The 109,686-nt window shown below is 59.8% G+C and carries 111 protein-coding genes, 5 tRNA genes and 4 pseudogenes; 50 read left to right on the top strand and 70 right to left on the bottom strand.

The annotated features are described in order from the left end of the window. Window positions 1–488 (top strand): annotated as a pseudogene (locus tag P3C18_RS20115) (alpha/beta hydrolase); the annotation flags it as partial. A gap of 14 nt (window positions 489–502) precedes the next feature. Further along, on the top strand, window positions 503–1,393 hold the full coding sequence (locus tag P3C18_RS20110; protein ID WP_275963563.1) for a metal-dependent hydrolase: 891 nt from the start codon (window positions 503–505) through the stop codon (window positions 1,391–1,393). Between the two features lie 98 nt (window positions 1,394–1,491). Here the strand turns inward: P3C18_RS20110 and rmuC are convergent, their stop codons facing one another. The 4 genes from rmuC to P3C18_RS20090 form a co-directional block, all read right to left on the bottom strand. Beyond that, complete coding sequence (gene rmuC, locus P3C18_RS20105; protein WP_275963568.1) at window positions 1,492–2,856, bottom strand: DNA recombination protein RmuC; 1,365 nt, start codon at window positions 2,854–2,856, stop codon at window positions 1,492–1,494. Window positions 2,857–3,134: 278 nt separating this feature from the next. After that, a complete protein-coding gene (locus tag P3C18_RS20100; protein WP_275963562.1) occupies window positions 3,135–3,539 on the bottom strand; it encodes a sel1 repeat family protein in 405 nt (134 codons plus the stop codon). Window positions 3,540–4,134: 595 nt separating this feature from the next. Beyond that, window positions 4,135–4,887 carry an RES family NAD+ phosphorylase gene (locus tag P3C18_RS20095; protein ID WP_275963561.1) on the bottom strand — a complete coding sequence of 251 codons (753 nt, stop codon included), beginning with the start codon at window positions 4,885–4,887 and terminating at the stop codon, window positions 4,135–4,137. A 45-nt stretch (window positions 4,888–4,932) separates the two neighbouring features. Next, a complete protein-coding gene (locus P3C18_RS20090) occupies window positions 4,933–5,301 on the bottom strand; it encodes an antitoxin Xre/MbcA/ParS toxin-binding domain-containing protein (protein WP_275963560.1) in 369 nt (122 codons plus the stop codon). Between the two features lie 147 nt (window positions 5,302–5,448). Here P3C18_RS20090 and P3C18_RS20085 point away from each other — a divergent pair, with 147 nt between their 5' ends. From P3C18_RS20085 to P3C18_RS20075, 3 genes are read left to right on the top strand one after another with little or no spacing between them, the layout of a single operon-like run. Further along, entirely contained in the window at window positions 5,449–8,037 is a 2,589-nt protein-coding gene (locus P3C18_RS20085; RefSeq protein ID WP_275963559.1) for a YdbH domain-containing protein, read from the top strand. A 15-nt stretch (window positions 8,038–8,052) separates the two neighbouring features. Continuing rightward, the gene (locus tag P3C18_RS20080) at window positions 8,053–8,244 is read left to right on the top strand and encodes a YnbE family lipoprotein (protein WP_090252927.1); all 192 of its coding nucleotides are present in this window, start codon (window positions 8,053–8,055) and stop codon (window positions 8,242–8,244) included. 11 nt (window positions 8,245–8,255) lie between these two features. After that, window positions 8,256–8,600, top strand: a complete 345-nt coding sequence (locus tag P3C18_RS20075) for a YdbL family protein (RefSeq protein ID WP_275963558.1) — start codon at window positions 8,256–8,258, stop codon at window positions 8,598–8,600. Window positions 8,601–8,895: 295 nt separating this feature from the next. Here P3C18_RS20075 and P3C18_RS20070 read toward each other — a convergent pair whose 3' ends face one another. From P3C18_RS20070 to oscA, 5 genes are all read right to left on the bottom strand, one after another. Beyond that, window positions 8,896–9,867, bottom strand: coding sequence for a sulfate ABC transporter ATP-binding protein (locus tag P3C18_RS20070; protein WP_275963557.1), 972 nt, complete (start codon window positions 9,865–9,867; stop codon window positions 8,896–8,898). A gap of 3 nt (window positions 9,868–9,870) precedes the next feature. Then, entirely contained in the window at window positions 9,871–10,743 is an 873-nt protein-coding gene (gene cysW / locus P3C18_RS20065; protein ID WP_275963556.1) for a sulfate ABC transporter permease subunit CysW, read from the bottom strand. A 10-nt stretch (window positions 10,744–10,753) separates the two neighbouring features. Beyond that, window positions 10,754–11,572: a sulfate ABC transporter permease subunit CysT gene (cysT, locus tag P3C18_RS20060; RefSeq protein ID WP_275963555.1), complete on the bottom strand. Its 819-nt coding sequence runs from the start codon at window positions 11,570–11,572 to the stop codon at window positions 10,754–10,756. A 148-nt stretch (window positions 11,573–11,720) separates the two neighbouring features. Then, complete coding sequence (locus tag P3C18_RS20055) at window positions 11,721–12,719, bottom strand: sulfate ABC transporter substrate-binding protein (RefSeq protein ID WP_275963554.1); 999 nt, start codon at window positions 12,717–12,719, stop codon at window positions 11,721–11,723. Between the two features lie 165 nt (window positions 12,720–12,884). Continuing rightward, window positions 12,885–13,067: a sulfur starvation response protein OscA gene (gene oscA, locus P3C18_RS20050; RefSeq protein WP_275963553.1), complete on the bottom strand. Its 183-nt coding sequence runs from the start codon at window positions 13,065–13,067 to the stop codon at window positions 12,885–12,887. A gap of 260 nt (window positions 13,068–13,327) precedes the next feature. Between oscA and P3C18_RS20045 the strand changes: the two genes are divergently transcribed. Next, on the top strand, window positions 13,328–13,909 hold the full coding sequence (locus P3C18_RS20045) for an alpha/beta hydrolase (protein ID WP_275963552.1): 582 nt from the start codon (window positions 13,328–13,330) through the stop codon (window positions 13,907–13,909). 13 nt (window positions 13,910–13,922) lie between these two features. Here the strand turns inward: P3C18_RS20045 and P3C18_RS20040 are convergent, their stop codons facing one another. After that, on the bottom strand, window positions 13,923–14,840 hold the full coding sequence (locus P3C18_RS20040; RefSeq protein ID WP_275963551.1) for a LysR family transcriptional regulator: 918 nt from the start codon (window positions 14,838–14,840) through the stop codon (window positions 13,923–13,925). 112 nt (window positions 14,841–14,952) lie between these two features. On the opposite strand from P3C18_RS20040, the gene betC reads away from it, so the two are divergent. The 3 genes from betC (at window position 14,953) to P3C18_RS20025 (ending at window position 19,230) form a co-directional block, all read left to right on the top strand. Beyond that, window positions 14,953–16,461, top strand: a complete 1,509-nt coding sequence (betC, locus tag P3C18_RS20035) for a choline-sulfatase (RefSeq protein ID WP_275963550.1) — start codon at window positions 14,953–14,955, stop codon at window positions 16,459–16,461. Between the two features lie 198 nt (window positions 16,462–16,659). Next, window positions 16,660–17,583 carry a choline ABC transporter substrate-binding protein gene (gene choX / locus P3C18_RS20030; protein WP_275963549.1) on the top strand — a complete coding sequence of 308 codons (924 nt, stop codon included), beginning with the start codon at window positions 16,660–16,662 and terminating at the stop codon, window positions 17,581–17,583. Window positions 17,584–17,664: 81 nt separating this feature from the next. After that, window positions 17,665–19,230, top strand: coding sequence for a SulP family inorganic anion transporter (locus tag P3C18_RS20025; RefSeq protein WP_275963548.1), 1,566 nt, complete (start codon window positions 17,665–17,667; stop codon window positions 19,228–19,230). Between the two features lie 101 nt (window positions 19,231–19,331). Here P3C18_RS20025 and P3C18_RS20020 read toward each other — a convergent pair whose 3' ends face one another. Both P3C18_RS20020 and P3C18_RS20015 read right to left on the bottom strand, forming a co-directional pair. Next, window positions 19,332–20,144, bottom strand: coding sequence for an OmpA family protein (locus P3C18_RS20020; protein ID WP_275963547.1), 813 nt, complete (start codon window positions 20,142–20,144; stop codon window positions 19,332–19,334). Next, window positions 20,141–20,545 carry a DUF4398 domain-containing protein gene (locus tag P3C18_RS20015; protein ID WP_275963546.1) on the bottom strand — a complete coding sequence of 135 codons (405 nt, stop codon included), beginning with the start codon at window positions 20,543–20,545 and terminating at the stop codon, window positions 20,141–20,143. The genes P3C18_RS20020 and P3C18_RS20015 overlap by 4 nt, the downstream gene beginning before the upstream one ends. A 551-nt stretch (window positions 20,546–21,096) precedes the next feature. Between P3C18_RS20015 and P3C18_RS20010 the strand changes: the two genes are divergently transcribed. Further along, window positions 21,097–21,651, top strand: coding sequence for a hypothetical protein (locus tag P3C18_RS20010; RefSeq protein ID WP_275963545.1), 555 nt, complete (start codon window positions 21,097–21,099; stop codon window positions 21,649–21,651). Between the two features lie 10 nt (window positions 21,652–21,661). On the opposite strand, the gene P3C18_RS20005 is transcribed toward P3C18_RS20010, so the two are convergent. Continuing rightward, entirely contained in the window at window positions 21,662–22,390 is a 729-nt protein-coding gene (locus tag P3C18_RS20005) for a serine protease (protein ID WP_275963544.1), read from the bottom strand. Window positions 22,391–22,642: 252 nt separating this feature from the next. Between P3C18_RS20005 and P3C18_RS20000 the strand changes: the two genes are divergently transcribed. After that, window positions 22,643–22,858 (top strand): general stress protein CsbD, encoded by a 216-nt coding sequence (locus P3C18_RS20000; protein ID WP_275963543.1) that lies wholly within the window; start codon window positions 22,643–22,645, stop codon window positions 22,856–22,858. A gap of 12 nt (window positions 22,859–22,870) precedes the next feature. Here P3C18_RS20000 and P3C18_RS19995 read toward each other — a convergent pair whose 3' ends face one another. Further along, window positions 22,871–23,443 carry a hypothetical protein gene (locus P3C18_RS19995; protein ID WP_275963542.1) on the bottom strand — a complete coding sequence of 191 codons (573 nt, stop codon included), beginning with the start codon at window positions 23,441–23,443 and terminating at the stop codon, window positions 22,871–22,873. 164 nt (window positions 23,444–23,607) lie between these two features. Here P3C18_RS19995 and P3C18_RS19990 point away from each other — a divergent pair, with 164 nt between their 5' ends. After that, window positions 23,608–24,144, top strand: coding sequence for a DUF3087 domain-containing protein (locus P3C18_RS19990; RefSeq protein ID WP_275963567.1), 537 nt, complete (start codon window positions 23,608–23,610; stop codon window positions 24,142–24,144). A gap of 54 nt (window positions 24,145–24,198) precedes the next feature. Then, complete coding sequence (locus tag P3C18_RS19985) at window positions 24,199–24,831, top strand: N-methyl-D-aspartate receptor NMDAR2C subunit (protein WP_275963541.1); 633 nt, start codon at window positions 24,199–24,201, stop codon at window positions 24,829–24,831. A 471-nt stretch (window positions 24,832–25,302) separates the two neighbouring features. Here the strand turns inward: P3C18_RS19985 and P3C18_RS19980 are convergent, their stop codons facing one another. Then, a complete protein-coding gene (locus P3C18_RS19980; RefSeq protein ID WP_275963540.1) occupies window positions 25,303–25,653 on the bottom strand; it encodes a hypothetical protein in 351 nt (116 codons plus the stop codon). A gap of 8 nt (window positions 25,654–25,661) precedes the next feature. After that, window positions 25,662–26,165, bottom strand: coding sequence for a hypothetical protein (locus P3C18_RS19975; RefSeq protein WP_275963539.1), 504 nt, complete (start codon window positions 26,163–26,165; stop codon window positions 25,662–25,664). Window positions 26,166–26,682: 517 nt separating this feature from the next. Here P3C18_RS19975 and P3C18_RS19970 point away from each other — a divergent pair. Beyond that, window positions 26,683–27,003 (top strand): annotated as a pseudogene (locus P3C18_RS19970) (tyrosine-type recombinase/integrase); the annotation flags it as partial. Between the two features lie 3 nt (window positions 27,004–27,006). Here P3C18_RS19970 and P3C18_RS19965 read toward each other — a convergent pair. From P3C18_RS19965 to dapA, 5 genes are all read right to left on the bottom strand, one after another. Further along, on the bottom strand, window positions 27,007–28,149 hold the full coding sequence (locus P3C18_RS19965; RefSeq protein WP_275963538.1) for an alpha/beta hydrolase: 1,143 nt from the start codon (window positions 28,147–28,149) through the stop codon (window positions 27,007–27,009). A gap of 251 nt (window positions 28,150–28,400) precedes the next feature. Then, window positions 28,401–28,490 (bottom strand) — tRNA-Ser (locus P3C18_RS19960). 197 nt (window positions 28,491–28,687) lie between these two features. After that, window positions 28,688–29,557 (bottom strand): phosphoribosylaminoimidazolesuccinocarboxamide synthase, encoded by an 870-nt coding sequence (locus P3C18_RS19955; protein ID WP_275963537.1) that lies wholly within the window; start codon window positions 29,555–29,557, stop codon window positions 28,688–28,690. Window positions 29,558–29,644: 87 nt separating this feature from the next. Beyond that, window positions 29,645–30,763: an outer membrane protein assembly factor BamC gene (gene bamC / locus P3C18_RS19950; RefSeq protein ID WP_275963536.1), complete on the bottom strand. Its 1,119-nt coding sequence runs from the start codon at window positions 30,761–30,763 to the stop codon at window positions 29,645–29,647. A 17-nt stretch (window positions 30,764–30,780) separates the two neighbouring features. Continuing rightward, on the bottom strand, window positions 30,781–31,659 hold the full coding sequence (gene dapA, locus P3C18_RS19945; RefSeq protein ID WP_275963535.1) for a 4-hydroxy-tetrahydrodipicolinate synthase: 879 nt from the start codon (window positions 31,657–31,659) through the stop codon (window positions 30,781–30,783). Between the two features lie 234 nt (window positions 31,660–31,893). Between dapA and P3C18_RS19940 the strand changes: the two genes are divergently transcribed. After that, window positions 31,894–32,451, top strand: coding sequence for a glycine cleavage system protein R (locus P3C18_RS19940; RefSeq protein WP_275963534.1), 558 nt, complete (start codon window positions 31,894–31,896; stop codon window positions 32,449–32,451). A 10-nt stretch (window positions 32,452–32,461) separates the two neighbouring features. Beyond that, on the top strand, window positions 32,462–32,935 hold the full coding sequence (locus tag P3C18_RS19935) for a peroxiredoxin (RefSeq protein ID WP_275963533.1): 474 nt from the start codon (window positions 32,462–32,464) through the stop codon (window positions 32,933–32,935). 51 nt (window positions 32,936–32,986) lie between these two features. Here P3C18_RS19935 and P3C18_RS19930 read toward each other — a convergent pair whose 3' ends face one another. After that, a complete protein-coding gene (locus tag P3C18_RS19930) occupies window positions 32,987–34,051 on the bottom strand; it encodes an AI-2E family transporter (RefSeq protein WP_275963532.1) in 1,065 nt (354 codons plus the stop codon). A gap of 67 nt (window positions 34,052–34,118) precedes the next feature. Further along, window positions 34,119–34,370 (bottom strand): sulfurtransferase TusA family protein, encoded by a 252-nt coding sequence (locus tag P3C18_RS19925; RefSeq protein ID WP_275963531.1) that lies wholly within the window; start codon window positions 34,368–34,370, stop codon window positions 34,119–34,121. Window positions 34,371–34,476: 106 nt separating this feature from the next. Here P3C18_RS19925 and P3C18_RS19920 point away from each other — a divergent pair, with 106 nt between their 5' ends. Beyond that, window positions 34,477–35,910 (top strand): M48 family metalloprotease, encoded by a 1,434-nt coding sequence (locus P3C18_RS19920; protein WP_275963530.1) that lies wholly within the window; start codon window positions 34,477–34,479, stop codon window positions 35,908–35,910. Between the two features lie 60 nt (window positions 35,911–35,970). Here P3C18_RS19920 and nadA read toward each other — a convergent pair whose 3' ends face one another. From nadA to aspS, 16 genes and pseudogenes are all read right to left on the bottom strand, one after another. After that, window positions 35,971–37,029, bottom strand: coding sequence for a quinolinate synthase NadA (nadA, locus tag P3C18_RS19915; protein WP_275963529.1), 1,059 nt, complete (start codon window positions 37,027–37,029; stop codon window positions 35,971–35,973). A 170-nt stretch (window positions 37,030–37,199) separates the two neighbouring features. Beyond that, a tRNA-Lys gene (locus tag P3C18_RS19910) sits at window positions 37,200–37,275 on the bottom strand. Window positions 37,276–37,332: 57 nt separating this feature from the next. Next, window positions 37,333–38,007, bottom strand: a complete 675-nt coding sequence (queC, locus tag P3C18_RS19905; RefSeq protein ID WP_275963528.1) for a 7-cyano-7-deazaguanine synthase QueC — start codon at window positions 38,005–38,007, stop codon at window positions 37,333–37,335. Window position 38,008: 1 nt separating this feature from the next. Then, window positions 38,009–38,656 (bottom strand): 7-carboxy-7-deazaguanine synthase QueE, encoded by a 648-nt coding sequence (queE, locus tag P3C18_RS19900; protein WP_275963527.1) that lies wholly within the window; start codon window positions 38,654–38,656, stop codon window positions 38,009–38,011. A 338-nt stretch (window positions 38,657–38,994) separates the two neighbouring features. Further along, entirely contained in the window at window positions 38,995–39,816 is an 822-nt protein-coding gene (gene ybgF / locus P3C18_RS19895) for a tol-pal system protein YbgF (RefSeq protein ID WP_275963526.1), read from the bottom strand. A gap of 6 nt (window positions 39,817–39,822) precedes the next feature. Further along, on the bottom strand, window positions 39,823–40,317 hold the full coding sequence (gene pal / locus P3C18_RS19890; RefSeq protein ID WP_275963525.1) for a peptidoglycan-associated lipoprotein Pal: 495 nt from the start codon (window positions 40,315–40,317) through the stop codon (window positions 39,823–39,825). A 68-nt stretch (window positions 40,318–40,385) separates the two neighbouring features. Then, the gene (gene tolB / locus P3C18_RS19885; protein ID WP_275963524.1) at window positions 40,386–41,684 is read right to left on the bottom strand and encodes a Tol-Pal system beta propeller repeat protein TolB; all 1,299 of its coding nucleotides are present in this window, start codon (window positions 41,682–41,684) and stop codon (window positions 40,386–40,388) included. Beyond that, entirely contained in the window at window positions 41,681–42,631 is a 951-nt protein-coding gene (gene tolA / locus P3C18_RS19880) for a cell envelope integrity protein TolA (protein WP_275963523.1), read from the bottom strand. Before tolA ends, tolB begins: the two co-directional genes overlap by 4 nt. Beyond that, window positions 42,631–43,083 (bottom strand): protein TolR, encoded by a 453-nt coding sequence (tolR, locus tag P3C18_RS19875; protein ID WP_275963522.1) that lies wholly within the window; start codon window positions 43,081–43,083, stop codon window positions 42,631–42,633. The genes tolA and tolR overlap by 1 nt, the downstream gene beginning before the upstream one ends. Before the next feature lie 33 nt (window positions 43,084–43,116). Further along, the gene (gene tolQ / locus P3C18_RS19870) at window positions 43,117–43,788 is read right to left on the bottom strand and encodes a protein TolQ (RefSeq protein WP_275963566.1); all 672 of its coding nucleotides are present in this window, start codon (window positions 43,786–43,788) and stop codon (window positions 43,117–43,119) included. A 4-nt stretch (window positions 43,789–43,792) separates the two neighbouring features. Further along, a pseudogene (ybgC, locus tag P3C18_RS19865) lies at window positions 43,793–44,273 on the bottom strand (tol-pal system-associated acyl-CoA thioesterase). Between the two features lie 52 nt (window positions 44,274–44,325). After that, window positions 44,326–45,378 carry a Holliday junction branch migration DNA helicase RuvB gene (gene ruvB / locus P3C18_RS19860; RefSeq protein WP_275963521.1) on the bottom strand — a complete coding sequence of 351 codons (1,053 nt, stop codon included), beginning with the start codon at window positions 45,376–45,378 and terminating at the stop codon, window positions 44,326–44,328. Beyond that, window positions 45,378–45,983 carry a Holliday junction branch migration protein RuvA gene (ruvA, locus tag P3C18_RS19855; RefSeq protein ID WP_275963520.1) on the bottom strand — a complete coding sequence of 202 codons (606 nt, stop codon included), beginning with the start codon at window positions 45,981–45,983 and terminating at the stop codon, window positions 45,378–45,380. The genes ruvB and ruvA overlap by 1 nt, the downstream gene beginning before the upstream one ends. Window positions 45,984–46,006: 23 nt before the next feature. Further along, window positions 46,007–46,531: a crossover junction endodeoxyribonuclease RuvC gene (gene ruvC / locus P3C18_RS19850; protein WP_275963519.1), complete on the bottom strand. Its 525-nt coding sequence runs from the start codon at window positions 46,529–46,531 to the stop codon at window positions 46,007–46,009. Between the two features lie 235 nt (window positions 46,532–46,766). After that, window positions 46,767–47,516 (bottom strand): YebC/PmpR family DNA-binding transcriptional regulator, encoded by a 750-nt coding sequence (locus tag P3C18_RS19845; protein WP_275963518.1) that lies wholly within the window; start codon window positions 47,514–47,516, stop codon window positions 46,767–46,769. A gap of 90 nt (window positions 47,517–47,606) precedes the next feature. After that, on the bottom strand, window positions 47,607–49,382 hold the full coding sequence (aspS, locus tag P3C18_RS19840; RefSeq protein WP_275963517.1) for an aspartate--tRNA ligase: 1,776 nt from the start codon (window positions 49,380–49,382) through the stop codon (window positions 47,607–47,609). A gap of 292 nt (window positions 49,383–49,674) precedes the next feature. On the opposite strand from aspS, the gene P3C18_RS19835 reads away from it, so the two are divergent. From P3C18_RS19835 to P3C18_RS19820, 5 genes and pseudogenes are all read left to right on the top strand, one after another. After that, window positions 49,675–50,793 (top strand): HD domain-containing phosphohydrolase, encoded by a 1,119-nt coding sequence (locus P3C18_RS19835; RefSeq protein WP_275963516.1) that lies wholly within the window; start codon window positions 49,675–49,677, stop codon window positions 50,791–50,793. 149 nt (window positions 50,794–50,942) lie between these two features. Next, on the top strand, window positions 50,943–51,413 hold the full coding sequence (locus tag P3C18_RS19830) for a Dps family protein (protein ID WP_160087544.1): 471 nt from the start codon (window positions 50,943–50,945) through the stop codon (window positions 51,411–51,413). Window positions 51,414–51,531: 118 nt separating this feature from the next. Beyond that, the gene (locus tag P3C18_RS19825; protein WP_275963515.1) at window positions 51,532–52,599 is read left to right on the top strand and encodes a GGDEF domain-containing protein; all 1,068 of its coding nucleotides are present in this window, start codon (window positions 51,532–51,534) and stop codon (window positions 52,597–52,599) included. Window positions 52,600–52,765: 166 nt separating this feature from the next. Beyond that, window positions 52,766–53,086: pseudogene (locus P3C18_RS20660) on the top strand (cold shock domain-containing protein membrane protein); the annotation flags it as partial. 57 nt (window positions 53,087–53,143) lie between these two features. After that, entirely contained in the window at window positions 53,144–53,368 is a 225-nt protein-coding gene (locus tag P3C18_RS19820) for a cold-shock protein (protein ID WP_169852850.1), read from the top strand. Between the two features lie 54 nt (window positions 53,369–53,422). Here the strand turns inward: P3C18_RS19820 and P3C18_RS19815 are convergent, their stop codons facing one another. The 3 genes from P3C18_RS19815 to P3C18_RS19805 are packed head-to-tail and all read right to left on the bottom strand — an operon-like array spanning window position 53,423 to window position 54,280. Next, on the bottom strand, window positions 53,423–53,629 hold the full coding sequence (locus tag P3C18_RS19815; protein WP_275963514.1) for a SlyX family protein: 207 nt from the start codon (window positions 53,627–53,629) through the stop codon (window positions 53,423–53,425). A gap of 3 nt (window positions 53,630–53,632) precedes the next feature. After that, window positions 53,633–54,058, bottom strand: a complete 426-nt coding sequence (locus tag P3C18_RS19810) for an HIT domain-containing protein (protein ID WP_275963513.1) — start codon at window positions 54,056–54,058, stop codon at window positions 53,633–53,635. A 12-nt stretch (window positions 54,059–54,070) separates the two neighbouring features. Beyond that, a complete protein-coding gene (locus tag P3C18_RS19805) occupies window positions 54,071–54,280 on the bottom strand; it encodes a hypothetical protein (protein WP_275963512.1) in 210 nt (69 codons plus the stop codon). 530 nt (window positions 54,281–54,810) lie between these two features. Between P3C18_RS19805 and P3C18_RS19800 the strand changes: the two genes are divergently transcribed. After that, the gene (locus P3C18_RS19800; RefSeq protein WP_275963511.1) at window positions 54,811–56,082 is read left to right on the top strand and encodes an OprD family porin; all 1,272 of its coding nucleotides are present in this window, start codon (window positions 54,811–54,813) and stop codon (window positions 56,080–56,082) included. A gap of 65 nt (window positions 56,083–56,147) precedes the next feature. On the opposite strand, the gene P3C18_RS19795 is transcribed toward P3C18_RS19800, so the two are convergent. Beyond that, window positions 56,148–56,555 carry a PaaI family thioesterase gene (locus P3C18_RS19795; protein WP_275963564.1) on the bottom strand — a complete coding sequence of 136 codons (408 nt, stop codon included), beginning with the start codon at window positions 56,553–56,555 and terminating at the stop codon, window positions 56,148–56,150. A gap of 115 nt (window positions 56,556–56,670) precedes the next feature. Here P3C18_RS19795 and P3C18_RS19790 point away from each other — a divergent pair, with 115 nt between their 5' ends. Genes P3C18_RS19790 through P3C18_RS19780 form a run of 3 tightly spaced genes read left to right on the top strand, consistent with a single transcriptional unit; the run spans window position 56,671 to window position 59,946 of the window. Further along, the gene (locus P3C18_RS19790; RefSeq protein WP_275963510.1) at window positions 56,671–58,386 is read left to right on the top strand and encodes a proline--tRNA ligase; all 1,716 of its coding nucleotides are present in this window, start codon (window positions 56,671–56,673) and stop codon (window positions 58,384–58,386) included. A 26-nt stretch (window positions 58,387–58,412) separates the two neighbouring features. Beyond that, window positions 58,413–59,366, top strand: coding sequence for a hypothetical protein (locus tag P3C18_RS19785; protein WP_275963509.1), 954 nt, complete (start codon window positions 58,413–58,415; stop codon window positions 59,364–59,366). Window positions 59,367–59,373: 7 nt separating this feature from the next. Continuing rightward, the gene (locus tag P3C18_RS19780; protein WP_275963508.1) at window positions 59,374–59,946 is read left to right on the top strand and encodes a transglycosylase SLT domain-containing protein; all 573 of its coding nucleotides are present in this window, start codon (window positions 59,374–59,376) and stop codon (window positions 59,944–59,946) included. 74 nt (window positions 59,947–60,020) lie between these two features. On the opposite strand, the gene P3C18_RS19775 is transcribed toward P3C18_RS19780, so the two are convergent. Further along, the gene (locus P3C18_RS19775; RefSeq protein ID WP_275963507.1) at window positions 60,021–60,296 is read right to left on the bottom strand and encodes an acylphosphatase; all 276 of its coding nucleotides are present in this window, start codon (window positions 60,294–60,296) and stop codon (window positions 60,021–60,023) included. Window positions 60,297–60,300: 4 nt separating this feature from the next. Further along, on the bottom strand, window positions 60,301–60,780 hold the full coding sequence (locus P3C18_RS19770; protein WP_275963506.1) for a TlpA disulfide reductase family protein: 480 nt from the start codon (window positions 60,778–60,780) through the stop codon (window positions 60,301–60,303). Window positions 60,781–60,810: 30 nt separating this feature from the next. Here P3C18_RS19770 and P3C18_RS19765 point away from each other — a divergent pair, with 30 nt between their 5' ends. Both P3C18_RS19765 and P3C18_RS19760 read left to right on the top strand, forming a co-directional pair. Continuing rightward, window positions 60,811–62,220 carry a PilZ domain-containing protein gene (locus tag P3C18_RS19765; protein ID WP_275963505.1) on the top strand — a complete coding sequence of 470 codons (1,410 nt, stop codon included), beginning with the start codon at window positions 60,811–60,813 and terminating at the stop codon, window positions 62,218–62,220. Between the two features lie 139 nt (window positions 62,221–62,359). Further along, window positions 62,360–62,752 carry a hypothetical protein gene (locus P3C18_RS19760; protein WP_275963504.1) on the top strand — a complete coding sequence of 131 codons (393 nt, stop codon included), beginning with the start codon at window positions 62,360–62,362 and terminating at the stop codon, window positions 62,750–62,752. Between the two features lie 49 nt (window positions 62,753–62,801). Here P3C18_RS19760 and P3C18_RS20655 read toward each other — a convergent pair whose 3' ends face one another. Both P3C18_RS20655 and P3C18_RS19750 read right to left on the bottom strand, forming a co-directional pair. Next, window positions 62,802–63,023: a hypothetical protein gene (locus tag P3C18_RS20655; protein WP_346015642.1), complete on the bottom strand. Its 222-nt coding sequence runs from the start codon at window positions 63,021–63,023 to the stop codon at window positions 62,802–62,804. 167 nt (window positions 63,024–63,190) lie between these two features. After that, window positions 63,191–64,420: a virulence factor BrkB family protein gene (locus P3C18_RS19750; protein WP_275963503.1), complete on the bottom strand. Its 1,230-nt coding sequence runs from the start codon at window positions 64,418–64,420 to the stop codon at window positions 63,191–63,193. 106 nt (window positions 64,421–64,526) lie between these two features. Between P3C18_RS19750 and arsC the strand changes: the two genes are divergently transcribed. The 4 genes from arsC to P3C18_RS19730 are packed head-to-tail and all read left to right on the top strand — an operon-like array spanning window position 64,527 to window position 66,565. Then, complete coding sequence (gene arsC, locus P3C18_RS19745; RefSeq protein WP_275963502.1) at window positions 64,527–64,880, top strand: arsenate reductase (glutaredoxin); 354 nt, start codon at window positions 64,527–64,529, stop codon at window positions 64,878–64,880. After that, the gene (gene wrbA / locus P3C18_RS19740; protein WP_275963501.1) at window positions 64,877–65,482 is read left to right on the top strand and encodes an NAD(P)H:quinone oxidoreductase; all 606 of its coding nucleotides are present in this window, start codon (window positions 64,877–64,879) and stop codon (window positions 65,480–65,482) included. The genes arsC and wrbA overlap by 4 nt, the downstream gene beginning before the upstream one ends. Continuing rightward, complete coding sequence (locus P3C18_RS19735) at window positions 65,475–65,885, top strand: DUF2069 domain-containing protein (protein ID WP_275963500.1); 411 nt, start codon at window positions 65,475–65,477, stop codon at window positions 65,883–65,885. The genes wrbA and P3C18_RS19735 overlap by 8 nt, the downstream gene beginning before the upstream one ends. Beyond that, window positions 65,885–66,565 (top strand): alpha/beta hydrolase, encoded by a 681-nt coding sequence (locus tag P3C18_RS19730; protein ID WP_275963499.1) that lies wholly within the window; start codon window positions 65,885–65,887, stop codon window positions 66,563–66,565. The genes P3C18_RS19735 and P3C18_RS19730 overlap by 1 nt, the downstream gene beginning before the upstream one ends. Before the next feature lie 8 nt (window positions 66,566–66,573). Here the strand turns inward: P3C18_RS19730 and hda are convergent, their stop codons facing one another. The 3 genes from hda to P3C18_RS19715 form a co-directional block, all read right to left on the bottom strand. Next, entirely contained in the window at window positions 66,574–67,278 is a 705-nt protein-coding gene (gene hda, locus P3C18_RS19725; protein ID WP_275963498.1) for a DnaA regulatory inactivator Hda, read from the bottom strand. After that, complete coding sequence (locus P3C18_RS19720) at window positions 67,275–68,363, bottom strand: AI-2E family transporter (RefSeq protein WP_275963497.1); 1,089 nt, start codon at window positions 68,361–68,363, stop codon at window positions 67,275–67,277. The genes hda and P3C18_RS19720 overlap by 4 nt, the downstream gene beginning before the upstream one ends. Before the next feature lie 125 nt (window positions 68,364–68,488). After that, entirely contained in the window at window positions 68,489–69,529 is a 1,041-nt protein-coding gene (locus P3C18_RS19715) for a DUF2066 domain-containing protein (RefSeq protein ID WP_275963496.1), read from the bottom strand. Between the two features lie 317 nt (window positions 69,530–69,846). Here P3C18_RS19715 and purM point away from each other — a divergent pair, with 317 nt between their 5' ends. The 3 genes from purM to P3C18_RS19700 are packed head-to-tail and all read left to right on the top strand — an operon-like array spanning window position 69,847 to window position 72,292. Further along, window positions 69,847–70,905 (top strand): phosphoribosylformylglycinamidine cyclo-ligase, encoded by a 1,059-nt coding sequence (gene purM / locus P3C18_RS19710; RefSeq protein WP_275963495.1) that lies wholly within the window; start codon window positions 69,847–69,849, stop codon window positions 70,903–70,905. Between the two features lie 11 nt (window positions 70,906–70,916). Further along, window positions 70,917–71,567: a phosphoribosylglycinamide formyltransferase gene (purN, locus tag P3C18_RS19705; protein ID WP_275963494.1), complete on the top strand. Its 651-nt coding sequence runs from the start codon at window positions 70,917–70,919 to the stop codon at window positions 71,565–71,567. A gap of 8 nt (window positions 71,568–71,575) precedes the next feature. Next, the gene (locus tag P3C18_RS19700; protein ID WP_275963493.1) at window positions 71,576–72,292 is read left to right on the top strand and encodes a DUF3108 domain-containing protein; all 717 of its coding nucleotides are present in this window, start codon (window positions 71,576–71,578) and stop codon (window positions 72,290–72,292) included. A gap of 76 nt (window positions 72,293–72,368) precedes the next feature. Here the strand turns inward: P3C18_RS19700 and P3C18_RS19695 are convergent, their stop codons facing one another. The 13 genes from P3C18_RS19695 to P3C18_RS19635 all read right to left on the bottom strand — a co-directional run bounded on the left by P3C18_RS19695 (window position 72,369) and on the right by P3C18_RS19635 (window position 87,835). Beyond that, the gene (locus P3C18_RS19695; protein ID WP_275963492.1) at window positions 72,369–72,908 is read right to left on the bottom strand and encodes a DUF2058 domain-containing protein; all 540 of its coding nucleotides are present in this window, start codon (window positions 72,906–72,908) and stop codon (window positions 72,369–72,371) included. A gap of 141 nt (window positions 72,909–73,049) precedes the next feature. Next, window positions 73,050–73,880 (bottom strand): nucleoside triphosphate pyrophosphohydrolase, encoded by an 831-nt coding sequence (gene mazG / locus P3C18_RS19690; RefSeq protein WP_275963491.1) that lies wholly within the window; start codon window positions 73,878–73,880, stop codon window positions 73,050–73,052. A 164-nt stretch (window positions 73,881–74,044) separates the two neighbouring features. Further along, the gene (gene relA / locus P3C18_RS19685) at window positions 74,045–76,288 is read right to left on the bottom strand and encodes a GTP diphosphokinase (protein ID WP_275963490.1); all 2,244 of its coding nucleotides are present in this window, start codon (window positions 76,286–76,288) and stop codon (window positions 74,045–74,047) included. Between the two features lie 129 nt (window positions 76,289–76,417). Then, window positions 76,418–77,770, bottom strand: coding sequence for a 23S rRNA (uracil(1939)-C(5))-methyltransferase RlmD (rlmD, locus tag P3C18_RS19680; protein ID WP_275963489.1), 1,353 nt, complete (start codon window positions 77,768–77,770; stop codon window positions 76,418–76,420). After that, entirely contained in the window at window positions 77,770–78,681 is a 912-nt protein-coding gene (cysM, locus tag P3C18_RS19675; RefSeq protein ID WP_275963488.1) for a cysteine synthase CysM, read from the bottom strand. Before cysM ends, rlmD begins: the two co-directional genes overlap by 1 nt. Before the next feature lie 94 nt (window positions 78,682–78,775). Further along, entirely contained in the window at window positions 78,776–79,114 is a 339-nt protein-coding gene (locus P3C18_RS19670; RefSeq protein ID WP_275963487.1) for a DUF3325 domain-containing protein, read from the bottom strand. A gap of 1 nt (window position 79,115) precedes the next feature. Continuing rightward, entirely contained in the window at window positions 79,116–80,645 is a 1,530-nt protein-coding gene (locus tag P3C18_RS19665) for a PepSY-associated TM helix domain-containing protein (protein ID WP_275963486.1), read from the bottom strand. Further along, window positions 80,642–80,938, bottom strand: a complete 297-nt coding sequence (locus tag P3C18_RS19660; RefSeq protein WP_275963485.1) for an iron transporter — start codon at window positions 80,936–80,938, stop codon at window positions 80,642–80,644. The genes P3C18_RS19665 and P3C18_RS19660 overlap by 4 nt, the downstream gene beginning before the upstream one ends. Next, the gene (locus P3C18_RS19655; protein ID WP_275963484.1) at window positions 80,931–81,827 is read right to left on the bottom strand and encodes an alpha/beta hydrolase-fold protein; all 897 of its coding nucleotides are present in this window, start codon (window positions 81,825–81,827) and stop codon (window positions 80,931–80,933) included. The genes P3C18_RS19660 and P3C18_RS19655 overlap by 8 nt, the downstream gene beginning before the upstream one ends. Further along, the gene (locus P3C18_RS19650; RefSeq protein ID WP_275963483.1) at window positions 81,824–83,314 is read right to left on the bottom strand and encodes a class I SAM-dependent methyltransferase; all 1,491 of its coding nucleotides are present in this window, start codon (window positions 83,312–83,314) and stop codon (window positions 81,824–81,826) included. The genes P3C18_RS19655 and P3C18_RS19650 overlap by 4 nt, the downstream gene beginning before the upstream one ends. A gap of 89 nt (window positions 83,315–83,403) precedes the next feature. Next, a complete protein-coding gene (locus tag P3C18_RS19645) occupies window positions 83,404–85,644 on the bottom strand; it encodes a TonB-dependent siderophore receptor (RefSeq protein ID WP_275963482.1) in 2,241 nt (746 codons plus the stop codon). A 136-nt stretch (window positions 85,645–85,780) separates the two neighbouring features. Further along, window positions 85,781–87,121, bottom strand: coding sequence for a sensor histidine kinase (locus P3C18_RS19640; RefSeq protein ID WP_275963481.1), 1,341 nt, complete (start codon window positions 87,119–87,121; stop codon window positions 85,781–85,783). Window positions 87,122–87,124: 3 nt separating this feature from the next. Continuing rightward, the gene (locus P3C18_RS19635) at window positions 87,125–87,835 is read right to left on the bottom strand and encodes a response regulator transcription factor (RefSeq protein WP_275963480.1); all 711 of its coding nucleotides are present in this window, start codon (window positions 87,833–87,835) and stop codon (window positions 87,125–87,127) included. Between the two features lie 117 nt (window positions 87,836–87,952). On the opposite strand from P3C18_RS19635, the gene P3C18_RS19630 reads away from it, so the two are divergent. From P3C18_RS19630 to P3C18_RS19615, 4 genes are all read left to right on the top strand, one after another. Then, entirely contained in the window at window positions 87,953–90,703 is a 2,751-nt protein-coding gene (locus P3C18_RS19630; RefSeq protein ID WP_275963479.1) for an ATP-binding protein, read from the top strand. Between the two features lie 35 nt (window positions 90,704–90,738). Then, window positions 90,739–91,731 (top strand): 2-hydroxyacid dehydrogenase, encoded by a 993-nt coding sequence (locus P3C18_RS19625; protein WP_275963478.1) that lies wholly within the window; start codon window positions 90,739–90,741, stop codon window positions 91,729–91,731. 292 nt (window positions 91,732–92,023) lie between these two features. Next, window positions 92,024–92,464 (top strand): hypothetical protein, encoded by a 441-nt coding sequence (locus P3C18_RS19620; RefSeq protein ID WP_160087615.1) that lies wholly within the window; start codon window positions 92,024–92,026, stop codon window positions 92,462–92,464. Then, window positions 92,461–92,865: an META domain-containing protein gene (locus P3C18_RS19615; RefSeq protein ID WP_275963477.1), complete on the top strand. Its 405-nt coding sequence runs from the start codon at window positions 92,461–92,463 to the stop codon at window positions 92,863–92,865. Before P3C18_RS19620 ends, P3C18_RS19615 begins: the two co-directional genes overlap by 4 nt. Before the next feature lie 67 nt (window positions 92,866–92,932). Here the strand turns inward: P3C18_RS19615 and P3C18_RS19610 are convergent, their stop codons facing one another. The 4 genes from P3C18_RS19610 to P3C18_RS19595 form a co-directional block, all read right to left on the bottom strand. After that, complete coding sequence (locus tag P3C18_RS19610) at window positions 92,933–93,697, bottom strand: amino acid ABC transporter ATP-binding protein (RefSeq protein WP_275963476.1); 765 nt, start codon at window positions 93,695–93,697, stop codon at window positions 92,933–92,935. Between the two features lie 25 nt (window positions 93,698–93,722). Further along, a complete protein-coding gene (locus P3C18_RS19605) occupies window positions 93,723–94,820 on the bottom strand; it encodes an amino acid ABC transporter permease (protein ID WP_275963475.1) in 1,098 nt (365 codons plus the stop codon). 9 nt (window positions 94,821–94,829) lie between these two features. After that, window positions 94,830–96,014, bottom strand: a complete 1,185-nt coding sequence (locus P3C18_RS19600; RefSeq protein WP_275963474.1) for an amino acid ABC transporter permease — start codon at window positions 96,012–96,014, stop codon at window positions 94,830–94,832. Window positions 96,015–96,115: 101 nt separating this feature from the next. Further along, the gene (locus P3C18_RS19595) at window positions 96,116–97,144 is read right to left on the bottom strand and encodes an amino acid ABC transporter substrate-binding protein (RefSeq protein WP_275963473.1); all 1,029 of its coding nucleotides are present in this window, start codon (window positions 97,142–97,144) and stop codon (window positions 96,116–96,118) included. A gap of 478 nt (window positions 97,145–97,622) precedes the next feature. Between P3C18_RS19595 and P3C18_RS19590 the strand changes: the two genes are divergently transcribed. The 5 genes from P3C18_RS19590 (at window position 97,623) to rhlB (ending at window position 104,137) form a co-directional block, all read left to right on the top strand. After that, the gene (locus tag P3C18_RS19590) at window positions 97,623–98,282 is read left to right on the top strand and encodes an alpha/beta hydrolase (protein WP_275963472.1); all 660 of its coding nucleotides are present in this window, start codon (window positions 97,623–97,625) and stop codon (window positions 98,280–98,282) included. 22 nt (window positions 98,283–98,304) lie between these two features. Further along, window positions 98,305–100,206 carry an acyl-CoA synthetase gene (locus tag P3C18_RS19585; protein ID WP_275963471.1) on the top strand — a complete coding sequence of 634 codons (1,902 nt, stop codon included), beginning with the start codon at window positions 98,305–98,307 and terminating at the stop codon, window positions 100,204–100,206. Window positions 100,207–100,400: 194 nt separating this feature from the next. Continuing rightward, window positions 100,401–101,339, top strand: coding sequence for a GGDEF domain-containing protein (locus P3C18_RS19580; RefSeq protein WP_275963470.1), 939 nt, complete (start codon window positions 100,401–100,403; stop codon window positions 101,337–101,339). 87 nt (window positions 101,340–101,426) lie between these two features. Continuing rightward, window positions 101,427–102,590, top strand: coding sequence for a dipeptidase (locus P3C18_RS19575; protein WP_275963469.1), 1,164 nt, complete (start codon window positions 101,427–101,429; stop codon window positions 102,588–102,590). Window positions 102,591–102,694: 104 nt separating this feature from the next. Then, window positions 102,695–104,137: an ATP-dependent RNA helicase RhlB gene (rhlB, locus tag P3C18_RS19570; protein ID WP_275963468.1), complete on the top strand. Its 1,443-nt coding sequence runs from the start codon at window positions 102,695–102,697 to the stop codon at window positions 104,135–104,137. A gap of 63 nt (window positions 104,138–104,200) precedes the next feature. Here the strand turns inward: rhlB and dinB are convergent, their stop codons facing one another. Together dinB and P3C18_RS19560 are read right to left on the bottom strand one after the other, a co-directional pair. Next, window positions 104,201–105,262, bottom strand: a complete 1,062-nt coding sequence (gene dinB, locus P3C18_RS19565; protein WP_275963467.1) for a DNA polymerase IV — start codon at window positions 105,260–105,262, stop codon at window positions 104,201–104,203. A 23-nt stretch (window positions 105,263–105,285) separates the two neighbouring features. After that, window positions 105,286–105,501, bottom strand: a complete 216-nt coding sequence (locus P3C18_RS19560) for a zinc ribbon domain-containing protein (RefSeq protein ID WP_275963466.1) — start codon at window positions 105,499–105,501, stop codon at window positions 105,286–105,288. A 205-nt stretch (window positions 105,502–105,706) separates the two neighbouring features. Between P3C18_RS19560 and P3C18_RS19555 the strand changes: the two genes are divergently transcribed. The 4 genes from P3C18_RS19555 (at window position 105,707) to rimO (ending at window position 107,869) form a co-directional block, all read left to right on the top strand. Beyond that, a tRNA-Met gene (locus P3C18_RS19555) sits at window positions 105,707–105,783 on the top strand. Window positions 105,784–105,985: 202 nt separating this feature from the next. Continuing rightward, window positions 105,986–106,062, top strand: a tRNA-Met gene (locus P3C18_RS19550). A gap of 122 nt (window positions 106,063–106,184) precedes the next feature. After that, window positions 106,185–106,261 (top strand) — tRNA-Met (locus P3C18_RS19545). 285 nt (window positions 106,262–106,546) lie between these two features. Further along, window positions 106,547–107,869, top strand: a complete 1,323-nt coding sequence (rimO, locus tag P3C18_RS19540; RefSeq protein ID WP_275963465.1) for a 30S ribosomal protein S12 methylthiotransferase RimO — start codon at window positions 106,547–106,549, stop codon at window positions 107,867–107,869. A 94-nt stretch (window positions 107,870–107,963) separates the two neighbouring features. Here rimO and P3C18_RS19535 read toward each other — a convergent pair whose 3' ends face one another. Next, window positions 107,964–108,932: an integron integrase gene (locus P3C18_RS19535; protein ID WP_275963464.1), complete on the bottom strand. Its 969-nt coding sequence runs from the start codon at window positions 108,930–108,932 to the stop codon at window positions 107,964–107,966. Between the two features lie 148 nt (window positions 108,933–109,080). On the opposite strand from P3C18_RS19535, the gene P3C18_RS19530 reads away from it, so the two are divergent. Beyond that, entirely contained in the window at window positions 109,081–109,395 is a 315-nt protein-coding gene (locus P3C18_RS19530; RefSeq protein WP_275963463.1) for a hypothetical protein, read from the top strand. Window positions 109,396–109,496: 101 nt separating this feature from the next. Then, window positions 109,497–109,686: hypothetical protein (locus tag P3C18_RS19525; RefSeq protein ID WP_275963462.1), on the top strand; the 190-nt coding region annotated here is incomplete at its 3' end.

Here is a 109,686-nt window from a genome sequence, read left to right as displayed (position 1 = left end):
AGACGCCGCGCGCGCTGCTGCAGGTGCTCGGACAACTGCTCAGCTCCTGGTATATCGCCCTGTTTCATACCCCACTACTGCCCGAGCTGACCTGGCGCCTGGGTCTGGACCGCGCCTGGCCACAGCTGCTGCGCAAGGTTGAAGGGCTGCGCAATGTGTCGATCAGCAGCAGCCAGCGCTCCGACGGTGTGCACGGGGTCAAGCTGTACCGCGCCAATTTTATCCGCAGCCTGTTCACGCCGCGTCTGCGCCACACCCAAGTGCCGGTGCAACTGATCGTGCCGACCCGCGACCGCTTCGTCCGCCCGCAGCTGTTCGACCAGCTGCAGCATTGGGCGCCCAGGCTACAGCGGCGCGAGGCCAATGCCGGGCATTGGCAACTGCTGGCCGAACCGCAGCAGCTGGCAGTATGGCTGCGTGAGTTCACCGCCCATATTCACAGCGATGCAGGCAGCAACGCAGCCGCCCGCGTGAATCTGGCGAGTTGATAAGGAGAGTCGAGATGAGCGAACAGCACCGCCTAGAACAACGCAAAGTACGCTTCGACTTTGCCAACACACCGCTGCATTGGGTACCGAACGAGCCGGAAGCCTCACATATCATGAACAGCCTGCACCTGATCCTGCCGGCCGGGGAGTTCTGGTTCTGCCGGGTCTACAACAAGGCTCTGCCGCTGGTCACCGACCCGCAGTTGCGCGAGGACGTGCAGGGTTTCGTCAAACAGGAAGCGCAGCACGCCCGCGCCCACGACAGCGCACTAACGCCCTACCTGCTGCGCCATGGCATCGACCCAGCCCCGTTCACCGGGCCGATCCACTGGCTGTTCGAACGCGTGCTGTGCGACCACCCGCTGGGCGATAACGCCATCAGCCGTTTTCTGCAGCCCTGGTGGCTACGTCAGCGGGTCGGTTTGATCGCCGCAGTGGAGCACTTCACCTGCGTGCTGGGCGACTGGGTTATCACCACCCGCAGCCTCGACCATGCCGACCCGGTGATGCTCGATCTGCTGCGCTGGCACGGTGCCGAGGAAGTCGAGCACCGCAGCGTGGCCCACGACCTACACGTGCATATCGGCGGCAGCCTGCTGATGCGCTGGGTGTATATGCTGATTGCCACACCGGCGCTGATCTTTCTGTTCAGCATGGGGATGAGAACCATGATGCGCCAGGACCCGGTAACCCGTTACCGTCCCGGTTTCCTCTACCTCTGGTATCAACTGGGTAAGCGCGACCTGCTGCCGCGCATGGGCAGCATCGGCCGTTCGGTATTGCGCTACTTCAACCCCGGTTATCACCCGCGCAGCGAAGGCGATATCCGCGTGGCACTGGACTACCTGGCCAACTCACCGGCAGCGCAACGCGCGGTCGCCGAGAAAGGAGCTGTCAGCGCTTAACCCGTAGGAGCCCATGGCCGCGAAATGGCCCGTCTGTACAGGTTCGCGGGCATGGCCCGCTCCTACACATTGCTCAGGGTATGACGGCGACCCACGTCCTACTCGGCCGCTTCGTCATCCAGCACCATTACCCCGGCCGCCTGTTCGAGCAACTCGGCAGGCAGGCTCTTGCTGGCACGGGCGCCGAGCAGCTTGAGGTTTTCCACCCGGCTGATGATATTGCCGCGCCCCTCGCAGAGCTTGTTGCGCGCGCCGGCATAGGCCTTGTCCAGCTGCTGCAGGCGCGCGCCCATTTCATCCAGATCCTGAATAAAGGCGACGAACTTGTCGTACAGCGCCCCAGCACGCTCGGCAATCTCGCGGGCGTTCTGACTCTGCCGCTCCTGCCGCCACAGGCTATCGATCACCCGCAAGGTAGCCAGCAGCGTGGTCGGGCTGACAATGACGATATGTTGATCGAAGGCCTCCTGAAACAGGCCCGGGTCGGCCTGCAACGCCGCCGCAAAAGCCGCCTCAATCGGCACGAAGAGCAGGACGAAATCCAGGCTGTGCAGGCCTTCCAGGCGCTGGTAGTCCTTGAGCGACAAGCCCTTCAAATGGCTGCGTAGCGACAGCACATGCTGCTTCAGCGACAGCTGGCGGCTGACGTCGTCCTCGGCAGCAATATATTGCTGGTACGCGGTGAGGCTAACCTTGGCGTCCACCACCACCTGCTTGTCGCCGGGCAGTTGAATCAGCACATCCGGCTGGAAACGTTCGCCATCGGCGCTCTTCAAGCTGACCTGGGTCTGGTACTCACGGCCCTTCTCCAGGCCGGCGTGTTCCAGCACTCGCTCCAGCACCAATTCGCCCCAGTTACCCTGAGTTTTCTGGCCCTTGAGCGCACGGGTCAGGTTGGTCGCCTCATCACCCAGGCGCTGGTTGAGCTGTTGCAGTCGCTCCAGTTCCTTGCCCAGGGAAAAGCGTTCGCGGGCTTCCTGCTGGTAGCTTTCTTCCACACGTTTTTCGAAAGACTGAATGCGCTCCTTGAGCGGATCAAGCAACTGGCCAAGCTGCTGCTGGCTGGTCTCGGCAAAACGCTGCTCGCGCTCATCGAAGATCTTCCCGGCCAGCTCGGCGAACTGCGCACGCAGCTCATCGCGCGAGCCTTGCAGGTCGCTCAGGCGCTGCTGATGGCTGTCTTGCTGTTCTTTAAGTTCGGCGCTGAGGGCCGCGCGCTGGGCATCCAGGCGGCGGATTTCAGCTTCCTGCTGTTCGCGCTGACTGGCCCAGGCCTGGGCGGCATCGCGGGCGATCTGCCGCTCCTGTTGCAGCAAATCGGCTTCGCGACGCAGCGCCGCCAGTTCGGCCTGCTGATCGGCCTTGATCTCGCTGATCTCGGCGACTTCCTCACGGCAATCATCCAGCTGCGCCGCGAGGCCGGTCTGGGCCAGCTGCGCGTTACTCAGGCGCTCCTGCAACAGGCTGAATTCCAGTTGCTGGCTGGCCAAGCGGCGCTGCAGCGACCAAGCCATATATAGAAGAGGAAGTGCCGCGGCGGCAAAACCGAGCAACGCAGGTGCCAACGCGGTGGACAGATCGATGGGCATAAGCGGCTCCGCAGAAAAGTACTGGCAGTATAACCAGTATTCTTACAGAGCGGCCCATTGCGTCAGAGCCTGTTCAAAGTATCGCGAGCTAGTGTCATGCGAGCCTGTTTTTAACGCAGCAGGGCCGACGCGCAGCAGACTTTGAGCTCGCTCTAGAGCTGTTTAAGCAGTTGCTGCGCCTCTGCCGAACCCTGCCCCGCGGCCAGTTCCAGCCAGTGGCGGGCCTGTTGCGGTTCATTGTTGCGCGGCTGGCTGTAGAGCTGGCCCAGCTCCAGTTGCGCATTCATGTCGCCGGCACGGGCGGCCTGACGCAGCAGCTCAAAACCCATGCGCCGGTCACGTGGGTTACCGCAATCACGGCAAAGCATTTGTCCCAGTCGGCTCTGCGCCTGCACCACACCCTGCAAGGCAGGTTGTTTGAGCAAATGGCCGGCAAAGCGTTTGACGCTGGGGGCATGACCGAGTCGAGGGCTGTCCAATAACCAGAGCGCCACACGAGTGGGCAAGCGAGGAACAGAGGTGGTTGCGATAGGTAGTCGAGTGATTGCGCGAGGCATAAAAAGCAGCGGTAGCCGGGAAGGCGCGCAACTCTACTCCTTTTTTCGCCAAGGTAAAGGCTTGCAAAAACCTGCGCACCTGCGGTCTAGCAGGCCGTTGAAAAACTACCTGCGTTGGCAATCCTGCGTTAAAAACGGCCTCGGAAAGCCACTTGTGGCTAACGCGCTTTAGCGCGACCTAGAGGGTGAGTGAAACGAGTAATGCTCATGTACAGCTCGTACACTCCGCTTCCTCGGCGCTTTGACCAGCCTTCGGCTGTTACTACGTAGCGCCTTGTCTTGCCTGCCTCGCCTACGTCTTCAATGGCCTGCTAGAGCAAGCGCTCGGGTTAATCCACAGAAGCTGTGGATAACTTCGTGGATAACATGGGAGCAAGCGCTCTCAGCGCCTATGGTGTGGGGCCCAAGGTCAAACTGGTGGTTTTTTCACCAGCGCGAAAAATCCATATATTTCATTGACTTATAAATTCAATAAAAAGAATCAAGGGCTTACGCCAAGCACTGCATCCTGCTTGACAAGGCGCATCGCAATTGTGCACAACTCGCTGCGTCACGCCGTCGCACTGCCCTTTTTCAGGGCAGATTGCGCGCCTGTCTAGGCCGGGCGCGGCAGGCGGCCATCCACCTGATAGGCATCCAGGCGAAAGACTCTGGGGGTATCCGGAACCTGGGCATTTTTGAAGGCGACATAGTCGTCGGTGGTTTCGCACAGCCAGCTCAGTAGGTTGCGCGGGCGCTTTTCTGCTAACGCGCCAGGGACAAATAGCGCAACGTTGTTGCCCTTCAGCGGGCAGCGCGCCGAACGGTATTCGAACGCCTCAACCCCTGCCCCGCGCATGGCGACGCCCACCGCCTGGCAAGGTTGATAAGCGCTGGGATGACACAGCTCGGCCTGGAAATCCGCAAACGGCGGATGCTGCAACTGAATACCGCGCTCAACCTGATAGCGCGCCTCGAAGGTGCAGTGCTCGGAAAGGATGCGTCCACTGGGCGGCGCGATGCTCATGCCATCCCACAGTAGAAAACGGTAATACGCGGCCTCGGCCATGGCGGTGTCGATACGCAGCGCACCATAGAACAGGCTCGGCTCATGCACCGAACCAAAGCGCGAGCCCCAGCGCAGCGGTGGATAACGAAATGGGGTTTTCAGCAGGTAATGCAGCGGCTCGGCGCTCTGCGGCAGCGGCGGCTTGCTAGTTTCCAGCAGCTCTTCGAGCAGCGCCTGTTCGGCAAGGGTATCGACCAGTTGCAGCGTGGCGACCTGGGCCTGGCTTTCCACCAGACGCACCAGGCGGCCGCGCAAGGGTTTGATCTGCTGCGGGCCTTGGCAGTGTTGCCAGATATCCATGGTGGCGTTGTCCTTAACTTTTATTATTGTTGGGTACTACGCGCTCTAGCCTTTGCCACGAATCGCATCGAGGTATTCGACGACCCGCACCAGCCCCTGCACTTGCAGCATCAAGGACAGAGGCGGTGCATCCAGATGGCGGTTGTCGGTGCGCAGAAAATGCTGCATATCCGCCAGGTTGCCGCCGAACAGGGCAAACAGTGAGCGGTATACGCGAATCAACAGCAAGGCCAGCTCACCGGTCTTACTGTGCACGCGCAGGCCACCATCAGCCCAGCGCGAGATGGCCGTGCGGTGTACACCAATGATGTCCGCCAGTTCCTGCTGGGTCAGGCCCAGTTGTTCACGGGTATTGAGCAGCGCCTTGGCCAGCACTGCATCGGCGTCGGCAACCGGTCGAATCAATGCGCTCATCACGGCCTCCTACTTTCACAATGTCTGTTTACAGCAAAAATACCACTAAATGCTGCAATTACACAGAACAGAATAACCTGTGATTGGCAGCCTGGCAGACATGAGTTAACGTCCTGCCACGCAACTCCCCACTATGGATCAGTGCTTATGCCCAGCCGGCGCACCTGGCTGCGACTTATCAGTTGCCTGGTTTTACTGCTCGTTCTGCTTGGCGCCTACGGCTACCTGAGCCTGAACCGCCTGCTCGAACGCGAGCAGATCGACAACCTTGAATTGCGCGGCCTGGGAATATCCACCCAGGGCATTCAGCTTGACCAGCTCAGCCTGCAGCACCCCAGCGGCGCAGTGCAGCTGCAACAGGTGCAATTGCGCTGGAGCGGATTCAACCTGGCGCTGCCCTTCTGGCAGCAGATACAGATCACCAGCCTGCAGCTGAACCTGCCCTCTCAACCAGCGCCAGCAGCCGACCACAGCACGGATTTTGTGCTGCCGCTTGAGAAACTCGCCGCTGTTATCAGCCTGTTGCCGCAACGCGTACAGATCGATGCATTGCAGATTGAGCTGCCCTGCGCCGACACGCGCTGCCAGCTGCTGGGCGATCTGCTGCTGCACAAAGACGCCGCACAGCTTGATGTGCAACTCAATCTGCAACATCAGCAAAACCAGCTGAGCTGGCACGCACAACTGCAGGGCAACGCCACACCTGCAGCGCTGCAGCTAAGCCTGGCGATCAATCAGCAAGCGCAACTGCAGCTTACGAGCAGCCTGCAACCGAATGCCGTCGGGCAACTCTGGCAAGGTGAGTTCAATGGCGATCTACAGCAAAGCGCGGTGTTGCAGAGTTGGCTAAGCCAATGGCTGCCCAATAGCGCAGGCACGCTGCCAGATACGCCGGCGGCGGCGCAGTTACAGGCGAGCTGGCAACTGCAGCTTGCCCCTGGCCCACTTAACCTGGCGCAGCTGCAGCAGGCCAGCGGCCAGGTGCAGGTCAGCGCCAACCTGCCGGAGCCCTGGCCAATTCCCGCTATCGGTGAACTGCAAGGCAGCTTCGATCTGTCCGCCCAGGCGCTGGATGGGCAATGGTTAGCTAACAGCCTGAGCGCCGACCTTAGCCTTAAGCAGATTGCTCCTGACCTGATCAGCGGTGTACCGGCAGCGCTGCATCCCGATGCGTTGCAGCTCAATATCCAGGCCACGCAAACGCCTGCGGCTATTGCCGAACAGTTGCGCGACCGCGCCCTGCCGCTAATGCTGCAACTCACCGGCAAGGGGCGCAGCCCGTTCGAATTAAAGGGCACGCTGATCCTGGCCAATAGCCTGCCCTGGGGACTGCAACTGCTGGCAGGCAGCCTTAACGCATCCAGCCAGGCATTTCAGCTGGACGGCTGGGCAATAGGCGCACTGCAGACGCAGCTGCAACTCGACGCTTTTCTGGATGCACAACAGTTGGATCTCGCTTTCGGCAAAGGCTCGCAGCTCAGCCTGCAGCATCTGCGCAGAGGCGAACTCAGCGCGCAGCAACTCAAGGCCAGCAGCAGCGGACTAAAACTGCAGGCCCAACTGGCGGCAGGCACGTTGCTCGACTGGCAGCTTAAAGGCCCGCTCGACCTCAGTGCGCAGCTGCAACATAGCCAATTGCAGCCGCAGCGCTGGTACTGGCAAGGCCCCGTGAATGCCAGCCAAGAACAGGCGGAGCTGGACGGCACGCTGCGCAACAATGCCGGTTTGCAACTCAAGCTGCAGGCGCAACACAACAGCGCCAAGGGTCTGAGCCTGGACGCACAGCTGGCGGAACTGTTTCTACGCAGCGGCAACCCCTTAAAAGACAGCTTCACGGCATGGCCAGCCTTGCTGGAGCTGAATAACGGTCGCCTGAATGCCAACGCCAACCTGACCCTGGCCAGCGCTCAGCAACTACCCACGGTCAAACTCGAACTCACCGGCAAGGGCCTTGGCGGGATTTATGACCGCACCGCGCTGGAGGGCCTGGACAGCCGCCTGACTGTACAAATCGACCCCAAGCAGCTGCAACTTGAGGTCAACGAACTGCGCCTGAGCCAGGCCGACCCCGGCATGCCAGTGGGGCCGGTACAACTTAAAGGCCGCTACAGTGCCACGCTACAAACACCCGCCCAGGGCGTGTTGCAGCTGCAGCATGCCGAAGCAGCGCTGATGGGCGGCAAGCTGCAACTGGCACCCGGGCAATGGAGCATGACCAGCGAACCACTGCTGTTCCCCATACAGGTGCAGGGTCTGGAACTTGAGCAGCTGTTTATCCTCTATCCCACAGAGGGTTTAGCCGGTACAGGCACCCTGGATGGCGATTTGCCGCTGCAGATCAGCAGCCAGGGTGTAACCATCGAACAAGGCCAACTCAGCGCACGCGCACCGGGCGGCAAACTGCAGTTCCACTCCGAACGCATTCGCGCCCTGGGCCGCAGCAACCCGGCCATGCAACTGGTGACCCAATCGCTGGAGGATTTTCGCTTTACGACTCTGAGCAGCCAGGTCAACTACGATCAGCAAGGCAAACTGGCGCTAGCCATTCGCCTGGAGGGACAGAACCCGGCTATCGAACAAGGCCGGCCGATCCACTTCAACATCAATCTGGAAGAAGACATCCCGACCCTGCTGGCCAGCCTGCAACTGACCGACAAAGTCAGCGATATCATCAAGCAGCGTGTGCAACAGCGTATGCTGGAACGCAATGCCAAAACGGCCCCGACAGAGCCATGATCAAGGAGAAGCGCCATGCGCTTGCGTAGTTGTTTCGCCGTCCTGCTACTAGGGCTGCTCAGCACGGCCTGCACCCCAACCGTGCAGTTGGCGATGCCCAATGAGCCGATCAACATCAATCTCAATGTGAAGATCGAGCACGAAATCTATATCAAGGTGGATAAAGCTCTGGACAGCATGTTCAGCGAATCCAGCGGATTGTTCTAAGGAGCCCGAACATGAATCTCTACAAACGCCTTGCCAGCCTGTTACTACTGCTCAGCCTGAGCCTGCCGGCCGTAGCCCTGAACCTCAACGAAGCCATGTCGGCCCTGGGCGACGCCAAAGCCAGCGGCCAGTTGGGCGAAATGCCTAACGGCTATCTGGGCGTTGTAAGCTCTGGTGGTCAGGCCGCGGAAATAGCCCAACTGATCAACCAGGCCCGCCGCGCCGAATACCAGAAGCTGGCGGCGCAGAACGGCATCCAGCTCAGCGATGTGGAAGCGATTGCCGGGCAGAAGGCCATCGATAAGACCCCGGCAGGGCAATACATCCAGCTTGAAGGTAAGTGGCAGCGCAAATAACACGATCTGCTACGCGTCGGCCCTGCTGCGTTAAAAACAGGCTCGTAAGCCGCTTGCGGCTAACGCGCTTCAGCGCGACCCCGAAGGGGCGAGTGAAACGAGTAATGCTCATGTACAAAAGTACACTCCACTTACTCGCCGTTTTGACCAGCCGGAGGCTGTTACTAACGTAGCGCCTTGCATGACTCTAGCTCGCAAGATCGTGAGCAGACTCTAACCGCCTAAAACCAACAAGGAGCGCATAGCGCTCCTTGTTTGCTTTACACGCCTGAAATTAGCGCTGCTGAATCACCGGCTACCCCGCTTTCGGTTTGAAGTACAGCGTTTCACCGCGAGTGAGGTTGGCCAGGCTGAGGTGATCCTTGGCCACTTCGGCTTCGATCGACTCGCTCTGCCCGGCGACCTTGAGGGTTACGCGGGTGATTGCGCCGAGCGGGCGGATGTCGCGTACTTCGCCGGCCTGGTGACCTGCTTCGGCCTGGCGCGAGAGGTGAATCTCGTGGGGACGGAACAGCACATGGGTGTCGTTACCGACGTACAAGCGGTTGGCATCGCCGAGAAAGTGGTAGACGAAATCGCTGGCCGGCTTCTCATACACCTCGCCCGGCGAGCCGATCTGCTCAACCACGCCCTTGTTCATCACCACGATGCGATCAGCCACCTCCATGGCCTCTTCCTGGTCGTGGGTGACGAACACCGAGGTCAGGTGCACTTCTTCGTGCAGACGTGCCAGCCAGCGGCGCAACTCTTTACGCACCTTGGCATCCAGGGCGCCGAAGGGTTCGTCGAGCAGCAGCACTTTCGGTTCCACGGCCAGGGCGCGGGCTAGGGCGATACGCTGACGCTGGCCGCCGGAAAGCTGCTCGGGGTAACGATCCGCCAGCCAGTCGAGCTGCACCAGATCGAGCAGGTCGTGGACCTTCTTCTTGATCACATTCTCGTTCGGCCGCTCGCCCTTGGGCTTCATGCGCAGACCRAAGGCAACGTTGTCAAACACGGTCATATGACGGAATAAGGCGTAATGCTGAAACACGAAGCCGACGTTACGGTCGCGTACGTCGTGGTTGGAGACATCTTCGCCGTGGAACTCGATGCTGCCGCTGTCCGGAGTTTCCAGGCCGGCGATGATGCGCAGCAACGTGGTCTTGCCGCAGCCGGACGGGCCGAGCAAAGCGACCAGTTCGCCACTCTGGATATTCAGGTTGATATCGTTCAGCGCTTTGAACGCATTGAAGTTCTTGCTGACATTGGAAATTACGATCGACATGACTTATTCCTCGCCAGCACTGGCTTTCAGGCGGTTGATACGCGACTCGCTCCACTGCTTGAGCAGCAGGATAAACACCGCCAGCAACAGCAGCAGGCTGGCGACGCTGAACGCAGCGACGTGGTTGTATTCGTTGTAGAGAATCTCGACATGCAGCGGCAGCGTATTGGTGTAACCACGGATATGCCCGGACACCACCGACACCGCGCCAAACTCGCCCATGGCCCGCGCAGTACACAGCACCACGCCGTAGATCAGACCCCATTTGATATTCGGCAGAGTCACGTGCCAGAACATCTGCCAGCCATTGGCGCCAAGCAGGCGTGCGGCCTCCTCTTCCTGCGTGCCCTGCTCCTGCATCAGCGGGATCAGCTCGCGGGCGACAAAGGGCACGGTGACAAACACGGTGGCCAGGACGATGCCCGGCAGGGCAAAGATGATCTGAATATCGTGCTCACGCAGCCACGGGCCGAAGAAGCCCTGGGCGCCGAACAGCAGCACGTAGATCAGACCGGCTATCACCGGCGACACCGAGAACGGCAGGTCGATGAGGGTGACCAGAATGCTCTTGCCGCGGAACTCGTACTTGCTTACGCACCAGGCTGCGGCCACGCCGAACACCAGGTTGAGCGGCACCGAAATGCCCACGGCGAGCAGGGTCAGCTTCAGCGCAGAGATGGCATCCGCCTCGAAGATCGCGCCAAAGAAGGTGCCAAAGCCGTGCTTCAACGCTTCGCTCAGTACGATAAACAGCGGCAACACGAGGAACAGCACAAACACCAGCCAGGCGCTGATGATCAGCAGCCGACGACCGAGCACATTGCCGCGTCGTGCGGCGTTGGCCGAGGCTGACGCGCTTAGGGTTACAGAAGACATGGCGACCTCCTCAGGACTTGGCAATCTGGCGCTGCAGCAGGTTGATCAGCAGCAGCAAAATGAAGGAGACCACCAGCATCAACACGCCAATCGCCGTGGCACCGGTGTAGTCGTACTGGTCAAGCTTGACCATGATCAGCAGCGGCAGAATCTCGGTCTTCATCGGCATGTTGCCCGCGATAAAGATCACCGAACCGTACTCACCCACACCGCGGGCAAAGGCCAGCGAAAACCCGGTCAGCCAAGCTGGCAGCAACGCCGGCAGCAGCACATGGCGAAACACCTGCAGCGGTTTTGCACCGAGGCAAGCCGCGGCCTCTTCGACCTCACGGGGAATATCAGCCAGTACGGGTTGGATGGTGCGCACCACAAACGGCAAGGTGACAAAAGTCAGCGCCAGGGTGATGCCGATGGATGTGTAGGCAATCTTGAAGCCCAGGTCGGTAGCAAACTGGCCGACCAGGCCGCTAGGGGCATACAAGGCGGTCAGGGCGATACCGGCAACGGCGGTGGGCAAGGCAAAAGGCAGGTCGATCATCGCCTCTATCACCTTGCGACCTGGGAAGCTGTATCGCACCAGAGCCCAGGCCAGCAGCGTGCCGATAATGCCGTTGATTACGGCGGCCGCGAAGGCAGTGGCAAAGCTCAGTTTGAGCGCTGCCAGCACCCGCGGTGCGGAAATAATCGCCCAGAACTCAGCCCAGGTGAGCTGAGCGGCGTGAACGAACATGGCACCCAGAGGAATCAGCACCAACAGGCTGAGGTACACCAGGGTGTAGCCCAGCGTCAGCCCAAAGCCGGGTATGACGGGGGAAGTACGACGAGACATGATTTGGCCTTGTGCTTGTTAAGCGAAGATCTAACAACGCGTTGCGAGTCCGTAGGATGGGTTGAGCCTGTGATACCCATCACTGGGTAGGCGTGGAACCGATGGGTATCGCTTCGCTCAACCTGCGCGGCCCGACCCATCCTACGAATCACTGAGCCTGGTAAATCTGATCGAACACGCCACCGTCATTGAAGAACTTCGGCTGTGCGGTTTTCCAACCGTTGAAGTCCTTGTCGATGGTCACCAGCTTCAGCTGCGGGAACTGCTTGGCGAACTCACCGGCAATGGCCTGGTTACGCGGACGATAGAAGTGCTTGGCCGCCAGACGCTGACCTTCATCGCTGTACAGGTAGTTGAGGTAGGCCTCAGCCACTTTGCGGGTGCCCTTTTTGTCGACGTTCTGATCGACTACAGCCACCGGTGGCTCGGCCAGGATCGACAGTGACGGTGCGACGATTTCGAAGTTGTCGCCGCCCTCTTCTTTCAATGCCAGGAAGGCTTCGTTTTCCCAGGCCAGCAGCACGTCGCCGATCTGGTTGTTGACGAAGGTGATGGTCGAACCACGGGCACCGGTGTCGAGTACCGGCACGTTTTTGTAGAGCTGGCCCACGAACGTTTGGGCTTTCTCTTCGCTGCCGTACTTCTGCTGGGCGTAGGCCCAGGCGGCGAGGAAGTTCCAGCGCGCACCGCCGGAGGTTTTCGGGTTCGGGGTGATCACTTCCACGCCCGGCTTGACCAGGTCATCCCAGTCCTTGATGCCTTCTGGGTTGCCTTTACGCACCAGGAATACGATGGTCGAGGTGTACGGTGTGCTCGACTGAGGCAGACGCTCCTGCCAGTTTTCCGGAATCAGTTTGCCGAGCTTGTACAGCTCGTCGATATCACCGGCCAGGGCCAGGGTCACCACGTCAGCACGCAGGCCATCGATTACCGCACGGGCCTGCTTGCCCGAACCACCGTGGGATTGCTGGATGGTGATGGCTTCATTGCCCTGGGCTTGCCAGTGCTTGTTGAACGCGGCGTTGAATTCGCTGTACAGCTCACGGGTCGGATCGTAGGACACGTTGAGCAGGGTTTCTGCGGCGGCCACCGGGCCGACAAAAATAGCGCTGGTCAGGGCAGCGAGGGCAAAACGGCGAATGGACATGGTGCGGCTCCTACTGGGACAGATACGGGGTTGGCGTTCAATGGGTCGACGGCTTTCGTCACCTGCCGTGGCTATACGGCGCGGGCACATGGGCTCGACTCTGTTCATTGCACGCCCTCCGGTGGTCCGGTCGGGCTTTGCGGTGTGTGGCGTTCGGGGTGTCAGTTAGCTGCTCTTGTTGCTCTGAGCGTGTGGGCGAAACTTCTCTTTGCGTTCGATCTGCACGACCTGGCCGTTGTGCACGGTGATTTCCACCGAGCCGAACTTCAGGCCATTCAGCGCAGCCTGGATCTCATGCAGGATGCTGGCGTCGTACTGAGCTTCAAGCTTTTGCAGGGTTGCGGTCATGCTGATGCTCCTTGAAATAGCCCCTATAAGCGGCGTAAACCAGCCCTAGTCAGCGGGCGTGGAGCGGATAGTAGAGAGGCGCTTATATTCTTAAAAATACCATTTAATAACATTGATATATCTTTAAAGAATATAAAGGATCGCACCCTCCGCGCAGCGCAAAATAGAATTTCAGGCATAAGCAAATAATTTCTTATTCTTTTTTATATTCAAAAGCCCTCCCTACACTGCAGTCATTCACATCTGCAGGAGGGCGCACGATGCGCAAGCAAACTATCCGTTACCTGATAGTGCCGGGCTGGCAAGGATCGGCCGACGCGCATTGGCAGAGCCACTGGCAGCGCAGCCTGCCGAACAGCGCCCGGGTAGAACAGGCCGACTGGCTAAACCCCAAGCGTGAAGACTGGGTTGCAGAATTGCAGCGCAGCATCGCCAGCGATCCGCGCCCGACCATCCTGATTGCCCATAGCCTGGGCTGCATCACCGTGGCGCATTGGGCAGCCCAGGCCCCAGTGGAATCGCTGCGCCGGGTAAAGGCTGCGCTGCTGGTCGCCCCCGCCGATGTGGAACGGACCAACTGCCCGCCAGCGCTGCAGAACTTTGCACCGATCCCGCAGCACTCACTGCCCTTCCCCAGCCTGTTGGTCGGCTCGGACAACGACACCGCTGCCAGCGCCGCACGGGCTGGCGAATTGGCCCGTGACTGGGGCAGCGAGGCGCTGATTCTCAGCGGCGTCGGGCATATCAATGTGGCGTCCGGGCATCAGCGCTGGGAACAGGGCTTTGCTTACCTGTATCGCCTGCAAAGCCTTATCGAGCGGCACGCGCGCCGAACGGCCTGAGGGCCACGGCTGGTTAAACCCCAGGCCCCTTGGCCAGTTCGGCCTGTAGCCAATCGACAAACACCTGGGTCAGACGCTGGCGACGTTTGCGCTCGGGCAGCACCAGGTAGTAGCCCATCTCTGAATGGGCGACTTCATCGCCCACCCGGCACAGCAAGTTCTGCGTCAGCAGCTCATCGACCAGATGCCGCCAGCCGATGGCCACGCCTTGCCCGGCGATGGCCGCCTGAATCAGCAGTGTGTAGTTATCAAAACGCAGGCTGCCAGGACTCGGCGTTTGCTGCAGGCCGAAGGCACGAAACAGCCCGGCCCAGTCGAACCAGCGCGAGCGGTTTTCCGGGCGCAGGTGCAATAGCGGCAGACTGGCCAGCGCAGTAGGCGGCAGCGGTAACTCACGACCCTTGAGCAGCTGCGGGCTGCACACCGGGAACACCTCTTCGCGAAACATCAGCTGCGCCTCGGCGTGCTTGAAGCGCCCGTCGCCGAAGTTGATCGCCACATCGATTTCCGCCGGCAGCGTGCCCTGATCACGCTCACTGGTGATCAGGCTGACATCCACCTCCGGGTGCAACTGATGGAAGCGCTGCAAGCGCGGCATCAGCCAGTAGGCGGCAAAGGCAAAATCGGTGGCCACCTGCAGCACTTCATGCTGCTGTTGCGCGGTAACCGCCAGCAGCCCGGCATCCAGACTCTGCAGGCCATCCTGCACATAACTCAGCAACAGCTCGCCGGCATCGGTGAGGGCAATGCCCCGGTACACCCGGTCGAACAGGCGCGTGGACAGCTGCTGCTCCAGGCGTTTGATCTGCTGGCTGATCGCCGGCTGGCTGGTGCCCAGCTCGCTGGCGGCGGCGGTAAAGCTCAGCTGGCGGGCGGCGGACTCGAATACCCGCAGCACATCCAGCGACACCCCATCGATGCGTTCAAACATAAGCTCAGGTTATCCAATGCATCTACTGACAGCAGGTTTACCCAGCTTTTACTTAGCCGGATGATCAAGCCAGCACTGTCGCATAAATCTTTTATATGGAATACCGGCTGCCATGAAACGCCCGAACATCCTCTTTATCATAGCCGATCAAATGGCCGCGCCGATTCTGCCGCTGCACGATGCCGCCTCACCCATCCAGATGCCCAACCTGATGCGCCTGGCCGCCGAGGCCGTGGTGTTCGACGCTGCCTACTGCAACAGCCCGCTGTGTGCACCGTCGCGCTTCACCCTGGTCAGCGGCCAGCTGCCCTCGAAGATCGGCGCTTACGACAACGCTGCCGACTTCCCCGCCGATGTGCCGACCTACGCCCATTACCTGCGCCGCCTGGGCTATCGCACCGCGCTGTCGGGCAAGATGCATTTCTGYGGCCCGGATCAGTTGCATGGTTACGAAGAGCGCCTGACCAGCGACATCTACCCCGCCGATTACGGCTGGGCGGTGAACTGGGATGAGCCGGACGTGCGCGCCAGCTGGTATCACAACATGTCCTCGGTGCTGCAGGCCGGGCCGTGCGTGCGCACCAACCAGCTGGATTTCGATGAAGAGGTGGTGTTCAAGGCCCAGCAGTATCTGTATGACCACGTGCGCCGCGACGGTGATCAGCCGTTCTGCCTGACCGTGTCGATGACCCATCCACATGACCCCTACACCATCCCAACCGAGTTCTGGGACCTCTACCGCGATGAGGACATTCCGCTGCCGCGCCAGCAAATCGATCAGGCCGAGCAGGACCCGCACTCGCAACGCCTGATGAAAGTCATCGACCTGTGGGACAAGCCGCTGCCCGAGCAGAAGATCAAGGACGCGCGCCGCGCCTACTTCGGTGCCTGCAGCTACATCGACAGCAACATCGGCAAGCTGCTGAAAACCCTCAAGGACTGCAACCTGAGCGACAACACCATCATCGTGTTCTCCGGCGACCACGGCGACATGCTTGGCGAGCGCGGCCTCTGGTACAAAATGCACTGGTTTGAAATGGCCGCCCGCGTGCCGCTGCTGGTGCATGCCCCCAAGCAGTTTGCTGCGCGCCGAGTAAGCCAAAACGTCTCGACCATGGACCTGCTACCGACCCTGGTGGAACTCGCTGGTGGCACGCTGCAAGCCGACCTGCCGCTGGATGGCCGCTCGCTGCTGGCACACCTCGAAGGTCGCCAGGGTCACGATGAAGTCATCGGTGAATACATGGCCGAAGGCACCATCAGCCCGCTGATGATGATCCGCCAGGGCGAGTGGAAATTTATCTATTCAGAACACGACCCCCTGCTGCTGTTCAACCTGCGCCACGACCCGCAAGAGCGCGAAAACCTGGCAGAGTCCGCCGAGCACCAAAGCCTGCTCGCCGACTTTATCAACCAGGCACAGGCGCGCTGGGACATGCCGGCGATTCATCAGGCCACTCTGGCCAGCCAGCGCCGCCGGCGTTTCGTTGCCAGCGCCCTGACCCACGGCCGCCTGACCAGTTGGGACCATCAACCGATGGTCGATGCCAGCCAGCAGTACATGCGCAACCACATTGATCTAGACGACCTCGAACGTCGCGCCCGTTTCCCGCAACCCTGATTGCAAGCCACTGCCGTGCAAGAAAGTCTTTTTACGACCTCGCGAGCTAGAGCCATGCAAGGCAAAGGCAGGCGAGGAAGCGCAGTGTACGAGCTGTACATGAGCATTCCGAGCCTGGCTTTAACGCAGCAGGGCCGACGCGCAGCAGGTTGTAGAAAGACTTTTGACCAAAACTAATAATTCAAGAGGGACATTGCCATGCAAAGACTCAGCACAGCGCTTATCGGTAGCCTGTTACTGGCCGCCAGCAGCTACAGCCTCGCCGAAGACGCCAGTTGCGCCACGGTAAAACTCGGCGATCCGGGTTGGAGTGATATTGCCGTAACCAATGGCATCGCCAGCTTCCTGCTCGACGGTCTGGGCTACAAGGCGCAGCCGCAGACCCTGGCCGTGCCGATCATCTTCGCCGGGCTGCAGAAAGGTCAGGTGGATGTGTTCCTCGGTAACTGGATGCCCGCGCAGCAGAGCAACTACGACAAGTTCGTGACCACCGGCGAAGTCGAGCAGGTGGTGGAAAACCTCAGCGGCACCGAGTACACCCTGGCCGTGCCCGCCTACGCCTATGAGGCCGGGGTGAAAACCTTTGCCGACCTCGATCAGCATGCCGACAAGTTCAGCCGCAAGATCTACGGCATCGGTTCCGGCGCACCGGCCAACGAGTCGATCCAGAAGATGATTGCTGCCAACGAGTTCGACCTCAAGGACTGGAGCCTGGTCGAATCCAGCGAACAGGCCATGCTGGTGCAGGTTGGCCGCGCAGTGAAGCGCGAGCAGTTTGTGGTGTTCCTCGGCTGGACCCCGCACCCGATGAACGTGCAATACGACATGCGCTACCTCAAGGGCGGCGAGAAGTATTTCGGTGCCAGCGGCAGCGTTAACACCCTGGCCCGCAAAGGCTACGCCGCGCAGTGCCCGAATGTCGGCAAGCTGCTGAGCAACCTGAAATTCACCCAGGAGATGGAGAACGCCATCATGGATCAGGTGCTGAGCAAACAGGCCAGCAACGATGAGGCGATCAAGGCCTGGCTCAAGGCCAATCCGGCGGTGGTTGCCAGCTGRCTTGAGGGCGTTACCAGCCGCAGCGGCGCCGATGGTCTGGCGGCAGTAAACGCCAAGCTTTGAACCGGCCGGCTTGATTCCCTAAAGTAGACGGGCCGCTGCTGCGCAGCGGCTTTGTCCATCGCCCGCACAAGAAGCCCACGCATGCCCTTGCTCCGCCTTCAGTCCCTGTTGCCCTTTCTGCGCTGGCTGCCGCATTGCAGCAAACGCAGCCTCGGTAAAGACCTGCTGGTGGGGCTCAACGGCGCCATCCTCGCGCTGCCGCAATCCATCGCCTACGCCCTGATCGCCGGGCTGCCGCCGCAATACGGCCTGTACGCGGCCATCGTACCGGTGCTGATCGCCTGCCTGTGGGGCTCCTCCAGTTTTCTGATCTGCGGCCCCACCGCCGCGATTTCCATCGTGCTGTTCAGCAGCGTCAGCCCGATGGCGACACCAGGCAGCGACCACTTTATTGCCCTGATTCTGCTGCTGACGCTGCTGGCCGGTGTGTGCCAATGGCTGCTCGGGTTGCTGCGCTTCGGCGCGCTGGTAAATTTCGTCTCGCATTCGGTGGTGCTCGGTTTCACCCTGGGCGCGGCATTGGTGATCGGCATCGGCCAGCTGCCCAACCTGCTCGGCCTCACCGTCACCAGCCAGGCCACGGCGCTGATGAGCCTGCTCAGCCTCGGCGAGCACCTGGCCGAGAGTGACTGGCGCACCCTGGCCGTAGCACTGTTCACCTTGAGCATCAGCCTGATAAGCAGGCGTTTGTGGCCGCGGGCACCGGCCTTACTGATCGGCATTGTTGCCGCCAGCCTGCTGGTTATGGCCTGGCCTGAGCAACTTGGCCACGTCGCGTTGGTCAGCCGTTTTGCAGGCAGTTTGCCACCCTTCGCCCTGCTGGATTTCAACCTCAGCCACATCCTGCAACTGCTGCCAGCAGCCGTGGCCTGCGGATTGCTCGGCCTGGTCACCAGCCTGTCGATTGCCCGGGCCCTGGCGGATAAATCCCAGCAACTGTTCGATGCCAATCAGGAAGTTCGCGCCCAGGGTCTGTCGAATATCATCGGCCCCTGGTTCGGTGGCTCGCTGTCGGCCGGCTCCTTCACCCGCTCGGCGCTCAACCAGCAAGCCGGTGCCTGCTCGCCCATGGCCGGGGTGTTTGCTGCGCTGCTAGTGGCGTTGTTTGCCCTGTATGGCAGCCGCCTGTTCGCCTATGTGCCGATCCCGGCCATGGCGGCGAGCATTCTGCTGATCTGCTGGGGATTGTTCGATATCAGCGCCGTCAAGGCCCTGAAGCGCGTGAGCCGCAGCGAATTTCTGGTGATGCTGCTGACTGTGCTGGCGACCCTGGTGCTGGAGCTGCAAAGCGCCATTTATGCTGGCGTGCTGGCGTCACTAATCGTCTACCTCAAACGCACCTCGCAGCCGCGCGTACGCCAGTGGCAAGACGGCGAGCAGGAATGGCTGTGTATCGAGGGGTCGATCTTCTTCGGCGCCTGCCACTACCTGCAGCAACGCCTGCAACGCAGTTGCGCGCCCTGGGTGATGATCGATGCGCRGCATATCAACTTTATCGACTACGCCGGTATCACCATGCTGCATCAGGAAGCGCGCCGCCTGCACAGCCAGCAACGCCATCTGGTGCTGCACCACGCACGGCCGCAGGTGGTCGATGAAATTCGCAAACTGGAAGGCGCAGAACGCTGCCCGGTGCAGTTCGCCTAAACACCTAAAGCGCCGCCACATAGCGGGCGGCTGCGCAGGCCGGAAGGGTTCCGACCTGCGTTGGCTGCTTTTTACAAGAGCAGCAAATCAGCTAGCGGGCATCAGCGTTGCGAAGCCATGTCCTGGCTGATGATGATTTCCACCCGCCGATTCATCTGCCGACCTGAAGCCGATTCATTACCAGCAACCGGCATGCTCTCACCTTTGCCTGATGCGCCCAGACGGGTTGGGGAAACGCCCTGGCTGGTCAGGTAATGCATCACCGAGTCGGCGCGGCGCTGCGACAAGCTCAGGTTCATTTCTTCGCTGCCGACGCTGTCGGTATGCCCTTCAATCAGCACCTGACGCTCAGGGTTCTGATTGAGGAAAGCCGCCAGTTTGCCCAGGTTATTCGCCGTGCCTGCACGCAACTCGGCACGCCCCGTAGCGAACAGCAGGTCGCCCAGGGTCATAACCAGGCCACGCTCGGTTTGCTTGGCATTGAGCTCGTCAATCTGTTGCTGCAGCTGGCTGTTCTGCCGCTGCGCCTGATCGGCCTCGCGGGTGCGCGAATCCAGACGTGCGCCTTCGCGCTGTTCGCTGAGAATCTTGCGCTGGTCTTCATAGAAGCGCGTCTGCGCCAGGGCCGTGGCGATTTCCACCTTGCGGTCGGCCATCACTACCAGATGCTGGCCCAGGGCCTGTTCCTCGGCCTGATCCTTGCGCGGTTGCTCGGCAACGATCACCGCATCTTCGGCGGCCTTGAGTGCTACTGGCGCGCGGGTGTTGAGCTGTGGATCGGCTTGCAAGCGGGTGAGCTTGCCGCGCACATCGGCGGCGCCTTGCGGCATGCTCGGTTGCGCAGCGCAACCGGCCAAGGCCAGGCTGATTGCGCTGACCAGCAGCAGGTGCTTCGCGTTATGAGCAAGGTTCATTGTTGAGCTCCCGTGTTGCGTTGCATTTCCTGTTTCAGGCTGTTGGTGCTTTTCTGCATTTCGTCATTGACCACCTTGGCCTTGGTCGCCTGCGACTTGGCCAGGGCCAGCTCGGCCTCAACCCGCGACTGATCGGCCAGACGCTCGGCCAGCAGCATCTCTTCACGCACTACCGCAGCATTGGCGGCGGTAAGTTTCTCCCGCGCAGTGCCCAGCTCCGGCGACGCATAGTCCGCCACGCGCGCCTGTTCGGCATTGCTGATTGCCGACTCGGCAGCTTGCAGCGCCTGGCTAGGTGGCAGCGGTGGTGAAGCGCAGGCGCTGAGCATCAGCAGCCCGGCGCAGAGGCCGGCAAAACGCAACGCAGCCATGCCATCAACGATGGATGAAGTCCTGTTCATAGGAATGTCCTCAAAAACAATTACGGATAAGCACGTCGCAGCGTTCGCCGCGTACGCGCCCAGGTGAGCTAAGCCACAGCGCTCTATCAGCGCGGCAGACAGCATTTCGGGGGCCATGATCTAAGGCGCGGCGCTCTGCGCCAGGTTCATGGCAATCAGCAGGCTGCCCACGGCCAGCCCGGCATAAGCAATGGCAAATGCCAGCAAGAGCGGGCGGTAGTGAATTTTCATCACGCATCTCCAAAAGCCGTTTCAGGCGAGACATGCGCAGGCAGGCCATAAGCAACCCAGGCAACAGGTCGATCAGTCAGGCCGAACAGGCCGAACAGGCCATGCAGGCTGAGCTGCAGGGTTAACCGCTGCTCTTACGCCATGCATGCAGCTCGCAGGGAGAAGCTTCGCAGCGCGGCCCAGGCCTGTCGGTACGCTGGCGCGCATAAGCGGCGAAACAGCCACTTTCTATGCGTGCGCGGACGCACAGACACGCCCATCCGCGCTACTTAGGCTGCAAGTTCAGTTATCAACGACAGCTCACAATCAGGAGCAGCAAGATGGATCTCTATCGCCACCACGTTTCGGGCTTCTTTAGCCAACGCAGCACCGCCGAACAGGCGCTGGCCCAGTTGCTGCAGCGCGGCATGCGCAACGAACAACTGCAGATAGTCGCCAGCAACGCCGATGCCCCGCCCGCCCCGGCACCGCAGGCGAAAAGCAACAAGGTGCTGAAAGACATGCTGGTGGATATCGCCATTGGTACCGGCATGGGCATCGGCATTGGCGCCTTGCTCGCGGTGGCGCTGATCGTCAGTGAAGTCAGCCTGTTCCACGCCAGCCCGATGCTTGCGCCTCTCTCCCTGATGGCCATGGGTGGCTTTATCGGCGGCTTTCTCGGCAGCGTGATCGGCGCCTCATCGGCCGCTGGCCAGCATCACGGACGCTTCGCCACGCTGGTGAGCAAGGCGATTACCCACGGCGATGTGGTGCTGGTGGCACAGACCCACAACGAGCAGGAAACCCGCATGGCCCGCGAGGTGATCCGGGCCACGTCCGGCCTGGTCAAGGACATCAACATGGCCCCGGCCCTCGAGCCGCAGACGCAACGTTGAGCCCAGGGCCTTACTGAGTCAGGGTCAGCAGAATATCGGCATACCAGGTGCAGTTGAGCCCCAGGGCCTCGTCCACTTCGACATCCCGGCTACCCAGATCGAGCCGCGCCGAATGCACGCCCAGCAACACCCATGGCAACTCATCCGTCTCACTGTCCGCTATGCGCATCACCACTGGCGCGCCACTGGTGCCACGATGGGTGCGGGCATCGGTAAGAAAGTAGCCCTGGCCCTGAAAACGCAGGCCGAATGACGACGCCACCACGGCATGCCGCACCACCGCGATATGGTGCAGGGTGTCGTGAAAACCCAGGGGGAAACCCACCACCAGCAACGAGGTGCCGACCTCAACCGGGGTTTGCGGCTGCAGCAGGTGCTCCGGGGTAAAGGCGTGATAAACCATGCCCTTAGGCAGCGCCGCACGCTCGATCTCCAGCACCGCCACATCCACCTCACCGGCGCCATCGCAGCCCTGCCGCCAAAGGCTTTGGCCATCGCGATAGAGCGGCATGGAGAAGCCGGTGGTCTGCGCCACATTGTGCAGATCGGTGTGCACTTCGATCTCGATACGATCAGGAAAATGCTGGCTCGGCTCATCGATCATCACGTGCCGACTGGTCACCAGAAACAGGCGTTCATCGCGGGCGAAGTAAAAGCCGCTGGCGTTGGTCAACAGCTGCCCACCGGCAAAGGTACAGACGCGTGCGGCAGCCAGCAGCACAGGTTCGATCATCGACATTGCGGCATATCCTTGAGGGGCGAAAGGCGTCCAGAACAGGCCCATGTGGCCCTAAACAGAGCAATTGCCACGCCACATCAAGCGGCAGCGCGGCAAGCAGGCTAGCGGCGCCGCGCCATGGCGTCGGTACGCAAGCACGCATAAGCGCTGTAGCGCACCGACTGGCCAAGCCCGTTTTGACAGACTGCCCTGAGTACAATTCCGCTCTGACCGCGCAACCGGCCCAGACCGGCCACCTCGGGAGCACCGAACATGAGCAGACCCCTTGCCGAAATCATCCAGAAAAACTGGCGCAAACTGGCCGGCCTGGCCCTGATCGTCTGGGACGAGCTGACCCTGGATGAACTGATCAAATCCGAAGGCGATGAACAAAAACTGACCAACCTGGTGCAGCAGCGCTACGACATGCCCCGCGAGGACGCCAGCAAGCAGGTCATCAGTTTCTTCGAAAGGCACCGTACCAGCTGACAGCGCGCCGCCTCACTTCAAGCGGTAGCGCGCCAACTCAGCCGGCGTCAGCACACGCATGCGTCGTGGCTCGGTGCTGTTGATCGCCTCAAGCAGCTCCGGCGGGATCTGCATTTCCTTGAAGTAAGCCGCCTGAGTCGCCCGGCTCGGGCCATAGGCGGACGCCGAATGCACCGAATCACTGCCCGCATAATACGGCCGGTGAATGCCCACATAGCCGCGCACAGTCTTAGCGTGCCCCGCCGCCAGCAGGTACACGCAACTGCCCTGGCACACCCCGGTGGACGGCACCAAAGCATCGAAGCCGGTCTCACGCAGCAAGCGCCCCATACGAATGGCCTCGGATACGCTGCCGCCGATGCTGTCGAGCATGACGATCTTCTTTGCGTACTTGCCCGGGTTAGCTTTGATGCCCTTGAGCAGCGCCTCGTAATCGCCTGGCGCAATATCCTCGGAGACCTTGGCGACGAGAATCCGCCCAAGGCTCTTATGCTGCCCGGCCTGCACCTCGACCTTGGCCAACGCGGCGCCCGCACACAGCGCCGCCGCGCAGAAAATCACAGCCTGAAACACAGTACGCCTCATAAACCCGGTAAATCCTTAAGCGATGCAGTCAACGGATGGGCGAAGATACCTGTTGCCGGGCAATCGCGCATAATTTGCAGCGTTTGGCGCATGCCTCAGCAAACCCGGCCTGCCCATAAGCAACGCCGCTACCACCCGCACAAGTGAGAATTACCGTGGCCCCGATGTTCGAAATCCAGCAGCGCACTCCTGAAACCTACCGCCAGCAAACCCGCCGCAGCACCCTGACCATCGCCGCAATCTTCGTCGCCTTGGCCATGCTGCTGTCGAGCAGCGCGGTGCTGCTGTTCGGCACGCCGGGTGGCGACAACTTCCGCTGGAACCTCGGCGGGGTTATTGCCGCATTAGCGCTGACCGTGGTGCTGGTGCGCGTGCTGCTCTGGCCACAGCCCTTTATGGCCGCAGCCGTATACGGCTGGCGCCTGAAACGCAGCCTGATGCGCGTGACCAACCTGATGCACCACGTCAAAGCCGGCGTCGCCGCCCGCGACCCCGCCGCCATGCAACTGCTGCGCTTCTACCACCAGGGCCTGACCCAGATGCACCAACTGGACGGCAACACCAGCGCCCTCAGTGAAGCGGTGGCGGAAATCAATAAGCACAAGGAACGTATGGAAGAACTGGGTATGCAGACCGACCAGCCGCGACTCAATCCGGACTGGCTTGAGGCCGTGAAAAAGATCCAGCCCCTGCCCCGCTAAAGTTGATATCGGTCGGCATGCGCTGCTCGGAAGCACTTTTTGCTGAGACACATCATGAAGCCACTTATAAACCCGCCACATGGCTGCCTCACTCACTCCTGGCAACGCGCATGGCACAACCTGAACCTGCCTGCAGCGGACGATTTATTCGAGCGTCTGCTGGCGGCGTATAACGAGCCGCATCGCCACTACCACACGCAACAACATCTCGCTGAATGCCTCGAACATTTCGACGCGGCGCTTGCCCTTGCGGCCGAGCCGGGTGAAGTGGAAATCGCCCTGTGGTTTCACGATGCAATCTACGCACTGCGCGGATCAGACAATGAACTGCGCAGCGCCGACTGGGCCGTGCAGGCGCTGGCGGCAAGCGGAGCCACAACGCAGGTGCAGACGCGGGTTCACAGCCTGATCATGGCCACCCGCCACAACGCCACGCCCGGCGACGCCGATCAGCAACTGCTCGTCGATATCGACCTGGCCATACTCGGCGCCGCCCCTGAGCGCTTTAGCGAATACGACCGCCAGGTACGCGCGGAATACAGCTGGGTGCCTGGCCTGCTCTACCGCATCAAACGCAAGGCAGTGCTCAAGCACTTCCTCACACGCGACCACCTCTACAGCACTAGCCACTTTCGAGATCGATACGAGCTCCAGGCCAGGGACAATCTGCAAGCGGCGATTGGATAAGCGCAAATAAAGGGTTGCTCCATTACCCACAAACAAAAGCCCCTGAAATCTTTAACGATTTCAGGGGCTTTATGTATTTCGATATGGCGAGGAAATAGGTATTTGAACCCGTCTGCGAGCGTTCCAGTTCGTGCCAAACCCGCTCAATACGGGGCTTTCGCCGTCCTCACCTGCTCATTTCGGCTCAATTCGTCGCAGTGTTTTCGACACTTTTTCGACACAACGTTTAGCTGTAGCACATAACCTCTTTGCCAAGTCCGCAGGCTAAATTGCAAGGATCATGATCACCAACACCTACGCGGCCTAACCCTAGCTATAGTTGAATCCACACCCTCTGCGCCGGCCAATGCAGCTTACTTCGAGTTAGCCACACCACAAAAAACCAACTATCCACATGTAATAAAAACCCCGAAAGATTGCTCTCTCGGGGTAGATTTACCTGTAGCTATAACATGCGAAGGCGACCTTACTTTAAACAAGAGCCATTGGAGAAATAAAAAGAACAGTACCAATCGCCACGTCAAGCGCCTTCCAGATAACCCCAACTATCGCATTCCAGACTTTTTCTACAACGATCATCATCAGCCCGCGCAATGTGTTAACAAAATTCTTTACCATTATTTCTATTGAATCCAGAAAAAAATCCTTCTCATCCTCTTTAATTTCACCACTCGCTATACAACCTGCAACTAATGCAGACTGCTTAGCAATTGCAACAAGCTGTCGCTCTGAAAACCCTCTAACACTCTCTATATCTGTTTTCAAAACACCTTTGACAGCGGACTTAATATCTTCAACCAACGCACCCACAGAAATATCCATAATAAACCTCACCGTTCCAGGAAGCTTTCATAAGTAATTGCTTGATCAAGCGCAGCCAAAACAAAGCCTTTGTGCGCAGAAATAATTGAAGCACTCATATTAGTAGACTTATCTCTTTCCCTCATAGCTATTAACTGCCTTACAACTTCATTAATCGCACCTGAGCTTGGTGCGACCAGTGAAATCTCGTCTTTGTTTCGACTTTTCAAATACTCATTAGCCTTTTCTACAACCTTACTACTAGGCACAGGACGAGCTTCCGCCATAACCTTCAATGACTCAAAAGCCCCTATAAGTTCATCATATGTATTTTTTCTGCCAGGATAATCTTCAGTTAACGAGCCATTTGAAATCGAAGCAAATAAAACCAAAACTTTCTTACTATTATCCTTAAGTCCATCAACTATTGCTTTGTCGTACTCAGGAGCAAGCTTGATAGCACACCCCACCACCAAAGCACACATCAAAGCAATTACAGGCAGCTTTACTATTACACTTTTTATATAGCGCATATCAACCAAGCCTCCTACAATTATAAAATAATAAAATCTAAACACGGCAATTACTACGCAAGCCATCCTTCAGCAAGTATAGAAACTGCAACTTCTCAATGGGTATTTTTAAATTATCAACAACCAAGGGTGCCGGAAGAGAAAACTCTTCTTGCAACAACAGTCTTCCTGGTTAGCGCTAGGCTCAAGAAAAATAGTTAAACTTTCGAAAGGGCGGGAATCAAGTATGAGAGACATCAGAGGGCACCTTCCTTGTGTTGACTCACTCCAGGCTAGACCATCCCCCCGCAATCGCAAGTGGCCACTATCGACTGACTTAAATGTCACTCAAGCAACAAGGTCGCCCCAAACGTGGATACCGGTCTTTCCGGTCACGCTGCTATCGCTAACCCATTCGCGGCGTTGGCCGTTTCAAAAAAGAATCGCCCGGCATCCTTGCAGGTCTCGATTCATTCAACTGCTTGCTTCAACTGAGCTTTTGCACGCTTCACCGTACAGTCACAAGGAAATGAAGAGCTCAATCCCCATCGCCCAGGAACTGGAAACGCAGATCCAACACCATTTCAAACAGCACGGCCTGTTCAGCAAGTGCCTCAACAGCTTTGATAAGGCCCTGGCTGAATCTCGCTTACCGGTCCCGGCTGGCCAGTCGTCACACGTTCTCCGGCACACCTTCTCTAGTCACTTCATCATGAACGGCGGAAATATTCTTACCCTCCAGAAAATTTTGGGTCATTCCTCGTTAGCCATGACTGTGCGCTATTCGCACTTAGCTCCAGACCACCTTCAAGATGCAGTAAGGTTTGGCTTGAAGAACATCCATACCCTCTTAACTTAATCATCAATAATTCTTTATCACGACATAACTACCGTCTTTCCCTGACTTTGATTCCATTCCGAAGCGAGAACCTGCGGGTTTTACCCCCCTCATTAAATAAAACATGTCAGCAAGTATAGAGGATGAATCACCTATATAAGCATGCCCAAGCAAACTCGTATCGACCATTGATGCATCTATCGAGTCAATCCCTGGAACTAATGCCACCCCATTACTGGAGTCACCAGCACGATACTCACCGTTGACCTTTTTAGAAGCCGCCAATGCCAAATCATTAGAAGATGCATACAGCGTCACCTGCGCACCCGACTCAACAAGTGCAGGACCAATTTCCCTCTTAAATACACCCGCATCAATATCTGGAGCCGCCAATATGACATCACTCAGCCTATCTTTAAGATCAGGACGCTCAGCAAGCAAAGACGATATTGCGCGAGTGGCCCCTCTTGTCCCCATACTATGTGCAATTATATATATTTTTTTTGCTGAAGATTTTTCGGCAAAGTCTTTTATAAACCTCTTTATGTCAGGGTATGCCCACTCCATAGTCTGAGAGTCGACCGTATATGAAATCACCTTGCCTTTTGAGGGCCAACTATAGAAAACCGGGGCACCTTTGAAGCCCAGATCGAAGGCTATTTGAGCCGTACGTTTTGCAGCCTCATCAAAACTCACGTTATAGCCATGAAAAAATATGAAAGCTTGACTTTCATCTCCAGTATATTCGCTAGAAACCCGCTGATAAAACTCATCTTCCAATAGCAACCCACCATCCAAAACAACCATATGGTCTTTTGGGTTTGCAGGTTTAAAGAAACGCCACGTAGGAGATTCTATCTGACCAATAAGATGCTTACTTGGAATACTAACATCGCAATAACCTAGTGACACATCACCTCGATCATCCCCCATCCTACTAACTATATTTCCAGCGTCACTAACCTCCCGATTCGAAGAAAAGAAAGTTCTAACTACCGCATAGTTATTTTTATTCTTGCGCCTAGGGTCAATGACAACTTCCTCCACCATAGCCTCTTCAACAACTACGACCTCTTCATTATCCTCGTACCCCCCGGCAGGACGCGAACTACACCCTGTAGCCAAAACCACAATACAGCAAATCAATGCAGCAACTTGAATCTTCATAATTGATTTCCCTTTCAATGAGAACACAATATAAAAGTATATTTAGCTACGTTTTCTAAAATCAATTTCGTAGACAGCAATCCGCTTCAACACGCTGAAACTGCAGAAGCAATCACAAAGATAGCAGAGTGCCAGCAACACGCTGTACTCATGCCCAACAGGGGGATATCGACGCTTTTTCGACAGTTTGACTGTCTGAAACGAAAAAGCCCCCGAAACTCTATGAATTTCAGGGGCTTAGACTTGCGATATGGCGGGAAGATAGGGATTTGAACCCTAGGTGCTATCGCTAACACAACGGATTTCGAATCCGTCCCGTTCGGCCACTCCGGCATCTTCCCGTGGCGGCGCGCATGATAACAGCTGAAGTGCGTTTGGCGAACCCCCAGGTTTAAAATTTTTCGCATACTTTCAGATGCTTGCGATCAAAGGCGATGAATAGCGGCAAAATCTGGCTGGTGGGAGGCTAAACAATCGCCCACCAAAAGGGGCGCCGTAGCGCCCCTCTGTGTCGCGGTTACCCGCGTATTGCTGCGACTTATACGGTCAGGCGCGTCAGGGCTTCGCGGTATTTGTCGGCGGTTTTTTGCGCGACGTCGGCGGGCACTGCTGGGGCTGGTGGCTCTTTGTTCCAGCCGGTGGATTCCAGCCAGTCACGCACAAACTGTTTGTCGAAGCTTGGCGGGTTTGTGCCTTCTACATAGCTGTCCGCCGGCCAGAAGCGGCTGGAGTCCGGGGTCAGGGCTTCGTCCATCAGGGTCAGGGTGCCGTCTTCATCCAGACCGAATTCGAACTTGGTGTCGGCGATGATGATGCCGCGCGTGGCTGCGTATTCAACTGCTGCGCTGTACAGGGCAATGGCGGTGTCGCGCACTTTGGCGGCCAGTTCGGCGCCAATAATCGCTTCGCACTGCTCGAAGCTGATGTTCTCGTCATGGTCGCCCACGGCGGCCTTGGTCGAGGGGGTGAAGATTGGCTGCGGCAGCTTGGCCGCTTCCTTGAGGCCCGCTGGCAGTTGAATGCCGCAGACGGTGCCGCTCTTTTGATATTCCTTCCAGCCGGAGCCAACGATATAGCCACGCACGATGGCTTCCACTGCAACCGGCTTAAGGCGTTTGGCGACCACTGCGCGGCCTTCGACGAGGTGTAATTCTGCCGCAGGTACGATGTCTTCGACCTTGTCGCCGGTGAAGTGGTTGGGCACCAGGTCCTTGAGCTTGTCGAACCAGAAGTTGGAGATGGCGGTGAGGATCTTGCCCTTTTCCGGGATTGGCTCGTTGAGGATCACGTCGAATGCCGAAAGGCGGTCGGTGGCGACCATCAGCATGCGTTTGTCGTCGACCTCGTAAAGATCACGGACTTTGCCCGAATAGATTTTCTTCAGGCTCAGGGTGGTGGCTGTGCTCATGTCGGAATTTCCGCCTTTGGTAAACAAAACAGGCGAAACCCGCCGGGTTTCGCCTATTGGTAGTGCCGGTGCAGCAGTTGCCTGCTGTCAGCCAAGGTTTTCCTGGATCAGGTCCAGCACCTTGCGCGCCACGTCGGCGGGGGCAATGGTGTTGAGGTCTTTTTCCACGGTGACCTGCACGCTGTCGCCAACGGCGGTCAGGCGTACCTGATAGCGCTCGGCACGGGCGTCGATTTCTTCCTTACTCGGCTCACTGCCAAATACGCTACCGAAGAAGCCAGGTTTGTCGTCCGGCTTTTGCGCACGTTCGGCCAGGTTGATGTAGTACACGCCGAGGCTGCGGTTGATGTCGTCGATGCGCACATCAGCCATTTCCAGGGAGCGACCCACGCCGGACCAGGCACGGTCAAAATCAGCGCCCAAGCTCAAGACCGGGTTGCCGTTGCCGTCTTCAGACAGGCTGACGCGGTTCGGTGCATCGTAATCACGGGCGGCCAGCAGGGAGACAGAACCACCCTGCTCGGCGCTGCGAGCCAGGGTCACGAGCATTTCATCGAGCAGCGCAGCATCCAGGCTTGGGTTGCTGCTGCGGTTGGTGAAGGCGACATCGGCGGTGCTGCCAGCTGGACGCTCGGCGCTGACCACGAAGATTTCGCTGGTATTGCGCTGCACGCCTGGCTCGATACGCACCCGCACGCGGGTTTCGGCATCTGGATTCACGCCGGAAACGCGGCTGCTCAGACGACGCGCCATGGATTCGGACAGGGCATCGAAACGCTGCCAGGAGGTGCTGAATTCGCCCGTTTGTGGACGCTCTTCTGCAATCTGAAAACCATTGTCAGCAAAGAACTGACGCGCTACAGGCCAGACTTCAGCCGGTACGCGCTGCGCCACAACCCAGCGCGACTCGCCGCTCTTTTGCAGGCTGAACTCGCTGGCATCACCAGCCACAGCCAGGGCTTGCGGGCGCGGCACGGTAAATTCGCCGGTATCGGTGGTGGTGGCTACCTGCTGCGGTACGGGCAGCAGTGGGTCGATACGTTTGGCGTCGACGTTTGGCGGCATTTGCATCGTGGCCGTCTGACGGGCTTCGAGATAGTCGCTGCCACGGTCACGGAAATAGCCGTTTTCGCCATAGATCCAGCCACAACCGCTGGTGCCAGCGATGATCAGGGCCAGGGCGGAGAGTCCGGTGAGTCGCTTCATGCGTAGTAATTCCTCAATTAAACCAATACGCCGGACTGGCGCAAGGCCTGACGCAGCGGTTCATGACAACGTGGGCTGAGCCAGGTCAGTGGCAGACGGATACCGTCTGGCATCAAACCCATTTCATGCAGAGCCCATTTCACCGGAATCGGGTTGGATTCGATAAACAGCGCCTTGTGCAGCGGCATCAAGCGGTCGTTGATCGCCCGGGCAATCGCCGCTTCACCGCGCATGGCCGCCGCGCACAGATCGCTCATCGCGCGCGGGGCGACGTTGGCGGTTACCGAGATATTGCCCTTGCCGCCCATCAGCATCAGCTCGACGGCGGTGGCGTCATCACCGGAATAAACCAGGAAATCCTTGCTCACACGATCCAGTACTTCCTGGCCGCGTTGCAGGTCGCCGGTGGCTTCCTTGATACCGATGATGTTGTCGATCTTGGCCAGACGCTCGACGGTTTCCGGCAGCATGTCGCAGACCGTACGGCCTGGCACGTTATAGAGGATCTGCGGGATGGCCACCGATTCGGCGATATGGCGGAAGTGCAGGTACAGGCCTTCCTGAGTCGGCTTGTTGTAATACGGAGTGACCAGCAGGCAGGCATCGGCGCCGACGTCTTTGGCAGCGCGGGTCAGTTCGACCGACTCACGGGTGGAGTTACCACCGGTGCCGGCGATAACCGGAATGCGCCCGGCGACCTGATCGACAATGCGCTTGATCACTTCGATGTGTTCAGGCACCTCAAGGGTCGCCGACTCGCCGGTAGTGCCGACTGCGACGATGGCATTGGTGCCCTCCTGCAGGTGGAAATCCACCAGTTTGCTCAGGCTGTCCCAATCAAGACCACCTTGTGCATCCATGGGCGTAACCAGTGCCACCATACTGCCCGCAATCATGCAACCGCTCCTGCCGGAAAAAGAGAGCCGCAATGGTACTGGGGCCACCTGCCTTGCACAAGCGAAGTACCGAGGCTGTGATGCAACGCGTATACAATCTTTCTCGAGCAAACGCGGCACATTCCTCACCACCCAACCGCGCCGGCATTCCCCTGAGCGGTGCTTTTCGCTACCCTTCCGGCTTTGATCGGCGCTGTGTACGCAGGCCGACCGCTTATCGTTTAGGAAGGCTGCATGTCCACCCCCCTAGTTCGCGAACAATTCCTGCTTATCAGTGCCCTTGGCCCCAACGCCATGGAGCTGACCAATGTGCTCTGCCGCACCAGTCACGAGAACCGTTGCGCCGTGGTCAGCACCCGCCTGAGTCGGCATGGCGAGTACAGCGCACTGGTGTTGCAGATATCCGGCAGCTGGGATGCCCTGGCGCGCCTGGAGTCGAGCCTGCCGGCGCTGGCGAAGAAACACAGCTTCTCGGTCAATGTGATTCGCAGCGCCGCCTCGGAAAGCCGCCCCCAGGCGCTGCCTTATGTGGCGTATGTCAGCTCGGCCTACCGCCCAGACATCCTCAATGAGCTGTGCCAGTTCTTTCTCGACCATCACGTCGAGCTGGAAAACCTCACCTGTGATACCTACCAGGCCCCGCAGACTGGCGGCACCATGCTCAACGCCACCCTGACCGTGACCCTGCCAGCTGGCACGCAGATCAGTTGGTTGCGCGATCAGTTCCTCGACTTTGCCGATGCGTTGAATCTTGATGCGCTGATTGAGCCTTGGCGTCCGCAGAATCCATAAGGAGATTTTTATGGCCGTAGCACTCGACACCCCGGTTGCAGACTTCCAGGCCCAGGCCACCAGCGGCCAGACCGTTCAGCTGTCCGCACTCAAGGGCCAGCAAGTGGTGATCTACTTCTACCCGAAGGACAGCACCCCGGGCTGTACCACCGAAGGGCAGGGTTTTCGTGATCAGTACCCGGCGTTTCAAGCAGCCAACACGCTGATCTTCGGTGTGTCGCGCGACAGCCTGAAATCCCACGAGAACTTCAAGTGCAAGCAGGAATTCCCCTTCGAGCTGATCTCCGACAAGGATGAAGCCGTCTGCCAGCTGTTCGATGTGATCAAGCTGAAGAAGCTCTACGGCAAGGAATACCTGGGCGTGGACCGCAGCACCTTCCTGATCGATAAAGCAGGCGTACTGCGCCAGGAATGGCGCGGCGTGAAAGTACCCGGGCATGTCGATGCGGTATTGGCCGCAGCCCAGGCGCTGAATAAAGCCTGAATCGCACGCGTAAAAAGCCGGTCAATTGACCGGCTTTTTATTGCCTGCAGATTAATCGGCCGCTATCTGCTCACTGCGCGGCCAGGCGTCGATCACCGCCTTGAACAGCGTGGCCAGCGGGATGGCGAAGAACACCCCCCAGAAGCCCCACATGCCGCCAAACAGCAGCACGGCGCAGATGATCGCCACCGGGTGCAGATTGACCGCCTCGGAGAACAGCAGCGGCACCAGGACGTTGCCATCCAGCGCCTGAATGATCCCGTAGACCACCATCAGGTAGATGAACTGATCACCAAAGCCCCACTGGAACAGCCCAATCAGCGCCACCGGCACCGTCACCACCACCGCGCCGATATACGGCACCACCACCGACAGGCCGACAAACAAGGCCAGCAGCGCCGCATAGTTAAGCCCCAAGGCAACAAAGGCGATGTAGGTCACCACGCCGCAAATGATGATCTCGATCACCTTGCCACGGATGTAGTTGGCGATCTGCTTGTTCATCTCCTCGGCTACCTGGGTGATCAGGGCACGCTCACGCGGCAGATAACCGCGAAACCAGGCGCCGATCAGCTCCCGATCCTTGAGAAAGAAGAACACCAGAATTGGCACCAGGACCAGGTAGATCATGATGCTGACCAGCATCGGCAAACTTGATAAGGAAAACGACAGTGCCCACTGGCCAAACTTGCCGACCTCACCACGCACACCCTCAATCAGCTGCAGCACCTGCACATCGGTAATCAGCGTTGGGTAACGCTCCGGCAGCAGCAGAAACAGCGACTGCCATTCCCCCAACATGCGCGGCAGTTCATTGAACAAGGTGCTCAACTGCTGCCAGAGCAGCGGCATCAACACCAGCAGAAACAACCCCAGCATGCTTAGAAACAGGGTGAACACCAGCCACACCGCCACCACCTGCGGTAAGCGCAGGCGCTCAAAGGCATTCACCAGACCCTGCATCAAAAACGCCAGCACCAGGCCCGTCAGCACCGGAGCCAGCATGCCGCCCAGATTCAGAATCGCAGCAAAACCAAGCACCAACAGCACCGCGAGCACCACCGCCTGCTCATCAGAAAAATAGCGATGCAACCAATCCTGAAACACCTTGAACATCGTGACTCCTTACTTGGGCAGCGCCTTTAATAGGCTGCCTCATAATCCGCACTTGTCGCAGCAAACCCTAAGCCTTGCGCAGCCAATAACGGTACACGCCATTATCGACCTCTTCACGCAGCAGACTATGCCCCGCCAGGCTGGCGAAGGCACGGAAATCCCGCTGCGAACCAGCATCGGTGGCCTCAATCTTGAGCACAGCACCACTGGCCAGACGATTTAGCTCCAGCTTGGCCTTAAGTAAAGGTAGCGGGCAGTTCAGCCCGCAGGCGTCCAGTTGCGCGTCGAAGTCCTCGGCACGCCATTGCATATCAGTCATTGAGCCACTCCAGGAAGGCCGCAAGGATACCCAAGGCCGCACAACCCTGGCCAGCACAGCCGCCAGCCAGCTACAGTAGCGCCTTTGTTCGACACGAGCTTTGTGCATGAGCCTTCTGCGCCCTACCCTGTTGACGCTGGCCTGCCTGCTGGCAGCCCCCGCCATGGCCAGTGACCTGCCCTCCCTTGGCGATGCCAGTTCCGCCATCGTTTCCCCGCAGCAAGAACACCAACTGGGCCGCGCCTGGCTGAGCCTGGTACGCGGCCAGGTCAGCCAGCTCGACGATCCACAGCTCAAGGACTTCGTCGAAACCAGCGTCTATCGCCTGAGCGAAACCAGCCAGCTGCAGGATCGCCGCCTGGAGTTCGTCCTGCTCAACAGCCCGCAGATCAACGCCTTCGCCGCACCCGGCGGGATTGTCGGGGTCAACGGCGGCCTGTTTCTCTATGCGCAAACTGAAGCCGAATACGCCTCAGTGATGGCTCACGAACTGGCGCACTTGTCGCAACGCCACTTTGCCCGCGGCCTGGAAGCCCAGCAGCGCATGCAGATCCCGGTCATGGCCGGCCTGCTCGCTGGTATCGTCGCGGCGGCTGCCGGCGCTGGCGACTTAGGCATCGCCGCCATCGCTTCGACCCAAGCCGCGGCCATGCAGGAACAGCGGCGCTTCTCTCGGCAGAACGAGCAGGAAGCTGACCGCATCGGCCTGGTCAACCTGGAAAAAGCCGGCTTCGACCCACGCGCCATGCCCAGCATGTTCGAGCGCCTGATGCGCCAGTACCGCTACGACCGCAAGCCGCCGGAATTCCTCCTCACTCACCCGGTGTCGGAGTCGCGCATCGCCGACACCCGCAACCGTGCCGAACAGTACAAAGCCACAGGCATCACCGACAGCGTGCGCTACCAGCTAATGCGCGCCCGCGTGCAGCTGACCTATGAAGAAACCCCAGGTGTCGCCGCCAAGCGTTTTCGCAACATGCTCGACGAAAACCCACAGCTGGAAGCCGCCCGCTATGGCCTGGCGATTGCGCAGATCAAAAGCGGCCAGCACAAGGAGGCCCGCGAGTCCTTGCAACCGCTGCTGGCGAACTCCCCCAACGATGTGGCCTACAACCTGGCGCAAGTTGAACTGGATATGGCCGCCAATCGCCTGAGCGACGCGCAAAGCCGGATTACCCGGCTGCTGACCCTCTACCCGAACAACTACCCGGTCAACCAGGCACATATCGACCTGCTGATGAAGCAGAGTCGCACTCAGGAAGCCGAGCGCGCCCTCGACGACATGCTGAAAAGCCGCGGTAAAGACCCGGACATCTGGTACCAGGTGGCTGAAGTACGCGGCCTGAGCGGCAACACCATCGGCTTGCACCAAGCCCGTGGCGAGTTCTTCGCCCTGGTCGGTGACTACAACCAGGCCCTGGAACAGCTCGATTTCGCCAAACGCCGCGCCAGCAACAACTTCCAACTGGCCTCACGCATCGACGCCAGGCAGCGCGAGCTGATGGAAGAAAAACGCATCATCGAGCAGATGCTGCGTTAGAGACGTCCGCGCCAGAAAAGAAAAAGCCAGGCAAATGCCTGGCTTTTTTATGCAACTCGCTTAGGCGTTGCCGCTCAGCTTGAGCCGCGCCGCCTGGGTGAAATCGAGCATGCGCTTGAGCGGCTTGATCGCTTTGGGGATTAACGCCGGGTCGACGAATATCTCGTTACTGCCCTCGCGCAGGCACTCCAGGGTGCGCTGCAGGGTGTTCATCGCCATCCACGGGCAATGTGCACAGCTGCGGCAGGCCGCGCCGTTACCGGCGGTCGGGGCAGCGACAAACTCCTTGTCCGGGCACAGCTGCTGCATCTTGTAGAAGATGCCGGCGTCGGTGGCGACGATAAAGGTCTTGTTCGGCAGACGCTGCGCAGCGGCGATCAGCTGGCTGGTAGAACCCACTGCATCGGCCAAATCGATCACTGCGGTCGGCGACTCGGGGTGAACCAGCACGGCGGCGTCCGGGTACAGCGCCTTCATGTCTTCCAGCTGCTTGGCCTTGAACTCCTCGTGGACGATGCAGGCACCATCCCACAGCAGCATATCGGCGCCGGTCTTGTTCTGGATGTAACGCCCCAGGTGCTGATCCGGCGCCCAGATGATGCTTTCGCCGTTGTCCATCAGGTGCTCGACGATTTCCACCGCGCAGCTGGAGGTCACCACCCAATCGGCGCGCGCCTTCACCGCCGCCGAGGTATTGGCATACACCACCACCGTACGCTGCGGATGCTGGTCACAGAACGCCGAGAACTCTTCCACTGGGCAACCCAGATCGAGCGAGCAGGTCGCTTCAAGCGTCGGCATCAGCACGCGCTTTTCAGGGTTAAGGATTTTTGCCGTTTCGCCCATAAATTTAACGCCGGCTACCAGCACGGTCTGCGCCGGGTGCTGATTGCCGAAACGGGCCATTTCCAGCGAGTCGGAAACGCAGCCGCCGGTTTCCTCGGCCAGCGCCTGCAGCACTGGGTCACAGTAATAGTGCGCGACCAGCACGGCGTTCTGCTTTTTCAGCTCGGCAGCAATTTCAGTACGGTAGAAAGCCTCTTGCTCGGGCGTCAGCGGCTTGGGCTGCTTGGCATCGAGGTGGGCTTGCACAAGCAGGCGTTCGGAAATCTGGGTCATGTCATCAGGCTCTGAATATGCTTTCAGTGCAGCGAGTATACCCGCCTGCATGGCGCCAGCGCAGGCAGCTTGCAACCACGTACAGGCGGTAAAAGTTACAGATACAAAAAAGCCCGAAAATTCCTTTAATCAGAACTTTCAGGCTTCTTGACCTTCCGAGGAAGGAAATATGGTGGGTCGTGTGGGATTCGAACCTACGACCAATTGGTTAAAAGCCAACTGCTCTACCAACTGAGCTAACGACCCAACGCGAGGCGCATGATACTGATTTAATTCAGGAATTCAACACTTCGCGAAAACTTTTTAGAAATAACGAGTGGGATCTACCAGCCCAGCGGTAGCAAAACCCGCAGCACGCAGACGGCAGCTGTCGCATTTGCCGCAGGCGCGCCCCTCATCATCAGCCTGATAACAGGAGACAGTCAGCGCGTAATCAACGCCCTGCTGAACGCCTGCCTGAACGATCTCGGCCTTGCTCATGGCCTGCAGCGGAGCCTGAATGCGGAAGCCCTGCCCTTCTACACCGGCCTTGGTGGCCAGATTGGCCATACGCTCAAAGGCCTCAATAAACTCCGGACGGCAATCCGGGTAACCGGAATAATCCACCGCGTTCACGCCGATAAAAATATCTCGCGCACCCAGCACCTCAGCCCAACCCAGCGCGAGGGACAGGAACACCGTGTTGCGCGCTGGCACGTATGTCACCGGAATGCCTTCGCTCGGGCTCTCCGGCACCTCAATGCTCGAGTCAGTCAACGCCGAGCCGCCCATGCCATTGAGATTCAGGCCGATCACCTTGTGCTCGACCACACCCAGTTGCCGAGCCACTTGCTCGGCCGCTTGCAACTCAGAGCGGTGACGCTGGCCGTAATCGAAACTCATGGTGTAGCAGCTGTAGCCATCGGCCTTGGCCAACGCCACCACGGTGGCCGAATCCAGCCCGCCTGACAGCAGGATTACCGCTTTCTTATCGCTCATATCAATGTCCCGGCTCATCATTCCAGAGAATCTTGTGCAGCTGCATTTGCAGGCGTACTGGCAGGTTGTCGGCAATGATCCACTCGGCCAGCGAGCGTGCATCCAGCTCATGGTGGCTGGGCGACATCAGCACTTCGCTAACACGCTGATCCAGACGGTACTGAATCAGCTTGCTCACCGCCCAGTCATAGTCCTCACGGGAGCAGATCACGAACTTGACCTGATCATTGGGCGTCAGCAGCTCGATATTCTCGTAGCGATTGCGCGCCACTTCGGCCGAGCCTGGGGTTTTCAGGTCGAGGACCTTGCTTACCCGAGGGTCGACTGCCGACACATCCAGCGCGCCGCTGGTCTCCAGCGACACCTCATAGCCGGCATCACACAGGCGCTTGAGCAGAGGAATACAGTTGGGCTGCGCCAACGGCTCACCACCGGTCACGCAGATATAACGCGGCTTGTAGCCGGCGACTTGCTCGAAAATGGCGTCCAGCGACATGATCTCGCCACCACTGAAGGCATAGGCGGTGTCGCAGTATTGGCAACGCAGAGGACAGCCGGTCAGGCGAACGAACACAGTCGGCAAGCCGGCGGTGCGCGTCTCGCCCTGCAGCGAGTAGAAAATCTCGGTAATGCGCAGGGTATCTTGCATATCAGCCACGGGCGTGACAGCTAAACAGGCTGTCCGCCTCCGTTGCGGGAAAAGGGCCGCGGATTGTATACGAAAAAATTTCCGGGAGAAATTTTTAACGTCGCGCAGCGACGGCCCGCAGGGTGGCCGCCAAGGATGGCGGGCCACAAAAAATCCCGGGAGCAGTTTTTAACAGCGCGCAGCGACGGCCCACAGGGTGGCCGCCAAGGATGGCTGGCCATAAAAATCCGGGTGAAATTCTTAACACCGCGCAGCGACAACCCGATGGGTAACCACTAGGGATCACCGGACATAAAAAACCCGCGCAAGGCGCGGGTTTCTTGAATCGAATTGCGGCGTTACGGCAAACGCTGCAAATCACGCTGCGCCAACTGAGCCGCTGAACTGCCCGGGTACTGCGCAATCACCTGCTGCAGAATACCTTTGGCCTTGTCGCTATTACCCAGACGCTGCTCGACATCAGCCAGCTTGAACAGCGAGTCCGGCACCTTGGCGTGGCTTGGATAGGTTTGACTGACCCGCGCAAAGGCCTGGCCCGCGCCTTGTAGATCACCCTGTGCCAAATTCACCTCACCCAGCCAGTACTGCGCGTTACCGGCGTACTGACTGTTGGGGTATTTACGCAAGAAAGCTGAAAAAGCCTGACTGGCTTTGTCGAAGTCCTTGGCTTTGATCAAGTCAAAGGCAGCTTCGTAGAACAGCTTTTCCTTTGCAGGGTCAGCCGGCTCATTGCTGGCCGGAGCTTGCGCCTGCCCCGCCGCTGGCGGAGTAGGTGTACCGCTGGCATTGATTGCGCCAGCAGCTGAAGAATTCTGGTTGGTCGCAGCACCTGCCGCACCACCACTTACACGCCGATCAAGATCCTGATAACGCTCCAGGCTTTCTTGCTTCAGACGTTGAATCTCATTCTGTTGTTCTTCCAGCGTACCGCGCAGCTGCGCGATCTCTTCCTGCATCTGCTGCAACTGGTTGAACAGCATGCCCTGCGCCGAGACAGGGGCCGCAGCCCCTGCCCCGGCGTAGGTGCCGGACGTACCGTAACCAGCAGGCGGGTAACTGCTGCCGTAACCGGCATTGTTATCCACCACGGGAACCTCAGCCCACGCCGCAAGCGGCAGGCTGAGCGCCAAAACGGTTAAAGCACGGCGGCACGTACGCATATCGAATTACTTACGCAGTTCGACGCGACGGTTTTGAGCCCAGGAGGACTCGTCGTTGCCAGTGGCGATTGCACGCTCTTCACCGTAGGAAACCAGTTCCAGTTGAGCCGGGGAAACGCCCTGCAGTACCAGGTAACGCTGCACAGCTTTGGCGCGACGCTCGCCCAGAGCCATGTTGTATTCACGAGTACCGCGCTCGTCAGCGTGGCCTTCCAGAACTACACGAGCGCCGTTGCCTTGCAGGTCACGGGCGTGCACGTCCAGAGCGCGCATGGCCTCTGGCTTCAGGTCGGAGCTGTCGTATTCGAAGTAGAAGGTGGTGATAGCGCGCAGAGCAGCTTCTTCGCTCAGGCTGCTGTCGATACCGCTGTTGGCGTCATAGCCAGTGTTAGGATCGGTAGCGCCTTCGCCAGCAGCGTCGCCGCCTTTCGAGGAGCAACCAACTGCAACGGCCAGAGCCAGGCTCAGGGCAGCAAACTTACCAAATTTCAGCATTTCCATCATGTAACTCCTAATGAACCCCAGTGTGTTAAGCAGTATTTCAGACAGCAAAAAGGTGTAGCGCCGCATCAGTTCAGGTAAGGGGACCAAGAAGGCTCTCGAACTTCGCCTTGAGCGGTAGGAAGAGGGAGCCTCACGCGACCATTGGTGGACGCTAATACCAAGACTCCCCGGCCCTGCTGGCGGGTGGCGTAGATTACCATGGTGCCGTTAGGCGCGACAGTAGGCGACTCGTCCAGACTGGTATCTGAAAGTATCCGCAAATTACCACGCTGCAGGTCTTGGGCCGCCACTTTGAACACGGTGTAACCATCCTGGCGGTGAATCATCACCAGGGTCTTCTCATCAGCAGAGAGTTTCGGGTTGGCGTTGTAGTTTCCGATAAAGGTCACACGTTCTGCCGAACCACCATTGATGTTGGTTTTGTAGATTTGCGGCTTACCGGAACGATCCGAGGTGAAGTACAGGGTCTGACCGTCCTTACCCCAGAACGGTTCGGTATCGATCGATGGCTGGTTGGTTACCCGGCGCAGCTGGCGAGTGCCCATGTCCATCACATAGATTTCCGGGTTGCCGTCACGCGACAGCACGAATGCCAGGCGATTGCCATCCGGCGACCAGGCTGGCGCGCCATTCAGGCCTTCAAAGTTGGTGATCTGCTCGCGGCGACCGGTATCGATATGCTGCACAAAGATGCGCGGACGCTTCTGCTCGAACGAGACGTAAGCGATACGACGGCCATCTGGAGCAAACGACGGCGACAGAATCGGCTCGCGCGATTGCAGCAAGGTCACCGCACGAGCGCCGTCATAGTCGGAACGCTGCAGGGTGTAACGGGTGTTGTTGACCGCAAAACGCTCGGCAGTCACGTAGAGCATGCGGGTGGAGAACGCGCCCTTCACACCGGTAAGCTTTTCAAACGACTGATCGGCGATATGGTGCGCCATGTCGCGCAGCTGATCGACACCACCACCCACGCTGCCGGTCATGACCTGCTGCTGWGTGGTGACGTTGAACAAGGCAAACTGGATCTGCAGACGCCCGGCACTCGGCACAATGCTGCCGACCAGCACGTACTGCGCGCCCAGAGCCTGCCAATCGCGGTAGATCACTTCAGTCGCCTGGGTCGGCAAGCTGATCATGTTCTGCCGAGGGATCGGCTCGAACACACCGGAGTTGCGTAGGTCATTGCCGATAATTTCAGCCATGTCCTCGGGCAACACGCTGCCACCCTGCCAACCAAACGGCACTACGGCAATGGGGGTGGCACGATCAGTACCACTGCTGATCACCAGCGGATCAGCGGCCTGAACGGTGCCGACCAGCATGGCCAGACCGAGCAGAACAATACGCATCAGGGTATTCACAGACCTAAATCCTCCGGTTTGAAGACAGCGCGACGCTGCCGGTAAAGGCGATCAAAAGTGGCACGGTCCAGTTGCTGCATTTCAGCAATACGTCCAACGTTACGCACCGCTTGCACGGCCGAGTTATCGAATGGCGAGTCGCCACTGGAGCGCGTCACGCTGGCATTGGTTATGGTGCCATCAGGCAGCATTTCGATCAGTACTTCTACGCTCATGCCATTACGCGCCGATGGCGGGCGCCGCCACTGCTGGCTGACCAGCATAACAATCAGATCATCCAGGCTACCGGCCACCTGATCACCGACGGTATCGGCGATTGCCTGCTGACGACCGACATCCTCGGACAACAGCTCGGCCAGTGCAGCAGCCTTCTTGTCTTCTACCGCTTTACGCTGAGCCGCTTCAGTTGCTTTCTTTTTGGCATCATCGGCAGCTTTTTTCTTCGCAGCTTCGGCGGCGGCTTTCTTTTTCGCCTCTTCTGCGGCTTTTTTCTTGGCGTCTTCTGCAGCCTTCTTCTTGGCTGCCTCATCCGCCGCTTGCTTCTTGGCTACATCGGCGAGCTTCTTCTGCTCGGCGGCCTTCTTATCGGCCTCGGCTTTCTTCGCAGCTTCCGCTTTCTGAGCCTCTTGGGCTTTCTTTTGTTCCGCGGCCTTGGCCGCTACTTTTTCCTGCTCGGCCTTTTTCTGCTCAAGCTGCTCGGTCTCGTACACCGGAGCCGTGGTTTTCTTGGTTTCGCCAGCGATTTTCTGATTGGTCTGGGTGGTGGCCTGGCTCTGCGACTGCAGCTTGTACAGGGTCGCCTGCACCACTGGCTTGGCCGGTGGTAGCTCCGGAGCAAAGGCGAAGCTGACGAACAACATGGCAAACATGATGACGTGCAGCCCCACAGCCCAGACCACAGGCCAGAACAGACTTTCCGAGGGCGAACGCTCGCGCTGGTAGTGCATCAGGGGGCCTCGGTAATCAGCCCGACGTTACCCACGTCAGCCTGCTGCAAGCCACCCATGGCCGCCATGATGGTGCCGTAGTCAACGGTCTTGTCGCCGCGCACGAACACCTGCACCTGCTTACCGGTTGCCCGGCTCTGGCTGATGATCGCAGTCACTGCGCGAGTCATTTCTTCCAGGGTCAGCGCCTTGTCCTGCACGGTATCGACATCGACTTCGGTGCCCATATTCCAGAAATAGGTCTTATCGGCCTTGATCGAAATGGTCAGCACCTGGGCGTTATTGTCCTGCGGCAAGACTTCACTGCTGACTTGCGGCAAATCGACCTTGACCCCTTGGTTGAGCATGGGCGCGGTCACCATAAAGATCACCAGCAGTACCAACATCACATCGATGTAAGGCACTACGTTCATCTCGGCGACGGGCTTGCGTCTGTTGCGAATTCTGGCCATGGCTTAAAACCTTTCGTAAAGAGTGCCTAAGGCTTAGTCGTCGCTGGTGTGAACTTTGCGGTGCAGAATCGCCTGGAACTCGTCGGCGAAGGTGTAGTAACGGCCAATCAGCATTTCGCCACGGGCGGCAAAGCGGTTGTAGGCAATTACCGCAGGAATCGCGGCGAACAGACCGATCGCGGTGGCGATCAGTGCTTCAGCAATACCCGGAGCTACGGTGGCCAGGGTCGCCTGYTGTACCTGAGCCAGGCCGCGGAAGGAGTTCATGATGCCCCACACGGTACCGAACAGGCCGATATACGGGCTGGTCGAACCGACAGTGGCGAGGAACGGCAGGCTCTGCTCAAGCTTCTCTTCTTCACGGGAGATGGCCACACGCATGGCACGCGCCACGGCGTCCATCACCGCATCCGGATCAACACCGGCCTGCTGACGCAGACGCGAGAACTCTTTGAAGCCGGCGCGGAAGATCTGCTCCAGACCGGAATCCGGGTCCGGGTTGCTGCCCGCTTGGCGGTACAGCTTGGACAGATCGATACCCGACCAGAAGCGCTCCTCGAAGTTATCCAGGGCACGCTTGGCCGCACGCAGCAGCGCGGTGCGCTGAAAAATCATGACCCACGAAGTGACCGAAGCGGCCACCAACGTCAGCATTACCAGTTGCACCACCAAGCTGGCGTTGCTGATCAGACTCCACATCGACATATGGTCAACGGCGTTGGCTGTTGCTTCCACGCTTACTCTCCTGCTCTAGATGTACCCGCGCCGCCCTGCCCGGCAAAGGCCGTGTGCAGAGCTTGGGGAATGGCCCGGGGTTTCAAATTGTCGGCGCGCACACAGGCCACCATAAACTGCCCTTCGCAGAGCAGCACATCATCCGTTGCCCGCCTGACCTGTTGACGAAAACGCAGGCTGGCACGGTTTAATTCGATTACCTCAGCGCTTACCAGCAATTCGTCATCGAGCTTGGCGGGCGCGTGATAGCGCGCTTCAGCCGAATGCACAACGAACAACAGGCCCTCCTCGGCCAACGTCGACTGGAGAAAACCCAGATCACGCAGGCACTCGGTGCGAGCCCGTTCCATAAATTTGAGGTAATTGACGTAGTAGACGATGCCGCCTGCATCGGTGTCTTCGAAATAAACCCGACAACGATGGGTGAACGGCTTAACTCCGTTTTGCGCGCGCATACTCTAGTGCCAGCTCCTGATCTTGCCAATCGTCTTCGACAAGTATTTTTGGTTAATCATCATCGCGCCCAAACAAGTCAGCCGTGGGCAGCTCGCCCATGCGCTTGGGCACGTTCAGGCCAAAGTGCAAATACGCATGCCGGGTGACCACGCGGCCGCGCGGGGTGCGCATGATATAGCCCTGCTGAATCAGATAGGGTTCCAGCACATCTTCGATGGTGTGGCGCTCTTCACTGATGGCAGCGGCGAGGTTATCGACACCCACCGGACCACCGTCGAACTTCTCGATCATGGTCAGCAGTAGACGCCGGTCCTGGTGGTCGAAGCCACGCTCGTCGACGTCCAACAGGTTCAGCGCCAGGTCGGCGATTTCTCGGGTGATATCGCCCTGCGCACGCACTTCGGCAAAGTCGCGCACACGGCGCAGCAAACGGTTGGCGATACGCGGCGTACCGCGGGCACGACGGGCAATCTCGAAGGCGCCGTGAGGCTCGATGGGCAGACCGAGAATCCCCGCCGAGCGCATCACGATAGTGGCCAGGTCTTCGGTGTTGTAGAACTCCAAGCGCTGGACGATACCGAAGCGATCACGCAGTGGATTAGTCAGCATGCCGGCGCGGGTGGTGGCACCGACCAGGGTAAACGGCGGCAGATCGAGCTTGATCGAGCGCGCGGCCGGGCCTTCGCCGATCATGATATCGAGCTGAAAGTCTTCCATGGCCGGGTACAGCACTTCCTCGACAATCGGCGACAGGCGATGAATTTCATCGATAAACAGCACATCGCCCGGCTCAAGATTGGTCAGCAAGGCCGCCAGATCACCCGGCCGCTCCAGCACGGGACCCGAGGTGCTCTTGATCGAAACATTCATTTCCTGGGCGATGATATTGGCCAGGGTGGTCTTGCCCAAACCAGGCGGGCCGAAGATCAGGGTGTGATCGAGCGCTTCGCTGCGCCCACGGGCCGCCTGGATAAACAACTCCATCTGCTCGCGCACGCTCGGCTGGCCGATGTATTCGGCCAGTTTCAGCGGACGAATGGCGCGGTCAACCTGCTCATCACGGTCACGCGGGGCTGCGGTAATCAGGCGATCAGCTTCTAGCACTAGACCATTCCCTTCAGGGCTCGACGAATCATATCTTCACTGCTCAAACCGTCTTCCTTAATAGCTGAGACGGCGCGACTGGCTTCCTGGGGTTTGTAGCCGAGCGAAATAAGTGCACTGACCGCATCATTCTCCGCGCTTGAGACTGTGCTACCGCCGCGAGGTTCCACCACCAGGTGCGACATGCCGGGCACGGTTTCCCAGGCTTTGAAGCGATCCTTCAGCTCAACCAGCAGGCGCTCAGCGGTTTTCTTGCCAACCCCGGGAATCTTCACCAGCACCGAAGTATCTTGCGCCTGCACACAACGCACCAACTCATCGACCTCCAGGCCGGACATCAAAGCCAAAGCCAGTTTCGGGCCGACGCCATTGAGGCGAATCAACTCACGAAACAGCTCACGCTCACGCTTCTCGAAGAAGCCATACAGTAGATGCGCATCCTCACGCACCACCAGATGGGTGTGCAGAGTCAACGGCTCACCCACCGAGGGCAAACGGTACAGGGTGGTCATGGGCACTTCCAGCTCATAACCCAAACCATTTATGTCAACAATCACATGGGGCGGCTGCTTTTCCGCCAGGGTGCCGCGCAAACGTCCGATCACCGCTGCTTTCCTTAAAAATTACGTTACAAACGAAGGCGACCCGCGCGCCGCTTGGCGCCGACCAGACCATGGGGAATCAGACTCTGCCGATGATGGGCATGGCACAGAGCGATGGCCAGGGCGTCCGATGCGTCGATCTGCGGCTTCTGCACCAGTTTGAGCAAGTGCATGACCATCAACTGCACCTGTTCCTTATCCGCCCCGCCGCTGCCGGCAATCGCCTGCTTGACCTGGGTCGCGGTGTATTCGGCGATATCCAGCCCCGCTTCGATCCCCGCGACAATGGCCACGCCGCGCGCCTGGCCAAGCTTGAGCGCGGAATCTGGATTGCGCGCCATAAACACCTGCTCGATGCCCATGGTCACCGGCCCGTAGGTTTCGATCACCTCACGCACGCCGCGAAACACCACCTGCAGTCGCTCCGGCATCGAACCATTGCCCGTGCGAATGCAGCCGGAGGCAACATATTCGCAATTGCGCCCGGTATCACGCACCACGCCGTAACCGGTGATGCGCGAGCCAGGGTCGATGCCGAGAATCAAGGTCATGCCCTACCGCTCACTCAAGGCGCCAGCCAACTTGGCCGACACACTGTCTATTTATCCAGTTGGCGAGTATAGGGCCAGCCTACTTCGGCGTCACCCAGGCCGGCGCTATAAAAAATGACCAGGAGCCACTTTTAATAACGCATCGTGACAGCCCACTGGTTAGCCGCCTATAAAAAAGCCGGAAGTACTCAGGCATACGCCTGAAAACCTCCGGCTTTTCATTGGTAACCGGCACTCAGCCAAGCTGCTCCATGATCTCATCAGGAATTTCGGCGTTGTGGTAAACCTCCTGCACATCGTCGAGGTCTTCGAGCATATCGATCAACTTGATGACCTTTTGCGCGGTTTCCAGATCATTAACCGGCGCACTGATCGAAGGAATCATAGCGATTTCCGCCTCATCGGCCTTGAAACCGGCCGCGCTGAGCGCCTCGTTGACCCCATGAAAATCGGCAAAGCTGGTCGACACCAGCGCCGAGCCATCCTCAGCCATTTCCACGTCATCGGCCCCGGCTTCCAGCGCCGCTTCCATCAGGGCATCTTCGCTGACGCCTGGGGCGAAGCTGAGCTGACCCTTGCGGTCGAACATATAGGCCACCGAACCATCGGTGCCCAGGTTGCCGCCGCACTTGGTAAAGGCATGGCGCACTTCGGCCGCGGTGCGGTTGCGGTTGTCGGTCATGGCCTCGACGATAATCGCCACACCACCCAGCGCGTAACCCTCGTAACTCAGCTCGACGACGTTGTCGGCTTCGTTGTTGCCGGCACCACGGGCAACGGCGCGGTCAATTACATCGCGGGACATATTGGCAGTCAGCGCCTTGTCCACCGCCAGGCGCAGACGCGGGTTGTCCGCCGGGATCGGGCCGCCGTGCTTGGCCGCCACCGTCAGTTCACGAATGATCTTGGTGAAAATCTTGCCGCGCTTGGCGTCCTGACGCCCTTTGCGGTGCTTGATGTTGGCCCACTTGGAATGACCAGCCATAACTCACTCCGTAATTCGTCAAATCAGATTTTGTCGCACCCATATAACCAAGAAGCCTGGAAAATCCAGGCTCCTTGTCATCATTGAGGCTTATTCGGCCTTGGGCTGCTCGCGCAGGCGAATATGCAATTCGCGCAGTGCCTTGTTATCCACCAACCCAGGCGCCTGAGTCATTACGCAGGCCGCGCTCTGGGTTTTCGGGAAGGCGATCACTTCACGAATCGACTGCGCGCCGGTCATCAGCATCACCAGACGATCCAGACCGAAAGCCAGGCCACCATGGGGTGGCGCGCCGAACTTCAGGGCATCGAGGAGGAAGCCGAACTTCTCCTGCTGCTCATCTTCGCTGATACCCAGTACACGGAACACGGTCTGCTGCATGGCCTTGTCGTGGATACGGATCGAGCCGCCACCCAGCTCGGTGCCGTTCAAGACCATGTCGTAGGCACGCGACAGGGCGGCGGCCGGATTGGCTTCCAGCTCGGCCGAGCTGCACTTCGGTGCGGTGAACGGGTGGTGCATGGCGGTCAGGCTGCCGTCATCGTTCTCTTCGAACATCGGGAAGTCGACGACCCACAGCGGCGCCCACTCGCAGGTCAGCAGATTGAGGTCATGACCCAGCTTGATCCGCAGCGCGCCCAGGGCCTCGCTGACGATCTTGGCCTTATCGGCGCCGAAGAACACGATGTCGCCATCGACCGCACCGACGCGATCAAGGATCACGTTAATGTTGTCCAGCGGGATGTTCTTGACGATCGGCGACTGCAGGCCTTCGGCACCATTGGCGCGTTCGTTGACCTTGATGTAAGCCAGGCCCTTGGCGCCGTAGATGCCGACAAACTTGGTGTACTCGTCGATCTTGCTGCGCGGCATGCTCGCCCCGCCCGGTACACGCAGCGCGGTTACGCGGCACTTCGGATCGTTGGCCGGGCCACTGAACACCTTGAAGTCGACCGCTTGCAGCTGATCGGCCACGTCTACCAGCTCCAGCGGGTTGCGCAGGTCCGGCTTGTCGGAACCGAAACGACGCATGGCTTCGGCCAGGGTCATGTGCGGCAGCTCGCCGAACTCGACGTTGAGGACTTCCTTGAACAGCTGGCGAATCATCTTCTCGGTGATGGCCATGATGTCGGCTTCATCGAGGAAACTGGTCTCGATGTCGATCTGAGTGAATTCCGGCTGACGGTCGGCACGCAGGTCTTCGTCGCGGAAGCACTTGGCGATCTGATAGTAACGGTCGAAGCCGGCGACCATCAGCAGCTGCTTGAACAACTGTGGCGACTGCGGCAGCGCAAAGAAGCTGCCCGCGTGAGTGCGGCTCGGCACCAGATAATCACGCGCGCCTTCTGGTGTGGCACGGGTGAGGATCGGCGTTTCCACATCGAGGAAGCCGTTGTCATCCAGGTAACGACGGATGCTGCTGGTGATGCTCGAACGCAGCTTCAGCTTGGCCGCCATTTCCGGGCGACGCAGGTCGATAAAGCGGTAGCGCAGGCGGGTTTCTTCGCCCACGTCGGTGTATTCGTTGAGCGGGAACGGCGGGGTTTCAGCTTCGTTCAGCACTTCCAGGTCATAGCCCAGCACTTCGATAGCGCCGGATGCCATGTTGGCGTTGCCGGCACCGGCCGGACGCAAACGCACCTTACCGGTGATCTTGACCACGTATTCACTGCGCACCTTGTCGGCAGTGGCGAAGGTCGCCGCGCGATCCGGGTCGAATACCACCTGGGCCAGACCTTCACGGTCACGAATGTCGAGGAAAATCACCCCGCCATGGTCACGGCGGCGATGTACCCAACCGCAAAGGGTGACTTCCTGGCCGTCCAGGCTCTCGTTCAGTTGGCCGCAATAATGGCTGCGCATCATGGTGGTAGTCGCTTCTCTTGAGTCTTGAATTCGTTGGGCCGCAGTGACTGCGACGCTCGTTGGCCGGATAACCGGCTGGCGCAGGCGCCATTTTCCGCAATTGTGCTGCCTTTAAGGGGCGCGAAACGATCAGCGGCGCATACGCAGCCAACTGCTCGCCCGACAAAACGCGGCAAAGCGCGGGATTATATATGGTTAAGCCGCCACTTGCAGCCGCCGCCCCACGCGCTTTTGCCAGCCCTTCCTATACTCAGGCATGCAGCTCTTTGACTGTCGATAAGTGGAGAGGCTTATGGCCACACCGAACCTGGCTGAAATACCCAGCGATTTGCTGGCCGACTTTCGCCTGGAATCCAGCGAACAATTCCAGCGTTGCGAGCAATTGCTGATCGAGCTTGAGCACACCCCCGATGACCGCGAGCGCCTGCGCGAACTGTTTCGCCTGGTGCATACGCTCAAGGGCAACCTGGGTTATATCGGCCTGGATACGCTGATGAGCGTGCCGCAAGCCATGGAGGATGTACTGTCCTGCCTGCGCGAAGGCCAGTTGCATTTCGACAGCTTGCTGGGCGACATCCTGCTACTAACCCTCGACCACCTCAAAGAACTGATCCAACACGCCCTCGGCGGCCCATCGGCGCAACTCAACGCAGCCCAGAGCAAGGCGCTTAGCCAGGCACTCAGCGCCCTGGCACTGGCACCAGCAGTGCAGCAAACCGGAATTCGCAGCGCATTACTGCAACAGCTCGACCCCAGCTCAAAACCGCCCACTGCCATTGCTACAGACGAACCCGCTGCCGCCGATTTACTCAGACGCTATGGCATCGAGCCTGACGCTGACCTGCTGTTCTTCGTCGACCTGATGCAAGCCAGCGAGCGCCGCTCACATTTCTGGCAAGGCCGCGGCCTGCGTCAACTTGACCTGGCCCTGGCGATCAATCAGCTGGGTGGCAACCCGGAGCAACCCGAGCAACTGGCGGCAGCGATTTGCCTGCACGACCTGGGCATGGCTTTTCTGCCACTGGAGATGCTGCATAAAGAAGCGCATTTCAATCGCGAAGAACGCAGGCAGATGCAATCGCACCCACGCCTCGCCTATGACCTGCTCAAGCGTATGCCGCGCTGGGATGCCGCCGCAGAAATCACCCTGCAACACCAGGAACACGCCGACGGCAGCGGCTACCCGAAAGGCCTGAAGGAAGTCGAAACCAGCCCCGGCGCCCTGATTATCAATATCGTCGACACCTTCGACGCCCGCACCCATGAGCGCGCCCATCAAACCCTGAACAAACGCCCACTGCTGCGCGCCATCCTGGAAATCAACAACCTCGCCGGCCGGCAGTTCAGCGCACACTGGGTCGAGCTATTTAACCAGACACTGCAACAACACCCAGAACTGGCGCATCGCTAAGCCCCAGAAAAATTGAACCCATGCCAAGCAATAGCCTCCAACCATCACTTTCATTGATATAAACCACGATAAAGCTCGGCAACACCCATGGTAGGCTCTGCCCATTACGCGGGCAGCCAAGCCCCGAGCCACCTGAGAGGAGAAATGGTATGGAAATCAATATCGGAATTGCCGAGCAGGACCGCGCTGCCATAGCCGAAGGCCTGTCGCGCCTGCTCGCAGACACCTACACCCTGTACCTGAAAACCCACAACTTCCACTGGAACGTCACCGGCCCGATGTTCAACACCCTGCACCTGATGTTTGAAGGTCAGTACACCGAACTGTCGCTGGCCGTCGACCAGATTGCCGAACGTATCCGCGCCCTGGGCTTCCCCGCTCCCGGCACCTACGCAGCCTACGCTCGCCTGTCTTCTATTAAGGAAGAGGAAGGCGTGCCGAGCGCCCAGGACATGATCAAACAACTGGTTCAAGGCCAGGAAGCCGTCGTACGCACCGCCCGCGGCATCTTCCCCCTGCTGGACAAGGTTAGCGACGAGCCCACAGCGGACCTGCTGACCCAGCGCATGCAAGTGCATGAGAAAACCGCCTGGATGCTGCGCAGCCTGCTGGCTGCCTAGGTATATGGGTAAATAGGTAAATCACGTAAAAGGCCCGTATCCACGGGCCTTTTGCTAGGCGCTTGCCCAGCAGCTGTTCTATGCTTTGGTCAATTGCAACTTGGCCACAGTGACGTGCATGAACAAACCCGCTAAAGCTCCCAGCATTCTGGAACTGTACCCCGAGGAAACCCGCGACGCTGCGGCGCTTCTGAAGAAGGCGGTACCGCTGATGATGCGCCACGATATTCCGCCCAACCCGGTGCATTACGCTCTCTGGTACACCTACAGCAAGGGCCTGGAACCTGAACTCAATCGCCGCCTGGATAAAACCGTCGCTGACTTTGACAGCTTTCCGCCAGAAACTGCGGCCAAACTGTTTCGCGACTACATCATCCATGGCGAGCTCGAAGAAGCCCGCGCCGGCCAACAACAGGTCATCGAACTGGTTGACGATATCGAAGGCAACGTGTCACGCAGCATCATCGGCAGCCGTAACTACCAGGCCAGCCTGGAACATGGCCTTGCCGCACTGCAGGAACCGATCATCGATGACCTGCCGAATGTCCTGAATGAGCTGCAACAAAGCACGCAACTGATGCAGGACCAGCAGGACAAATTCCTCTATCGCCTGAATGCCGCCCAGCAAGAGATCAAGAGCCTGCGCAGCCAGCTTGAGCGTGCGCATATCGCCGCCACACTGGACAGCCTGACTCAAGTCTTCAACCGCAACGCCTTCAGCAGACTGCTGGAACAGACCCTGAGCAGCGAACATGACGGCGTCGCCCTGGTGATGCTGGATATCGACCACTTCAAACAGTTCAACGACCAATACGGCCACCCCCTGGGTGATCGCGTACTGCAGCACGTGGGTCAATTGCTGCGCGACCTCCTGCCGCCCCGCGCCATGGCCGCACGTTACGGCGGTGAAGAGTTCTGCATCATCCTGCGCGATTGCTTTGATAACGCCACGGCTTACGCTTTTGCTGAACAGATGCGCCTGAAAATCCAGTCACTGCGCATCAAAGTGCGCCGCACCGACGAAGTACTCGACAGCATCACCGCCTCCTTCGGCTTCGCCCTTGCAGAACAAGGCGATACGCTGGAAACCCTGCTCACCCGCGCCGATGACGCGCTTTATCAGGCCAAGCGCGATGGCCGCAACCAGGTAAGCCCCATGCCGAGCGAAACTGCGCTCAGTGCTTGATTGAGAACCCCACCTCTTTGCTGTTAAATACGCCCCGTGCCGCTGATCCGTATCCATGGCTCAGCGCATAGGCTGGTACCACGCGCTTTTACTCCTCCCCGGCAACACCCACTACGCGCAGCCAGCCCTTCCTGTTGATTCTTTAAATTAAGCGAGCTCATCGAACATGTTGAAAATTGTCCACCTTCTGACGGGCGCTCTCGCCCTGCTACTTTCTTTTGCCCCACACTTTGGCGACACACCACAGTCACTCCTAGAACAACCCAGCGCGCTGTGCCTTGCTCTGTTCGGCCTGCTTAACCTGCTGCTTGCCCCACAACTGCCCATCTGGCACGCCGGCCTGCGTCATCAAGCGCAAAACCTGGTTTCCGCCCTACTGGTACTCGGCACCCTGCTGCAAGCCTTGATTCTGCTCGCCCCGCTGCCAGTCATTGCCAACCAACCGGCCAGCCTGTTCAGCCTGCTGATCATCGCTGCCGCCGTAGCCGTCCACCTGGCGGCCAACCTGCGCCTCAAATCGCGCAACACCTCAAGCTCGCAAGATCTGGGCGACCGCGAAACAGGTACTGTTAAGTGGTTCAACACCTCAAAGGGTTTCGGCTTTATCTCCCGCGACTCGGGCGACGATATTTTCGTTCACTTCCGCGCCATTCGCGGTGAAGGCCACCGCGTACTGGTCGAAGGCCAGCGGGTCGAGTTCGCCGTAATGCAACGCGACAAAGGCCTGCAAGCCGAAGACGTCATCGCCGCACTGCCTGCGCGACGTTAAACGCATAAACGCAAAAGGCCCGCACACTGCGGGCCTTTTGCGTTTTATAGCCAATCAATAATGGGGCGGCGGTGCCTCATCCTCAACCATACCAAACTGCGAACTCACCTCATCCTGACGCTTGATCAACGCAGCCACCTGCAGTTGCAAGCGCTCCAGAAGCCGCTGTTGCGCCACCAGCGCATCATTGAGTGCTTGAATAGTGTCGTCCTGAAAAGCCAGCCGGCTTTGCAAATCGTTGATGCGCTCTTCTATTTCCACCAGTCAAGCCTCAGCAAAACAAAAATCCCCAGTCAAAACCAGGCGCAAACGAGCTTTCAACGCGGCCAATTGCTCAGGCGTGTACGCCTGCGCCGGATGCTTGCCCCAAACGGGCGCTGGCCAAGCCGCATCCTCGCGACGCCGCACGATGACATGCATATGCAGTTGACTGACCACATTGCCCAAGGTCGCGACATTCATCTTGTCTGCTGCAAAACAATCCTTGAGCACTTCAGCCAGGCCATTGGTTTCCCGCCAGAGCTGCAGTTGATCAGCCCCATCCAGCTGAAACAACTCACTGACATCTTCACGGCGCGGCACCAGGATAAACCAAGGGTACTGCGCATCATTCATCAACAGCAGACTGCATAACGGGTAATCCCCCATCCAGACAGTGTCCTGCTGCAAACGCGAATCCAGAACAAACATAACTATCTACCTTTAAGAAAACCCACTCACTCGGTTTTGACAGAGATCGAACAGAACAGGCAACGATACCTGAAGCCTGATCAGCAAACCGGCTGCCAAAGCAAAGCCAGCAAACATCGACTGAGCAGGATACGCCGAAGCTGAAAACACGGCACCAAGGATCAACCACACCACCACGCACCAATAGACAGCACTCAGCAAACCCGCCTCAAGCACGCGCACCAAAACTGTTCCCTTCGGTAATCCCCACGCAGCAGGCAAATGCCACACAACCGTCATACAACGGCAAGCAACTGAAAACAGAGCAGAAAGCGACCGCAAAAATACCTTTCACTGAGCATAAAAATAGAAAAACCTGCTGAAAAACCAATCACAAACCAATGCAAACCCCGAAAACCTCGATCACGCAGGTCAAATCGAGGATAAAAAATTGGCTTTCAGGGTTTTGTGCACGACTATTGCTAAGCAATCCATGACGAATCGCACTGCACCGTTTGGCTGCCGAAGGCAACCCACGCGCAGGCGCAAAAATCCGTCAGCATTGACTTCGAGCACGCCAGCAGCATCTACAAAAATGCGACATGATTCATAAGCTTTTGCGACACAGCCGTGAAGAAATCGTAATGAATAGATTGCAACTATCGCCAACATTGGCAGCGTGCTATAAGTTACCGCCGACACAAAAAGAAAGAGTCGTCCATATAACAACCAGCCGGACGGCGCAACTTTTCTAAACCAAAGGAGCAATCACGATGCAAGTGATGAAGTGGAGCGTAATCGCCCTCGCAGTAGCAGCGGGCACCACCCAAATGGCAGTGGCATCCAGCCAGTCCGAATCCAAGGGCATTGTTGAAGACAGCAGCTTCAATATCTTCAATCGCGCTCTGTACCACAACCGTGATTTCAAGAATGCCCCTGACAGTCGCACTCGTGAAGAATTTGGCCTGGGCATCCGCCTCCTGCTGGAGTCCGGCTTCACTCAAGGCACCGTTGGTGTTGGTTTTGATGCTCACTCCCTGAGCAGCATCAAACTGGACACAGGTCGTGGCCGTGTAGGCCTCGGCCAGTTCGACACCAATAGCGAAGGCCGCGCTGAAGATACTCAAACTGAAGTTGGCGGCGCAGTCAAATTCCGCGTGTCTGACACAGTTCTGAAGCACGGTAACATGTTTGTCGGTAGCCCAGTGTTCTCAACTGATGACAGCCGCATCCTGCCTGAAGTTGCTACCGGCACATATTTGGTCAGCAATGAAATTGAAGGGTTAGAGCTGAGTGCAGGTCGCTTTACTGCAATCAGCAGCCAGCGCAGCACTGACCGCGACACCTTTGGACTCACCGAAGGTGATATCTACGGCGCGAGCTATGCGTTCACCGATAATTTCAGCGGTGCAATCCACCACGGTAATTTCGAGGACTACCACAAAAAGTCCTATCTGAACCTGAACTACAATTTGGCTCTGGCAGAAGAACAGTCTCTGAACTTTGACTTCAACTTCTACCGCACTACTGACGATGGTAAAAAACTGGCTGGCGAGATCGACAACAAGATCTGGAGCCTGGCAGCTGCTTACAACGTCGGCGCACATACATTCACCCTGGCGCATCAACGCTCCACTGGTGACACTGGCTACTCTTACGGCAACGTAGACGGCAACGGCACTATCTGGCTATCTAACTCGGTTCAAATCTCCGACTTTGATCGCGAAGATGAAAACTCTTGGCAAGCCCGTTACGACATCAACATGGCTTCTTACGGTGTACCGGGCCTGAGCTTTATGACTCGCTACGTTACCGGCACCAACATCACCATTCGCGACGAATTCGGCGTAATTGCTGATGAAAATGCGAAAGAGCACGAGTGGAACCTTGAAGCCAAATATGTGATTCAAGAAGGCGCAGCTAAAGACCTGTCCTTCCGCGTACGTAACGCGATCTATCGTGCAAATGGCTCACACAACGGTAGCTATGCAGACGACATGAATGACTTCCGTCTGATCGTTGAATACCCACTGAGCGTTCTGTAATTCAGACCGTTTAGCAGGTAAAGAAAGCCCGACCTAGGTCGGGCTTTTTCTTGCCTACTGAAAAATTACAGTGGCAACGCATAAGTCCCCGTAACATGCGCAACCAACTCATCTTCATTACCCTGCGAATACACAGATACTTCGCAAACAGCCTGCCTACGACTCAATCTCAATATCCGCGCTTCGGCTAATAGATCAACTGGTTTGGGTTTAACCAGAAAGTTGATATTCAAATTAGACGTCACGGCCATTTCCACTCGGCCGAGACTGCCTAGCACCACCGCATACATCGCTGCATCCGCCAACGCCATAATGGTTGGCCCGGACAAGGTGCCGCCGGGTCGAATCAATTTGCTGTGAAATGGCACGCGCGCCAGTGCACCCTCGGCGTCCAGCCGATCGACACACAAGTTGATGTCTTCTGCCATAGGCAGCCCCGCCCTAATCAGCGCCTGCACCTGTTCCGCCGTCAATATCGACACACTCCCCTCCTTTTATAAGCACACGCCAGCATCCTGTACGCATCTGTACAGGCACCGTACAATGCGGGCCATTCAAAATCTCTTGCAACCGACAGAACAGCCAAATATGCGTACCAGCCAGTTCCTGCTCTCGACTCTGAAAGAAACCCCATCCGATGCCGTGGTGATCAGCCATCAGCTGATGCTGCGTGCCGGCATGATCCGCAAGCTGGCTTCCGGCCTGTACACCTGGCTGCCCATGGGCCTGCGTGTGCTGCGCAAGGTTGAGAAGGTCGTGCGCGAGGAAATGAATGCCGCTGGCGCGCTAGAAGTGCTGATGCCAGGCATTCAACCGGCAGAGCTGTGGCAGGAATCCGGTCGCTGGGAGCAGTACGGCCCGGAATTGCTGCGTATGAAGGATCGTCACGGCCGCGATTTCTGCGCAGGCCCGACCCATGAAGAAGTGATTACCGATCTGGCGCGCAACGAGCTGAATAGCTACAAGCAGCTGCCGATCAACCTGTATCAGATCCAGACCAAGTTCCGTGACGAAATCCGTCCGCGTTTCGGCCTGATGCGCGGCCGCGAGTTCATCATGAAGGACTCTTACTCCTTCCACGTCGACCAGGCTTCGCTGCAAGAAACCTATGACCGCATGCACCAGGCGTACTGCAACGTATTCACCCGCTTGGGCTTGAACTTCCGCCCCGTGCAGGCAGATACCGGCTCCATCGGCGGCACTGGCTCCCACGAATTCCACGTACTGGCCGATTCTGGCGAAGACGATATCGCCTTCAGCGACAGCTCCGACTACGCCGCCAATATCGAGAAAGCCGAAGCCGTTCCGCGCGAAAGCAGCCGTGGCGCAGCCACTGAAAGCATGCGCATGGTTGACACCCCGGACACCAAGACCATTGACGCACTGGTGCAAGGCTTTGGCCTGGCCATCGAAAAGACCATCAAGACCCTGATGGTGCATGGCGCGAAAAAAGGCACCCTGGTCGCCTTGATCGTACGTGGCGACCACGAACTCAACGAGATCAAGGCCGCCAACCTGGAGCTGGTTGCCAGCCCACTGGTATTTGCCAGCGAAGCCGAGATTCGCGCGGCCATCGGCGCAGGTCCTGGCTCGCTAGGCCCGGTCAACCTGCCGATACCCTGCGTCATCGACCGCTCGGTTGCCCTGATGAGCGACTTCGCCTCCGGCGCCAATATCGATGACAAGCACTATTTCGGCGTCAACTGGGAGCGCGACCTGCCGCTGCCGATCGTGGCCGACCTGCGCAACGTGCTGGCCGGCGACCCAAGCCCGGACGGCAACGGCACCCTGGAAATCAAGCGCGGTATCGAAGTCGGGCATATCTTCCAGCTGGGCACCAAGTACAGCGAAGCGCTGAACTGCCAGGTGCTCGGCGAGAACGGCAAACCGGTGACCCTGACCATGGGCTGCTATGGCATCGGCGTTTCCCGCGTGGTGGCGGCAGCCATCGAGCAGAACAACGATGACCGCGGCATCCTCTGGAATGACGCTCTGGCGCCTTTCCATATCGCTCTGGTGCCGCTGCGTTACGAAACCGATGCCGTGCGCGAAGCCACCGACACGCTGTATGCGCAGCTAACTGCTGCCGGCTATGAAGTCCTGCTCGATGACCGTGACAAAAAGACCAGCCCAGGCATCAAATTCGCGGACATGGAACTGATCGGCATCCCGCATCGCATCGTAGTCAGTGATCGCGGCCTGGCCGAAGGTAACCTGGAATATAAGAGCCGTAAGGAAATCGACGCCCAGGCCGTGCCTGTCGCCGACATCATGAGCTTTATCCAGGCCCGCATCAGCCACTGATCTCAGCCCTTTTAGCAAGAGTCGTCATGTTCAAGCGAAACACCCTCAGCCTCATCGCCACCCTGCTGGGTGGCTCTCTGCTACTCAGCGGTTGCGCCAACCAGTTGCCGCAACGCAGCGAGCACGAGGAGCGCGTCGAGCGCAAATTGCTCGATCACAGCCTGCAGATCGATGTGGGTGAGCCACGCGTACTGGAGTTGCCGCAACGCCGCGTGCGCGTACATGAACAGAAGACCTTCGAGGTTACGGCGTTTGACGTCACGCGCCGCTATGACCGCTACACCCCCTACCAGCCCTGGCGCGAGTTGTATGAAGTGCCACTGGGAGCACTGGCAGTGGTCGGCGGCATCGGCGCCAACGTGCTCAACGTGGTACTGCTCGGCAGCCTGCCGGATACCGTCACCAAGGACTGGATCAGCTACGGCTTTGCCGGGCTCAACCCGGCGATGAACGTCGAGTCCAACGGTCGCTCGCAGCAGAACCTCGCCAGCCTTGAGGAGCGCCGTCAGGATGCGCGCATGGAGTATTCCAGCCTGCCATGGGCCGAGCGCCCGGTGCTGGTTAAAGCCGGCGAACAGAGCCATGAACTGCTCACCGACCGCAATGGCATCCTGCGCCTGAACCTGCTCGACAGCCCATTTGCCGAAGAAGATGTCACGCGCATCAGCACCCTGCTGTTGACGGTTGAAGATGATCAGGGCTCGGCGCGCGCCGATGCCTCCCTGCTGGTCAGCCGCACCCTGCGCGGCAAGCTGCAGGAAGCCCACCAGCTGATCTACAACGACCTTGAAGGTGACGACGTTGCCCAGTGGGTGCACCGGGTCAAACGCCTGTCAGAGCTGGGCCTGGAAGAGGAAGCCAGCGAGCTGGAGCAGAGCCTGATCGAACTGACGCGCAATGATCCGGAACTGCAGAAGATCTTCCTCCAGGCCCTGACCAAAGACGCCGGCCGCCTGGTCGCCGATCCAGGCAACGACTGACACATCCATGCGGCAGCGCCTAACCTGCGCCCTACTCGGCCTGCTGCTCTGCAGTTCGACGTATGCCGATGTGCGCCAGGCGCCGGAGCCGGAACTGCGCACACTGCTGCAACAGACCGTGGCCCAGGCGGACAGCTTTCAGGATCGCTTCGAGGCCGAAGTCTGGCTGCTGGATATGTCCACGCGCATGCGCCGCTATATTCCGGATGCCGAGGAACGCCTGAGCCTGCTGCGCCTGGTGCATCGCGAAGCCAGTAAAGCCGGTTTGCGCCCCGATCTGGTGATTGCCCTGATTCATGCCGAAAGCCATTTCGACCGCTTCGCCATCTCCTCAGTCGGCGCCCAGGGCATGATGCAAGTGATGCCCTTCTGGAAAGCCGAACTGGGCCGCCCACAGGACAACCTCACCGACAATGCCACCAACCTGCGTTACGGCTGCACCATTCTCAGTTTCTATCTGCGCAAGGAAAACGGCGACCTTAACCGCGCCCTGGCGCGCTACAACGGCAGCCTGGGCAAACACACCTACTCGGCCAAGGTGGTCGGTTTCTGGCACGACTTCTGGTATGTCAAACCGTAGGATGAGTGAGCGACGCGGAGTACAGGACGCAAGCAGGACAGGAAACCCTGTACACCGCGTAACTTATCAACGACTCAGCGCCGCACAATAAATCCGGCAACGCCCTGCAGCGCCTGATCCTGCATTTCCAGCGCGGTCACGTCGGCAGCCTGCGGCCCCTGCGCTAACCAGCTCGCCAATTCGATCACCGCGACCTCATCGCCTTCGAACAGCACCTCGACCCGGCCATCGGCCAGGTTGCGCACCCAGCCATCGAGACCCAGACGCTCAGCCTGCTCTGCGGTCGTTTGGCGAAAACTGACGCCCTGAACGCGACCGCTGACGTAACCATGCTTGCAGATACGTGCCACGACTCTAACCCTCCGCCTTGAGCGCAGCCAGGCGAGCGCTCAGACCGGCCGCCGTCTGCTCACCCAGCAGGCGCTCACGCATACGCCCCTGATCGTCGACGATATAGGTCACCGGCAGCACCTCGGCACGCGGCAGCTGATAGCGCTCAGCCGGGTCCTGCGCCAGCACGGTAAAGGTGATGCCCATGTCTTGCGCCGCCTGGCTCAACTTCTCCCCCTGCAGCGCATCGAAATTCACCCCAAGCACCTGCACGGATTGCTCCTTGAGCTGTTTCTCCAAGGCATTGAGTTCGGGAATCTCGGTGCGACAGGGTGCGCACCACTGCGCCCAGTAATTAATCACTAACCACTGGCCTTCCAGGCGCTCAACCGCTACCTTTCGTCCATATTGATCGACGCCTATGTCTTCAGCGCAACCGGCCAGAATCAGACCCATGCCTACGCCCGCAACAGCACGAATGATCGCCTGGAAACGCATTCCCATGCATTCGCTCCCTGATTCCATAAGGTTGATATGACATTAGATGCCTTGCGCCTGGAAGTGCCAGACATCCTCGAAACTGAGGTCGCGCCGCTGGCCGACCTCAATGAGCAACTGGCTCAGGCCCGCCTGCAGTCGCCAGAACTGGCCTTGCAGCAGGCGCTTGGCCTGCTCTTCAGGCTGAACCGCAGCGCCATGACCTTACTCGAAAGGCAGCGCGCACTGCAAAGCTTCAGCGATCAGTACCGGCATTACAGCAAGGCCTACCAGGGCGAGAATCCACCCACGGCCTTGTTCGTGCACCTATGCAGTGAACTGGCCATTGGCTTTAAACGCCTGCTGCTGCAAATCCTCCAGGGCCGCCAGCCATCGCGCCCGCACCTGGCCTGGTGCCTGTATATGGCCCAGCATTTTCTCGCGCAGAGCCTGCTGCGCCACTATCAGCTGTATCAGGAGCCGCCGCCCAGCCTGTGGCGCGACAGCCATCTGCTGTACTGGATCGGCGAACACCAGGACTGTCTGGATGAACCAGTCGCCGCGGCGTTTACCCCACAACCGGCCAACACTATGCGCGGCATCTACCAGCAAATGCTGCTGCTCGCGCTAAGCAACCCGTTTCACCTCGCGGATGGCGAATGCGCACTGCTGTTCGGCGCGCTCTCACCGCTGGCCGGGCTGGCGCGCCTGCTGCCATGGGATGAGGACGATGAAATCGAAGGACCGACCATCGACCTAACCGAGGCGCAACCCTGCCTGAGCTACGCCCAGGCGCCAGAAGGCAGTGCTGACTATTTGCGCCGCTTCGAGCTGGGCGCCCTGCTGGTGGCCCTGCATGAGCCGGCGCCACTGCAAAGCAAGGCGGAACGTCAGCTGCTGGAGCGCGTGCAACAACATTGGCTGGGGCGCCAACAACGTCGCCATACCCGCGCCGACCATAGCTCGGAATGCAACCTGGTGGTTGGTCTGCCGGCTATTCACGCGCAGTTGCTGGAACAACGGCCGCTGCGCACCAGCGCGCAGATGCTCGACGCCAGTGCCGGCGGCGCACGCTTGCTGTGTAATGCCGACCAGGCCGCACAGTTGTCGGTTGGCCAGCTTGTGCTATTGATCACCGGCAGCGACACACCAACCCTGGCCCTGGTGCGCTGGCGCCATCTGAACAGTGAAGGCCTGCACCTGGGCCTGCGCTACCTGAAAGGCCTGCCGCGTCCTGTCTGGCTGCGTCGCGCACCCAGCGCCCAGACTCACCCTGGCGTACTGCAAAGCACCCCGGCACCGGGCAACGGTTGGCATCACGGCTTATGGCTGCCTAACGGGCAGTTTGTTGAAGGGGAAAATGTCTGGCTGCAACTGGCCAGCGCACACAACCAGGCGATTCTGCCGCTGCCGACCGCCAATCTGCTCACCGCATCCGTCACTCGTTACCCGATGCAGCTGGCTTAGACACTGTTGCCGATACGCTAAAACTGCGAGAAAGGTCACGCCGAACGTCGGCCGAGCGCACAGTTTCATCGGAGGGCCCAAGCTTATAATTCATCGCACTCACGCTTGATGCGATCCGTTATTAGCCTGGAACACACCCATGACCCAAGCCCTCGATAAGTTGGTCGGCCCTGTGCCATCTGCCATCGTAAATCTCGCCCGCTTACAGGTCACCCCGTACGAAGGGCGCGTCGCCGAGTTCAACGTAGCCGCCTGGCTGCACCTGCCGGGGCTGGCCAATCTGCCGGTCTCGTTGCTGATCAGCTACCGCGATGGCACCACCCGCCGCGAAGTGATGGTCGATCACGGCAAAGTCAATCAGCACAGCAAGATCCTGCTTTCCAGCGTGGCCCGCTTGCCGGTGAAGCTGAAGGTCGAAGACATGCAGGTGCGTCTGCGCTCTGCCGTGCCGGCGACCAGCCTGGTGGTCGAGGAGCTGTTTGTGCAAGCGGTTGAGTTGCCACAGACCGATAGCCGCCAAGCACTCGCCTGATAGCACTCCGCTCCAAACAAACCCCGCGCACCGACGCGGGGTTTTGCGTTCAGCGCGAGAGCATTCCCGCCGGCCCGCGCTTGGCGCCGGAGTCAGGCGGCACAACGGCTTCAGATGAGCCAGAAACGGCTGGCTGTTCGGATGGATTGGAATTGACCAAAGACTGCGGCCAGCTGCTAAAGCGCAGGCCAGTGATGCGATTGAGGCGCTCAAGAGCCTCTTGCGGGTCACGCTGGTACAGATGAATCACTTTGCCTTTAGTGGCTGTCATAACGCCTTCACACTCCGCTAATCCCTGCCCTGCTGGCAACCTGATCGCTATCTGCAAGACAGATAGCCAGAAGCGTGCCAGCTTCCCTTTAACCGCGTTTGGCGACCTTCATGGTCGCCAGTGCCATCATGCGCCATCAGCACAACGCCGCAAACTGACGTTTTACGTCACTTTGCCGGCTCAGCTTCAGGCTGCAGCCACTTCGCCAGGTCCTCACCAAATAGCGCCGCCTGCTCTTCCTGCAACTGCACCAAGCCACGGCGCAGCGCCGGATACCAGACCTCATCGAGTTCTTCGGGTAGGTTCTCAGCCCTGGGCAGCGGCCAGGGACTGTGGCTAAGCAGTTGCTGCAGCGAATAATGGCCCAGATCACGGCTCAACACCCAGGTGCCAGAGCCGGTCGGGGCAATCAGTTTCTGCTGCTCAAGAAACACCAGAATCTCTTCCCACTCATGCTCCGCCAGCGACCAGCCCTGGCGCTGCACATCCAGCAAACGTACTTTCAAACCCGACTGCTGGCGCTCGTAGAACACCCGCAGCACGCCAAGCGCCATCAACAAGCGCGGTACCGCACGCTTGCGCCATTGCTGGGAAAACCCCAGGTTGCAGACCAACTCGGCACCAAACAGCACGATCAACCAGGACAGATAGATCCACAGCAGAAACAGCGGCACCGTGGCAAACGCGCCGTAGATCAGCTGATAGCCGGGAAACAGGCGCACGTACAGGCCAAATAGCATCTTCGCCACTTCGAACAGCACAGCTGCGAACAAGCCACCCAGCAGCGCATGGCGAACCGGCACCTGAGCATTCGGCACCGTGGCATACAGCAGAGTGAAGGCGGCAACGCTGAATAGCAGCGGCATAAATTTCAGCAGAGCCTGGGCCCCGATTAAGGCATCCGGGCCGGAGATCAGCGACAACGACGTGAAGTAGGTGCTGATGGCAAAGCCACCGCCCAGCAGCAACGGCCCCAGGCTGAGAATCGCCCAGTACAGCAGAAAGCTCGATACACCCCGGCGCGGCTGACGCACACGCCAGATGGTGTTGAAGGTTTTCTCGATAGTCACCAGCATCCAGAATGCCGTCGCAGCCAACACCGCCACACCAATCCAGGTCAGCTGGCGCGCCTGAGTGGTGAAGTCACGCAAGTATTGCTGCAGCGTCTCACCGGCAGAGGGCACGAAGTTGCGGAAAATAAAGCTCTGAATCTGCTCGCCAGTATCCTGAAACGCTGGAATGGCCGAGAGCATGGAAAAGGTCACCGTCATCATCGGCACCACCGCAAACAGGGTGGTGTAGGTCAAGGCCGCAGCATTGCTGGTGCCTTGGTCGGCGATAAAGCGTTGCAACAAAAAACGCCAGAACTCCAACAGGTTTTTAACACGCTGCAGCATGCCCTCTCCTTAGCCATTTGCATTCCGGCACCTGTGTTACAGGCGCAGGCGGGAATGCCGTTAGCGGTTAGAATAGCCGCCATCGAAGGTAACCGGCGACCCGAACATGACCGCTATGACGCTCTACCATAACCCGCGCTGCTCAAAATCGCGCAGTGCATTGCAATTGCTAGAAGACCGCGGACTCAACCCAACCATCGTGCGCTACCTGGAAACACCACTGAGCGCCGACCAGTTGCAGGCGCTGCTAGTTAAGCTCGGCATCGGCCCACGGCAACTGCTGCGCACTGGCGAAGATGAATACAAAACCCTCGGCCTGAATGACCCGCAACTGACTGACGCACAGCTAATTGACGCCATGCTCAGCCAGCCAAAATTGATTGAGCGGCCCATTCTGGTCGTCGGCGATAAAGCCGTCATCGGCCGCCCACCTGAAAATGTTCTGGAGATTCTGCCGTGAGCGCACCCTATATTCTGGTGCTGTATTACAGCCGCCATGGTGCCACTGCCGAAATGGCCCGGCAGATCGCCCGCGGCGTCGAGATGGGCGGTTTGGAAGCGCGCCTGCGCACGGTGCCCGCAGTGTCGACCGAGTGCGAAGCAGTGGCTGCGGATATTCCAGCTGAAGGCGCGCTGTACGCCAGCCTGGATGACCTGAAGAACTGCGCAGGCCTGGCACTCGGTAGCCCGACCCGCTTCGGCAATATGGCCGCGCCGCTCAAGTACTTTCTCGATGGCACCAGCAGCCTGTGGTTGACCGGCGGCCTGGTCGGCAAACCGGCCGGCGTATTTACCTCAACCGCCAGCTTGCACGGCGGCCAGGAAACCACCCTGCTATCGATGCTCTTGCCGCTGCTGCACCACGGCATGCTGATCACGGGCCTGCCCTACAGCGAAGCCGCGCTGCTGGAAACCCGTGGAGGCGGCACGCCCTATGGCGCCAGCCACCATGCCGGCGCGGATGGCAAACGCGCCCTCGATGAACATGAAATCGCCCTGTGCCGCGCACTCGGCCAGCGCCTGGCGCAAACCGCGGCAAAACTGGAGAGCACCCGTGGCTAAAACTGCAAAACCGCTGCCGACGCTGGAGTGGCTAGAGCCACGCCTGAACATCAGCCGCGCCGCCAGTCTGCTGAGCTTTTTTGGCCTCGGCGCATTACTGCTGGCGTGGAACCTGTGGTTCGCCAACGTCCCCGGCAAACTGCTCTGGGTGATCCTTGGCGTACAACTCGCCCCCCTGCTATTGCTCGCCCCCGGCCTGATTATGGGCAACGCCCGCGCCCACGCCTGGGCCTGCTTTGTGGTCAATCTGTACTTTATCCAGGGCGTACTCGCCGCCTTCGATCCCAGCAAGGCGGTTTACGGCTGGTTGCTGACAGGGCTGAGCTTCAGCCTGTTCTGCGCCGCACTGATGTTTACCCGCTGGCGCTTTCAGTACGAGCGCAAGTTGGCAGGGGAGGTTTGATGCGCTTGGTGCTGCTCCCCGGCCTCAATGGCAGCAGCACCCTGTTTGGGCCTTTACTGGCCCAGCTGCATCCAGCACTGGAAGTGCAGGCACTCGAACTACCAACTCAAGGTAACCAAGCGCACAAAGACTTGGCCGATCTATTGTTAAGTAAGCTCGGCGATACGCCCTACGTGCTGCTTGGCGAATCGTTTTCCGGCCCTCTTGCCTACCAATTGGCCCTACGCCGACCACCAGGCCTGAGTGGCGTTATCTTCGCGGCCTCATTTCTGAGCCGACCGCACCCACTGCTGCCACTGGCAAAGCACCTACCTCTGCCTCACTGGCTACTCGGGCAAAATACCTTGCTACGCCTGTTCTGCCTGAATGGCCAAGCTAACGCTGAAGTAACTCAGACATTGCGCGAAGAGATCAAAAAGCTGCCGCAGCGTTTGCTACGTGCGCGCTTGCATAGCCTTGATCAATTGCAAAACCCAGGACTGTCACTCGAACTGCCAGCGCTGCACCTACAAGCAAACCAAGATCGCCTGGTCACACGTAAGGCTCAGATGAGCCTGCAGAGCTGCTGTACACAGCTGACTCAAATCAGATTGAATGGCCCGCATTTTCTTTTGCAGACCCAACCACAGGCTTGCGCAAACGCTATACAGCGCTTTATTGCCGGGCTACCACTCGCCTAAACAGGTAGCTACCAGCCGAGGGTTTCTTTCAGGAAGGGGATCGTCAGCTTGCGCTGGGCCTGCAACGACGCCTGATCCAGGCGCTCAAGCAAATCGAACAAGGCGCTCATGCTGCGCTCGCCGCGGGTCAGGATAAAACGCCCGACCTCATCACTCAGGTGTAGCCCGCGACGCGACGCGCGCAGCTGCAAGGCGCGCAGCTTGTCCTCATCGGACAATGACTGCAGCTGAAACACCAGAGCCAGGGTCAGGCGTGATTGCAGGTCAGCCAGTTGCACCGGCAACTCACGCGGCGAGCTGCTGGCGGCCAGCAACAGGCGCCGGCCACTGTCACGCAGTCGGTTGAACAGGTGGAACAACGCCTCTTCCCAGTCGCTACGCCCAGCTACCGCATCCAGATCATCTAGGCAAACCAGCTCGCACTGCTCCAGGTTATCCAGCAGTGCCGGGCCGTACTCGACCACCTCGGCCAACGGCAGATACACAGCCGGCTCACCGCGCTGCTCAAAGCGCAGACACGCCGCCTGCAGCAAATGACTGCGCCCAACGCCTTCGCCACCCCACAGGTAGATCAGGCTTTCCGTCCAGCCGGCATCCGCTTCGCAAAGACGCTCGACATAGCCCAACGCCGCAGCGTTGGCTCCGGGGTAGTAATTGGCGAAAGTGGCGTCATCACGCAGACGCACACCTAAAGGCAGTTGTATGGGTGTCATGCTGGATTGGGCGGCTCGTCGGAACCGCTGGCTGGCTCACCGTAAAGATCGGAAAGTTTATAGAAATCATGCAGATGACGCACTAACACCATGATTACCGCTGCTACCGGCAGGGCCAGGAGGATGCCGGTGAAGCCGAACAGTTGGCCGCCGGCCATGATCGCGAAGATTACCGCGACCGGGTGCAGACCGATGCGGTCGCCCACCAGCATCGGCGTCAGCAGCATGCCTTCGAGCATTTGCCCAACAATAAAGACCGCTGCAATACCCATCAGCGGGTAGAAATCCAGGCCGAACTGGAACAGGCCGGCCGTCAGTGCCGCGCCGATGCCCACTACCACGCCGAGGTACGGCACGATACTGGCCAAGCCGGCCAGCACACCGATCAACAGGCCAAGCTCCAGGCCAATCACCATCAGCCCGGTGGCATACATCACACCCAGCGCCAGCATCACCAGCAACTGACCGCGCAGGAAGGCGCCGAGCACTTCGTGGCATTCGCCGAACAGCTGTACAACCAGGCCTTCACGGCCGCGCGGCAGCAAGCTGCGCAGCTTGGCGACCATCAGATCCCAATCACGCATCAGGTAGAAGCTCACCACCGGAATCAGCACCAGATTGGCCAGCCAGGCCAGCAGCGCCAGGCCTGAAGAGGTGGCGGTGGACAGCAGCATGCCGACGATATCGGTGGTTTTACCCAATTGCCCGGACAGCGCAGTTTTCAGCTGATCAAAGCGCCAGAAGCCCTCGCTCAGACCGAGCTTGAGCTGAACCCATGGCAGAGCCTGGTTCTGGGCCCAGTCGAGCATTTCCGGGATCAACTCGTACAAGCGCACCAGTTGCTTGCCCAGCATCGGCACCAAGACCAGCAGCAGGATGGCCATGATCAGGGTGATCAGCGCAAACACCACCACCACGCCCCAGGTCCGCGACAGTTTCCAGCGCTCCAGACGGTCAACCAGCGGGTCGCCCATATAGGCCAGCAGCACGCCGATCAGAAATGGCGAGAGAATCGGTGCCAGCAGGTACAACAGGCCGCACAGCAGCGCCCCGATTATCCATATCCAACGATGCGAATCGATCATGCCCTGCGCTCCATATGCCAACGTTTTATCCAGAAAACCCTCAATCCCGCGAGGCCCGCTATATAAGAAAACCGCAGCTCGATAGCTGCGGTTTTCAAGTCAGGGCACGGGGCAATCGCCGCAGTCTACCAGCGAAACCTCAGCACATTGTCACGCGGCGCAGCAGGCTCAGCGCCAGGGGCTGGCGGCGTAACGGGCTGACTGGCGTCTAGCACTGGAGCCTCTGCCGGCACTTCCTGCAAGCGCGCCAGGCCCAGTTGCGCACGCAACTGCTCGGCATTGGCATTCACGGCAAAGGTCAGCGTATCGCCCTGAACCTTACGCAGCTGCGCGGCGAACGGCTCAAGAATGCGCTGCAATTCGGCGTAACGCGCCAGGTCGACGCCCTGCACTTCCACCGTCAAGCCAGTGGCGGCGCCGGCAGCGACGATAAAGCGTGGAGCCAGACGTTGATGGACGGCCAACAGGATGGCATCGGCCAGCGCAGCTTGATCGGCGCCCTGCACAGTGCCTTGCTCACGCTCATCACCCAGCCACAGGCGCCACTCAGCCTGCCACTGGCCGTTTGCTTCGCGCGCCATAACTGCCAGCAGGGCATCGGCGGCGTAGCGTTCGGATGCTTCACGCAAGGCGGCCGGATCATTCGCGGTAAGGTTTTCCGGCACCGCCACCAGTTGTTCGGCCAGATCGGCCAACGGCAGACGCAGCGGTAGACCACGGTGCTGCGCGGCCTGATTGAGCGGCGCGGCAGCGGCTTGACCGTCACCGAGCAGACGGCTGCCCTCACTGGCATCACTCAACCACCAGAGCAAGATGCTTGGGCGATTAGCGCCCCACAGCGCCAGGCCCGCCTGACGCAGGTTGCGATCGGTGCTCAGTGGATCAAAGTCGACCAGCAGCTTGTCACCTTCATAGCCGTATTGGCTGACGATCTGTTGCGGGTCCTTACGCAGCGCCGCCAGTGCTGGGCTTTGCGCCGCATCGGTCTTGCCGGTCAGGCGCAACACCAGGGTATCCAGCGCGCGGCTCAGGGCAGCAGCGCGTTCTTCCGGTTGCTGGCTGCTGACCGCTTCGCGGACTTGGTAGAGATCACTCACCGGCGCGGCAAATGCCGGCAGGCCAGACAGTGACAAACAGGCAAGAAGCAGGCGAGCGGTCAAACGCATGGATGGATTCTCGACGGACGGAAAGCGGCACGTAGGCCAGGTTTAACAACAGTTACAGCCAATCCACGCCAAATAGTGCCGGCAGCGGTAGCTCAGAAGTGCGAGTTTAGGTGCTGTTAAGGCGCATTCCAAAGCCCTTTAAGCCACAGACGGCCAACAACAGGCAGATTTCGAGCTTAAACAGCCGCCCCAGCACCCGCAACCATCGCGCCGCCTGGGTGGTCGCTGCCGGGTAAGCCTGATAAAATCGCGCGCCTTCGCAGACCGCCGCCACAAGCGGCGGTGCCAATCCGAATTTCCCCTAAAGGCCTGGATCTATGAGCAAGCAACCCTCCATCAGCTACAAGGACGCAGGTGTAGATATCGACGCGGGCGAAGCCCTGGTCGAACGCATCAAAGGCGTGGCCAAGCGCACCGCGCGTCCGGAAGTCATGGGTGGGCTGGGCGGCTTCGGCGCGCTGTGCGAGATCCCGGCTGGCTACAAACAACCGGTGCTGGTCTCCGGCACCGACGGTGTAGGCACCAAGCTGCGCCTGGCGCTGAACCTGAACAAGCACGACAGCATCGGCCAGGATCTGGTTGCCATGTGCGTCAACGACCTGGTGGTGTGTGGCGCCGAGCCGCTGTTCTTCCTCGACTATTACGCCACCGGCAAGCTCAACGTTGACGTCGCCGCCACCGTGGTTACCGGCATCGGCGCTGGCTGCGAACTGGCGGGCTGCTCCCTGGTCGGCGGTGAAACCGCTGAAATGCCGGGCATGTACGAAGGCGAAGACTACGACCTGGCCGGCTTCTGCGTCGGTGTGGTGGAAAAAGCCGAAATCATCGACGGCTCGAAAGTCACTACCGGCGACGCGTTGATCGCCCTGCCATCGTCCGGCCCGCATTCGAACGGCTACTCGCTGATCCGCAAGATCATCGAAGTGTCCGGCACTGAAATCGAAACCACCCAGGTCGATGGCAAGCCGCTGACCGACCTGCTGATGGCGCCGACCCGTATCTACGTCAAGCCGCTGCTCAAGCTGATCAAGGACACTGGCGCAGTCAAAGCCATGGCCCACATCACCGGTGGCGGCCTGCTCGACAACATTCCGCGCGTGCTGCCCAAAGGCGCCCAAGCAGTGGTCGATGTGGCCAGCTGGACGCGCCCAGCAGTCTTCGACTGGCTGCAGGAAAAAGGCAACGTTGATGAGCACGAGATGCACCGCGTACTCAACTGCGGCGTCGGCATGGTCATCTGCGTAGCGCAGGATCAAGTCGAAGTCACCCTGCAAACCCTGACCGCCGCTGGCGAGCAGCCATGGGTGATCGGCCAGATCGGTGAAGCTGCCGAAGGTGCCGCCCAGGTCGTGCTGAACAACCTGAAACAGCACTAATGTCGGCACCGATGCCAACAGACTGCAATGTGGTGGTGCTGATCTCCGGCTCCGGCAGCAACCTGCAGGCGCTGATCGACAGCATCGCCCATGACGGCAATCCGGCACGCATCAGCGCGGTGATTTCCAACCGCGCCGATGCCTACGGCCTGGAGCGCGCCAAACAGGCTGGCATCGCCACCGCCGTACTCGACCACAAGCAGTTCGACGGCCGCGAAGCCTTCGATGCCGCGCTGGTCGAGGCCATTGATGCGTTTAATCCGCAGCTTGTCGTGCTGGCCGGCTTTATGCGCATCCTCACGCCCGGTTTCGTTCGTCACTACGCCGGCCGCCTGCTGAATATCCACCCCTCGCTGCTGCCGAAATACAAAGGCCTGCACACCCACCAGCGGGCGCTGGACGCCGGTGACAGCGAGCATGGCTGCAGCGTGCACTTCGTCAGCGAGGAACTCGATGGCGGACCACTGGTCGTACAGGCAGTGGTACCGGTACAGTCGGATGACTCGCCGAGCAGCCTGGCGCAGCGCGTGCACGAGCAGGAACACGTGATTTACCCGCWGGCCGTACGCTGGTTTGCCGCAGGCCGTTTGCAGCTGACAGCGCATGGGGCCATGTTGGACGAGCACCTGTTACCGAGTACCGGACACCTCATTCGAACTTAGGAGACACCATGGGTCGCGCCTTACTGTTCGCACTAACGCTTCTGAGCTTGCCGGCATTGGCCGTTGAGCTGAAACCCTTCTCTGCTAGCTATACCGCCGACTGGAAGCAACTACCGGTCAGCGGCAGCGCCGAACGCAGCCTGCAAGCTCTGGATAACGGCCTGTGGCAGCTGAATTTCGAAGCTTCCATGCTGGTCGCCAGCCTGACCGAACAAAGCACCCTGCGCGTGGATAAAGAAGTCTTCCTGCCGCAGACCTACCTGTACGAGCGCAACGGCCTGGGCAAAGGCAAGAAGATCGAGCATGACTTCGACTGGAGCGCCAAGCAGGTAATCGGCAGTGACCGCGACACTCCTGTGCGCCTGCCGCTGAACCGCGGCCTGCTGGACAAATCGACCTACCAGCTGGCCCTGCAGTACGACGTAGCCGCCGGCACCAAAAGCATGAGCTACCAGGTGGTCGATGGCGATGAAGTGGAAACCTACGACTTCCGCGTACTCGGCGAGGAAGTGGTGCGCACCAAGGCTGGCCTGATCGATGCGATCAAGGTCGAGCGCGTGCGCGACCCGACGCAAAGCAGCCGCAAGACCATCCTCTGGTTTGCCAAGGACTGGAACTTCCTGCTGGTGCGCCTGCATCAGGTCGAGAAAGACGGCAAGGAATACCAGATCATGCTCAAGGACGGCACAGTCGACGGCAAAGCTGTTCTAGGCCGCAAAGACTGAGTTAAATCGATGTAAAAAGCCGAGCTAAATGCTCGGCTTTTTTATGGGCGGATTTCTGCAGGTTCGGCCTGGGCCATCACCACATCAGATCGTCCGGCACCTGATAAGCCGCGTACGGATCATCAGCATCCAGGGCTTCGGTCGGGGTATTGAGCAGCACCACACGTTGCGGGTCGCGCTCTTGGATCTTCAACGCGGCTTCGCGCGGGATCACTTCGTAGCCACCGCCGTGACGGACGATGGCCAACGAACCACTGCTGAGTTTGTTGCGCATCAGGCTGTTGACCGACAGGCGCTTAACCTTCTTGTCGTCGACGAAGTTGTAGTAGTCCTCGGTGGTCAGCTTGGGTAGGCGAGACACCTCGATCAGCTGCTTGATCTGCGCGGCACGGGCCTTCTGCTCAATCTTCTCTTGCTGCTGACGGTTCAGCTCCTGGTCGCGCGCGGCCTTCTCGGCCATGGCCTGCTGAGCGGCGAGCTTTTGCGATTCGTCTTTCTCGACCTGACCTTTATGCACCAGGCGCTGCTGTTTCTGCTGCTGCTTGCCAGCCTGCTTGGCCTGCTTTTCGTTGACCAGCCCGGCTTTAAGCAACTGATCGCGTAGTGAGAGAGCCATAACCTACCTTTCCAAACTTCAATATTAAGTGGGCGTACCCAGCGCAATCGTGACGCGTTATTCGTAGGGAGGATGACGCTTCCCCCATCCACCGTGTCCCCGGCAGTGGTGGATGAAAAGAACGTCATCCACCCTAAGGGCTCAGCAACTCGGGGTCTGCTTTTCCAGCTTTTTGGCTTCGCCCCAGAGCGCGTCCAATTCATCCAGGGGGCAATCTTCCATGTTGCGCCCCGCTTCACGCAATGCCTGTTCGATAAAACGAAAGCGCCGCTCGAACTTGCCATTGGCCGCGCGCAAGGCAGTTTCCGGATCGACTTTCAGATGCCGCGCCAGGTTGCTGACCACAAACAGCAGATCACCGATCTCCTCGCTAATCGCTTCAGGGTCGTTCTCGCTCATGGCTTCGAGCACTTCATCCAGCTCTTCGCGCACCTTGTCGATCACCGGCAAGGCCTCGGGCCAGTCGAAACCGACCTGGGCGGCGCGCTTTTGCAATTTGATCGCCCGACTTAGCGACGGTAGCGCCGTGGGCACATCGTCGAGCAGCGAAAGTTGCTCGGGGGCTGCGGCCTTCTCGGCGCGCTCTTCGGCCTTGATCTCTTCCCAGCGCTGTTTGACCGCAGCCTCTTCCAGCTTGGCCACATCCACAGCGCCATACAGATCGCCATCGGGGAACACGTGGGGATGACGGCGAATCAGCTTGCTGGTGATGCCATCAACCACCTGGGCAAATTCGAAGCGCCCTTCCTCGCGGGCCAGCTGGCTGTAATACACCACCTGAAACAGCAGATCGCCCAGCTCACCAGGCAGATGATCGAAGTCGCCGCGCTCGATGGCATCGGCCACCTCGTACGCCTCTTCAATGGTGTGCGGCACGATGGTCGCGTAGTTCTGCTTTAGGTCCCACGGGCAGCCGTGCTGCGGGTCGCGCAGCCGGGTCATCAGGTGCAGCAGGTCGTCGAGTTGGTACATAGGCTTCCTTCGTAAACGTCTCCCCCGGAATTCATCCAGGATACGGCCTGAGCGTCGCGAGCGAAGGTCAGACAAGGCGAAGGGGGCGCGAAAAAGCGGAGTTGGCTTTTGCCAATGAGCATTTTTCACGTCCCCTTCAACGCAGTATCACCGAGCGCAGCAGCTCAGGAAACTCGGTGGCGACGCGCCTCAATAATATTCGGCAGCTGAGAAATACGTCCCAGCAGCCGGCCCAGTGCATCCAGACCGGGAATCTCCACAGTGATCGACATGGACGCGGTGTTGTCGTCCTTGTTCGAGCGGGTATTCACGGCCAGCACATTGAGCTTCTCGTTGAGCAGCACCTGGGTCACGTCACGCAGCAGACCGGAGCGGTCGTAGGCCTTAATGACGATTTCCACCGGGTAGGTCTGCACCGGCACCGGCCCCCAGTTGACCTGAATAATCCGCTCCGGCTCACGGCCAGCCAGTTGCAGCACCGAGGCGCAGTCCTGGCGGTGAATGCTCACACCACGGCCCTGAGTGATGTAACCGACAATCGGATCGCCCGGCAGCGGCTGACAGCAGCCGGCCATCTGCGTCAGCAAGTTGCCGACGCCCTGAATCTGGATATCGCCGCGCTTGCCCGGCTTGAAGCCCAACGCCTTACGTGGGATCAGCTCCAGCTGCTCRTTGACCCGGTCCGGCTCGACCAGTTGCTGCGCCAGGTTGACCAGTTGCGCCAGGCGCAGGTCGCCCGCGCCGAGGGAGGCGAACAGGTCCTCGCTGGTCTTCATATTGGCCTTCTCGGCCAGCTTGTCGAAGTCCACATGTGGCAACGCCAGGCGCTGCAGCTCACGCTCCAACTGCACCTTACCGGCCGCGACGTTCTGATCGCGATCCTGCAACTTGAACCAGTGGACGATCTTCGCCCGCGCCCGCGAGGTGGTGACGTAACCGAGGTTGGAGTTCAGCCAATCGCGGCTCGGCGTGCCGTGCTTGCTGGTGATGATCTCCACCTGCTCGCCGGTCTGCAGGCTGTAGTTGAGCGGCACGATGCGCCCATTGATTTTGGCGCCACGGCAGTTATGGCCGATCTCGGTGTGCACGCGGTAGGCAAAATCCAGCGGCGTCGCGCCCTTGGGCAGGTCGATGGCGTGACCGTCCGGGGTGAACACATAGACCCGATCCGGCTCGATATCCACGCGCAGCTGCTCGGCCAGGCCGCCGATATCGCCCAATTCCTCATGCCATTCGAGCACCTGACGCAGCCAGGAAATCTTCTCTTCGTAATGATTGGAGCTGGCTTTGACGTCGGTGCCCTTATAACGCCAATGCGCGCACACGCCCAGCTCGGCTTCCTCATGCATGGCCTGGGTGCGAATCTGCACCTCCAGCACCTTGCCTTCCGGACCCAGCACGGCGGTGTGCAGCGAGCGGTAGCCGTTTTCCTTGGGGTTGGCGATGTAGTCGTCGAACTCCTTGGGAATGTGTCGCCACAGGGTGTGCACGATACCGAGGGCGGTGTAGCAGTCGCGCACTTCCGGCACCAGCACGCGCACCGCGCGCACGTCGTAAATCTGGCTGAACTGCAGGCCTTTGCGCTGCATTTTGCGCCAGATCGAATAGATGTGTTTGGCCCGTCCGCTGATATCGGCCTTGACCCCGGTGGCCTCCAGCTCGGTGCGCAACTGACCCATCACTTCATTGATGTAGTGCTCGCGATCCAGCCGGCGCTCGTGCAGCAGCTTGGCGATCTGCTTGTACTGCTCGGGCTCCAGGTAGCGGAAGGACAGGTCTTCCAGCTCCCACTTGATATGGCCAATGCCCAGGCGATGGGCCAGCGGCGCATAGATATCAAACACCTCACGGGCTACGCGCTGACGCTTCTCGTCATCGGCTTCCTTCACCGCACGGATCGCGCAGGTGCGTTCGGCCAGTTTGATCAGCGCCACGCGCACGTCATCGACCATGGCCACGAGCATCTTGCGCAGGTTTTCCACCTGCGCCTGGGAGCCAAGCACTAAGGAGTCGCGCGGGTTCAAGGATGCGCTGATTGCCGCCATACGCAGCACGCCTTCGACCAGCTTGGCCACCACCGGGCCGAAGCGCTGATGCACCAGCGCCAAGGGCACCTTGCCTTCGCGCACGCAGCGATAGATTACGGCTGCGACCAGGGAGTCCTGATCGAGCTTGAGGTCGGCGAGAATTTCGGCGATTTCCAGACCAGAGCGAAAACTCGACGCGCCCTCAGTCCACAGATTCTTCGCGGCATTGGCCTGCTGCTCAGCCTCGCGGGCGAACTCGCAGGCCTCGCGCAGGGCTTCGCGATCCAGTGCCGGATCGACGCTCAGCACATGCCCGAGCCAGGCTTCAAGGTTGATGCTGCCGTCATCGTTGATCGGCTGATGCGCTCTGACCTGAACCATCTTGCTTACCTTCCCTACGGTGCGCGGCATGCACACCGAACAGTCGCCGCCTTCTATGAGGCGGTCGGTTTAACCACTTAAGGCGCACTCCCTGCGCGCCCCTGCAGCGCCGGGATACGGCGCTTCTATCTACTGCCTGACAAACAGCGCCATCGCTTCGACGTGCGCGGTTTGCGGAAACATATCGAGGATACCGGCACGTTCCAGCCGATACCCCTGCGCCAGCAACTCGGCGCTGTCGCGGGCCAGGGTCGTCGGGTTGCACGACACGTACAGCACCCGTTTGACGCCCAGCGCCGTCATTTGCTTGACCACCTGCAGCGCGCCATCACGCGGCGGGTCCAGCAGCACGGCAGCGAAACCGCCCTGGGCCCAGCTCGCATCGGCCAGCGGGTTGGACAGGTCGGCCTGGAAAAAGTGCGCATTGCCCAGACCATTGCTCACGGCATTCTCGGCGGCGCGCTCGACCATGGTTTGCACGCCCTCCACCGCCACCAGTTCCCGCACCCGCTGGGCCAGCGGCAAGGCGAAATTGCCCAGGCCGCAAAACAGATCCAGCACCCGCTCATCGGCCTGCGGCGCCAGCCAATCCAGCGCCTGCGCGACCATGGCGTCATTCACCGGCTGGTTGACCTGGACAAAATCGCCGGGCCGGTAAGCCAGGTCGAGAGCAAACGCATCCAGGCGATAACTCAGCTGCTGCGCCGACTCAAACGGCTGCGGCTCGGCAGTACCGTGCAACCAGAGCTGCGCATTCTGCGCAGTGCAGAACGCCTGCAAACGAGCCAGGTCCGCCTCACTCAATGCAGCGGTATGCCTTATCAGCACAGCACTGGAGCTGCCGCTGAACAACTCGACATGACCAATGGCCTGAGGTTTATCCAACTCACGCAACACCTGCGGTAACGCGCGCAGGATCGGCTGCAAGGGTTGTACCAGCACCGGGCAATCGCTGATGGCGATGATGTCCTGGCTGGCCGCTGCGCGAAAACCCACATCCAGGCGCTTGGCCTTGTTGTCCCAGCGCACGGCGATGCGCGCGCGGCGGCGATAACCCAGCTCTGGGCCGACCAGCGGTGCGGCCCATTCCTGCGGTTGAAGATCGGCCAGACGGCTGAGTTGCTCGGCGAGCATGCGCTGTTTCAGGGCAAGCTGATCGGCATGGGGCATATGTTGCAAGCTGCAGCCGCCACAGACCTTGGCATGCACGCAGGCCTCGCTGCGCCGCTCAGCACTGGCCGTGAGAATGCGCTCGACCCGCGCCTCAACCACCTTGCCGTGGGCACCGAGCACCCGCGCTTCGATCTGTTCGCCGGCCAGCGCACCGCTGACAAACCAGGTACGCCCTTCGCTGAACGCGATGCCACGGCCATCGTTGGCCAGACGCTCGATAGTGAGCTTCTGCTTCTTGCCCACCGGCACCTGCGGCGCCCGGGAGCCACCGCTGGGTTGAAAGCGCAGACCGCCGTCTTTCTTGGCCATCAGTTGCTTTTGCCATCAGAGCTGGGGGCGTCGTAAACGCCGCTGGACAGGTAACGGTCGCCACGGTCGCAGATGATCGCCACCATCACCGCGTTCTCGACTTCCTGGGACAGACGCAACATCGCCGCCACCGAACCGCCGGAGGACACCCCGCAGAAGATGCCTTCTTCACGCGCCAGGCGGCGCATCACGTCTTCGGCTTCCTGCTGGCCCATGTCGATAATGCGGTCCACCCGTTCGGCCTGATAGATCTTCGGCAGGTACTCCTGCGGCCAACGACGAATGCCGGGAATCGCCGCGCCTTCCATCGGCTGCAGACCGACGATCTGCACGTCCGGCTTCTGCTCTTTCAGGAAGCGCGACACGCCCATTATGGTGCCGGTAGTGCCCATGGAACTGATGAAATGGGTGATCTGCCCGCCCGTCTGCTGCCAGATTTCCGGGCCGGTGCTGGTGTAGTGAGCAATCGGGTTGTCGCCGTTGGCGAACTGATCGAGCACCTTGCCCTTGCCGTCAGCCTGCATCTGCAAGGCCAGGTCGCGCGCTTCTTCCATGCCGCCGACCAGAATCAGCTGCGCACCGTAGGCAGTCATCGCTGCTTTGCGTTCGGCGGTGGAGTTGTCCGGCATGATCAGCACCATGCGGTAACCCTTGATTGCCGCCGCCATCGCCAGGGCGATGCCGGTGTTGCCGCTGGTGGCTTCAATCAACACATCACCGGGCTGGATGTCACCGCGCTGCTCGGCGCGGGTGATCATCGACAACGCCGGGCGGTCCTTTACCGAACCGGCCGGGTTGTTGCCTTCCAGCTTCAACAGCAAGGTGTTGCTGGTGTTACCCGGCAGGCGCTGCAAACGCACCAGCGGGGTGTTGCCGATGCAATCGGCGATGGTTGGGTAATGCGGGCTCATGGCGAACGAGATGATCCAGAAGCAAAGAAGGTCGTCATGATAACGGCAAACCTCGCCCGGCCATATCGGCTAACACGTATAGAAATCGCTTGATTCAAATGGCCAACAGGTAGGCCGCGCCCCACACCGGCAACCCAGCCAACGGCCAATACACCGCCAGCCGTGGCGTATAGGGCAGCAGCCAGGCCAGTAGAAGGCCGCTCAATGACAGCAGTCCAAGCCAGCCAACCGGCCCCATCGCCCAACCCCAGGCCTGTGCGCTGGCCCAGAGGCTCGCGACCAGCAGCAACCAGCCGGCCAGGCGCAGAACACGCCGCAACCCCAAGGTCGGCGCCCTGCCCCAGACCTGCTTGTAGTGCCGCTCCAGGCCCTGACACAGCGCCAGCATGCTGCTGTAGGCCAGCAAGAGACTGCCCAAGAATGCCGTCATCATCTCAATTCACCTGTGCCTGAACGGGTTGCTGTTTGCGTGCGATGCGCTGCACCTGCGGCTGACGCAAACGCCAGACGCTCCAAGCCAGCAACAGGCCGAGCGCCACCACCGCCACTTCCAGCCACAGGCGCATGCTGTCGGCCCAGGCCTGGCCATCGCTGAGCACACTGAGCAGCGGCAAACCCAGACACAGCAACGCCGCCAGGCTCAGCTGCTCACCCCAGGCCTGCATGCGCGGGCGCAGCCAGGCATGCAGCAGACTCAGTAACCAGAGTGCGAAGAAACCCCGTACTTCCCAGCCGGCACGCTGCGCCAGCTCAACCGGTAACAAGCGGTTGAGCCATAGCAGGCCGATACAGGCCACGGCCAGACCGGCAATCGTCGCCACGTTGAGGCTTTCCACCAGGCGATAGAGCTGCTGACCCAGCGCACTCTCACTGGCGTATTTACGCCGCCGCTTGACGGTAAACAGCACCAGCCCGGTGGCGATCATCGCGCTGCTGAGCAAGCCGCAGACGAAGTACAGCCAGCGCATCGGGTAGCCGCCGAACTGCGCGAAGTGCAGGCCAAACATCACCCGCTGCGCCAGCACGCTGGGGCGCAGCTCCGGCGGCCCGGCCAGCAGCTCACCGGTGACACCGTCAAACACCATGTTGTGGCCCTTGGTCAGGGCAATGCGGTTACCCAGCACCCGGCGCATTTCGATATGCGCATCACTGCGTCCGGGGTGCTCGATCACCACACCGCTCAGCGGCCCCATGCGCGCTTCGGCCTGGGCCAGCAACGGGGCCAAAGCCGTCAGCGGCGCCGGGTGAGTCTGCGCCTGACGCGGCTCCTCCAGCACCTCGATATGCTCGCGGTAGAACGCCGCAAAATCACCCTTGTAGAGGCTATCCAGCGCCGCCGGCATATAGATCAGGGCAAAGATCGACAGGCCGGTGTAGGTGATCATCAGGTGAAACGGTAACAGCAGCACCGCCCCGGCATTGTGTGCATCCAACCAGGAGCGCTGGCCCTTGTTCGGGCGGAAGGTGAAGAATTCCTTGAAGAACTTCTTGTGGATGATGATGCCGCTAACCAGTGCCGCCAGCATGGCCATGGCGGCCAAGCCAACAATCCAGATACCCGGATTGCGTGGCATGCTCAGACTGTAGTGGAAACGAAAGAAAAACGTCCCGCCGGCCGTGTCGCGCACGACCAAGGGCTCACCGGTGAGTGGGTCCAAGTAGGTGCTGATGCCCGAGCGCCGGTCACCCGCCGTCACCCGCAAGGCGGGCATGCGCGAGCTGGGCAGGCTGATGTTCCAGGCGCTGGCATCGGCATGCTGGCGTTGCAGATAGGCCACGGCATGCTTGACGGCCTGGGCGTTGCTGACCGATGTCTGCTGGATCTCCGGCTGCATCCAGTGATCGATCTCCTGATCGAACACCGCCAGACTGCCGGTGAGAAAAATGGCGAACAACAACCAACCGAACAGCAGGCCACCCCAGGTGTGCAGCCAGGCCATGGATTGGGTCAGGGTCTGTTTCATGTCAGGCGCTCCAGCAGCTGTGGCCAGAAGCCGATCAGCATCAGCGGTGCGGCCGCTGGCAACACCGCCCAGGCGCGCCAGGCGCTGCGCGCGGCAAACGCCCAAAGAATCGCCAGGGTGTAGAAGGTGAATGACAGCAAGCTGGCGATCAGCAGCGCATCCACCCGRTCCAGCGGCAACAGCTGCGCCAGGGCAGCGGTCAATGCGTAGGTGAACCCATAACCGCCCAGCAGCCCGGCCAACACCCGTGAACAGATCGGCCACGCCTGGGTTGTTTCTCCGGCCTTACTCATCGCTGCCCTCCTGCGCCAAACCAGCCGCCATGCGCAGTGCCGGCCGCAAGGACGCGGCCAACATCGGCCCATGGCCCAACCCGGCAAATGCCTGATACTGCACCTGCATGCCCGGCCAGCGCCCCAGGCGTTCAGCCATCTGCCGCGCGGCATCGGCCGGAACCGCGGCCATGGCCTTGCGCCGCTGCTCCAGCAGCGCCGGGTCGACACCGGGTCGGGCGCTGCCTGGCAGACCTTCGTCACTGCCGCGCACGATCAACAACTGGGCAGTGGCCCCGGCAAAGTCACGCTCGGTCTCCAGCAATAGCCCGGACTGCCACCACAGCGACGGGCTGGCGGCGATGTAGCGGGTAAAGCTCGCCGGCTGGGTGAACAGGGTATTGAGCACGAATAGCCCGCCGAACGAATGCCCCCAGAGCGCCTGTTGCGCCGGATCAACCGGCTGCAGCGCGGCCACCTGCGGTTTGATGCGCTGCTCCAGCAACGCCAGAAAGGCCGCAGCACCGCCGCCCTGCACCCCATTGAAGGCCTGCATGGGCAGGCCATCGCGGCGTGCCGGGGTGTAGTCGAGGGTGCGCGCCGGCACATTGAAGGGCTGCTCACCGGCATACCCGATAAACACCAGCAGCGGCGGCGTCCCTTCCTTCAGCTCGTCCAGCCATTGCGCCTTCAGCGCTGCCAACGCGGCATGGCCATCAAGCAGATAAAGCACCGGGAAGCCGCTGGCCGGTGCTGCACGCGCCGGCACCAGCAACTGCACCTGATAGCTGCGCTGGGCATCTGCCGACGGCACCTGGAACGGCTCAAGCCGTTGGTAACCGGGATAATCCTCAGCGCTCGCTACGCTCAGCCAGAGCAAGCAGAACAACCACAACCCGCAGCGCTTCATGGCACTACCCCCAGCACTTGCCAGCCGGGCAAGGTGCGTTGCTCGAAGTGCTGCAGGCGCTCGACAACCCGCTCCACGCCAAGGCCATAACGGCGCAGCAGGGCCTGAGTGGTTTCGCTCAGCAAGCTGCCGCGTAACTGCGGATGCTCCAGCAGCACCCGGGCGGCGGCCATTTCCAGCTTGTCTGCCGGCACACTCGCGCCCAGGCTTGGCGCAGCCAGGTGCGCGTAGCCGGCGCCCTGCAACGCACCCTCAGCCAGCAGACGATTAAGCGCCTGGCAACGAGTAACATCTACCGGCGCGTGCAGCAACGGATGGGCATAGCCCGCCCAGGTCAACAGCTGTAAGGCGCCGCTGAGCTGGCCAACCTGCGCCGCCAGCTCAGGCCGCCGCGCCAGCTCGGCAAAGCTCTGCGGCCCCTCGCCGAGGGCCTGCAGCAGTGGCTGATACAACTCGGCAGCGCCCTGCAGCGGGCCGATGCGCGTTGAAAATTCCACCGCCCCCGGTGCCGGCGCTGCGGGCAAGAGTGCCCAGCAGCTGTCGAGCAAGGCTTGCCGGTGTGCCGTGGCCGACAGGGCCTGATCACCGCGCTGGTACAGATCGCTACGTTGGGCCTGGTTGCGCGCCAGGTCCTTGGCGGTTTCCCGCAGAGCCGGGTCAGCCAGGCCCTGAATCGCGGTCAGACAACTGCCGGGCAGCGACACTGCATCGATGTTTTCCAGTGGAATGGCGCTGCCAATCAACTGGCAACCGAGGCTGGCAAACTCGGCCATCACCTCGGCTACATGCAGCGGTTGCCAGTGTTCGCACAGCAGTTCATGGGCCAGGTAATCCAGCCCCTGCTCGGCGCTGCGCGCCAGCAGCCGGGCCATCTCAGGTTGCTCGACAAAATAACCAGCGCCGCCCTGCTGCAAGGCCTGCAATGTGGCCAAAGCAGCTTGCACACGCTGCTGCRGCGAACCCTCGCTACGCTGCGCATGCTGCCAGATAAACCGCTGGGCTGCTGCCAACGGCGCCATGCCGGGCTGGCACATATAACCCAGGCACAGCAGCCCATAAGGGTTGAGGCGCTGCTCGACAAAACCACGGATGGCCGCACGCTGGGCGGGTGCTACCCAGCTGTACACCCCATGGGCGACGATAAAGTCATAGCCCTCGCCCGGCTGCGCGAGCAACTCAGTGAACTCGGCCTGCACAAACTCGATATTGCTCAGCTGCGCAGCCGCCGCCAGACGCCGGCCATGCTCGATATGCTGCGGGTTGAAGTCCACCGCCACGAACTGCCCCGCCGGGTTGCTGGCCGCCAATAGCAGGCTGTTCAGGCCCTGTCCGCAGCCCAGCTCGCAGTAGCGGAAGCCCGCCCGCAGGTTGCCAGCGCGCTGGCCGAGGGCCGTTTGCAGCGCCACCAGCCAGCTGGGCGCCAACTGTGGCTGCACATGATGGGGATAGGGCAACTCAGCCAGATACCCCTGATTCCACACTTGCATTAAGCGTTTTCCTGCACTGAAAAGGCTCCGCCAGGACACGCCTGGCGGAGCCGAAACCCGCCGTAGCAGCGGGTAAGGAGCACGATGACCTAGAAGGACGCGGTAACCGAGGCGAAGTAGGCACGCCCGGCTTCGTTGTAGGTATTGGCCCCGGCTTCGGTGGCGTTGCCTTCGCGGTAGATGCGCTTGTCGAACAGGTTGTTGATGCCCATGCGCACGCTGTACTGCTCATTGAAGGCATAGCCGGCACTGACGCCCATCAGGCCGTAGGGGTCGATATCCTTCTGCGCCTGGCTGTCAATGGCGACGTTGCGCCGGGCGTTGTAGCTGGGGGATTCCTGGGTGCCGTAATAGGTGCCGCTGACCTGCAGCGACAGCTTCTCGGTGGCAGCCCAGTCCAGGCTGGTATTGACGGTGTACTCGGGGATGATGCTCAGCGGCTCGCCGCTGTCCTTGTCTTCGGACTCGATCATGTAGGTGAAGTTGGTGTTCCACTCCAGCGTCGGGCTGAGGGTGACGAACAGGTTGCCTTCAACCCCCTCGACCACCGCCTTGCCGGAGTTTTCCCAGTTCTGCACACGACGACCGTTGCTCAAACGAAACGCCGCATCGTTGCTGGAAACGATTTTGTTCTTGTAGTCATTGCGGAAGTAGGTCGCGCTGGTACGCCAGGTGCCTTTATCAAAGGCCAGGCCGATTTCCTTGTTGATACTGGTTTCCGGCTCCAGATCCGGATTACCGATCAGGTAGCAGCCACCGGCGTTGGCCTCGGCGGCGTTACAGCCAAAGCCCATGCTGTAGAGCAGGTAGTTGGGGTTGGACTGATACAGGTTGGGGGTTTTATAGGCCCGCGCAATACCGCCCTTGAGAGTCAGCTCATCGGTCAGCTTGTGGGAGGCGTTGAGGCTCGGGCTCCAGTTACCGCCGAACTCTTCATGGTCGTCGTAGCGCAGACCCGGGGTAACGATAGTGCGCGCGCCAAGCTCAATATTGTCCTCGGCGAACAGGGCAAAGCTGTGCGCGGTGGTCTTGGTCTGGTTGCGGTCAAAACCAGGAACTGCCGGCACACCACCGACACCTGGGTCCCAGGTTTGCGCACGCAGGGAACCTGGGTCATTCAGGCTTTCGTAGAGGTACTCACCGCCCAGGGTCAGCACCTGCGGCGCGCCCATCTCCAGCGGCAAGTTGACCTCGGCATTGGCGCGGGTGTTACGCAGACGAGACATAAACACCCCGGCACCCTCTGCCGGCGCGCCCTCGCCGCCCCCGGCCAGGCCTTCATTGAGGCGCTCGTTACGGGTGTAGTCATAGGCCAACGAGGCGGTAGAGCTGCCCCAGTCGTACTCGCCGTTATGCGTCAAGGCATAGCTGCTGCGCTGGATGATGTTGGTTTCCTTGCCATACAGCTGGTTCACGAACGCACCACCACCGTTAAGCATGGTGTCGCCGGCGTAGATGTTGCCCTGACGGCTGTAGGTGGCTTCCAGATCCAGGCTGTGGTCCGGGTTCAACTGCCAGCTGAGCAGGCCGCTGATGTCCTTGTTACGTACGCCTTCACGGCCCGCGACCAGAGTATCGGCACCCACCTGACGTTCGGCGTTGATGTCGGCATCGTCAGCATTGGTCTTGTTAGCGCCGCCATACAGGCGGAAGGCCAGGCTGTCGTTCAGCGCACCGCTGAGGTTGAAATTGGCACGCTGACCGGCGCCCTCGGCATCGTCTTCCGGCTGGATTGCATACAGGGTGACCGAGCCACGCAGCTGCTCGGTCGGCCGCTTGGTGATGATGTTCACCACCCCGCCCATAGCCCCCGAGCCATAGCGGGCAGCAGCCGGGCCGCGGAGGATTTCGATGCGCTCGACTTCTTCAGCCGGCACCCAGTTGGTTTCACCACGGGTATCACGATCACCCGTCCAGCCATAACGCACGGCGTTGCGTGAGCTGGACGGACGGCCATCGATAAGAATCAGGGTGTTTTCCGGGCCCATGCCGCGCAGGTCGATCTGGCGGTTGTTGCCCCGGCTGCCACTGGTGCTGTTGCCGGTCAGGTTGACCCCAGGCTCGCGGCGAATCACATCGGAGAGGTCATTGGCCGGCGGGCGCTTCTTGATGTCCTCGGCAGTAATGATCGACACACCCGGCGCCTGCTTGAGCTCCTGCTTGGCGGTGACCACGGCATCCTTGAGCTTGATCGCATCGGCGGGTTCGGCGGTTGCGCTCAGGGCATCCACCTCGACATCTACCACGTCAGCGGCAAACAGCGTGCAAGGGGAAAGACTGGCCGCAACGATGGCCAACGACAGATGACTGAGCTTGAATCGCGACTGCATGAACACCCTCTCCTGTGGCGAATGGTCCGCATACAGATTCAAGGGCTGGCAGCCACATGCTGCGCCAGCCCGGCCGGTACGCGGGAACGGCGCAGATGCTACTTATTCTTATTTGAGAGTAAAGTTCATTTACAATCTATACACTTTTCAATCGAAAATTCAGGCGCAGGCCTTCCCCCGTGTTCTCGGCCCACATCGCCCCGCCCTGCATCTGCATGGCACCTCGGGCAATCGCCAGGCCCAGACCAAAGCCATCACCACCGGGCCGGGCCGCCGACAGGCGAATAAAGGGCAAGAACATCTGCTCCAGCTCCGTGGCCGCCACGCCGCCACCCTGATCCTCCAGCCAGAACAGCCAATCACCTTGCTCCAGGCGTCCGCCCAGGCTGATCAGCGCGCCGGGGGGTGAATACCGGATGGCATTGCGCAAGCCATTCTCCAGCGCTTGCGCCAGCCCATTGAGATGCCCGCGCACACAGCAGTCCTCAGGTAGCAGACAACGTAGCTGGGCTTGCGGCCAGCCGCTTTCAAAGCAGGCATCCTCAACCAGCAACGCCCACAGTGATGGCAGGCTGATCGGTTCCAGCGGCGGTTGCGGACGCTCGGTACCCAGCCAGATCAGCTCCAGAGTGTCATCGACCAGGCGCTGCATGCCGCCGACTTCACGCTCCAGGCGCTGGCGCAGCTGCTCGGCATCCAGGCCACTTTCACAGGCCACCCGCAAACGGCTCAGGGGCGTGCGCAATTCATGGGAAAGATCGCGCAGTAGCTGACGTTGCAGGCTGAGCATGCCCTGCAGGCGCTCGGCCATATGGTCAAAAGCGCGGCCCAGCTCGCCCAGCTCATCCTGACGGGCACTGATCTGGCTTGCCATACGCACACTCAGCTGCTCTCCGCGCAGGGCGTTGGCCTGCTCACGCAGGTGCTGCAACGGGGTAATCAGCAGGCGATACAGCAAGGCACAGAGCAGCAGTGCCAGCCCACAGGGCAGCAGGCCGTGCACCAGCAGCTGGGCGTGCCAGGTAAAGCCTTCCGGCAGGAAACGCTCCGGTAACTCGATCACCAGCTGACCGTCCAGTGGCTGCTGCGGAAATGGCAAGGCAAGCACCGGCAGGCCACTGGCGCGCTTGCTCATCGGCCAGTCGATATGGCGCATGGCCGTAAGCCGCTCGGTTTCTGCCAGGCTCAAGGTCCGCGTGCCAAGGGCGCGCAAATCGCGGCCAAGCACCGTCAGCCAGACTGACTCGCGCTGCTGCATCTGCGTCTGCCAGCGCTCGACGCCTTCGGCACCGCCGCTGCGCCAGGCCTGCTCGGCTTCGGCGGCATAATCGAGCAGCAGCTGCTGCGCCGCCTCGCTGAGCAGATAACCGCGAAACTCGATGCGCCCACCCCAGGACCAACTGACCCAGATGATCAGCAGGCAGAAAGCCATAACCAGCAAAGCCAGCCGCCAGAACAGAGAGTGACGCCCAGGCATGCCTCAGACGCCCTCACGGGTGAACAGGTAGCYCTTGCCCCACACGGTTTCCAGGCGCCCAGCCGTGTAACCAAGGGCCAGCAACTTGCGCCGGATATGGCTGATATGCATGTCCAGGCTGCGGTCGTGCCGCGAATAAGCGCGGCGTAGCACCTGCTGATAGAGGAAGGCTTTGGTCATCAACCCTTCCGGATGGCGCACGAACAGCTCAAGCAGGCGAAACTCGGTCTGGGTCAGATCAGCCCATTGGCCGCGCAGGCACACATCCGTGCGTGAATCGTCAAACTGCAACTGCGGATCCAGCCCCGGCGCAGTAAATTCACGCCGCTCATAAGCCACCCGGCGCAGCACCGCCTCGATGCGCACTTTCAGCTCATCCATGCTGAACGGCTTGGGCAGGTAGTCATCCGCGCCCTGGCTGAAACCGGCAATCCGGTCCTGCTCGCCGCCCAACGCCGACATCAGAATCACCGGCACGCCGCGCTGTTCACGCAGGCTCTGCAATACCTGCAGGCCGCTGATGCCAGGCAGCAGAATGTCCATCAGGACCAAATCGAAGTCGCCCTCGGCCGCCAGCCGCAGCCCTTCACGGCCATCACCGCTGAGACTGACGCTGTAGCCGCTGTCCTGCAGATGCTGCTGCAAATGGCTGGCCAGCAGCGGATCATCTTCAACCGCAAGAATCCGCGCGGTTGGAAGGTTACAAGTGAGCACGAGCAATTCACCGATTCAAATGAGAATAATTCTACATACTAACTGCACCACACTCACCTACAGATTCTCACCGGCTGAATCGCTACACTGCCAAAACATCACCCAAGGAGGCAGCACGTGTTAAAGGATTTAGGCATCAAAGGCCGTGTGCTCATGCTCACCCTGTTGCCCACCAGCTTGTTGGCGCTGGTGTTGGGCGGCTATTTCACCTGGGTGCAGTTGTCCGGCTTGCAGGGGCAACTGTTGCAACGTGGACAGATGATCATCGAACAGCTCGCGCCATTGGCCGCACCGGCGCTGCATGCCGGTGACAGTGAGGTGCTGCAGCGCATTGCCAGCCAGGCACTCGATCAGCCGGATGTGCGCGCCGTAAGCTTCCTCGCCGCCGAGCGCAACACCCTGGCCCACGCCGGGCCAAGCATGCTCAACCCTTCGCCGGCAGCTGGCGAGCCGCAACCCGCACAGAACAGCAACCAGAACGCCACGCGTTTTCTGTTGCCGGTGTATCAGCAGCACCTGAGTCTGACCGGCAAGACCACTGAAGAACCAAGCACGCGGTTGCTGGGCTGGGTCGAGCTGGAGCTGTCGCACCACAGCACCCTGCTCAGCGGTTACCRCAGCCTGCTGGCCAGCCTGCTGCTGATCGCCACCGGGCTGATGGTCACCGCCCTGCTCGCCGTGCGCATGAGCCGCACGATCAACGACCCGCTGCGGCAGATCAAACAAAGCGTCGCCCAGCTCAAGGACGGCCACCTGGAAACCCGCCTGCCGCCACTCGGCAGCCATGAACTGGACGAACTAGCCTCGGGCATCAACCGCATGGCCGAGTCCCTGCAGAACGCCCAGGAAGAACTGCAACACAGCGTCGACCAGGCCACCGAAGACGTGCGGCAGAACCTGGAAACCATCGAAATACAGAACATCGAGCTCGACCTGGCGCGTAAAGAAGCCCTGGAGGCCAGCCGGATCAAATCCGAATTCCTCGCCAATATGAGCCACGAGATCCGCACCCCGCTCAACGGCATCCTCGGTTTCACCAACCTGCTGCAGAAAAGCGAACTGACGCCGCGCCAGCAGGATTACCTGGGCACCATCGAAAAATCCGCCGACAGCCTGCTGGCGATCATCAACGAGATTCTCGATTTCTCGAAGATCGAAGCCGGCAAGCTGGTCCTGGAAAATATCCCGTTCAACCTGCGCGATCTGCTGCAGGACACCCTGACCATCCTCGCCCCCGCCGCCCACGCCAAGCAGCTGGAGCTGCTCAGCCTGGTCTACCGCGACACGCCGTTGTCGCTGATCGGCGACCCACTACGGCTCAAGCAGGTGCTGACCAACCTGGTAAGCAACGCGATCAAGTTCACCCGCGCAGGCACCATCGTGATCCGCGCCATGCTCGAGGACGAAAGCGCCGACCGCGCGCAGCTGCGCATCAGCGTGCAGGACACCGGCATCGGCCTGTCCGATGAAGACCTGCGCGAGCTGTTCCAGGCCTTCAGCCAGGCTGACAACTCGCTCAGCCGTCAGGCCGGCGGCACCGGCCTGGGCCTGGTGATTTCCAAGCGTCTGATCGAACAGATGGGCGGCGAGATCGGCGTCGACAGCACCCCCGAGGAAGGCTCTGAATTCTGGATCACCCTGAGCCTGCCCAAGGCCCGCGACGATGCCGAAGACCTGCCGCGACCACCGCTGCTCGGCCGCCGCGCTGCCGCCCTGGAACACCACGACCTGGCGCGGCAGGCCCTGCAGCATCAACTGGAAGACTGCGGCCTTCAGGTCAGCGGCTTCGACAACCTCGACAGCCTGCTCAGCGCCGTTGCAGAGGCGCGGCATAGCGCTCAGCCAATCGAACTGGCGGTACTCGGCGTCAGCACCCAGACCTTGCCACCGGAGCGCCTCGACCAGCGCATCTGGGAGCTCGAACGCCTGGCCTGCAAGACCCTGCTGCTGTGCCCCACCACCGAACAGTCGCTGTACCACAGCCTATTGCCAGATGCTTACAGCCAGCTGCAGGCCAAACCGGCCTGTACACGCAAGCTGCAGCGGGGCCTGGCCGAGCTGGTCAGCCCACGGCAGAACCGCGCAGAGAACAAGCAGAGCGCCCCGAGCCGCCCGCCGCTGATTCTCTGCGTCGACGACAACCCGGCCAACCTGCTGCTGGTGCAAACCCTGCTGGACGACATGGGCGCGCAGGTGAGCATCGCCAACAGCGGCTATGAGGCCGTGGAGAAAGCCGCCGAGCAGACGTTCGACCTGATCTTTATGGACGTACAGATGCCCGGCATGGACGGCCGCCAGGCCACCGAGGCCATTCGCCAACTGGAAAACGAGCGCAACCAGGGCCCAGTGCCGATTGTCGCGCTGACCGCCCACGCCCTCGCCAACGAGAAGCGCGCCCTGCTGCAAAGCGGCCTGGACGACTACCTGACCAAGCCGATCAGCGAGCGCCAGCTGGCCCAGGTGGTACTCAAGTGGACCGGCCTGGCCCTGCGCAACCAGAGCGACGAACACACCGGCATCAGCGCCACGCACAACAACCTCAGCGTGTTGGATGCCGACGAAGGCCTGCGCCTAGCTGCCGGCAAGGCGGACCTGGCTGCGGATATGCTGAGCATGCTGCTGGCCGGCCTGCCCGGCGACCGTCAGGCCATTCGCCAAGCCCGTGACAGTGGCGAGCGCAATAGCCTGATCGAACGCGTACACCGTCTGCACGGGGCGACCCGCTACTGCGGCGTGCCGCAGCTGCGCGCCGCCTGCCAGCGCAGCGAAACCCTGCTGAAACAGAATGATCCGGCCGCCCAACAAGCCCTGGATGAGCTGGATGCCGCCATCGACCGATTGGCGCGGCACGCCCAGGTCAGCGCCTGATTCAGGCGCTGCGAAGCCACACGCCAAGGAGCCCCATGCGCATCATCCTGTTCAGCAGCAAGCCTTACGACCAACAGAGCTTTCGCGCTGCAGGTTTCCCGGACGACTGGCAGCTGAGTTTTCAAGAAGCCCATCTGCGCCCAGACAGCGCCGGTCTGGCGGCCGGTTACGAGGTGGTTTGCGCCTTTATCAATGACGACCTCAGCGCCCAAGTGCTGCAACAACTGGCCGCCGGCGGTACACGACTGATTGCTTTGCGCTCGGCCGGCTACAACCATGTCGACCTGCACGCCACGCACGCCCTCGGCCTGACAGTGGTACGAGTGCCCGCCTACTCACCGCATGCCGTCGCCGAACATGCCCTGGCGCTGATCATGACCCTCAACCGGCGCACTCACCGCGCCTTCAACCGCACCCGCGAGGGCGACTTCTCCCTGCACGGGCTGATCGGCTTCGATCTGCACGACAAACAGGTCGGCATTATCGGCGCCGGGCAGATCGGCCTGACCTTCGCGCGAATAATGGCCGGTTTCGGCTGCCAGCTGCTGATCCATGACCCGGCGCACATCGCCGAGCTACCTGCCGGCGCGCAGCAGGTCGGGCTGGATCAGCTGCTAGAAAGCAGCGACATCATCAGTCTGCACTGCCCGCTCAACACCGCCACTCACCATCTGATCAACGCCTCGCGGTTGCAGCAGATGCAGCGCGGCGTGATGTTGATCAATACCGGACGCGGCGCCTTGATTGATACCCCGGCACTGATCGGCGCGCTGAAAAGCGGGCAACTGGGCTATCTGGGCCTGGATGTTTATGAGGAAGAAGCCGAACTGTTCTTCGAAGATTGCTCAGAACAACCGCTGCAGGATGATGTGCTCGCGCGCCTGCTGAGCTTCCCCAATGTGCTGATTACCGCGCACCAGGGCTTTCTCACCCGCGAAGCCCTGGCGGCGATTGCCAGCACCACCCGCGACAATATCGCCGCCTGGCTGGGAAATGCGCCGATCAATCAGCTGCTTCCTGCCGCGTGATAGCATTTACGTTTAGGGTCTGTTGACGTTTCGTCGCGAGCCGCGTTGCTGCGAAAAATCTCGCCAGGCTAGGCGGAGGACGCAGGTAATGGTGTTCCCTTGCCAAGTCCTCCAACACCGCATGGTGAGATTTTTCGCGCAACCCGAAGGGCCGGGCCTGCTTTAGCGCGATACTGCGTTTCTCGACACTCATTTGGAACGACCAAACTTCGTGTCTCGTGCCTTGCCTCGCGCTAAAGCAGGCTCCGGCGCGGCCGCGAACGAAACGTCAACAGACCCTCTTGGAGGATTCATGGCTGAACACGACTTTCGCTACAACCTGCTCAACCCCGAGCACACCCTGATCGAATGCCGCGCACTGGCACCAGGCCGCTACCAGGTGACCGGCAATGGCGGCTCGATCCAGAGCGGCGACACCCTGCTGGTCACCCTCAAGGGCAGCCGTGAGCTGTCCATGCGCCTGCAGGCCGACAAGGTTCGTCACCTGATCAACCCGCGTGGCCAGTGGGTCGCCGTGGCCACTGGCCCGGCGTTCAAGGAGCTAGCGATCTTCAATTGGCAGGCCAACTGCGACAGCTGCAATGCGCAGCTGGACTTCGAGTTCGCCGTCGACGCCGCCCTCGGCAAAAAGGCCCAGGCGCCGGCCGCCGAAGCGCGAATCAAGGAACTGGGCTGGCAGTCGAAAAACGCCAAGCACCTGTGCCCGAAATGCATCAACAAGGAGGCTATATGAAACGCGTACTGACTATCAGCCTGCTGGCTGCCGGCCTCGTGGGCTGCGCCACATCCGCACCGCAGCTGGAAACCGAGCACAGTTACCAGGTGGAATGGATTGGCGAACGTCCACTGATCGACCGCAGCCATCTGACCATCACCCTCGGTGACGACGGCCGCGCCTATGGCAACGCCGGCTGCAACCACTGGTTTGCCGGCTACACCCTCGACGGCGACAAGCTCAGCTTCAGCGCCGCCGGCAGCACCCGCAAGATGTGCGCACCGGCGCTGATGGAGCAGGAAGCGCGCTTTCTCGACAGCCTGAGCAAGGTAGAGCGCTGGGACTTCTCCGCCACCGAGCAGCTGCAGCTGTGGCCCGCCGAAGGTAAGCCGCTGCGCCTGTGGCCTGAGAACAAATAGCCACGCAGCGTTGCTGAGTGCATAAAAAAGGGAGCCCGAAGGCTCCCTTTTTATTTGCGGCTGAAACTCAGTGAATGATCTGGCTGAGGAACAGCTTGGTACGTTCGTTCTGCGGGTTGGTGAAGAAGGCGTTGGGCTCGTTCTGTTCAACGATCTCGCCCTTGTCCATAAAGATCACCCGGTTCGCCACGGTGCGGGCAAAGCCCATTTCGTGGGTTACGCAGAGCATGGTCATGCCGTCTTCAGCCAGGCCGATCATGGTATCCAGCACTTCCTTGACCATTTCCGGATCGAGGGCCGAGGTCGGCTCGTCGAACAGCATGATCTTTGGCTTCATGCACAGCGCACGGGCAATCGCCACACGCTGCTGCTGGCCGCCAGAAAGCTGGCCTGGGTACTTGTGGGCCTGCTCCGGAATGCGCACGCGCTCGAGAAAGTGCATGGCAATCTCTTCAGCCTGACGTTTGGGCATCTTGCGCACCCACATCGGCGCCAGGGTGCAGTTTTGCAGCACGGTTAGGTGCGGAAACAGGTTGAAGTGCTGGAACACCATGCCGACTTCGCGACGCACCGCTTCGATGTGTTTGAGGTCGTGGGTCAGCTCGGTGCCATCCACCACAATGCGCCCCTGCTGGTGTTCTTCCAGACGGTTGAGGCAGCGAATGGTGGTCGATTTGCCCGAACCGGACGGCCCACACAACACGATACGCTCACCGGCCTGCACATTCAGGTTGATGTCTTTGAGCACATGGAACTGACCGTACCATTTGTGCACGCCCTGCATCTGGATCATGCCGTCAGCTGCTGCCGGCTGTTTGTTTGCTTCACTCATGCTTGCTTCATTCATGGCGTGGCTCCTAACGCTTGTGGCCGGTGTCCAGCTTGCGCTCCAGATGTTGGGAGTAGCGGGACATACCAAAACAGAAAATCCAGAAAATCAGCGCGGCGAATACATAGCCTTCAGTGGCCATGCCCAGCCAAGCCGGATCGGTGGTGGCTTGCTTGATGCTGTTGAGCAGGTCGAACAGGCCGATGATGATCACCAGGCTGGTGTCCTTGAACAGCGCAATAAAGGTGTTGACGATGCCAGGAATAACCAGCTTCAGGGCTTGCGGCAGAATCACCAGGCCCATCATCCGCCAGTAGCCCAGGCCCATGGCCGCAGCAGCCTCGTACTGACCCTTGGGAATCGCCTGCAGACCACCACGCACCACTTCGGCGATATAGGCCGACTGGAACAGGATCACCCCGATCAGCGCACGCATCAGCTTGTCGAAGGAGAGGCCCTCAGGCAGGAACAACGGCAGCATCACCGAGGACATAAACAGCACGGTGATCAACGGCACCCCGCGCCAGAACTCGATAAAGGTCACGCAGATCACGCGGATCGCCGGCATCTCCGAACGACGCCCCAGCGCCAGCAGAATGCCCAACGGCAAGGCGCCGGCAATACCGACAGCGGCGATCACCAGGGTCAGCATCAGGCCGCCCCACTGGCTGGTCGACACGGTCGACAGACCGAAGAAACCACCGTGCAGCAGCCAGTACGCCAACAGCGGGTAAACCACCAGGAAGCCCAGGCCATACATGGCCTTACGCGGCATCTGCGGTACGAACAGCGGTGCAGCACCGATGATCGCCAGCCACAGGGTCAGGTCAACGCGCCAGCGCAGCTCAGTCGGGTAGAAACCGTACATAAACTGACCGAAACGCTGCTGCACAAACACCCAGCACGCCCCGCCACTGGTGCAGTCGGCACGGGTGGTACCGGTCCAGTCCGCATCGATAAAGGCCCACTGGATCAGCGGCGGCATAATCAGCCACACCAGATACGCTGCGAACAGCGTCAGCAGCGTGTTGAACCAGCTGGAGAACAGGTTGGCACGCAGCCAACCGACCACACCGACGCTGAGCGCGGGTGGCGGTAGATCAGGTTTGAACGTATGAGTTTGCATGGCTGCTCCTTACCGCTCGATCAGCGCAATGCGCTTGTTGTACCAGTTCATCAGCATGGAAATGCTGATACTGATCGCCAGGTACACACTCATGGTGATGGCAATCACCTCGATCGCTTGCCCGGTCTGGTTGAGTACCGTACCGGCGAACAGCGAGACCATGTCCGGATAACCGATACCAGCGGCCAGCGAGGAGTTTTTCGCCAGATTGAGGTATTGGCTGGTCAGCGGCGGAATGATCACCCGCAGAGCCTGGGGAATAATCACTAGACGCAGCGTCTTACCAGCCGGCAGGCCCAGAGAGCGCGCCGCTTCGGTCTGCCCGTGGCTGACCGCCATGATCCCGGAACGTACGTTCTCGGCGATAAAGGCTGCGGTGTAGATGGTCAACGCCAGGGTCAGGGCCATCAGCTCAGGGATAAGCACCCAGCCGCCACGGAAGTTGAAACCCGTCAGCTCCGGCACACTCCACTGCAGCGGGTTGCCGCCCAGCAGAATCGCCAGCCCCGGCAGGCCGATCAGCAGCGGAATAGCCCCCAGAGACACCGGGAACAGCTGACCAGTGGCTTCAAAACGCGCCTTCGACCAGCGCGCCAACAGCACCACGCCGATGATCGCCACGATCACCGCACCGGCAAACAGGCTGAAGCTGTCCGTCGGGCTTGGAGCCGGCATATACAGGCCACGGCTGTTGAGGAAGAACGTCTCGCCAACGCCCATGCTCTGCCGCGGTCCTGGCAGGGAGAGCATAACGGCGAAGTACCAGAAGAAGATTTGCAGCAGCGGCGGGATATTACGGAACGTCTCGATGTACACGGTGGCCAGCTTGCTGACCAACCAATTCGGCGACAGACGCGCCACACCCAGCAGGAAACCCAACAGCGTCGCCAGGACAATACCAATCACCGACACCAACAAGGTGTTGAGCAGGCCCACCACGAAAACACGCCCATAGGAGTTGCTTTCGTTGTAGTCGATCAGGTGCTGGGCAATGCCGAAACCGGCGCTGTTATTAAGAAAGGAAAACCCGGAGGTGATCCCGCGTTTCTCCAGGTTGGTCTGGGTGTTATCAAACAGAAACCAGCCGAGCGCCACAACGGCGATAACGGCAAGAATTTGAAATAGCCAGGCACGCGCCTTGGGGTCGGTCCAGACCGATCCACCGGGGCGCGGGACATTTGCAGTGGTTTGCATAGGAGCCCTCTTGGAACCCTCATGCCCGCATCAGCGGGCATGAGGTTCACATCAATCAGAACAATGCCAGCCACTCAGGACGAGCGGCTGGCAGCGGACGGTCAGCGCACCGGCGGTGCGTACTGCAGACCACCCTTGTTCCACAGGGCGTTGAGGCCACGTTCGATCTTCAGCTCGCTGCCGGTACCGACGTTGCGCTCGAAGCTTTCGCCGTAGTTACCCACTTGCTTGACGATCTGTACGGCCCAGTCTTTCGGCAGTTTCAGATCTTTGCCGAATTCACCTTCAGCGCCGAGCAGACGAGCTACGTCGGGGTTCTTGGTGGATTTGGCTTGCTCTTCGACGTTGGCCGAAGTCACACCCAGCTCTTCAGCGTTAACCATCGCGTAGAGCGACCAGCGCACGATGTCAAACCACTCTTCGTCACCCTGGCGTACGACCGGGCCCAGTGGCTCTTTCGAGATCACTTCCGGCAGTACCACGTAGGATTCCGGATCGGCCAGTTTGATGCGCTGTGCGTACAGCTGCGACTGGTCAGAGGTCAGCACGTCGCAACGGCCGGCTTCAACCGATTTGGCGCTCTCGTCGGAGGTATCGTAGGTGATCGGGGTGTACTTCAGGTTGTTGGCGCGGAAGTAGTCGGAGAGGTTCAGCTCGGTGGTGGTACCTGCCTGGATGCAGACAGTTGCGCCGTCGAGTTCTTTAGCGCTGGAAACGCCGAGTTTCTTGTTAACCAGGAAGCCTTGACCGTCGTAGTAGTTCACGCCGGCAAAGTTCAGACCCAGGCCGGCATCGCGCGAGCTAGTCCAGGTGGTGTTACGCGAGAGAATGTCGACTTCGCCAGACTGCAGCGCAGTGAAGCGCTCTTTAGCGGTCAGCGGGCTGTACTTGACCTTGGTGGCGTCACCGAATACTGCAGCAGCAACTGCGCGGCATACGTCAACGTCGAGGCCCAGGTAGTTACCCTTCTCATCGGCGTAGGAGAAGCCAGGCAGACCATCGCTGATACCGCACTGTACGAAACCTTTCTTCTGGATCGCGTCCAGAGTAGCGCCTGCTTGAGCAAAACTGCTGACACCGAGAACAGCGGCGGTGGTCAGTACTGCCAATGTGGATTTCACCATCTTCATTAAAACCTCCAGTTGCTTTTGTTGTGTTTGGAGTCTCGGTTCTACCACCGTACCCTTATGGGGCTCGTTGACTGTGTTGGCAGCAACACACTCAACCGGGGATCAAACCTTAGCGCGAGTTTAGTTGCCGATTGCTCCAGCGGCCATAAACTCTCACCCGCCCATTATTTGAATGGGCTAGAGACAGATAGCAAGTGACTTGTCGCACAGCATGCAGCGCCTGGCGAACCTGTGAAACGCCGGCAAAGGCATTTCAGTCTGCTCCGTGCCCAGTTTGGTGGCAGTGTTACCACTACCAGGCAACGTCATCAGTCCCTAGGGTGTATAGCAAGGCCCGTACCAGCGCCGCGCTTTGAGCACCATACGGACAGGTCAAGAGCAAAACTTGCACCCTGGCGACAACTTCTTTCTAGAATCGCCACCCCCTAAATTTTCTCGCGCACTAAATCAGCGCGCGCGCACCACAGCGGAGCCTCAGATGAGCGAACCCTTGATTCTTCAGCCCACACTTGCCGCAGACTCGTGCGTCATTTGGTTGCACGGCCTGGGTGCCGACCGCTACGACTTTATGCCGGTTGCGGAGATGCTCCAGAAGCGCTTGCACAGCACCCGCTTCGTTCTGCCCCAAGCGCCGACCCAGGCGGTAACCATCAACGGCGGCTACGCCATGCCCAGCTGGTACGACATTCTGGCCATGAGCCCGGCACGCGCGATCAACCGCGAGCAGCTGGAAGCCTCGGCGCAACAGGTAATCGCGTTGATCGAAGCGCAGCGTGACAGCGGCATTGATCCTGCGCGTATCGTTCTCGCCGGCTTCTCCCAAGGCGGCGCGGTGGTGCTGCACACCGCTTTCCTGCGCTGGCAGTTCGCCCTCGGCGGGGTGATGGCTCTGTCGACCTATGCACCGACCTTCAGCGACGACATCCAGCTGGCGGATACAAAAAAACAACTGCCGGTCCTGTGTTTGCATGGCACATTCGACGACATAGTTCTGCCGGCCATGGGCCGCGCAGCCCATGACTACCTGAGTGCCTCTGGCGTCAGCGTGCAATGGCGTGATTACCCGATGGGCCACGAAGTGGTGAATGAGGAAATCCGCGACATCACCGACTGGCTGGAGCAACGGTTCACCAGTTGACTGTCTGCGAGCGAAAACATCTATGCCTGCCATCCCTGCGATCAAGACCCTGCGTGATATCCAGCTGATTGAGCAAACCCCGCTGGCCGAGCGCGACCTTCCGGCCAGTACCTATGAGCTGATCCGCCGCAGCGCAGCGCGGCAAGCGGATGCCCCGGCACTTTCGTTTATCCTCCAGGGCACGGCAGATGAGGCGGCTTACCGCCTCAGTTATGGGCAACTGCTGGGTAAGATCACCCAGACCGCCAACGCTTTCCACCGCCTGGGCCTGCGCCCAGGCAAGGCGGTGTCGTTTCTGTTACCCAACCTGCCGCACACCCACTTCACCATCTGGGGCGGCGAAGCGGCCGGGATCGTCAATGCGATCAACCCGCTGCTCGACCCGGAACATATCGCCGAGCTGATTCAGGCCTCGGATTCCGAGCTGCTGGTGACCCTGGCGCCCTTCCCCGGCACCGACCTGTGGGCCAAGGTCGAAGGCCTGCGCAAGCAACTGCCAGCGCTCAAGGCAATTATCTGTGTGGACATGGCCAACCTGCTGCCGGAGCCACAGCGCGCCGCCATCAAGGCGCAGCGCGGGCCATTGCCGGACGGCGTGCTGGATTTCGATGAACTGATCGCCAGCTGCCCGGATGATCACCTGGAAAGCGGCCGCGTCATCGCACCCGACGACATTGCCAGCTACTTCCACACTGGCGGCACCACCGGCACGCCGAAACTGGCGCCACATAGCCACGGCAACGAAGTGGCCATGGCCTACAGCATGAATCTGGTTACCGGCTTCGCGCCGGGCGATGTCACCCTCTGCGGCCTGCCGCTGTTTCACGTAAACGGCGTGATTGTTACCGGCCTCACCGCTTTTATCGGCGGCGCCGAAGTGCTGCTGGCCACCCCACAGGGTTATCGCAACCCCAACCTGATCGGCAATTTCTGGACGATCATCGAACGCCACAAGGTCAGCTTCTTCAGCGGCGTACCGACCATCTACGCCGGCCTGCTGCAGGTACCGAGCGAAGGCCATGACCTCCGCTCGCTGAAATACGCATTGTGCGGCGCCGCACCGATGCCGGTGGAGCTGATCCGCCAGTTCGAAAGCAAAACCGGACTGACCCTTATCGAAGGCTACGGCTTGACCGAAGGCACCTGCGGCAGCTGCGCCAACCCGCCTGCTGGCGAGCGCCGCCCCGGCTCCATCGGCCTGCCGATGCCCTATTGCGAGGTGAGCATCAAAGTGCTCGATGAACAGGGCGACTACCTGAGAGAGGCCGGCCGCAATGAAATCGGCAACCTGTGCATCCGTGGCGCCACGGTGTTCAAGGGTTACCTGCAAACCAGCAAGAATGCCGGCATCTGGATCGACGGAGACTGGTTCAATACCGGTGACCTGGGCCGCGTCGACGCCGACGGCTATATCTGGCTGACCGGGCGCAGCAAGGATTTGATCATTCGCGGCGGCCACAATATCGACCCACAGATGATCGAAGAAGCGCTGCACAAGCACCCTGCTGTGGCCATGGCCGCAGCCGTCGGTAAGCCTGATGAGAAAGCCGGCGAACTGCCGGTGGTGTATGTGCAACTCAAGCCCGGCGCTGAAGTTAGCGAAGCCGAGCTGCTGGCCCATGCCGCCGAGCACATTCCCGAGCGTGCGGCGATCCCCAAGGATGCCTGGATCATCGACACCATTCCGCTGACTGCCGTGGGTAAAACCTTCAAACCGGCGCTGCGCTTCGATGCCATCGCGCGCGTATACCAAGCTGCACTGGCAGAGCTGGATGCACGCCTGCGCGTGGAGGTGCTCAGCGACGACAAGCGCGGCCAGGTCGCGCATATCCATCTGCCGGCTGGTGAAACCGCGCTGGCCGACGCCATCACTCAACGTCTGTCCGGCTTCGCCGTGGCCATAGAACTGCACCCCGCCGCGTAAGCAAGTGCTGGCGCAAGGATCGCGCCAGAATTGTGACCAACCATTCAACTTCAAGACCACTGGTCGCCCGTGCGTCTGACAAGGATTGTCAGGCCTCAGACAGCGGAATATGTTCAGGCATGGTGTTCGCCCTTAATGCAGGGAGCGTTAGCGATGCCCAACTTTCCCAACTCACAGTCACACCTGCCAATCCGATGAAAAACGCCAAGTGGCAGGCCGACCTGCAACAACTTCGCCATCTGCGACTGTTCAATAACGTCGCCGCCAGCAGCATCAGCCAGCTGCTCAAGGAATTTCGTGCCTGCGATCTGGAAGCCGGCGAAGTCTTGCTGTCGCCCTTCAACCGCAACCAGTACCTCTACCTGCTACTTAAGGGCCAACTCAAGGTCTATCTCGGCTCGCTCGACAGCCAGGCCGTCAGCACCCTGAGCGTCGGCGACTGCGCCGGCGAAATCAGCTTTATCGACAATGAACACCCGTCTGCCTATGTAGTGGCGACCGAGCCCTGCTGCGTGCTGCGCCTGCACCGCGAATCACTGTTCAACCTGTTCCGGCAATCACCCGAACTGATGCAGAACATGCTCGAACTGCTTTGCGACCGTGTGCGCAAAGGCAACCGGATCATCCTCGACAGCGAGCAGACCGCCAATATCGACGCCCTCACCGGCGCCTATAACCGCCGCTGGCTGGAACATATCTTCGAGCGCGAAAGCACCCGCAGCGCCTTCAATGGCAAACCGCTGTGCATGCTGATGCTCGATGTCGACCACTTCAAAGCCTACAACGACCAGCACGGCCACCTCGCCGGCGACTATGCCCTGTGCCTGGTGGCGCACACCCTGCGTAATCAGCTGCGCCCCAAGGACAGCCTGACCCGCTACGGCGGCGAAGAATTCGTCATCCTGCTGCCGGAAATCGGCATCGACGAGGCCCGCAGCATCGGCGAGCGACTGCGCCTGGCACTACGCAATGTCAGCTCGTTCCACTCACCGATTGGCGTGCTGCCGGGAGTGACCGTGTCCATTGGCCTGGCGCAGATGCAGCCCAAGGACAGCCTGCAAGGCGTGATCGCCCGCGCCGACAGCGCGCTGTATCAAGCCAAGCAGCAAGGCCGCGACTGCCTCTGCGGTTAGCTTGTAGCGCTGCCCCCAGCCATCACATTTCCCTCCACTCTTGCTAGAGTGCTGCGCATAACAACAACGCCCGGATGGCACCTTAATATGCGCAAAATTCTGATCGTCCTGCTGATAATCCTGTTGATCGCTGCGGGTAGTGTGCTTGCCCTGCCCTCCTTGCTTGACCGCAAGATGAACAGCGTCGAATCCCCCGCCCCCTATCCCGCCAGCGAGCCGGCCAAGCAGCTGCATCAACAGCTGTTTATCGCCGACCTGCATGACGACGTGCTGTTGTGGGAGCGCGACCTGCTCAAGCGCTATGACTTTGGCCACTCCGACCTGCCGCGCATGCTCGAAGGCCGCCTTGGCCTGCAGGTGTTCTCCACCGTGACCAAGACGCCGCGCGGCATCAACTATGAAAGCAATAGCGGCGAGACCGACAACATCACCCTGCTGGCCATGGCCCAGCGCTGGCCCAAGGGAACCTGGGGCAGCCTGCTGCAACGCGCCCTCTATCAGGCGCAGAAACTCAATGAAGCCAGTGCCAACAGCGACGGCCGCCTAGTACTGATCAAAACCCGCAGCGACCTCGCCAACTTTGTCAGCGCCTGGCAGAAAGACCCGCAGCGTGTAGCGGCAATTCTCGCCACCGAGGGCCTGCAACCGATCGAGGGCAAACTGGAGAACGTCGACGTACTCTATGACGCCGGCTTTCGCATCACCGGCCTGACCCACTTCTTCGATAACGAAATCGGCGGCTCGGCCCACGGCCTGGAAAAAGGCGGCCTGACCCCGCTGGGCCGGCAAGTGATCAAGCGTCTGGAAGAAAAAGCCATGCTGATCGACCTGGCCCACGCCTCGCGCCCGCTGATCGATGACGTGCTGGCCATCAGCACCCGCCCGGTATTGGTCTCCCACACAGGCGTGGAAGGCACCTGCAAAGGCCCGCGCAACCTCAGCGACAAACACCTGAAAGCCATCGCTGCGACTGGCGGAGTTATCGGCATCGGCTACTGGGATGCTGCCGTCTGCGCCACCTCGGTCGAGGCCATCATCAAGGCAATCCGCTATACCGCCGACTTGATTGGCGTGCAGCACGTGGCGCTGGGCTCGGATTTCAACGGCACCATCCATGCGCCGTTTGATGTAACGGGCTTGCCGCAACTGACCGAAGGCTTGCTCAAGGCCGGTTTTAGCCACGCGGACATTGCCGCCATCATGGGCGGTAACGTGCAGCGCTTGCTGCTTGCCAGCCTTCCCGGAAATTGAGTAAAAATCAGCCAATCACTGCCATCCGGCGCGGCACTTCGCCGCGCCGGCTTCTTGCTTTACACTGGCGACCGTTCACTCCTTAACCAATTGATGAGATGACCGTGCTCAAAGCACTCAAGAAAATATTCGGCAAAGCCGAGGGCGAGCAGCCCAGCCCAGCAACTCCGTCACCTGTAACGCCCAGCGCACCGCGCGTCCAGCCTGACGCCAACGCTGACAAACCCAGCCGCAGCGCCTCACCGCGCCCCACTGAAGCCGCTGAAAAACCGTTACAGAGCAAGGAAAAACCGGCGAAACCGCGCCGCGAACGCCCTGCCAAACCAGTCGACACCTGGAAACTGGAAGACTTCGCCGTAGCTCCGGCCGAGGGCAAAACCCGTTTTCATGACTTCAAGCTCTCCCCCGAGCTGATGCATGCCATCCATGATCTGGGTTTCCCGTATTGCACGCCGATCCAGGCGCAGGTGCTGGGTTACACCCTCAGCGGCCGTGACGCCATTGGCCGCGCCCAGACCGGCACGGGCAAAACCGCCGCCTTCCTGATCTCGATCATCACTCAGCTGCTGCAAACCCCACCGCCGAAAGAGCGTTATATGGGCGAGCCGCGCGCGCTGATCATCGCGCCGACCCGTGAGCTGGTGGTGCAGATCGCCAAGGACGCCGCGGACCTGACCAAATACACCGGCCTCAATGTGATGAGTTTTGTCGGTGGCATGGACTTCGACAAACAGCTCAAGCTACTGGAATCGCGCTTCTGCGACATTCTGGTAGCCACCCCGGGCCGCTTGCTCGACTTCAACCAGCGCGGCGAAGTGCATCTGGATATGGTCGAAGTGATGGTGCTCGACGAAGCCGACCGCATGCTCGACATGGGCTTTATCCCCCAGGTGCGCCAGATCATCCGCCAGACCCCGATGAAGGGCGAACGCCAGACTCTGCTGTTCTCCGCGACCTTCACCGAAGACGTGATGAACCTGGCCAAGCAATGGACTACCGAGCCTGCCATCGTCGAGATCGAGCCGGAAAACGTCGCCAGCGATACCGTCGAGCAGCACGTCTATGCCGTGGCCGGCAGCGACAAATACAAGCTGCTGTACAACCTGATCACCCAGAACGACTGGATTCGCGTGATGGTCTTCGCCAACCGCAAAGATGAAGTGCGGCGCATCGAAGAACGCCTGACCCGTGACGGCATCAGCGCCGTACAGATGTCCGGTGATGTACCGCAGCACAAACGCATCCGCGCCCTGGAAGGCTTCCGTGAAGGCAAGATCCGCGTGATGGTCGCCACCGACGTAGCCGGCCGCGGCATCCACGTCGACGCGATCAGCCACGTGATCAACTTCACCCTGCCGGAAACCCCGGACGACTACGTGCACCGCATCGGTCGTACCGGCCGCGCCGGCAGCAGTGGTACGTCGATCAGCTTTGCCGGCGAAGACGACGCCTACGCCTTGCCTGCCATCGAGGCGCTGCTGGGCCGCAAGATCGCCTGCGAAATGCCGCCGGATGAGCTGCTCAAGCCGGTCCCGCGCAAGCACTGATCCCTGCGCAACTAAAAAAGGCGAAGCCCTGCGGCTTCGCCTTTTCTATTTTCAGCGCCGCTGTCAGGGCGCAAATAACTCCAGCTGTTCGTGCTTACCGCGCAGGTCATGCAAGCGCACGCCAACGCCGAGCAGGCGCACCGCCTTGTTGCCACGGGCAAAGGCGGCGCTCATAAGCCGCGTATAACTCTCCAGATCACGCCGCGCGCCGCCCTGCTCCAGGGTGGTCTGGCTGAAGTCGTGAAACTTGATTTTGACGAACGGCTTATCCGGCCGATAACTCGAATCAAGCCGGGCCATACGGGTGGCCAGTTGCTCCAGCAGCGCCGGCAACTGCTCCAGGCAGGCGGCCAAGTCCGGCAAATCCTTATCAAAGGTGTTTTCTACGCTGACCGACTGACGCCGACTGTCGTTATGCACGACTCGCTCATCAATCCCGCGCGCCAGCCCCCACAAGCGCTCGCCGAAACTGCCGAACTCCTTAACCAACGCCAGCTTGTTCCACTCGCGCAGGTCGCTACAGGTACGAATGCCCAAACGCCCGAGCTTGTCGGCTGTGACCTTGCCCACGCCATGCAGCTTGCTCACCGGTAAGGCGGCAACAAAATCCTCAACCTGATCCGGAGTGATAACAAAGAGGCCATTAGGCTTCTTCCAGTCGCTGGCGATCTTGGCCAGGAACTTGTTCGGCGCCACGCCCGCCGAGACGGTGATATGCAGCTCCTGCGAGACCCGCCGACGAATATCCTGGGCGATGCGCGTGGCGCTGCCAGCAAAGTGCGGGCTGTCGGTTACATCCAGGTAGGCCTCATCCAGCGACAAGGGTTCGATCAGCTCGGTGTAATCGCGAAAGATCGCCTGAATCTCCCGCGACACTGCCTTATAGGCATCCATCCGTGGTTTGACGATCACCAGGTCGGGGCACAACTTCAGCGCTTGGCCGGAAGCCATGGCCGAACGCACACCATAACTGCGCGCCTCATAATTACAGGTGGCAATCACCCCGCGCCGATCCGCCGAACCACCGACCGCCAAGGGCTTGCTGGCCAGGCTCGGGTCATCCCGCATCTCAATTGCCGCGTAGAAGCAGTCGCAATCGACGTGGATTATTTTACGGCTGCTCATTGCCAGGTCTACCAACCCTGCTGCTACTGCTCAGCTGAACTAACAGGCGCTGCCGGCTTGGCCTCGCTCGCCGCATCCTCAGACTTGCCCATATAAGACTGGATAATCAGGATAACAATCAGCATAAAAGCCGCCAGCGGCACCAACTTGGTCTTCGCCGCCACGGCAGCCCCGCAACCCGGACAGGTCTTGGCATCAGCTGGCACCTGAGCACCACAGGCTTTGCATTCAACGCTCATAACTTTCCTCCCATTCAATGGGCACGGACTCTAGCCCAACAGCCCGGTTGCGGGCTATGCCGAAAGCAAAGCTGTCCGCCCAATCAGGCTCTAGCGCAGGGTTCTACAGAGAAAACCCACTCAGCACGCGGCTAAGCACCTGAATAAAAACAACTTCTAGCCACCTTTAGGTTGACAAGGAGCATTTAGACGCTAGAATTGGCGCCGCGGGATGGAGCAGTCTGGTAGCTCGTCGGGCTCATAACCCGAAGGTCGTCGGTTCAAATCCGGCTCCCGCAACCAGATACTCAGAAAAGGCCACTCAATCGAGTGGCCTTTTTTGTTTCTTGTGCCCTATGGCAGCCCTCCCTCGCCGGGCCCATCGCTGCGCGACATCAAAGACTGCCCCTGCGATTTTTTGTTTCTCCGCCAACGCATCATTTAAGTTATTGATTAAACAGCAACAATCAATTGACAAAAGATCATTCCTATATAGAATGGCCGGCGCGGGATGGAGCAGTCTGGTAGCTCGTCGGGCTCATAACCCGAAGGTCGTAGGTTCAAATCCTGCTCCCGCAACCAGATACTCAGAAAAGGCCACTCAATCGAGTGGCCTTTTTTGTTTCTCCTGCCTGCACAATCTAAGCATTTGATTAAAAACACTATTTTGTTGACAGCACGTGATTTCTATATAGAATGGCCGGCGCGGGATGGAGCAGTCTGGTAGCTCGTCGGGCTCATAACCCGAAGGTCGTAGGTTCAAATCCTGCTCCCGCAACCAGATACTCAAAAAGGCCACTCAATCGAGTGGCCTTTTTGTTTGTGCGCGATTTAAGTGATCCAGCTCAACAGCTCAGGCATTGCCTGCCTACATCGGAACAGGTCATCGCTTATCGCCTCGATGCTCACCCTGGGGCGTATCCTGGCTACACAGACCAACCACCCCACTACCAAGACGACGCTCAGCGCTGGTCAATTGCCAGCGCCGCCGCTAGAATTGCGCACTTTTTGATCAGAGGCGCGCCAAGCGCCCAGCATCCATCCGTACACGCCTGAGGTTAACGCCATGTCCACCCCCGCCACGCCGAAAGTCGGCTTCGTTTCACTCGGTTGCCCCAAGGCACTGGTGGACTCCGAGCGCATCCTGACCCAGCTGCGCATGGAAGGTTATGAAGTGGTGTCCACCTATCAGGACGCCGACGTGGTGGTGGTCAACACCTGCGGCTTTATCGACAGCGCCAAGGCCGAGTCGCTGGAAGTCATCGGTGAAGCCCTGGCCGAAAACGGCAAGGTCATCGTCACCGGCTGCATGGGCGTGGAAGAAGGCGCAATTCGCAACGTACACCCCAGCGTGCTCTCGGTGACCGGCCCGCAGCAATACGAGCAGGTACTCAACGCCGTGCATGAAGTGGTGCCGCCAAAGCAGGACCACAACCCGCTGATCGACCTGGTGCCGCCACAGGGCATCAAGCTCACGCCGCGCCACTACGCCTACCTGAAGATTTCCGAAGGCTGCAATCACAGCTGCAGCTTCTGCATCATCCCGTCGATGCGCGGCAAGCTGGTCAGCCGCCCGGTCGGCGACGTGCTCAGCGAAGCCGAGCGCCTGGTCAAAGCCGGCGTCAAAGAGCTGCTGGTGATTTCCCAGGACACCAGCGCCTATGGCGTGGACGTGAAGTACAAGACCGACTTCTGGAACGGCCAGCCGGTGAAAACCCGCATGACCGAAATGTGCGAAGCGCTCTCCAGCATGGGCGTTTGGGTGCGCCTGCACTACGTCTACCCCTACCCGCACGTCGACGAGCTGATCCCACTGATGGCCGCCGGAAAAATCCTGCCGTACCTCGACATCCCCTTCCAGCACGCCAGCCCGAAAGTGCTGAAAGCCATGAAGCGCCCCGCCTTCGAAGACAAGACCCTGGCGCGCATCAAGAACTGGCGCGAAATCTGCCCGGAACTGACCATCCGCTCGACCTTTATTGTCGGCTTCCCCGGCGAAACCGAAGAAGATTTCCAATACCTGCTCGACTGGCTGACCGAAGCCCAACTCGACCGCGTTGGCTGCTTCCAATACTCGCCGGTAGAGGGCGCGCCCGCCAACCTGCTCGACAACCCGGTACCAGATGACATCAAGCAGGACCGCTGGGACCGCTTTATGGCTCACCAGCAAGCCATCAGCACCGCCCGCCTGCAGCTCAAGGTTGGTAAGGAAATGGACGTGCTGATCGATGAAGTCGACGACCAAGGCGCAGTCGCCCGCTGCTACGCCGACGCCCCGGAAATCGACGGCAGCGTGTTTATCGCCAGCACCAACGTCAATCCGGGCGACAAGGTTCGCGTGCGCATCGTCGATGCCGATGAATACGACATGTGGGCCGAGCTGATCTAAGCGTCACGCAGCTACGCGCAGAACCCTAGAGCCCCGCCCCGTGCGGGGCTTTTGCTATCCGCTCAACATGCATAACCGAAGCGACTTTCCCGGCCTAAACACGATCAAGCGGACTGATGACTCCCAAGCCGCCACGATTGAGCACATGGGTATAAATCTGCGTCGTTTTCACATCCGCATGACCGAGCAACTCCTGCACCGTGCGGATGTCCTGACCACTTTCCAGCAGATGAGTCGCAAATGAATGGCGAAAGGTGTGTGGCGTCGCCGGCTTGATGATCCCAGCACGCCTTACCGCCTCGCGCACTGCGCGCTGAATGGTTTTCTCATGCAGGTGATGACGGAAGATCCCTTCGGAACGCGGGTCCTGCGAACGATTGGCTGACGGAAACACAAACTGCCACCCCCACTCCGCCGCCGCATTCGGGTACTTGCGCGCCAACGCGAACGGTAAGTTGGCTCGGCCAAAGCCCTCCGCCAGATCGGTGCGATGCAAAGCAGCGACTTTGAGCAGATGCTCCTGCAACGGCAACACCAAACGCTGCGGCAGCATGGTCACGCGATCCTTCTGCCCCTTACCATCACGCACCAGAACTTCACCACGGGCAAAATCGACGTCCTTGACCCGCAGTCGCAACGCCTCCAGCAAACGCAGCCCAGCGCCATAAAGCAGATTGACCACAATCCACTGCACACCTGACAACTCTACCAACACCCGCGCCACCTCATCGCGGGTCAACACAACGGGCAAGTGCTTGGACTTTTTGGCGCGGACGATGTCATCAAGCCAAGGCAATTGCATATCCAAAACATGCTTATACAGAAACAACAGCGCCGCCAACGCCTGATTCTGCGTCGAGCCTGATACATTTCTGGCGACGGCCAGATGGGTCAAAAACGCCTCAATCTCCGCAGCGCCCATTTCAGCGGGATGTCGATAGCGATGAAACCGTATGTAGCGTTTCACCCACTCGGCGTAGACAGCCTCGGTACGAATCGAATAGTTTCTCAAACGAATCTGCTGGCGCACCTGCACCAACAATTTTGGCTTGCCGTCATCCATGTCGTGTTGCTCCCTGATTGATGTCGCGTTTGTCACGACCTCTTCCAAGCTAGACAAGGACTTGCAGAACGACAAGGAACGTTATCCGACATTCTGCCGGATATTGTGCGACAGCAATGTCGTCTAATTATAGTTAGAGGCCACATCAATGTCCGGCGTTTTCCGCATCAGACTAATGTTCGAGTGGGGCGGAGGTTCTTTGTGGTGTGGAAATGAAGCAGCACTAAAAGAGTTTGATGTCGGCCCAGTGGAAGACAAATTACCTCTAAGCAATGCAATGCTCGAACGATTAAATGCATTATCGCACTGGCACGACACCGCCTTAAATTGGGAATACCCACCCGATCCGGGGCCTTGGAGTCCCGATGAATACGCAAAATTTGAGGCGGTAGCACTCGCTTTCTTATCGGAGCTTCAAGCAGAGCTTGGCCCTGAATTTGAGATCATTTATGAACCGAGCTAGGTGCCCTCTAACAASTGGTTCAAATCGTTCGCTTCGCTCACTGGGACGGGCTAAAGCCCGCCCCTTAACCAAACGTTATGATTCAGTCTTGGAATAATCTTGTGGCAGCAATATTTTTCATATACATCGCCAGCACTATGTATACCTACATTGGCTTTGAAGCATTACTTTATCTTCAACGAGGCAGGACAAAGCTTCAGACAGTAAGAGCTTTCAGAGTATTGACTTGGTTTTTTACTATTTCAGCCTTGGCTGTTCCAGTATTTATCGAGAAAAAAATTGAAGAAAATT

Origin of the sequence: Pseudomonas sp. 1928-m (genome assembly GCF_029269135.1) — a bacterium.
Classification (GTDB): domain Bacteria; phylum Pseudomonadota; class Gammaproteobacteria; order Pseudomonadales; family Pseudomonadaceae; genus Aquipseudomonas.
Note: the sequence above shows the minus strand (reverse complement) of the source record. Positions and strands in the feature narration are given on the sequence as shown.

What these genes read in the sequence shown, in the direction of transcription:
- P3C18_RS20110 (WP_275963563.1), top strand. Translation starts at nt 503, where the DNA reads ATGAGCGAACAGCACCGCCTAGAACAACGCAAAGTACGCTTCGACTTT.
- P3C18_RS20100 (WP_275963562.1), bottom strand. Translation starts at nt 3,539, where the DNA reads ATGCCTCGCGCAATCACTCGACTACCTATCGCAACCACCTCTGTTCCT.
- P3C18_RS20095 (WP_275963561.1), bottom strand. Translation starts at nt 4,887, where the DNA reads ATGGATATCTGGCAACACTGCCAAGGCCCGCAGCAGATCAAACCCTTG.
- P3C18_RS20090 (WP_275963560.1), bottom strand. Translation starts at nt 5,301, where the DNA reads ATGAGCGCATTGATTCGACCGGTTGCCGACGCCGATGCAGTGCTGGCC.
- P3C18_RS20085 (WP_275963559.1), top strand. Translation starts at nt 5,449, where the DNA reads ATGCCCAGCCGGCGCACCTGGCTGCGACTTATCAGTTGCCTGGTTTTA.
- P3C18_RS20080 (WP_090252927.1), top strand. Translation starts at nt 8,053, where the DNA reads ATGCGCTTGCGTAGTTGTTTCGCCGTCCTGCTACTAGGGCTGCTCAGC.
- P3C18_RS20075 (WP_275963558.1), top strand. Translation starts at nt 8,256, where the DNA reads ATGAATCTCTACAAACGCCTTGCCAGCCTGTTACTACTGCTCAGCCTG.
- cysW (WP_275963556.1), bottom strand. Translation starts at nt 10,743, where the DNA reads ATGTCTTCTGTAACCCTAAGCGCGTCAGCCTCGGCCAACGCCGCACGA.
- cysT (WP_275963555.1), bottom strand. Translation starts at nt 11,572, where the DNA reads ATGTCTCGTCGTACTTCCCCCGTCATACCCGGCTTTGGGCTGACGCTG.
- P3C18_RS20055 (WP_275963554.1), bottom strand. Translation starts at nt 12,719, where the DNA reads ATGTCCATTCGCCGTTTTGCCCTCGCTGCCCTGACCAGCGCTATTTTT.
- oscA (WP_275963553.1), bottom strand. Translation starts at nt 13,067, where the DNA reads ATGACCGCAACCCTGCAAAAGCTTGAAGCTCAGTACGACGCCAGCATC.
- P3C18_RS20045 (WP_275963552.1), top strand. Translation starts at nt 13,328, where the DNA reads ATGCGCAAGCAAACTATCCGTTACCTGATAGTGCCGGGCTGGCAAGGA.
- P3C18_RS20040 (WP_275963551.1), bottom strand. Translation starts at nt 14,840, where the DNA reads ATGTTTGAACGCATCGATGGGGTGTCGCTGGATGTGCTGCGGGTATTC.
- P3C18_RS20020 (WP_275963547.1), bottom strand. Translation starts at nt 20,144, where the DNA reads ATGAACCTTGCTCATAACGCGAAGCACCTGCTGCTGGTCAGCGCAATC.
- P3C18_RS20015 (WP_275963546.1), bottom strand. Translation starts at nt 20,545, where the DNA reads ATGAACAGGACTTCATCCATCGTTGATGGCATGGCTGCGTTGCGTTTT.
- P3C18_RS20010 (WP_275963545.1), top strand. Translation starts at nt 21,097, where the DNA reads ATGGATCTCTATCGCCACCACGTTTCGGGCTTCTTTAGCCAACGCAGC.
- P3C18_RS20005 (WP_275963544.1), bottom strand. Translation starts at nt 22,390, where the DNA reads ATGTCGATGATCGAACCTGTGCTGCTGGCTGCCGCACGCGTCTGTACC.
- P3C18_RS20000 (WP_275963543.1), top strand. Translation starts at nt 22,643, where the DNA reads ATGAGCAGACCCCTTGCCGAAATCATCCAGAAAAACTGGCGCAAACTG.
- P3C18_RS19995 (WP_275963542.1), bottom strand. Translation starts at nt 23,443, where the DNA reads ATGAGGCGTACTGTGTTTCAGGCTGTGATTTTCTGCGCGGCGGCGCTG.
- P3C18_RS19990 (WP_275963567.1), top strand. Translation starts at nt 23,608, where the DNA reads ATGTTCGAAATCCAGCAGCGCACTCCTGAAACCTACCGCCAGCAAACC.
- P3C18_RS19985 (WP_275963541.1), top strand. Translation starts at nt 24,199, where the DNA reads ATGAAGCCACTTATAAACCCGCCACATGGCTGCCTCACTCACTCCTGG.
- P3C18_RS19980 (WP_275963540.1), bottom strand. Translation starts at nt 25,653, where the DNA reads ATGGATATTTCTGTGGGTGCGTTGGTTGAAGATATTAAGTCCGCTGTC.
- P3C18_RS19975 (WP_275963539.1), bottom strand. Translation starts at nt 26,165, where the DNA reads ATGCGCTATATAAAAAGTGTAATAGTAAAGCTGCCTGTAATTGCTTTG.
- P3C18_RS19965 (WP_275963538.1), bottom strand. Translation starts at nt 28,149, where the DNA reads ATGAAGATTCAAGTTGCTGCATTGATTTGCTGTATTGTGGTTTTGGCT.
- P3C18_RS19955 (WP_275963537.1), bottom strand. Translation starts at nt 29,557, where the DNA reads ATGAGCACAGCCACCACCCTGAGCCTGAAGAAAATCTATTCGGGCAAA.
- bamC (WP_275963536.1), bottom strand. Translation starts at nt 30,763, where the DNA reads ATGAAGCGACTCACCGGACTCTCCGCCCTGGCCCTGATCATCGCTGGC.
- dapA (WP_275963535.1), bottom strand. Translation starts at nt 31,659, where the DNA reads ATGATTGCGGGCAGTATGGTGGCACTGGTTACGCCCATGGATGCACAA.
- P3C18_RS19940 (WP_275963534.1), top strand. Translation starts at nt 31,894, where the DNA reads ATGTCCACCCCCCTAGTTCGCGAACAATTCCTGCTTATCAGTGCCCTT.
- P3C18_RS19935 (WP_275963533.1), top strand. Translation starts at nt 32,462, where the DNA reads ATGGCCGTAGCACTCGACACCCCGGTTGCAGACTTCCAGGCCCAGGCC.
- P3C18_RS19930 (WP_275963532.1), bottom strand. Translation starts at nt 34,051, where the DNA reads ATGTTCAAGGTGTTTCAGGATTGGTTGCATCGCTATTTTTCTGATGAG.
- P3C18_RS19925 (WP_275963531.1), bottom strand. Translation starts at nt 34,370, where the DNA reads ATGACTGATATGCAATGGCGTGCCGAGGACTTCGACGCGCAACTGGAC.
- P3C18_RS19920 (WP_275963530.1), top strand. Translation starts at nt 34,477, where the DNA reads ATGAGCCTTCTGCGCCCTACCCTGTTGACGCTGGCCTGCCTGCTGGCA.
- nadA (WP_275963529.1), bottom strand. Translation starts at nt 37,029, where the DNA reads ATGACCCAGATTTCCGAACGCCTGCTTGTGCAAGCCCACCTCGATGCC.
- queC (WP_275963528.1), bottom strand. Translation starts at nt 38,007, where the DNA reads ATGAGCGATAAGAAAGCGGTAATCCTGCTGTCAGGCGGGCTGGATTCG.
- queE (WP_275963527.1), bottom strand. Translation starts at nt 38,656, where the DNA reads ATGCAAGATACCCTGCGCATTACCGAGATTTTCTACTCGCTGCAGGGC.
- ybgF (WP_275963526.1), bottom strand. Translation starts at nt 39,816, where the DNA reads ATGCGTACGTGCCGCCGTGCTTTAACCGTTTTGGCGCTCAGCCTGCCG.
- pal (WP_275963525.1), bottom strand. Translation starts at nt 40,317, where the DNA reads ATGGAAATGCTGAAATTTGGTAAGTTTGCTGCCCTGAGCCTGGCTCTG.
- tolA (WP_275963523.1), bottom strand. Translation starts at nt 42,631, where the DNA reads ATGCACTACCAGCGCGAGCGTTCGCCCTCGGAAAGTCTGTTCTGGCCT.
- tolR (WP_275963522.1), bottom strand. Translation starts at nt 43,083, where the DNA reads ATGGCCAGAATTCGCAACAGACGCAAGCCCGTCGCCGAGATGAACGTA.
- ruvC (WP_275963519.1), bottom strand. Translation starts at nt 46,531, where the DNA reads ATGACCTTGATTCTCGGCATCGACCCTGGCTCGCGCATCACCGGTTAC.
- P3C18_RS19845 (WP_275963518.1), bottom strand. Translation starts at nt 47,516, where the DNA reads ATGGCTGGTCATTCCAAGTGGGCCAACATCAAGCACCGCAAAGGGCGT.
- aspS (WP_275963517.1), bottom strand. Translation starts at nt 49,382, where the DNA reads ATGATGCGCAGCCATTATTGCGGCCAACTGAACGAGAGCCTGGACGGC.
- P3C18_RS19835 (WP_275963516.1), top strand. Translation starts at nt 49,675, where the DNA reads ATGGCCACACCGAACCTGGCTGAAATACCCAGCGATTTGCTGGCCGAC.
- P3C18_RS19830 (WP_160087544.1), top strand. Translation starts at nt 50,943, where the DNA reads ATGGAAATCAATATCGGAATTGCCGAGCAGGACCGCGCTGCCATAGCC.
- P3C18_RS19825 (WP_275963515.1), top strand. Translation starts at nt 51,532, where the DNA reads ATGAACAAACCCGCTAAAGCTCCCAGCATTCTGGAACTGTACCCCGAG.
- P3C18_RS19810 (WP_275963513.1), bottom strand. Translation starts at nt 54,058, where the DNA reads ATGTTTGTTCTGGATTCGCGTTTGCAGCAGGACACTGTCTGGATGGGG.
- P3C18_RS19800 (WP_275963511.1), top strand. Translation starts at nt 54,811, where the DNA reads ATGCAAGTGATGAAGTGGAGCGTAATCGCCCTCGCAGTAGCAGCGGGC.
- P3C18_RS19790 (WP_275963510.1), top strand. Translation starts at nt 56,671, where the DNA reads ATGCGTACCAGCCAGTTCCTGCTCTCGACTCTGAAAGAAACCCCATCC.
- P3C18_RS19785 (WP_275963509.1), top strand. Translation starts at nt 58,413, where the DNA reads ATGTTCAAGCGAAACACCCTCAGCCTCATCGCCACCCTGCTGGGTGGC.
- P3C18_RS19780 (WP_275963508.1), top strand. Translation starts at nt 59,374, where the DNA reads ATGCGGCAGCGCCTAACCTGCGCCCTACTCGGCCTGCTGCTCTGCAGT.
- P3C18_RS19770 (WP_275963506.1), bottom strand. Translation starts at nt 60,780, where the DNA reads ATGGGAATGCGTTTCCAGGCGATCATTCGTGCTGTTGCGGGCGTAGGC.
- P3C18_RS19765 (WP_275963505.1), top strand. Translation starts at nt 60,811, where the DNA reads ATGACATTAGATGCCTTGCGCCTGGAAGTGCCAGACATCCTCGAAACT.
- P3C18_RS19760 (WP_275963504.1), top strand. Translation starts at nt 62,360, where the DNA reads ATGACCCAAGCCCTCGATAAGTTGGTCGGCCCTGTGCCATCTGCCATC.
- P3C18_RS20655 (WP_346015642.1), bottom strand. Translation starts at nt 63,023, where the DNA reads ATGACAGCCACTAAAGGCAAAGTGATTCATCTGTACCAGCGTGACCCG.
- P3C18_RS19750 (WP_275963503.1), bottom strand. Translation starts at nt 64,420, where the DNA reads ATGCTGCAGCGTGTTAAAAACCTGTTGGAGTTCTGGCGTTTTTTGTTG.
- arsC (WP_275963502.1), top strand. Translation starts at nt 64,527, where the DNA reads ATGACCGCTATGACGCTCTACCATAACCCGCGCTGCTCAAAATCGCGC.
- P3C18_RS19730 (WP_275963499.1), top strand. Translation starts at nt 65,885, where the DNA reads ATGCGCTTGGTGCTGCTCCCCGGCCTCAATGGCAGCAGCACCCTGTTT.
- hda (WP_275963498.1), bottom strand. Translation starts at nt 67,278, where the DNA reads ATGACACCCATACAACTGCCTTTAGGTGTGCGTCTGCGTGATGACGCC.
- P3C18_RS19720 (WP_275963497.1), bottom strand. Translation starts at nt 68,363, where the DNA reads ATGATCGATTCGCATCGTTGGATATGGATAATCGGGGCGCTGCTGTGC.
- P3C18_RS19715 (WP_275963496.1), bottom strand. Translation starts at nt 69,529, where the DNA reads ATGCGTTTGACCGCTCGCCTGCTTCTTGCCTGTTTGTCACTGTCTGGC.
- purM (WP_275963495.1), top strand. Translation starts at nt 69,847, where the DNA reads ATGAGCAAGCAACCCTCCATCAGCTACAAGGACGCAGGTGTAGATATC.
- P3C18_RS19700 (WP_275963493.1), top strand. Translation starts at nt 71,576, where the DNA reads ATGGGTCGCGCCTTACTGTTCGCACTAACGCTTCTGAGCTTGCCGGCA.
- P3C18_RS19695 (WP_275963492.1), bottom strand. Translation starts at nt 72,908, where the DNA reads ATGGCTCTCTCACTACGCGATCAGTTGCTTAAAGCCGGGCTGGTCAAC.
- mazG (WP_275963491.1), bottom strand. Translation starts at nt 73,880, where the DNA reads ATGTACCAACTCGACGACCTGCTGCACCTGATGACCCGGCTGCGCGAC.
- rlmD (WP_275963489.1), bottom strand. Translation starts at nt 77,770, where the DNA reads ATGGCCAAGAAAGACGGCGGTCTGCGCTTTCAACCCAGCGGTGGCTCC.
- cysM (WP_275963488.1), bottom strand. Translation starts at nt 78,681, where the DNA reads ATGAGCCCGCATTACCCAACCATCGCCGATTGCATCGGCAACACCCCG.
- P3C18_RS19670 (WP_275963487.1), bottom strand. Translation starts at nt 79,114, where the DNA reads ATGATGACGGCATTCTTGGGCAGTCTCTTGCTGGCCTACAGCAGCATG.
- P3C18_RS19665 (WP_275963486.1), bottom strand. Translation starts at nt 80,645, where the DNA reads ATGAAACAGACCCTGACCCAATCCATGGCCTGGCTGCACACCTGGGGT.
- P3C18_RS19655 (WP_275963484.1), bottom strand. Translation starts at nt 81,827, where the DNA reads ATGAAGCGCTGCGGGTTGTGGTTGTTCTGCTTGCTCTGGCTGAGCGTA.
- P3C18_RS19645 (WP_275963482.1), bottom strand. Translation starts at nt 85,644, where the DNA reads ATGCAGTCGCGATTCAAGCTCAGTCATCTGTCGTTGGCCATCGTTGCG.
- P3C18_RS19640 (WP_275963481.1), bottom strand. Translation starts at nt 87,121, where the DNA reads ATGCCTGGGCGTCACTCTCTGTTCTGGCGGCTGGCTTTGCTGGTTATG.
- P3C18_RS19625 (WP_275963478.1), top strand. Translation starts at nt 90,739, where the DNA reads ATGCGCATCATCCTGTTCAGCAGCAAGCCTTACGACCAACAGAGCTTT.
- P3C18_RS19620 (WP_160087615.1), top strand. Translation starts at nt 92,024, where the DNA reads ATGGCTGAACACGACTTTCGCTACAACCTGCTCAACCCCGAGCACACC.
- P3C18_RS19615 (WP_275963477.1), top strand. Translation starts at nt 92,461, where the DNA reads ATGAAACGCGTACTGACTATCAGCCTGCTGGCTGCCGGCCTCGTGGGC.
- P3C18_RS19610 (WP_275963476.1), bottom strand. Translation starts at nt 93,697, where the DNA reads ATGAGTGAAGCAAACAAACAGCCGGCAGCAGCTGACGGCATGATCCAG.
- P3C18_RS19605 (WP_275963475.1), bottom strand. Translation starts at nt 94,820, where the DNA reads ATGCAAACTCATACGTTCAAACCTGATCTACCGCCACCCGCGCTCAGC.
- P3C18_RS19600 (WP_275963474.1), bottom strand. Translation starts at nt 96,014, where the DNA reads ATGCAAACCACTGCAAATGTCCCGCGCCCCGGTGGATCGGTCTGGACC.
- P3C18_RS19595 (WP_275963473.1), bottom strand. Translation starts at nt 97,144, where the DNA reads ATGAAGATGGTGAAATCCACATTGGCAGTACTGACCACCGCCGCTGTT.
- P3C18_RS19590 (WP_275963472.1), top strand. Translation starts at nt 97,623, where the DNA reads ATGAGCGAACCCTTGATTCTTCAGCCCACACTTGCCGCAGACTCGTGC.
- P3C18_RS19585 (WP_275963471.1), top strand. Translation starts at nt 98,305, where the DNA reads ATGCCTGCCATCCCTGCGATCAAGACCCTGCGTGATATCCAGCTGATT.
- P3C18_RS19580 (WP_275963470.1), top strand. Translation starts at nt 100,401, where the DNA reads ATGAAAAACGCCAAGTGGCAGGCCGACCTGCAACAACTTCGCCATCTG.
- P3C18_RS19575 (WP_275963469.1), top strand. Translation starts at nt 101,427, where the DNA reads ATGCGCAAAATTCTGATCGTCCTGCTGATAATCCTGTTGATCGCTGCG.
- dinB (WP_275963467.1), bottom strand. Translation starts at nt 105,262, where the DNA reads ATGAGCAGCCGTAAAATAATCCACGTCGATTGCGACTGCTTCTACGCG.
- P3C18_RS19560 (WP_275963466.1), bottom strand. Translation starts at nt 105,501, where the DNA reads ATGAGCGTTGAATGCAAAGCCTGTGGTGCTCAGGTGCCAGCTGATGCC.
- rimO (WP_275963465.1), top strand. Translation starts at nt 106,547, where the DNA reads ATGTCCACCCCCGCCACGCCGAAAGTCGGCTTCGTTTCACTCGGTTGC.
- P3C18_RS19535 (WP_275963464.1), bottom strand. Translation starts at nt 108,932, where the DNA reads ATGGATGACGGCAAGCCAAAATTGTTGGTGCAGGTGCGCCAGCAGATT.
- P3C18_RS19530 (WP_275963463.1), top strand. Translation starts at nt 109,081, where the DNA reads ATGTCCGGCGTTTTCCGCATCAGACTAATGTTCGAGTGGGGCGGAGGT.